The sequence below is a fragment of the Microbispora cellulosiformans genome (genome assembly GCF_008728085.1).
Taxonomy (GTDB): domain Bacteria; phylum Actinomycetota; class Actinomycetes; order Streptosporangiales; family Streptosporangiaceae; genus Microbispora; species Microbispora amethystogenes.
Genome location: NZ_VYTZ01000019.1, coordinates 1 through 115,343, shown reverse-complemented (window position 1 = coordinate 115,343; position 115,343 = coordinate 1). Strand labels below are relative to the sequence as shown.

The window sequence follows — 115,343 nt, the reverse complement described above, 5'->3', positions numbered from 1 at the left end:
CGCTGGCCGTACTCGATGCGGTCCAGGTAACCGCTCGCCGTGTACGGCGTCTCGTCGGCGGCCTTCATGTTGCGGCCGTAGTGGTTGGTCTCCTTCGTATAGAAGAAGCTCATCGTGTTGCCGTGGGTGTCGATGACGTGGTCGAGGTTCCAGCGGTAGGCCTGCTGGCACCACGAGTCGGCGTAGGCCGTCTTGTGGCAGGGCTCGCCCGAGTCGTCGCCGTAGACGGGCACCGTCCAGGTGGACCCCGTCTCCTGCTTGCCGGAGACCCAGCCGGGCAACCGGTTCAGCCCGAAGAAGAACTGGGTGCCGTCGGGCTGCGTGATCTTCCAGTGCTCACCCTTGGCGCCGTCGCCGTCGCCGTCGTCCCCGTTGACGGCGCCGGTGAGCTTCTCCACCCGGGACCCGTCGTCGTTCTTCAGCCGCCACGCGCCGGTGGCGGCGTCGTGGACGAGCTCGTTGGCCCCGCCGCCGAGCACCACGACGGCGTTGTCGCCGCCCCAGCACAGCTCGCCGTTCTTGGGGGTGACGCCGTCGTCCGCGCAGGACTTGTACTTGCGCTCGATGAAGCCGCCGGGGTTGAGGTCGAAGCCCTCGCCCACCCAGCTCGGCTGGTTGTTCGTCGACGCGGTGCGCCCGTCGACGCCGCTGGAGGAGTAGGCCAGGGCGAGCTCCGGCGCCGGGCCGCCCAGCGACGGCGGCACCCGCATCGGGTAGGACCAGGAGAAGTCGCCCGACTGCGGGCTCACCTCCCAGTCGGCGCTGGGGGAGAGGGGGGTGGCGGTGTAGTCGCCGGTGCCGCCCGAGGGGGCGGCCGCCAGCGCGTAGAGCCCGGCACCCGAGGCGGACGCGCCGGCCACTGAGCCGTTCCCGGCCGCGCCCGCGGCCGTCTTCCGGGCCGCGTCGGTGGCGGGCGCGGACGACGTGGCGGGCGACGTGACGGGCGCGGCGCCGACCTCGGCGGTGAGCGTGCCCCGCGCGACGTCGTTCGTCCCCGGCACCGGCCGGGGAGCGGGACAGTCGCCGGTTCCGGCGGGAACAGAGGCCGGGCCGGTGGCCGGGGTGGTGGTCGCGGCGCAGGCGGGCAGTTCCACCAGGCGCAGCCGGGCCGCCCAGTCGCCGCCGTAGGCGCCGCGGAACCCGGAGTAGTCCAGTTCGAGTGTGACCGGCGCGGCCTGCGCGGCGCCGTCGGCGCGGGTCACCCGCAGCCGCACCCCGGTGTCACCGGGCAGGGACGAGGCGACCGGGTTCAGCAGGTCCACCCGGACCTTCCCCGGCGCCGCCGCGGACGGCTGAGCGGGTGACGGCTGGGCGGCGGATGGCTGAGCGGGTGACGGCTGGGCGGCGGACGGCTGGGCGGGGGACGGCTGGGCGGCGGATGGCTGAGCGGGGGACGGCTGGGTGGCGGCGCTCGCCCGCGCGGCCTCGGCGACGCCCCTTCCGGGGCCGATCCGCACCGGCAGGCCGGACAACCCGACGAGGGCCGGCCGCGCGTCCGGAGCCCCCGCGTCCCGGACGGCGGCCGGATTCTGTGCGGCCGGGTTCTGTGCGTCCGGGTTCTGGGCGGTCGCGTTCTGGGCGGCCGTCTTTCCAGCGAGCGCGGAGAGGTCGGCCGTCGCGCTGCCCGCCCGCGGCCACACCACCTTGGGCGGGGCCTTCAGCGCGCTTCGCTCGGCGGGGTCGGCCGCCCCGCCCTTCACCGGGACGGGCGTCCCCTCCACCAGGTGGTCCCGCTGCGGGTCGGGGGGATCCCAGCGGTCGCCGGCGGCCGCCACCGGCTGGGCGTACAGGAAGGAGGCCGCGAGGGCGGCGAGGGTGGTGGCGGCGGTTCGGCGGCGGAGGCCGCGAGATCGTGACTGGGAGAAATCCATGGTGACTACCTCCGGCTGCCGGCGAAGGGCGCGGGAACGCCCTTCGCCGACGATGGGGGGAAGGACTTACTGCAGGGAGAGCTCGTAGATCTCGTCGTCGGAGAGCACACCGGTGTAGGCGCGCACGTCGTCGATCTCACCGACCCACTTGTTCCAGCCGTTGATCGCCTGTCCGATGGTCAGCGCGTCCTTCGTCTGCCAGGGCGTGGTGAACGAGGTGGTGCCTTCGAGGTTGCCGTCGACGTACAGCCTGAGCTGGTTGTTCGCCCGGTCGTAGACGCCTGCGAGGTGCGTCCACACCCCGGTCTCGGCGGGGTCGATCGAGAAGGGGCCGGTGTAGACGGCGGAGGTGGAGTCGGCCGTCGGCATGTTGAACCGCCAGCGGTCCTGCGCCTTGTCGTACTGCAGATAGAAGCCGCTGCGGTTGACGCCGTCCATGCTCACCGCGGTGCGGTAGTCGGCCTTGTCGGTCAGCCGCACCCACGCGGCGACGGTGAAGGAGCCGTCGGTGCGCAGCAGCGGCCCCGCGCCGGACTGCAGCGGCGCCTTGGTGCGGATCAGGCACCCGGCCGCGCCGAAGCCGGCCGCGCCGCCCACCCATCCGCCGGTCCAGGTGCAGGCGCCGGTGGCGTCGGCGTCCCTGACCAGGTCGCTCGGCTTACCCGAGGAGTCGCGGGCGACGGTGCCGGAGGTCTCGTCGAGTTTCCAGTGGCCCTCCAGCTTCACCGGACGGTTGGCCAGGTCGCCGACCTCCTTCTCGTAGACCACCCGGTCCCAGACCCGCACGTCGTCGACGTCGCCGGCCCACTGTTCCGACCCGCCGAGGGCCCGGCCGATCACGAACCTGCCCGCGGCGTTCCACGGGGTGGGCTGCACGGCCGTCGTGCTCTGCGGCCTGCCGTCCACGAAGAGGCGCAGCCGCCCGGTCGCCGCGTCGAAGGACGCCGCGAGGTGCGTCCACCGCCCGGTCACCGGCGCCGCGTCGGACTTGGCGTGGTAGTACGTCGGCGAGGCGACGCTGTCCGCGGAGCCCATCGCCATCGCCCACCGGTCACTGCCGATGTGGTACTGCAGGGAGAAGCCGGCGCGGTTCACGCCGTCCTGGCTGAGCACCGTGCGATAGGAGTTCTTGTCGGTGAGCCGCACCCAGGCCGCCACGCTGAAGTTCTGGTCGGTGCGGATGATCCCGTCCGGCTTCGACGGGGTGATCGTGCCCTGGACGCCGTCGAGCCGTACGGCGCCGGAGACGCGGCCGGGGGCGCGGGTGGCGCCGGTGGTCAGCGTGGCCTGGTAGCCGTTGCCCGAGGAGTCGCCGGCCACGGTGCCGGAGGTCTCGTCGAGCGACCAGATCGCCACCGGCGAGGTCGCCCGCCGCACGCTGAACTCGTACCGCTTGTACGGGCCGACGTTGCCCGCCTTGTCGCGGATCCACACGTACAGCACGTTGAGCAGGTCGCGGGGCGGGGTCACCTTCACGGTCGCGGTGCCGTCCGCCGCGGCGTTCACGGCCGTCGCCGTCCCCGGGTCGTCGCTGTTCAGCGCGTAGAGGTAGCCGCCGGCGTCCGTCACCGTCCCGGGAGTGAGCCGGAAGACGCCCATCCGGCCGACGCCGCCGCCGGGGACCGGGTCGCCTCCCGAGGGCGTCTCGGGATAGTCCGTGGAGGCCACGCCGGGCGCCGCGGAGGGCCGGGTCCGGTCGACGATCATGTCGCACCAGCCCGACCAGCCGCTGGTGCCGCTGGTGGCGACGCCGTCCTGGGCCCGCACCCGCCAGCTGATCTTCGCCCCGTCGGTGACCGTGAGCGGAGCGGTGACGGGCGTGCCGGAGGCGACGTAGGACGTGATGCGCTCACCCAGCTTCGCCCCGCCGATCGCGTACCACTCGAAGTGGGCGCGCACGGTCTGGCCCTTCGCGCCGTCGGCGTCGGTCACCCTCGCCCGCAGCGTCGGTGTGAGCGTCGTGACGTACGGCGCGGCCGTCCCGGTCGCGCAGGGCACGTACGCGCTGGCACCGACCTGGGTGGAGAGCTGGTCGGGCACGTTGGGGGTGGTGTTGTAGGTGATCTCGATGGAGGGGTTGTTGCGGAACTTCTTCCAGCCGTACTTGTCGCTCTCGCTCGCCGCCCGCAGGCCGAGGGTGAGGTTCGCCCAGTTCTTCGACGCCGCCTCCGTCACGGCCGACGTGGCGTCGAAGTCGACGCCTCCGGCGCCGCAACTCGAGCTGTAGCCCTTCGCGACGCTGGCCGAGGCGATCTTGCGCTTCCAGGCGGGCTGCGCGTTCCAGGTGGTGCCGGTGCCGATCGAGCCGGTCAGCCAGAGCTGCACCTCGCGGGCCGAGCACGACCACGAGTACGTCTCGTAGGCGCGGAAGGTGGCCTTGACGATGTGCTTGCCGTTCACCGGCGAGGTGTTCATCCGGAAGAACGACCGGTAGGTGTCGGTCGTGGGCCCGGACGGCACGTACGGGTCGTTGTAGTAGCCGACCTTGGCCACGTCGCTGGTGCCGTAGTACTTCGTCGAGGCGAAGTGCTTGGAGACGTAGGCGAAGGCGAGCCGTCCGGCGCCGTACATCGGCGGGTCGACGTAGACCGGGTAGGTCAGGCCGGGTGTCCGCAGGAAGGCCTGGTCGGGGGTGAGCACCAGCGCGCCGGCGTCGAGCCGGGCGGCGACCGTGCCGATCGCGTCCCCGGTCAGCGGGCCGACGAAACGGCTTCCGCTGTCGTCCTCCGCGCCGGAGGAGTCCCACATCTGCGGGGCGCTGCCGTGCAGGACGACCTTCCCGCCCGGGTCGCGCACGGTGGCGTTGCCGGTCGGATCGAGGCTCAGCGTGCCCCCGCTGACCTGGACCTTCATCCGGAACTCGGCCAGCCGCGGATCGCGCGCCGCCTCCGGGGTCTTCACGACCAGCACCTGCGAGAAGCCGTCGAGGCCGGCCGTCAGCTTGAGGTCGACCCCCGGGAACACCTCCTCGTAGGTGGCGGTCTCGTACAGCGGGAGGGGCTTCGGCAGCGGCGCCGGCCAGGTGTAGGTGAGCGTGACGCCGTCCTTGACGATCCGGACCAGCGGCCCGTCGCCGCCGCCGGAGAACGTCATGTCCACGGGTGCGGAGTAGGGCCCGAGCGTGCCGTCTCCCCGCCACATCAGGCCGAGGTCGACCGTGGCCCAGGTGTCCCCCTTCTTCACCCGGCTCGGCCAGAGGCTCGCGACCATGCGCTGGTTGCCGTCGGGCTCGGCGAACACCTGGGTGGTCTCCGTGCGCTGCGACATGATCTCGACCGGTTGCCCGGTGTCCTTCGCCTGCCGGATGGCCGTGGCGTCCTCTCCGGGGAGCGGCTCGGGGTCGGGATAACCGTCCTGGGCGACGAGGCCCGGCGCGGCGGCCGGGCCGGCCGCCGCGGGCAGGGCGAGGGCGTGCGCGAACGTGACAAGCAGTGCCGGTACGGCGAGCACGGCGGCGAGCCGCCGTCGTCGTCGCCTGCCGTCGTCTTCGTTTCGGGAGAGCGGGCGGGATCGCGGGCGGGATCGTGGGCGGAAAGTCACCTTCACCTCACGGACAACTCGGACACCGGCCGCGGGCGGCATCGGTGCTGATCACGATCAAGGTAGGGAAGGTCACTTTCACGGCGGTTTCACGTAATTCGGGCACGCCGCAATGGGGAGCGCCGCGTTCTCCACCCGCGCCTCGCGGGCCGGGCGTTCTCCACCCACGGATGGAGCGAGCGGCGGGAGCGGCTCAATCCGTACGCCGATGGCGGCGAGGCCGCCCGCTGGAAGCCTGGTCCTCGTCGAACCCTCGCCGACCTCGCATGGAGTCTCCGACGACCGTCGCCCAGTACCTGCTCAACCTCGGCCTGCTCGCCTACGTCCTCCACAGCAACCTCGGGCACGAAGACGCTGACCCGGACGCGCATGGTCCTCCCGTTGGTCGTCGTCGCGGTCGCCGCGTACGTGTTCCTGCGTGAGATGCCGACGATCGGCAACGACGCGCGACTGGAGCTGGCCGGAACGGCCGCCGGTGTGGTGCTCGGGGTGGTCGCCGGGCTGCTGGTGCGGGGGAGCCCGGGCGCTGCGTACGCCTGGCCCGTCCGGCGCCCGTAATGTCGTGACCAGGCCGTGAGCGCGGCCGACACTGGAGGATGCAGACGTGAAACCGCGGAACCGGTCGCGGACGCCGGAACGCCGGCCGGGCGACCAGCGCCGTACCTTCACCGTGCTCGCCCGGTTCACCGCCGGTGTCATAGCGGTGAGCACTGTGGCGGGCGGCGCTCGCACGCTCTCCGGCCTCCACCCGACCTCAGGTTGCCCCGGGCTGGAGCCGCTGGAGCTACTGGATGAGCGCGTGGAGTCCACGCCTCCCTGACGGCGGCCGATCGCATGCTTTTTCCGATTCCGGCCTTTGGGGCTGGCCGAAATGTGTTGTCGTGGTTGGGCGCGCGGGGTGGTGTCTGAAAAAACCTCCTGGTAAGTGCCGCTACCAAATCGCATTGATATCTGTCAATATCGATTCGGATGGGACTGAAAGGGGCGCTTGCGGTCGTCGCCGGGAGGCTGGCGGGTGCCGTACGACAGGGCGTCATGGGGTGTGTCATGTCAAGGGGAGGCCTCAACGTGCGTGACTCGTCAGTCCGTCTCGACCGGATCGGTGATCTTTGGTGAGGCCGGCGTTGCCCCGCCGGGCGCTGGCCGAGTATGTGGGCACGCTGCTGCTGGTGACGGTGGTGGTCGGGTCGGGGATCATGGCCCAGGAGCTCTCGCCCGATGATGTGGGGCTCCAGCTGCTGGAGAACTCGACGGCGACGGTCTTCGGGCTCGGGGTGCTGATCCTCGTCCTCGGCCCGATCTCCGGGGCGCACTTCAACCCGGTGGTCACGCTGGCCGACTGGTGGGCGCACCGCGAGCTTTCCCTCTCCGACGTGGGAGTTTACGTCGCCGCCCAGATCGCCGGCGCCGTCAGCGGGGCCGTGCTGGCCAACGCGATGTTCGGCAGGGCCGCCGTCTCCTGGTCCACCCATAACCGCTCCGCCGGGCATCTCCTGATCGGCGAGGCGGTCGCCACGGCGGGGCTGGTGCTCGTCATCTTCCTGCTGGTCCGCGCGGAGAACGCCCGCCTGGCGCCGGTCGCGGTCGCCTCCTACATCGGCGCCGCCTACTGGTTCACCTCGTCGACCAGCTTCGCGAACCCGGCCGTGACCGTCGGCCGCGCCTTCTCCGACACCTTCGCCGGGATCGCCCCGTCCTCGGTGCCGGGGTTCGTCGTCGCTCAGATGGTCGGCGGCGTGATCGGTCTCGCCCTGGTCGCCGGGCTGTACGGCCGCAATCCGGGCGCGCTGCCGGCCGGACAGGTGGACGCCGATCCCCTGCTCGCCGATCGCACGCTGTGACCCCACGCGATTGGCCGGCGTGTGCACGGCGTAATTCCGAAACGTATCGTCATGTTCGCGTAACGCAGGCTATCTGCATGAATAAGCAATGCTGTCAAGACCCTTGACCATTGCCGTCGGTCCAATTTAATGTGCATCCGTCGGCTACATCGATAGTTATCAATGTAGTTCATCTGGTCGAGATGGGGGGCGCTTCGTGGGAGGAAGGGAGCGCACCGCATCCTCCACCACGGCGAGCGAGACTCTGGCGGTGGACGCCCCCGCCGGCTGGCGGGGCTCGTACGTCTGGGCCACGCTCATCGGCCTCGCCATCGGCGTGCTGCTGTGCGTCCTCAACGTGCTGGTCCTGTTCCGTACGGGCACCTCCTTCGGCGGGTCGGCGCTGGTGGCCGCGCTGGGCGCGGCGCTGCTCCGGGTGGCGGGGGCGCTCAGCTGGCAGGGCCTCTTCGTCGTCTTCTCCATCGCGTCCAGCGGATACATGGCCACGGCCGCGCTCGACACCGGCATCGGAGCCGTCGTCCTGCGGGCCGGCGAGCTGCCGGCCTGGGGTTTCCTCGTGGTGCTGGCGATGGCCGCGAACGCCCTGGGCATCTTCCTCGGCGGGCTCGTCGCGCGGACGCTGGTGGTCGCCGAGAGACTGCCCTACCCGACCCTGAAGCCGGCCATCACCCTGATGGCGTCGCTCAGCGCCCCGAAGGACGGCGAGAGCGACCGGCTCGGCCGCATGCTCCCCATCGCCGCCGGGGTCGGCGCCGCGTCGGCCCTGGGGGTCGCCCTGTGGGGCCACGACGTCACGCCGGAGGTCACGGGCACCCACCTGGCCCTGGCCCTCTCGCCGCTGCTGTACGGCGTCGGGTTCCTCATCGGCCCGCGCGCGTGCGCCTGGCTGGCGGCCGGCGCGGCGTACAGCGTCGTCGTGTGGGGGGTCCAGGACGGTACAGCGGGCCGGCCGGTGGCCTACACCGACCATCTGTCCTATCCCTGGGTGCTCGCCGCCGGCGTCGGCCTCATCCTCGGCTACTCCGTCGCCTCGATCGCCCGGGTCCGCGGCCCGCTGGCGCGCTCCCTCCAGGGGGGCCGACTGCTCCCGGGCCGTACGCGGTGGCTCGCCGTCGCGGTCCTCGTGGGAACGGCGCTCCTGGCGCTGGCGTACCCGTCCCTTCTGCGCTACCTCGGCTACGGCCTGCTCGGCGTCGTGCTGCTCGCCGTGATGACCGTGTTCCTCACCCGGGCCGGCGGCGAGATCGGACTGGTGCCGTTGTCCCCGGCGCTCTACTTCAGCGTCGTGGCCTTCGCCATATCGGGCGCGGACCAGACGGCGGCGTTGCTCATGGCGTCGACCATCTGTTGCGCGGCCCTCGCCGCGGTCTACTTCACCTACTCGGTGAAGGTCGCCCACGAGCGTCCCGAGGGCCTGCCGGAGCCGCCCAGGCGGCTGACGGGCTGGACGCAGCTGGCGGGCGGCCTGGCCGGCGCAGTGGTCGGCGTCCTGGTGATCGCGGTGCTCACCCGCGCGGGCGTGCTCGGAGGGCCTTCCTTCCCCGCGCCCGTGGCCACCGCGGTGCAGTTCGTGGACGCCACCGTCCGGGGATCGGCCGAATACCCCGGCGCCGTGGCCCTCGCGCTGGCCGTCTCGGGCCCGGTGGGCCTGGGCCTGGCCTTCACCTCGGCCATGCCCACGATGATCGGCCTCGGGGTGCTGCTTCCCCCCGCCTACTCGCTGACCCTCGCCGCCGGAGGCCTGACCCAGTGGCTGCTCACCCGCCGCAACCCCGGCCGGCGCAGCGGCACCGAGATCGTCGCCTCCGGACTGATCATCGGCGAGGGCCTGATCACCGTCGCGGTGCTCATCGTGCGGGAGGTCCTGCGGTGACCCGCCACCTGGGGCACGCGCCCCACCAACGACTCTCTCCGCCGCGTCGCGGCGGGGAGCGGGCCGGAGAGCGCGGCAGAGATCACAGTGGAGGAGGTGATACCTATGATCGCCATTTCCATGATCGAGAACGCCGAAGTGTCCGAGAAGCAGACCGACTGCTGCACCGCCATGCGCGGCCGGAAGAACCTCGACGTCGTGACCAGCATCATGGCCAACGACCCCGACGGCTGCGAGTGACCGTGGCCGGCGGACCGTACGACACAGGTATCCCCTGTCGCGCCCTCCGACTCCCGGCCCACCCCCTCACCCATCCCACGACCCACCCCCCGGCGGCACCACGGACCCCGTTTCTGGGAGACACACCATGCTTGTGAGCCCGAACACCGTCACCTTCTCGGTGGAGCTCCCCGAGGGCACCCTGGACCCTGCCTATCTCGACGAGAGCGGCAAGGTGAGCGTCCTCGCCAACGCGGTGTCCGGATCGATGGACATCGTCACCCCCGCCGAGGTCGCCGTGCTGGAACGGGTCCGCGCCGGAGACGCCGCCGTCGACCGTGAGCTCGTGGCCGGCCTGCTCGAACGCGGATACGTCTGCACCGACCCGGTCGAGGAGGAGGCGCGTTACCGCGCCATCGTCGACGGCTACTTCCAGGCGATCCAGGAAGCGCCGTTCCAGTTCATGTTCATCCCGTCGTTCGTGTGCAACCTGGCGTGCCCGTACTGCTTCGAGGGCGAGCTGACCACCAAGAGCCCGCGCATGGACGAGGAGATGATCGAGGCCGCGTTCGACACGATCCCGGAGATCCAGGACCGGCACCAGAACTCCGGCCCGCCGTACATCACCCTGTTCGGCGGGGAACCGCTGCTGGACACCGCCTACCAGCGCGGCGCCGTCGAGCAGATCCTGCGCGGCTCGTACGACCGCGGCTACCCGGTCACCGCGATCACCAACGGCGTGGCGCTCGACGCGTACGTGCCGATGCTGCTCAAGTACGGCTGCGAGGAGGTCCAGGTCAGCCTGGACGGCACGCCGAGGACCCACGACACCCGGCGGGTGTTCCGCAACGGCAAGCCGACGTTCGAGCTCATCGAGCGCAGCATCGACGTGGCCGCCGAGGCCGGCATCCGCGTGCTGATCCGGGTGCTCGTCGACGAGGACAGCGTCGACGACATGCCGCGCTTCGCGGAGTTCGCGCAGGCCAAGGGGTGGCTCGACCACCCGAAGATCCGCCTGTTCAACGGCTTCACCAAGGCCACCACGTTCCTGTACGTCACCCCCGACCACCCCGAGGAGAAGCGCAAGCGCATGGTCCGGGGAGACGTCAAGCCCGGGCTCCAGGAGGCCTTCTGGAGCATGGTCAAGCAGAACCCCCTGGTGGACCGCATGCTGCAGCCCGACCTGGCCCGCATCAGGTCGGCCGTCCTGGAGGGCGACCGGCTGCGGCCCAACCTCCAGGGGTGCAGCGCCGGCACGAGCGTCGTCGCCTTCGACCCCTACGGCAAGATCTACGGCTGCCCGGAGACCGTGGGCCGTCCCCAGCACGCCTGCGGGACGTTCTACCCCGAGTTCAGCTACGCGGCCGGCTACCGGGATCCCTGGCGGCACCGCCACGTGGACACCGTTCCCATGTGCCGCGACTGCAACGTGAAGCTGTTCTGCGGGGGCGGCGGCTGCCCCATCAAGGCGTGGGCGGCCAACGGCGGCGACTTCAACACCTGCTACTGCCCGAAGGTGTCCAGCATCACGACGCGTGTCGAGACCCAGCTGGCCTACCTGCTGCCCATGGCGTTGCGCCGGCAGCAGGAGCACGCGAACCGACCGGAAGGAGAAGAGGGAACGTGGGATCAGATGACACGCGTGGGTTCGTTTCCCTGGATGAGCTGATCCGCCCGCGGACGGCCGCCGAGACGCTCACCGAGCCGGACGCCTGCGGGTGCGCCCCGCAGACCGCGGACCAGGCGTCGGGCTGCTGCTCGGCGCCGGAAGCGGCTCTGGCCGACCAGGGTCCCGTTCCCGTCGAGACGCACGTCAAGAAGCGGTACGACGCGCTCGCGGTGCAGGGCACCAGCACGCTGTGCTGCTCTCCCACGTCGGTCTACACGCCGGAGGAGCTCGCCGAGATCCCCGACTGGGTCCTGGAGCTGTCCAGCGGCTGCGGCTCGCCCATGAACGCGATCGGCCTGCGGCCCGGGCAGACGGTCGTGGACTTCGGCTGCGGCGCCGGCCTCGATCTGCTGATCGCCGCGCGCCGTGTGGGGGAGACGGGCCGGGTCATCGGCGTCGACGCGTCGATGCAGATGGTCAGGACGGCTCGCCGCGCGGCCAAGGAGATGGGGCTCAAGAACATCGACGTGCGGGTCGGCGACATCCGGCGCCCGCCGGTGCGCGAGGCCAGCGTCGACGTGGTGATGAGCAACTGCGTCCTCGGCATGTTCCCCGACAAGAAGGAAGTGCTCCACGCGGTCGCGGCCGTCCTGCGCCCGGGCGGCGTGGCGGTTATCTCCGATGTCGTGTACTCCGACGACGGCCCGCCCCCGGCGGACGTGGCGGCCGGCGAGTCCGCCGGCGCGGAGGACTTCGCCCGGTGCGTGGTGGGCATGACCGAGAGCCAGTACCGCGACTTGGTGCTCGGCGCGGGCTTCGGCAGCGTGGACATGCGCAGCGACGGGCTCGTCCCGTACCGCGACGGCGCGCAGGTCACCAGCGCCATGATCTTCGCCTACCGGGACGACAGCCCCGCGCAACCGTGCTGCTGACCGGCGCCTCGCCCGCGCTCTTCCGGGACGTCGGCCTCCGGGCCGGCGACTACGCCGAGGTACGCGTCGAACGCGCCAGGACCGTCGACCTGGTGTGGCGCGGCGACGGCCTGGAAAGCAGCGTGACCAGCCGTGACGAGGGGTGCTGCGCCCGCGTGATCGGCCGGTCGGGGTCGGCGTTCGCGTCGAGCACCGCCGTGGACGCCGGGCCGGTGCTGCGCAGGGCCGTGCGCGACGCCGTGGAGCTGGGGTGTGCGGCGGGACGTCTCGCCGCACACCGGCCCTACCGGGACGGCGACCTTCCCGGCGAGACCGGTGAGCTCGCCGAGACGGTCGGCCTGGCGGAGAAGGCGGAACTGCTCGGCGGCTACCACGCGGCGGCGCTGGCCGCGCATCCCGGCGTGACCGGGGCGCTCGTCTACTACCGCGAGTCGGTCGCGGACGTGGAGCTGTTCACCAGCGAGGGGACCGGTGTCGCGTACCGGCGCAGGGACCTGACGCTGCAGATCACCGTCTACGCCGACGGCGGCGCCGCGAGGACCGCCGGGTCGGTGTCGGCGGGCAGCGGCGGCGACTTCTCCGTGGTGCGGGGCCTCGCCCCGGAGGTCGAGGCCGCCGTCGCGACCGCCGTGGACCTGCGCGCCGCCCCCGTCGTGGCGCCCGGGGAGTACGACGTGGTCTGCGACGGCCCGCTGGCCGGCATCTGGGCCCACGAGACGATCGGGCATCTCGCCGAGGCCGACCACCACCTCGGGGACGCGCGCCTGCAACGGTCCCTGGCCCCCGGGCGCCGGGTCGGCCCGTCCATGCTGACGATCGTCGACCACCCCGGGCGTCCCGGCGCGCGGGGCTTCGTGCCGGTGGACGACGAGGGCACGGCGGGGTCCGCGGTGGAGTTGCTGCGCGAGGGTGTCGTCACCCGGCCCCGGCTGCACGACCGCTCCACCGCGGCGGCCTTCCGTGAGGAGCCCACCGGCAACGCCAGGGCCCTGAACTTCCGCCACCCGCCGCTGCCCCGGCTGCGGACGATCGCCATCGCCCCCGGCGGCGCGTCCGAGGAGGAGATGATCGGCGGGGTGGCGCGCGGGCTGCTCGCCCGGGGCGTGCTCGGCGGGCAGACCGACCGCGCCGGCTTCACCTTCCTGCCGGCGGAGTGCCGGGAGATCCGCGACGGCGAGGTCCGCGGCCGGGTCAGAGGCGTGGTGCTGTCCGGCGACGTGCTCGGCGCCTTCGCGGCCATCGACGCGATCGGCCGCGAACAGTGGCGCGGCGACACCTCGGCGAGCTGCGGCAAACAGGGCCAGAACCCGCTGCCGGTCAGCTCCTGGGCCCCCGCGCTGCGATTGCGAGGCATCCGTGTCACCTCTGGCTGACCGGCTGGAACAGGTCGGAGCCGAGGCCGCGGCCCAGGCCGGCCACTGGGAGATCATGGCCGTCGAGCGCGACGACACCGTGGTGGAGGTCGGCTCGGGCGTGCCCGACCTGGTCAGGTCCGCGCACGAGACGGCGCTGTGCCTGCGGGTGCACCACCGCGGCCGGGTGGGCACGGCCACCACGACCCGCCTCGACGACGTGCACGGGCTGGTCGGCGAGGCCGTACGGAACGCGGCGCACGGGCCCCCGGCGTCACCCGACCCGGTCGTCGGGCGGAACACCGCCCCTGAAGCCACCGACACGTCCGCCGTGGACGAGGGAACCCGGTCCGTACGGCTCCTGGCCGAGCGGCTGGGCGCGCTGCAACGCCGGGCCGGGCTGACCGTGCACGGCACGGTGACCCGGACGCAGCAGGCGGTGCACCGCGCGGCCCCGGACGGGCGCACCACGACCTCGGACCGGTTCTTCCACGTCGCCGCGCTGGCGGAGGGATCGGCCGTCCAGCTGCCCTGGACCGGCTGGACCCGGACGCCGGAGCTGCCCGCCGCGCTCTCCGCGTGGCTGGAGGCCGCGGCGGGCTGGGACGGGCTGCCCGCCGCCGACGCGCCGTCCGGCGACCACGACGTGCTGCTCGCGCCGTCCGCGGTGCACACCCTGCTCACCCCGCTGGTCACCGCGCTGAACGGGACCGCCGTCACCGCGGGCCGCTCGTTCGTCGCCGGGCGTCTCGGCGAGCCGTTCCTGCACCCCTCGATCTGCCTGCGCGACCACCCCTCGGAGCCGGTCGTGCCGGACGACGAGGGCACCGGCGGGCTGGCCTGGCCGGGCAGCGACGACGACGGCGTGCCGTGCGCGCCCCTCACGCTGGTCGAGCGGGGTGTCCCGGTCCGGGCCTACCACAGCGTCCGTACGGCGGCCGCGTGCGGGACGGCGCCCACCGGGCACGGGTTCCGCGGCAACGCGCTGCGCCGCACGGTGCTCAAGCCCGCCACGCCCGTGCTGAACGGCGCGACGCTGTCCGCCGGACCGGCCGGGGTCGGCTCCTTCGACGACCTGCTGGCCGGCGTACGCGAGGGGGTGCTCGTCGAGTCGCTGATGGGCGGGCACCAGCGCGCCGGCCTCTCACCGGTCGTCGAGGGCAGGCTGCGGCTCGGGTTCCTGATCAGGGACGGACGGGTGGCCGGGATCCTCCGGCAGCGTCCGATCGCCCTCGACCTGCGCGAGGTGCTCGGCCGCCGCTTCCGCGCGGTCAGCGACCGCCGGTGGGCCGTGAGCAGGGTCTGGTCGGGCCGCCTGCCGTTCGTGCTGGCCGGCGGGACATGACACGGCGGGACATGACGCGAGGAGCGGCCGATGTATGACGTGATCGTGGTCGGCGGCGGCGTCGCCGGGGCCGCGAGCGCCGCCCTGCTCGCGCGGGAGGGCCTGCGGGTCCTGGTGTGCGACCGCACCCGGCTGCCCGCCCCGGCCGTCTCCACCCACTTCTTCGGCCCGACGACGCTGGCCTTCCTGGACCGGCTCGGCGTGCTGGACGAGGTGCTCGCCACCGGCGCGCCGCCGCTGCGGCGCTGGCACCTGGAGGTCGAGGGCGGCTACTACGGCGCGCCCATGCTGCCCCGCTCGCCCTACCACTACAACCTGTGCGTACGCCGGGAGACCCTGAGCGGGATCCTGCTGCGCGCCGCGGGCCGGCACGGGGCCGAGATCAGGGAGCGCAGCCCGGTGCGGTCCCTGCGCCGGGACGGTGACCAGGTCATCGGCATCGAGGGCGCGGGGTGGTCGGAGAAGGCCAGGATCGTCGTGGGCGCGGACGGGCGGGGTTCTCCGACCGCCCGGCAGGCCGGCGCGGCCGCGACCTTCGACGCCGGGGCCATGCGCTGCACGTTCCACGCCTACTGGGAGGACGTCGTCCCGCTGCCCTCGCCCGCGCTGGAGCTGTGGCACGACAGCGGCCACGTGCTCCAGGCCGGGCCCTGCGACGGCGGGCGATGGGTGGTCATGCTGTCGGCGCCCGTGGGGGAGTACGCGGCGATCCGGGCGGACGAGGGATACGAGCGCCTGCTCCGGTCGATCCCCGCCATGGCGGCCCGGTTGCGTACGGCGCGGCGGGTCTCGCCCGTGTACGCGTCGAAGAGCCTGCGGAACTTCCACCGAGAGCCGGCGGGGCCGGGCTGGCGGCTGGCGGGCGACGCCTACTGCCACAAGGACCCGCTGTTCGGCGCGGGCATCACCGACGCCTGCGCGGCGGCGGAGACGCTCGCCGCCACGGTGCCGCTCGCGGTGGACGGCGACACGCCGCAGGCCCAGGCGAGCTACGCGTCCGTTCTAGACGAGCGCGTCGGGCGGAAGGTCCGGGCGGGGCTCGCGGGGCTGCGGATCGACCCGCCGGAGCCCGGCCAGCTCGCCTGGATCCGCGGCGTGCTGGCCCATCCCGGGCTGGCACTGGAGATGACCCGCCGCTGCTCGGAGCTGTTCGCCGGGCTCCCCGAGGACCGGCGCGACTTCTGGCAGAAGGTCGCCGACGGCGCCTCGGAGGTGCTCGGCCTGCCCCCGGCGGCCTCCGTGGACCCGTCGTGACCGCGGTTCCCGGCTATCTGGCCGGTCACGTCGAGGACCTCGCGGCGCTCCAGGCCCGGGTCGCACACGCCCGCTGGCTGGCCGCGACGGGGCAGGGCGACGATCCTCCGGCCCTGCCGGAAAGCGGCCTCACCTGGCTGACCGACGGCGGGCTCGTCCTCCTGGCCCTGGAGCACGGAGACCTCCACTACGCCGGGGAGCTGGTCCTCTGGTACTTCCGCGTCCGGCTGACGGAGGCGACCGCGCGGCTGCGGCTGCTCCAGCGCACCGTCACCGCCGAGGCCGACGGCAGGACGCTCACCCACGGGGAACTCGTCGCCCTCTCGCGGACCGTCACCGACGACCGGCGGCGCGCCGATGTCCGGGCCGCCCTGGCGGACGTCGGCGAGCGGCTGCGCGAGGGACGGCGGCGCTGGCTCGACGCGTACGCCGAGGCGCGGGCCGAGCTGGGGTTCCCGACGCACGCCGCGCTCGTGCGGGCGCTGCACCCGGAGGTGGACCGGTTCGCCGTCCACGCCCGGAGCTGGCTCGACGCCACGCGGGCGGCGTTCCTCAAGCGCTGGGACGACTGGCGGGCACGCGACGCGATCTCCACCCCGTCCATGGGGGACGCCCGCCTCGTCGCCGCACGCGCCGTCCTGCCCGAGGGCGCCGGCGGCGCGCTCGACGGCGTCCGCTCCACCGTACGCGCGTGGGGTTTCGGCGGATGTCTGGACCGCGTCGTCGTCGACGACGTCGCACGGCCCGGCAAGTCGGGCACGGCGTTCTGCTCGCCGGTCGCGCCCCCGGCCGACGTGCGCGTGTCCGTCACGCCGGGCACGACGCTGGGGCACCACGCCACGCTGCTGCACGAGTTCGGGCACGCGCTGCACTTCACCGCGGGCGTCCGGCACCCCGCCGACCTGTGGCGCACGCATCCGGCGCTGACCGAGGCGTTCGGCTTCACCCTGGAACGGGTGGTCCGGCGGCCGGACTGGCAGCGGCGCCACCTCGGCGTCACGGTGGACGCCGAGGCCGTGGAGCGCCTGGCCTTCGCGCGCGAGCACGTCCGGCGCCTGGTGGCGACCAGCCTCTGCTACGAGATGGCCGTCCACGACGGCCACCCGGACCCGGCCGCCGAGTACGCGCGCTCGTACGAGCGGGAGTTCGGCGTCGCGGTGGACCGGGGGGCGGCGTGGGATCGGCTGCAGACCTATCTGGAGGGCAAGCCCTGCTACCCGCTGCTGTATCACCAGGCGTTCGCGCTGCGCGAGACGCTCTGGGACCACCTGGCCGGCCGGGCGGGGGAGCGGTGGTACGCGGGCCCGGACGCCGGGCCGGCCCTGCGGGAGCTGTTCGAGAGGTTCGCCCAGGGCGAGGGCGCGGAGGAGTGGCTGTCACCCGGCGGCGTCGCGCTCGGACAGGTCCACGGCGAGGGCGAGCTCGGCCCTGGCCGGGCCGGTCAGCCTCACCAACCGGTCGTCGGCGGGCAGGCCGTCGATCATTTCGAGCGTGCGCCGTGAGACCGGCCAGGAGGGGAACATCCGGACGGCGACCGTACGCGCCGGTTCCCGGTCTCCGGCGGCGGCCAGCAGCGGGGGGACGTCCCGCGCGTAGCGCCGCGCGAACGGCGCGAGCAGGTGATGGTGCGCCGGGTGGGCGAAGCCGTCGGCCAGCGCGCGGACCTGTGCGACGCTCCCGCTGCCGAGGATGGTCGTCCACGCCCGCTCCTTGGCCTCCGCGGTGGGCACCGACGCGTGGAGCCGCTCGGCGAGCCGTTCACCCACGGCGGTGAACGCGCCGGTGACGTCGTCCAGGGGCTCGCCGTGCGCGACCAGGCACCGGGCGAGCCTCTGGCGTAACGCGTCGTCCACGGCGATCGGGGCCGCTCCGTGGAACCACTTCCGCACCGTGCCGACATGGGCCTCCGTCAGCGCCGCATCCGCGACCGCCCGCGCCGCCGCCAGCCTCTGGTCGGCGTCGCCGTCTGTGTCGCCGTCTGTGTCGCTGTCTGCGTCGCCTTCCGGGGCGCCGACGACGTCCAGCAGGCGGTCCACGTACGACGGCCAGCCGTGGGCGCGGGCCCAGCCCTGCTCGGTGTAGGCCGTCAGCACGGTGGCGGCCCGGACGAGCAGCCGCTGGAACACGCCGATCTGCGTCTCCGCCGTCAGCCCGCCGAGGATCATCGTCAGGAACCGTCGCGGCGGCAGCTCCCCGTGCCGGACCATGTCCCACGCCGCCGTCCAGCAGAGCGATCGGGCCATGGGATCGGTCAGCCGGCCGATCCGGTGGACGACCTCCTCGACGGAGCGCGGGTCCAGCACGATCCGGCAGTACGTCAGGTCGCCGTCGTTGGGCAGCACCAGCGCGCCGGACCGGGCGCCGACGAGCGCGTCCACGCTCGTGCGCGGGCCGTCGGCGTCGAGTTCGTGCCTCCGTACGCGGACGAGATCGCCGTGGCGGTCCTCCGCGTAGACGCCGACCGCGAGACGGTGCGGCCTCGGCGACCCGTCCTGGAGCAGGTCGAAACGCGTGAAGCGCCCGGCCTCGTCGACGTCGAAGCCGGCCCGCACCTCGGTGAGCCCGGCCGTCGTCAGCCAGGCGTCCGTCCAGGCGGTCAGGTCCCGGCCGCCCGCCTTCTCCAGGGCGCCGAGCATCTCGGCCCGGCCGGCGGTGCCGTGGGAGTGGTCCGCGAAGTAGAGCCGCATACCCTCCAGGAAAGCGTCCATCCCCAGGCGCGCCACGAGCTGGCGCAGCACGCTCGCGCCCTTGTGGTACGTCAGCGCGTCGAAGGCCGACCCGGCGGCGTCCACGTCGGGGACGCCGGTCACGACCGGGTGGGTGGAGGGTGACTGGTCCAGCAGGTACGCGTGCGCCTTCTTGCCGGCGGCGAAGTCGGCCCAGGCGTCGGCGTCGTCCGTGAGCCGGGTCAGCGCGTGGACGCCCGCCCAGGTGGCGAACGCCTCGCTCAGCCACAGGTCGTCCCACCAGCGCAGCGTGACGAGGTCGCCGAACCACTGGTGGGAGATCTCATGGAAGATCATCTCGTCCCGGCGGCGGTGCGCGTACCGGGTCACCGCGCGGTCGAAGACGAACGTCTCCGCGGCGAACACGCAGGCGGCGTTCTCCATGGCCCCGAAGTTGAACTCGGGCACGAAGCACAGGTCGAGCTTCCGGAACGGGTACGGCGTCGCGAACGCGTCGGCGAAGAAGGTCACCCCCGCCCGGAGCCGCTCCAGCAGCACGGCCGGGTCGAGGTGCGCCGCCAGGGAACGCCGGGCGTGCACCCCCAGGGGCACGGCGCCCGGCCGGTCCGCCGTCCACGACGCCCACGGCCCGGCCGCCACCGCCACGACGTACGTGCTGATCGGCGGGGTCGGCGCGAACCTGTGGACACCCGTGGTGCTGGAAAGCACGGGGGCGTTGGACAGGACGGTCCAGCCGTCGGGAGCGGTCACGCCGATCGTGAAGGGCGCCTTGAGGTCGGGCTGGTCGAAGCAGGCGAACACCCGGGGGGCGTGGCCGGGCTGCAGGTGGCTGTAGACGTACACCTCGTGGTCGGCCGGGTCGGTGAACCGGTGGAGGCCCTCGCCGCCGGTGGAGAAGTCGTAGTCCGCCTCCACGGTCAGCTCGTTGACGGCCGCCAGATCGGGCAGCCGGATCCGTCCCGCGCCGTCGTACTCGACCGGCCGTCCGTTGAGCACGGCGGACCGCACCCGCCGGGGCAGCGCGTCCGCCCAGCTGGAGGCGCCCGGCCGGGCGCAGGTGAAGCGAATCGTGCTCCTGGACCGGAACACCGGTTCCCCGGTCCGGCTCAGGTCGACGTGGAGGTCGTAGGACCGCACGCGCAGCAGGGCGCCACGCTCCGTCGCCTCGGCGTGGGTCAGCGGGGGACGCGGTATGACGAGACCTCCTGGGCGGAAGGGTTGTCTAGACTCGTGGGTGATGCGGCCGGGTGACCCACGCCCGGGGCGCTTAGGGAGAGGACCCGATCGCCATGGCCGAGCACGACGAGCCCGTGCTGCTGCCGCATGAGGATCTTCCCTCGGTCGAACCCGGTGTGCCGCGCCCGGCGCGGGTGACGGAGCCGATGACCCAGGAGCAGAGCGTCGCGCTCGCCGCGGGCTTCAAGGCGCTCGGCGACCCCGTACGGCTGAGGCTGCTCTCCCTCGTCGCCTCTCATCTCGACGGCGAGGCATGCGTGTGCGACCTCGTCGGGGCGTTCGACCTCACCCAGCCGACCATCAGCCATCACCTCAGGGTTCTCCGGGACGCCGGGCTCGTGACGTCGACTCGCCGGGGCACCTGGGTCTACTACCGGGTCGTGCCCGACGCGCTCACCGCACTGACGGGCATCATCGCCCTGCCCTCCGTCGCCGCGGGATAGGGAAATCGGCGGACCGTCGTGTATTGACGCCGTCATCGCGAAATCGATGCGCGAATAACGCCACATGCGAATGGCTTCGTAGTGATTGTAACACCTATATTGACGCTCATCAATACCCATTTTCGGTACGACCCCGTGGCATTGTTAATGATTTGTTGCCTCACGTCAAGGATCTTGACCTTGTGGAATAGAGCCTGTTAGCTGACTGCGGATGGCGGATCACTGAAACCACCTCGACTCCCTGTGACGCGAATACTCACTCGTGCCGTGCCATGCGGCGATATCTGTACGGAGCACCGTTACCAGAAGTGAGGCGAACGCCGGTTGATCACCTTCATGACCTTGAGCGGGTTTCTCGGAGCGGGCAAGACCACCACTCTCGTCGCGGTCGCGAAACATCTCCAGTCGCAGGGCCGCAGGGTCGCGGTCATCACCAACGACCAGGGCACCGAACTGGTGGACACCCAGCTCGCCAAGTCAGAGATCGCGGAGGCCGGCGAGGTCACGGGCGGATGTTTCTGCTGCCGGTTCGAGGACTTGCTGACCGTCGCGCAGCGCCTGGTCGACGGCCACAATGTGGACACGCTGCTCGCTGAGGCGGTGGGCAGTTGCACCGATCTGCAGGCCACCGTCATCCGGCCGCTCAGCGCCCACTACGGTGAACGTTTCACGCCCGCCCCTCTCCTGGTCGTCGTCGAACCGGAAAGGCTCGACGCGCTCCGTACGTCGCTGCCGCTGGACGACACGGAGTCGGACATGTCCTATCTGTTCGGCAAGCAGTTACAGGAAGCCGACGTGATCGCGCTCAACAAGATCGACCTGCTCGGCGCGGCGGAGGCCGCCGCCGTCATCGCGGACCTGCGCGAGCGATACCCCACCGCCACCGTGCTCGGCTACTCGGCGAAAACCGGTGAAGGCCTCGAACAACTGGTGTCCCTCTGGCTGGGCTCGGAGCCCGTGGGGCGCGGCCTCGACATCGACTACGACCGCTACGCCAACGCCGAGGCGGCGCTGGCGTGGCTGAACCTCAGCTTCGACGTGACGGCGGCGGAGGGCTTCGACCCGGACGCCTGGGCCCGTGCGCTGCTGGAGCACCTGTCCGCGACCGCCGCCCGCAACGGCTGGATGATCGGCCACGTGAAGGTCAGCCTGGAGTCCGCCGGTGACCTGAGCAAGGTGAGCGTGACCGCCGGCGGCGCCGAGCCGACCGTCGACGCCGTCGCGGGCAGGACGTTCACCGAGGCGGAGGCACGGCTCAACGCCCGCGTCGCGTGCGAGCCCGACGAGCTCGACGCCGCGGTGGCCGAGGCGGTGGAGGTGGTGTCCGCCGCCACCGGCACGTCGGCCGTACAGAGCGCCGGCGTCCCGTCGTTCAAGCCCGGCTATCCACGTCCCACCTACCGGATCCCCGCCGCGGCAGGATGAGATGGAATCGGGGGCGGCCGGCGCTCGCCGCCGCCCCCGCCCGCGCGTGAAGGAGGCCGCCGTGGCCCATGAGGAGATCGTCGACCGCTACTCCAGGTTCGCCAGGACCGCGATGACCGGCCGGCCCGGCCACGACCCCGCCTCATCGGACGACGCTTCCTTCGAGGAGGGTTGCTTCGGCGCCGCCGGCTACGACGACACCGACGCCTTGCCCGACGGCGCCCTGCGCGCCAGCCTGGGCTGCGGCAATCCCGTCGCCGTCGCCGACCTGCACGAGGGTGACGTCGTGCTCGACCTCGGCTCCGGCGGCGGGATCGACGTCCTGCTGTCCGCCCGCCGCGTCGGTCCCACCGGCAAGGTCTACGGCCTGGACGCCAGCACCGACATGCTGAACCTCGCCCGCGACAACGCCGCACAGGCCGGCGTGACCAACACCGAGTTCCTGCACGGCACCATCGAGCACGTCCCCCTGCCCGGCCGTACGGTCGACGTGGTCATCTCCAACTGCGTCATCAACCTGTCCGACGACAAGGCCGCCACGTTGGCCGAGGCGTTCCGCGTCCTGCGCCCCGGCGGCCGCTTCGGCGTCAGCGACGTCGTCGCCGACGACTCCGTACCCGACCAGGACCTGCGCCGCCGCACCGAGACCCGCATCGGGTGCACGGCCGGTTCCCTGACCGCCGGCGAGTATCGCGCCCTGCTCCTGGACGCCGGCTTCACCGGCATCAGCATCACCCCGACGGCCGACCACGGCGACGGAGTCCACTCGGCCATCGTCAAGGCCGCCAAGCCGCCCGTCGCCCCCGGCTTCGAGATCCGCCCCATGCGGGCCGAGGACGCCGACCAGGTTCTGAGCGTCTACCAGCTCGGCCTCGACACCGGCCACGCCAGCTTCGAGACCACCGCCCCGACCTGGGAGACCTTCAGTTCCGCCCGCCTCGGCCACCTGCGCTACGTCGTCGCCGACACCCGTACGGGCCGGGTGGTCGCCTGGGTGGCCGCCTCCCGCGTCTCCGCGCGTCCCGTCTACGCGGGCGTCGTCGAGCACAGCATCTACGTCCACCCCGATCACGGTGCCCGGGGCCTGGGCCGGGCCCTCCTGGACGCCTTCGTCGCCGCCAGCGAGGACGCCGGCGTCTGGACCATCCAGTCCGGCGTGTTCCCCGAGAACACGGCCAGCCTGGCCCTGCACCGGGCGGCCGGCTTCCGCGTCCTCGGCACCCGTGAACGCGTCGGCCGCCATCACGGCGTCTGGCGCGACGTCCTCATGATCGAACGCCGCAGCCCCGCCGTCTGACCTCACCGGCCCCGTCAGGGGCGGACGACCACGCCGGGGGCGGGCCCTTCAGCCCGCTCGCCCGGCGGGTGAACCGCGCCGTCACCGGGTGATGTGCTCGCGGTGCCGGGAGCCGCTGATGCTCTCGGCGACGCCGATCAGCGCCACGGAGGCGATGACGGCGACGACGAAGCCGAGCACGTTCAGTTCGAAGATGTCCCCCGTGCCGAGCAGGTTGGCGATGACACCGCCGATCACCGAGCCGGCCAGTCCGAGCAGCAGGGTGGCCAGGATGCTCAGGTGCTGCTTGCCGGGCTTGATGAGACGTGCCAGAGCCCCGATGATCAACCCTGCGACGATGAACCCGATCAATGCTCTGCCCTCCTGTTCAGGTCCTTGCGCACCGGCGGCCGGCCGGTGCCGTGCCTGACTCTCCGCTGCCCGGGCGGCACCCGATAAACCTCGGCATGATCGCGGGCGGCGGCTCGTCGTCCCGGGAGGCCACGGAACGCGGGCGGCGCGGCAGTGGGAGAATGGCGAGAGTGACGGCGAGAACCAGTGACATCGAGAAGGCGGCCGCTGTGCTGCGCGCCGGAGGCCTGGTGGCCCTCCCGACCGAAACCGTCTACGGTCTGGGCGCCGACGCAGAGAACCCCGCCGCCGTCGCCCGCGTCTTCGAGGTCAAGGGGCGCCCGCCCACCCACCCACTGATCGTCCACATCGGCGGCGCCGAGCACCTCGGCGACTGGGCCGAGGACGTCCCGGCGACGGCGCGCCTGCTGGCCGAACGATTCTGGCCCGGGCCGCTCACGCTGGTTCTGCGGCGTGGCCGCCGGGTGCCTCTGGAGGCGACCGGTGGCCTGGAGACGGTGGCCCTGCGCGTGCCCGATCACCCCATCGCGCTCGCACTGCTGTCGGCCTTCGGCGGTGGTGTCGCGGCCCCGTCCGCCAACCGCTTCGGCTCGGTCAGCCCCACGACGGCGGACCACGTCCGCGCGGAGCTCGGTGACGCCGTCGACTTCGTGCTGGACGGCGGCCCGTGCGAGGTGGGCGTCGAGTCGACCATCGTCGACGCCACGGGCGACACCCCGAGCGTCCTTCGGCCCGGCGGCGTCACGCGCGAAGACCTCGAAGCGGTGCTGGGGCGTCCGCTCGCGGTCCACTCGACGAGCCGCGTCCGAGTGCCGGGCCAGCATCCGTCGCACTACGCGCCGCGTGCGCGGGTCGTCCTGGTCGAGCCCGAGAAGGTCGTCGCAGAAGCGGAGCAGGCGCAGGAGCTAGGGCACCACGTGGGCGTCTTCCTTCCCCCGTCCATGGCCGACGCTCAGGTGAAGGCGCACGCCGTGGTCGAGGTCCCCGCTTCGCCGGCCGCCTACGCGCGCGGGCTGTACGGGTTCCTGCGTGAACTCGACCTGCAGGGATGCGACCTCATCGTGGCGTCCTTGCCGGTGGAGGAGGGGCTGGGACTCGCGATCGCCAACCGCCTCCGCCGCGCCGCGGGCCCCCGCCCCTCCCAGTGACCGGCGCCGCTGTTCGACATCACTGGTGGCGCGGTTCGGCCTCCGTGGCGGGAGGGGTCGAGCGCAGCAGGCGCAGGATCGCCGCGCAGGCGAGGTAGGTGATCAGCGCGACCGCCGGCATTCCGGACACGGTCGGAGCCGTACTGGGCCACAGGCTGTTGGCGAGCAGGGCGAAGGCGACTCCCGCGAAACCCGCCAGGGCCAGCCACAGCCGGACGACCCGACGGGCCGCCATGCGGGTGAGACCGGCCGGCACCGGTATCCCGAGCCGTCGGGAGCCGCGCGTCTCGATCGGGCCGAAGATCGCGACGAGCGGCGCGAGGACGACGGTGAACAGGGCCAGCAACGGGAGCCGCCAGGCCAGCCACGCGGCCGATCCGGCCTCCGGAGTCGGCAGCACCCCGGCGACGTGAAGCGCGGCGACGAGCAGGATCGCGGCGGAGACGTGCCAGAGGAAGATCGTCATGATCGCCGAGTTGACCGCGACCACGGCCGTCCACCGGCGGGTGTGCCGCAACCATCGCTCGCCCCGATCCCGCAGCAGCAGCGCGGCCCCGATCTGGGCGGTGGCGACCGCGAGCAGGGCCAGGCTGGGCGGGGACATGTTGTGCAGCCGCTCGCCCGGCACGTTGATCATGCTGATCGGGTAGGGACCGGCGAGCGTGAGGAGGAGCAGCGCGCCGACCCCGCCGAGCAGGAGCGGCACGGCGACGCGTGGGCGGGCAAGCAGGCCGTCCCGCCAGGCGAAACCCATCTGGTGGACGGCCAGCCAGCCGAACAGGAAGTTGCCGTTCCCCCAGAAGTCGTGGCCGAGGAGACGGGCCACGTCGCCGGCGGCGACGAGCCCCACCAGCACCGGCGCGACGGCGAGCCCGTACCGGCGGTGGAGGGCGTGCATCGGCGGGGTCAGTACGACCACCATCAGGTAGGCCACGAGGAACCACAACGGGATCGAGGCGAGCCAGACCACCGTACGAACCCGGGCGGGGTCGGCGTCGAACAGGCCGGCCGCCAGCGCGCCGCCTCCCATCACCAGCACCAGGGCCGTGGTCGGCGGGACCAGCCGGCCGCTCCGCCTGATCAGCCACTCGGCGGCGTTCCCTCCGCGCCGCCGCTCCGCGGCCAGGGAGACCGCGTTCGCGTACCCGCCGACGAAGAAGAACACGGGCATCACCTGGACCACCCAGGTGAGCGGCTGCGCCCACGGCAGGTCCGGCAGCGCCGACCGGCCGGTCAGCTCGCCGTGCTCGTTGTAGCCCACCACCGTCGCCAGCCAGTGTCCGAGGACCACCGCGACGATCGACACGGCTCGCAACAGGTCGACGAACCGCTCCCGCGACGGCGGCGTCCGCTCCGCGAGCCGCCGCACCTCCCACGACGCGGCCCCCATGTCCCGCATGTTCCCCGGCAGACGTGGAGATACCGGCGGACGAGAGCCCCATGGCACCGGGCCCCGGCGCCCTAGGTGCGGCCGGACACGCGGTTGCCCCGGCGGCGCTGGAAGCCGCACCGGGGAATTTTTGTCACCCCCGTCCTCCCGGGGCCGGACCGGATGGCGACACGACCAGTCCGGCCCGGTACCGCACCATGTCGCACACGATCACGGACAGCATGGCGGCGCCCAGCGCCATCGCCCAGCCGACGGGTGGCACAGGCACCAGGGCGAGCGGCGCGCCCAGCACGGGGATCACCGTCACCAAGATCTGCAGTGCCGCGGTGGCCGTCACCGCGACGAGGACCGAACGGCCTCGCCACCAGCCGCGCTCGAAGGTCCGGCGGCGGGCCCGGACGACGTAGGCGAGGGTCAGGCGGGCGAAGACCAGTGCGAGCACGGCCTGGCTGCGGACCTGTTCCTCACTCCAGCCGAGGCGGCGGGCGACCTCGACGGCCGAGAAGACGAGAGCGCCGACGGCCACCGCTCGCAGCGCGATCCGGGTCAGGACCGGCCAGGAGAGCAGCCCCCCGGTGGGGCGCAGCGCCAGCGGGTCGCCGGCGGGCCGGTCGACGCCGAGCGCGATGGCGGGAATGCCGTCCAGCACCAGGTTGATCCACAGCAGCTGCACGGGAAGCAGCGGCACGACCAGATCCGGCCAGGCGATCAGGCCCGTGAGGACGATGAGGATCTCCGCGAGGTTGCCGGTGAGCAGGTATCCGACCATCGAGGACACGTTGTGGCGCAGTCGGCGTCCTTCGCGTACCCCTGCGACGATGGTGCCGAGGTCGCCGGTGGTGACGACGACGGAGGCCGCCTCCCGGGCCACGTCCGTTCCCTCCTCACCGGCCATGGCCACCCCCACGTCGGCGTTGCGCAGTGCCGGGGCGTCGTTCACGCCGTCACCGGTCATCGTCACGACCTGGCCGTCCTCGCGCAGGGCGCGTACCAGGTCGAGCTTGGTGCCCGGGTCGACACGGGCCAGCACGGCCGCCTCGCGCAGCCGGGCCGACCGCTTCGAACGCCCGTCGTCCGCGCCTCCGAGGGCCTGGAGCGCGGCACCCGTCACCACGGGTTCGGCGGTGATGCCCACCTCCTCGGCGATGGCGCGGGCGGTGTCGGCGTGGTCACCGGTCACCATCACCACACGGATTCCGGCGGCGCGGCAGTCCGTCACCGCCCGCGCCGCCGAGGGCCGGATCTCGTCACTGAGCGCGACCAGGCCCAGCGCGCGCAGCCCCGCGGCGTCCAGGTCGTCGGTGCGCTTGTCGGCGAGCGCGAGCACCCTCATGCCCCGGTCCGCCAGACCGGACACCGCTCGCGCCAGCCGCTCGGTCTCGGGGCCGGGGACGCACCGGGCGAGCACCACCTCCGGGGCCCCCTTGACGGTCAGCAGAGGCCTGTCCTCGTTCGTCGCGGTGATCACCGCCATCGACCTGGTCTCGGCGTCGAACGGCCGGGCGGCCAGCCGTTCCTCACCGGGCGGCGGCCGTAGTCCGTGCCGCTCGGCGGCCGCGGCGAGGGCCACGTCGACCGCGTCCCCCAGCCCGTCGCGGGCGTCGTTGCAGCGCAGCGCGCCACGCCACAGGTCGATCTCGGACGCCGTGACGTGATCGGTCACGGTGAGGTGCCCGGTGGTCAGCGTGCCTGTCTTGTCCGTGGCGATGACGGTGGTCGCGCCGAGCGCCTCGATGGCCGGCAGCCGCCGGACGATCACGCCGAGCGCCGCCATGCGCTGGGAGCCGAGGGCCAGCGCGGTGGTGACGGCGGCGGCCAGGCTTTCCGGCACGGCGGCGATGGCCAGCGCCACCCCTGCCAGGATGATGTCGAGGAGCGCGGCCTCGCCCCGCTGGACCCGGCTGAGCCCGATGAGGATCATCACGCCGCCCGCCATGACGGCGACCAGGCCGATCCGCCGCGACACCTGCGCGAGTTCCACCGCCAGCGGGCCCTTGACGCCGCCGCCCAGCGCGGAGGCGATGCGTCCCATCTCGGTACGGGCACCGGTGCGGGTCACCTCGGCGACGCCCGAGCCCCGGACGACGAGCGTCCCGGCGAACAACTCGTCATGGCGGTCGGCGAGCGTTCCGCCGGCTCCGTCTGCCTGCGCGGCACGTTTGTCGGACGACAGCGACTCTCCGGTGAGCATGGACTCGTCCACGCCCAGCCCGGTCGCCTCCGACAGCCGCGCGTCGGCGGGTACGCGGTCTCCGGCCGCGACCTGCACGACATCGCCCGGTACGACCTCGGCGGCGGGGATCCTCCGTACGGCGCCGTCACGGACGACCTTGGCCATGGGGGCGGTGAGGGTGCGCAACGCCCGCACGGCATGGTCGGCCTTCGTCTCCTGGCTCACCCCGATGACGACATTGACCAGGAGAATGGTCAAGATGGCCAGGCCCTCGGGAATCTCGCCGAGGACGATCAGGGTGACCAGTCCGGCGATCAGCAGCAGGATCGACATCGGGTCGGCGAGCTGGCGGGCGGCCCGGACGGGCAGGCGTGGCGGCCTCGGCTGCGAGAGCTCGTTCGGCCCGTACTCGGCCAGCCGCTCCGCTGCCGCACGCTCGCTCAGTCCGGACGGCTCCCGCACGGTGATCCCCATGCACTCAAGCAGATCATCGAGACGTACGGGGAGGCCGCAGGCCAAAGGCACCCCGCCGGGGGACCTTCGGCCCACGCTGCCGCCCGCCGGCCACCGTCGTGGGGCGAAGTACCGTCCGGATCGGTGCCCGATGTCCCCGCACCCCACCGCTCTGTCACTCGGCCATGCGGGCGGCCATCTCGACGCACCTGTACGCGTGCACGGTCGTCATGAAGCCGCGGACGACGCCGACGTTCTCGTGCTTCACCATCGGGGCGACGCAGTTGGTGGTGCAGGAGGCCATCGAGACGATCTGGTGGCGGCGGGGGTCGTACGCCGCGTCGTTGACGCCGGGGACGATCGTGACGTCCACGCTCCTGCCGGGCGCGGAGACGAGCACCCGGCGGGCGCCGCCCTTGAGGTGGCGGGCCGCGTCGTCCCGCGTGCGGAACCTGCCGGTGGCCTCGATCACCAGATCGGCGCCGTAGGCGGCCCAGTCGATGTGCGCCGGATCACTGTGCGCGGTGACCGGGATGCCGCGGCCGTCCACGTCGACCATCGTCCGTTCCGGCGCGGAGCGGCCGTAGAGGCGTAAGTGCCGCGGACAGAGGCGCAACAGCCCTCGTGCGAGGGCCTTCCGCCTCTCCGCGGGCGCGGGGTGGCGGCGATGGGATGCGGAGTGTCAAGAGGAGGAAGAGATGCGTGTGAAGGTCGCCCAGGTCATGGCCTCCGACGTCCCTGTGGTGGAGGAGAGCACGCCGTTTAAGATCGTCGCCCGGGTGCTGATCTCCGCGGACATGGGCGCCGTGCCCGTGGTCGACTCCGACCACCGCGTCATCGGTGTCGTCACGGACGCGGACCTGCTGCTCAAGGAGGAGTTCAAGGATCAGTACGCCCACGAGGGCTACCAGCCGCCGCTGCGCGCCCGGCTGCGGCACCTCTTCGGCCGGCCGGGACGCGGCCGGCGCGAGAAGTCGCGCGGTGACACGGCCGCCGAGCTGATGACGTCCCCGCCCGTCACGATCGGCCCGGAAACGGCGGTGGTGTTCGCCCTCCGTCTCATGGACCGGCACGGCGTCACGCACCTGCCGGTCGTCGGGAAGGACGGCACACTGGAGGGCATGGTCGGCCGGCATGACCTGCTGCGGGTCTTCACCCGCCCGGACGCCGACATCGCCCGCGAGATCACGACCGGCACGTTCGGCCGTTCCCTGTTCCGCGACCTGGCCATGGTGACCGTGACGGTCGACCAGGGTGTCGTGACACTGACCGGTCGTCTGCACTGGCGCAGCGACGCGCTGACGTGCACCCGGCTGGCACGCGGCGTGAACGGTGTGGTGGACGTGATCGACCACCTTGAGTGGGAGGAGGACGACACCCGCACATGGCGCCACCGCTGACCCGAAGGCCATCGGTCAGGGGGAGGTCACGTCCTCATCGGCCCGCGCGGACGACGGCCACGGGAACCGTCGCGTGGTGGAGCAAGGCCTGGGTGACCGACCCGAGGAGCAGCCCACTGAACTCCCCGTGGCCGTGAGAGCCGACGACCAGCAGGTCCGCGCCCTGCGACGCCTGCAGCAGCGCCTCCACGGGGTGGCGCCGGACGACCTCCTCGGTGACCCGCAGGTCCGGGTACGGCTCCCGCCGTCCGGCGAGGGCCTCGGCGACCATCCGCACCTGCGCCTTCTCGTCGTCGAAGTCGTCGGGCACCGGCCCCACTCCGCGGCCCGCCTCCAGCGGGCTGTAGGCGTGCACGACCCGCAGGCCGGCACCGCGCAGCGCCGCCTCGGCGAAGGCGAAGTCGAGTACGCGCGCGTAGGCGGCCGATCCGTCGATGCCCGCGACCACCTCTCCTCGCGGGGGCGCGGAAGGCTCCCGCACCACGACCACATCGCATGGGGCGCGCCCGGCCACGCCGTGCGCGACGGAGCCGAGGAGCAGCCCGCGGAACCCGCCCAGGCCGTGATTGCCGACAACCAGCAGATCCGCCCCCATGGACGCCTCGATGAGCGCCGGGCGCGGATCGCCGGCCAGGATCGCGGTGTCGACCGGCACCTCGGGCGCCTCCGCCCGGACCCGTCCCACGGCGGTGGTCAGCACGTCGTCGGCACCATCGCGCATCCAGGCCGCGATCTTCGCGTACCGGCCCTGTGCGGTGCCGGAGGCGGCCCAGGCCGGGATGGCGTTGGCCACCCGGAGCGGGACGCCGCGCAGGCCGGCTTCCCGCGCCGCCCATGCGGCGGCTTCCAGCGCGGCATGCGAACCGTCGACCCCTACCACGATCATGTTGTCCCCTCTCATTGCGCATAGGCCTTCATGGAACACCTCGTCCGGGCCGGGGCGCAGCGCTGAAGGTCCCGCCGGGCCGAGACCTATGGCCCGAACGCGGCCGGTGGTGTGAGGCCCTTCGGCTGGGACGTTCTGCTCTGCCGCGTACGCCGCCGAAGGTGTGTGCTTGGTGCGTCGGCATCGAGACAAGGAGGTCACGATGACCCTTATCGAGCGGAGTCCGGGCCGGTTCCCCTTCCCCGACCTGCTGGAGCTGCTGGAGAGCCCGGTCTACGGATTCCGGCCGTTCGGCCAGATCATCCGAGTGGAGGACTTCGTCGCGGAAGGCCGGTACGTGCTGCGGGCGGAGCTGCCCGGCATCGACCCCGACAAGGATCTGGAGGTCACCGTCGGGCACGGCGTGCTCCACATCCGGGCCGAGAAGGCCAAGGAGGCCAGGGACACCAGGGAACCGCGCCGCTCCGAGATCACTTATGGCGCGTTCTCCCGCTCGGTCACGCTTCCCCCGACGGCCAGGGAAGAGGACGTGACGGCCGTCTACCGGGACGGAGTCCTGGAGGTCACCGTCGGCCTGGGGGAGGAGCACAAGACGGCGGACCGCAGGGTCGCCGTTCAGCACTGACCGCGAGGCAAGCCCTCACACGAGAATGGGCGGGGAGCCGGACTCCCCACCCGTTCTCGTCGGCCGGTGGCCGTTGCCGCCGAGGACCGGAGATCGAAGACACATGTGCGAGTACTGCGGCTGCCAGGATGTGACCGCGATCGGTGAACTGACACGTGAGCACGACGTGGTGGTCGACCTGATCGGAGACGCGCGTACGGCGCACGCAGCCGGCGACGTGGACACGCTGGCCGCCATAGCCAGGCGCATCGCCTTGGTCCTCGGCCCGCACACCGAGGTCGAGGAGCACGGCCTGTTCCCCGCCATGGCCGTGGAGTTCCCCGACCACATCGCGGGGCTGGAAGCGGAACACCGGCGCGTCGAGGCCGTCGTGGGCGAGGCCGAGCACGGCACACCTGCCGACCCTGGCTGGCCACTCAGGCTGCTCGACGTCCTCAACCTGCTGCGCGCCCACATCCTCAAAGAGCAGGACGGGGTGTTCCCGGCGGCGCTGGCCTGCCTGAGCACCGCCGAGTGGGAAGCCGTCGAGGCGGTCCGCGCTCGAGTCGGCACGTCGGCGCAGGTCGCTGCCGGCCCGCCCCGGCGCTGATCACGACCTGTCAGCAGATCGGCGACATCGCCAGAGGCATCACCGAGGTCCCCACTGATCGTAAGAATGGGACCATTCGTCTGCGCGGACGCCTTCCCCGCGTTCCCGAGAACTGAGAGTGGATCCCCCCGCATGCCTCTGTCTGTAAGGGTTGCCCGGAATCTGATTTGGTTCCAGGCGACACTCACCCTGCTTGGCCTCGTTCTGCTCATCCTGGAGTCGGTCCTCGACCCCGGCGATGTCCTGGAGGACCTGCTCTACGCCCCCTTCTACGTCCCGCCACTCGTCACCGGCTGGTTGGCGAACCAGTGGCGCACCCGTCGCCCACGGATCCGTCACGCCACCATCGCGGTCCAGGCCGCCATCCCCCTGATCGACTTCATCGACTTCTTGGTGGAAGGCACTTATACGTGGGTCCTGAGCGCGCCCTGGTCCGCGCTCATCGTGACTCTGCTCCTGCTTCCTCCGGCGAGAACCTGGTTCACCCCTACGCTGCAAATCCCCGGAACCCCGTCGCAGCCGGCACCGCCCGTTGCCACCTGACAGCCCTCGACCGCCTGCGGACGATCGCGCGCGCGATCAAGAGGGAGCCGATCAGGGCCGGGAGCAGCCAGTAGGCAACGGGGCCCGGCCCCATGGCCGATGTACTCGCCGACGGCCTGCTCGCCTCGTACGACGACCAGATAGGTCGGTTCGGCGATCCGGATGCGGCGGCCCTGGCCGCTCTGGCGGACTTCGGCGACGCCGACACCGTCACCGCCGCCTTCGTTCGTGCCTCACCGGCCAGGAAAGCCGCATTCACGCTGCTCGTGGCCGGGCCGATCGCCGGACTGGGTTGGGGAGCGGTTCTCGTCACCGCCGACGGCTGGGCCTCGGCGATCCCCCTGGCCTCACGCCTGGCCCTCGGTCTCCTGCTCGGCTCGGTCGTGCTCATGCTCGTGATCGCCGTACGGGAACAGCGGCGCTGTCGCACCGTACGGCTGGCCGCCCCGGGTGGCGCTGGAACCGTCGCTGTCTTGGACACGGTCATGCTGGGCACGGTCGTCACGCTTGTGCCGCCGCCGTCCTTGCTGCTGCTCGTGGCGCTGACCGGCAGTGTCGCGAGGATCATGCTGGCGGCGCGAGCGATTCCCGCGCTGATCACACGTCTACGACCATGCTGCGGCATCGTCTCGCCGAAGCGCGCCCGCTGGCAGGAGGCCGCGACGGGGCGCTGCCGCTGACGCGGGCACACCGCCCGGCCTCGCTGAGCTGGGCAGTGGGCGACCAGAACGGCGGGATCAGCTTTCCTGCCGAATGTCGATCTCGGTGATCAGGGCCTGGACGCGGGCTTTGATCTCGTCGCGGATCGGGCGGACGGCCTCAACGCCCTTGCCGGCGGGGTCGTCGAGGGCCCAGTCGAGGTACTTCTTGCCGGAGAAGATCGGGCAGGCGTCACCGCAGCCCATCGTGATGACAAAGTCCGAGGCTTGGACGGCCTCGGGAGTGAGCACCTTGGGGCTCTGGCCGGAGATGTCGATACCGACCTCCTTCATCGCCTCCACGGCGGCCGGGTTGACCTGCTCGGCGGGCAGTGACCCGGCGGAGCGGACCTCGATGCGGTCGCCGGCCAGGTGGGAGAGGAAGCCGGCGGCCATCTGGGAGCGTCCGGCGTTGTGCACGCAGACGAACAGCACGGACGCGACGGGAGCAGTCATGGGCATCTTCGTTCTTCCTTGCCAGCGGTGGCGTGGATGCTGATGGCGGCGTGGGCGTTGATGGCGGCGGCTGGGGAGTCGGATTCACATCGGCACCGGCTGGTGTGACAGTATCAGTACATGCTGATGTCAGTCGACACTGATCTATTGCGGGTGCTGGCCGATCCCCTGCGGCTGCGGATCGTGACTCTGCTCGCCAGGGAGACGTTGTGCACCACGCATCTGGTGGAGGAGACCGGTGCCCGGCAGACCAACCTGTCCAACCACCTGAAGGTGCTGCGAGATGCTGGGGTGGTGGAAACCGAGCCGTGCGGCCGGTTCACCTACTACCGGCTCAAGCCTGACGTCATCGCCGCTTTGGCGGGGCGGTTCGCCGACCTGGCCGAGACCGCTCACGCCACCGCCGCCGCCGACAGGAAGAGGGCCTGCCCATGACGGCCACCGCCCCCGCACGCGGCGGAGTGGTGGGCAAGCTGTCGCTGCTGGACCGCTTCCTGGCGGTGTGGATCCTGGCCGCCATGGCCCTGGGCCTCGGCCTGGGCCGCGCCGTCCCGGGCCTGAACGACGTGCTGTCGAAGGTCGCGATCGGCGGTATCTCCCTGCCGATCGCCCTCGGCCTTCTGATCATGATGTATCCGGTGCTGGCCAAGGTCCGCTACGACAAGCTCGACGCCGTCACCGGTGACCGCCGCCTGATGATCTCCTCGTTGGTCGTCAATTGGGTGATCGGCCCAGCCGTGATGTTCGCCCTGGCGTGGATCTTCCTACCGGACCTGCCGGACTACCGTACGGGCCTGATCATCGTCGGCCTGGCCCGCTGCATCGCCATGGTCATCATCTGGAACGACCTGGCCTGTGGCGACCGCGAGGTCGCCGCCGTCCTGGTGGCGCTCAACAGCGTGTTCCAGGTCCTGGCGTTCGGCCTGCTCGGCTGGTTCTACCTGCAGGTGCTGCCTGGCTGGCTCGGACTCGGCCAGGGACAGAACCTCGACATCTCCGCATGGAAGATCGCCCTCAACGTCGTCATCTTCCTCGGCATCCCGCTGCTCGCCGGATTCCTCACCCGCAACCTCGGTGAGCGCCGGGTCGGCCGCGAACGCTACGAGAACGAGTTCCTGCCGAGGATCGGCCCCTTCGCGCTGTACGGGCTGCTGTTCACGATCGTGATTCTGTTCGCCTTGCAGGGCCAAACGATCACCTCCGAGCCCGCCGACGTCGCCCGCATCGCCCTGCCGCTGCTGGCCTACTTCGCCCTGATGTGGTTCGGCGCCTTCGCTCTCGGCAAGGCCTTGGGCCTGCCGTATGACCGCACCGCCACGCTGGCCTTCACCGCGGCCGGCAACAACTTCGAACTCGCGATCGCGGTCGCCATCGCCACCTTCGGCGTCACTTCCGGCCAGGCCCTGGCGGGGGTCGTCGGGCCACTGATCGAGGTCCCCGTGCTGGTGGCGCTGGTCTACGTCTCCCTAGCCTGGCGCCGCAGATTCACCTCCACCGTACGGTGAAGATCGCCGGAGGGGGCGTCGGTGAGTGAGGTCTCACGAGCCCCAGCAAACGACTCCTGATCGCGGCCCTCACGAGAACCTGTTTTGGATCCCCTGCATGCCTCTGTCTGTAAGGGTTGCCCGGAACCTGGTCTGGTTCCAGGCGACACTCACCCTGCTCGGCCTCGTTCTGCTCATCCTGGAGTCGGTCCTCGACCCCGGCGATGTCCTGGAGGACCTGCTCTACGCCCCCTTCTACGTCCCGCCACTCGTCACCGGCTGGTTGGCGAACCAGTGGCGCACCCGTCGCCCACGGATCCGTCACGCCACCATCGCGGTCCAGGCCGCCATCCCCCTGATCGACTTCATCCACTTCTTGGTCGAAGGCATTTTCACGTGGGTCCTGACAGCGCCCTGGTCCGCGCTCATCGTGACCCTGCTCCTGCTTCCTCCGGCGAGAACCTGGTTCACCCCTACGTTCCAAACCGCCGGAACCCCGTCGCAGCCGGCACCGCCGTCGCCACCTGACAGCCCTCGACCGCTAGGGCCTGGTGCTATGGGCGCAATCGGGTTGCCTGCGGCGTCTGGTCAGGCAGCGACCGCGGGGAACACCACGAGCGATCCGTCGCTGCTTCGTTCGATCTCGATCGCAACGTCAGTCTGGTGGATTCCCACGTTGAGACCATCACCCAAGGCGCGGAGGCGATATACGGCTTTGAGCAGGTCGTTGACCTCGCCCTGCGTGAACATGATGCTCAGGAAGCCGCCTTCACGCTTCAGTTCGAGAGTCGACAGTCGAAGAAGGACCGAGTTGATTCCTGTCTCCAACTCGTCGACGCGACGCTCGTCGTCGTGCAACGTTCCGATGAAACTCTTGAACGGATTGTCCGTGCCCGCCAGTTGAGCGTGTTCGACGGCCTGAAGCACGAGCACTCGGCGTTTGAGAGCGATGGCGAGTCGTGCAAGCTCCAGGTGCGCGCGGAATGTACCGCCTTCCTCGTTGACACCGGGGAACGATTTCGTCAACGCCCCGAGCTCAACAGGGCCCTCGGGCAGCTTGGCCAACGCGTCCTGCCACTTCATGAGCCGACGCTTGGCCCGTTCGATCGCCGTGCTGATCGCGTACGACGAAGTGTCCAGTCCCAACGACGGGCCGATTCTGCCCTGGTCGAGGAGGATCGACGTCGCCTTGTCGATCGCGTCCCGGCAACCGTCCAGCTCGCTGCGTTCGTCCTCGAGGTTGTCCTCGTGTAGCTGCTCCAGGAGGTCGGTGATCCGCTCGATCGCCTCCTGGCGTTGGTGATCAGCGTAGGCGCTGACGCCGACCGCGACGGCCATCAGCACGAGTGGCGCGGCCACGGTCAACGCTCCGGCGCTGGCCGCAGCAACACCGGCTGTGGTGGCCGAGCCGGTCGCGGCACCCGCGACAGCGGCCCTGCCGCAAACGGGCACGAACGTGGCACCGGCTGTGATGCGGCCACTGGAGTTGACCAGCGCGCTGTAAATCCCTCCTGCTGATGCCTTCATGGGCTGGACGAGTCCCTGACCGACCTGGGCGGCGACCTTTGCCGGCACCACCATCCGGTAGAGCACCTCACCGGTGGCGGCGACGTTCAGCGTCGGAGGCGCTGACTCCGCTGTCCGAGCCACGAGTTGTGACAACTGCTGAGCGAGCGGACTGGCCGCATGGAGCGAAATCCCACCCTTCCGATCACCCTTGGTTGATATCGGATGCGCTTCCAGCGTGGCGATGGGGGAATCCGCAAGTGTTGCCAGGACTGTTCGCAGTTCCGCGAGTCGGGCCGGCGTCATCCCCTCATCACCCAGCACGTTCGGCACGCTTAAGGCCTCCGTGGCGAGCGTCCATACCGGCACGTGCACCTCGGTATTACCAGTGGTCATGCCTTGTCCCTTCTCCGAACTGGCATAACCATAGCCCTTCGCTTGCAGGCCTGGATGACTCAGCATTTACCGAGCGCCTGAAGTTTTCCGCTTGCCGGAGATTTCTATCTGATCGTCCTGTTCATTCATGCATATGGCATGTCGAGCCGCGCGCGAGGCGTTTGAATGGACGGCCAAATCCCTTGGTCTACAGGGGGTTGCGGTCACTCCTTTCTGCCTCGCCCGGTCACCCGTGTACTGGTCAAACGGTGACGGCAGGATGCGCGGCCGCAGCCAGCAGATGAGCAAGACAGGGCCGACCGCGCGACGCCGCGATCCGGATCCCCGGCACCGAGCGCGGAGCACGCGATCGGCACCGGGGAGGGATGTACCGCGGTTACGTCGAGGCGACCGTCAGACGGCCGTGCGCGACCACTGCTGGTTGGTGCCACCGTTACACGCGTACTGCTTGAGGATCACACCATCCGCGGTCGACGCGGAGGGTACGTCCACGCATTTGCCGCTGTGTCGTGCCCGGAGCTGGAAGTAGCCACCGTTGGCGACCATCTGGAACTGCTGGTTGTTGCCGGTGCCGCAGGTGTACTGGATGAGTTCGGCGCCGTCGGCGGTTGAGGCGCTCGTCACGTCGAGACACTTTCCGCTGTGGCGGCTGATGATGCGCCAGTAGCCGCTGCCGGCGTCCTGGAAGCGCCACTGCTGCCACGCGTTGCCGTTGTACGTGTACTGGTCGACGCGCGCGCTGTTGTTGGTGCTCGCCTGCTGGACGTCCATGGCCTTGCCGCTGTGGCGCGCGTCGATCCGGTAGAACGTGTCCGGCTGGGGCGAAGACGAAGACGAAGGCGAAGGCGAAGGGGTGGAGTCGCGGACGGTGTCGCCCCAGCCGTAGCGGACCCGGTCGGCGCCGGATTGGTTGCGGACGGCCAAGGTGAGGTTGGTGCCGCTGCCGCCGAGGGCGTACATCGAGTACCAGTCGTAGCCGATGGTGCCGGGTTTGCCGCCGAGCGCGGGCCAGTAGGTGCCGCCCATCTGGTTGTCCCGCATCACCTGGGCCACGGCGCGGAGGTAACGCACGAAGTTGTCGGTGCTGTTCGCGTCCCCGTAGTTGAGGCCGGTGGACATCGGCGCGCCGTATTCCGTCGCGACCGCGCGGGAGGCGCAGTTGCCCAGAAGCGTCTGGATGTGGCTCCGGAAGCCGTCGTAGGTCATCGCGCCGTAGAAGAAGGCGTAGTAGTGGAAGGACAGCAGCGTCGAGTTGAAGCGGCTGTCGTTGCAGATGTCCCGCAGGTCCTGGCTGAAGCCGGTGCCGCCGATGAGCACCCGGCCGGGCGCCGCCGAGGAGTGAGCGCTGAGCCAGTTCGCCGCGACGTTGCGCCACTCCGCCGACGAGTAGCCGTGCGGCTCGTTCATCGGCTCGAAGTAGACGTTGCCGTTCGAGCCGTACGTGCTGATCACGCTGGACCACATCGCGTTCCATGCGGAGAGGTTCGTGATCCTGCCGCCGGAGGCGGCACCGTCCTCCCAATAGGCCAGGATGACCTTGAATCCACGTTCGGTGGCGGCGTCGATGGCGCCGCGGTAGGAGTTCCACCAGGTCGTGTTGGCCACAGTGTGGGTGTTGATGGGCAACCGGACGGTGTTGACCCCCATGATGTATTCCATGTAGTCGTAGAGCGAGTTGGCCTTGGCCCGTACCGTCGCGTTGCTGTCGGACTGGCTCAGGCCCTGCACGACGAGCGTGCCGGTGCTGAAGTTGTCACCCAGCACGGCCCAGTTCATGCCGCGGAACTGGCTGGTGGCGGCATTGGCCGACGGCGCGGAGACGAGGGCTGTCACTGCGGTGAGCGCGGTCACCACAAGGGCGATCAGCAACCGGCGCATCGGCCGGATGCTCCGCGACGGTCCTGATAAGTAATTATCAGACGCCATGCTCAGTGCCATGAATTCTCCCATCACTAGATCTGAATCGCTGAATCGACTTTCCGCGGCCGACCACCCTGGGGATGCGCACGGCTTTTCCCACCGCTTGCATCGATGCCGCATGCGACCGTTTCGCGCCTTGAGGACAGAAGCCCGGTCCGGGGAGCCGTAGCCCCATTCAGGTGTCCGGGCCTCTGCCCATGGCGTTTCATCCGATCGCCCTCATGCGCCGAACCGGATAGCCGGAATCAGCTGCGCAGGGTCCACTTCTGGTTGCTGCCGCCGTTGCAGGCCCAGAGGATGAGTTTCGTGCCGTTGGCGGTGCCGGCCCCGTTGGCGTCCAGGCACAGACCCGACTGCACGCCGGTGATCGTGCCGTTGGAGTTGACGTTCCACTGCTGGTTGGCCTGGCCGTTGCAGTCCCAGATGATCACCTGGGTGCCGTTGGCGGTGCCCTGCCCGTAGGCGTCCAGGCACTTGTTGCCGTACACCTGCAACTGCTTGCCCGAGGTGTAGGTGAACCGCTGGTTGGTGCCGCTCCCGCAGTCCCACAACTGCACCTGGGTGCCGTTGGTGGTGCTGGAGTTCGGCACCTCGACGCACCGGTTCGACTGGGCGCCCACGATCTGGACGCCCTGCTGGGGGGTGCCGCCGCCCGCCGGCGCGTATCCGGCAGCGGCGATGTTGGCCTGTACGGCGTCCTCGGTGGAGGCGCTCGGGTAGCCGGAGGTCAACACGCCCTCGAAGAAGGTGCCGCGGCCGGAGACGCTGTTGTCACCGCCGATGCCGAGCAGGATGGCGCCTTCCTTCTTCATCGGGTTGTAGCCGTTGGGGCGCCGTCCGTCGAAGTAGTTCGTCAGGCCACCCGACTGCGCGTCCCCGCCCCGGATCGCCCAGTGGTTCGGCTCGCCCTTGACCATGGCCGTGACGAAGCGGTGGTTGATCGACGCGAGGTTGTTGTAGCCCGCGTTCACCCCGGAGAACAGTCCCCACTCCAGGTCGGCCATGATCCAGGGACCGGCTCCGGCCCCGTAGCCCCACTGCTTGTCGGCGCCGAAGTAGACGGTCTCCATGATGGCGGGGGAGTCGGCCTGGCCGTCCGTCTGGGCGTTGCCGTAGTCGAAGCAGCACCACTGGTTGTAGTGCGTGCCGTCGACGACGGCGTAGATGCCCTCGGGCTGGTCGCCGGTCGCCACACCGTTGGTGTTGTTGTTGCGGTAGCCGGTGCCGGGCTCCACGCGGACGCCGTACGCCTTCTGGCCGCCGATGGTGATCGGGGCCGCCTTCGCGTCGGCGAGGTTGTCGTATCCGCCCGCGGCCGGGCCCTTCCAGTAGCCGGGCGGCGCCTGGGTGAGGCGGTTGTTGCGGCCGGACTGGTCGTAGAGGATGGTGATCACACAGTTCGTGCCGGCGCAGAACGAGTCCTGCGTGGCGGCGTTGACGACTCCGCCCGCGCTCAGAACGCCGATGTCGCGGGTGGCGTTGTCCGAGGCGCGCCTGACCTGGTAGAGCGGGCCGTTGTAGGCCGCGTACAGAGCGCGCGTGGTGCTGTGCGCCGCCACACACGGCGTGCCACCCGCCGCGTAGATGTCACACGGCTGCGACGTCGCGGCCTGGGCCGTACCACCGCCGACCAGGCAGGCGGTGGCGATCAACGTGCTCGCCCCGGCCGTGAGCACCCTTCTCAGGCTCCCTAAAAGCATCATGCCTTCCTTTTCTCAATCAGGAATCATGACCGGACGGCACCGATGCGGCAGGCCTTGCTAAGCAAGTGTGAGCGCTAACATTGACGATTGTCCGAATCGATTCGACGAGTAACGAGGGTAGTGCGGAGTCAACTCAACGAAGGTCCCGGCGTCAAGCACGTGGATCACATCTCGCGGACACCCGGGGTGCCGTCGGGGCGCCGACTGGGCTCTTACCGCGATGCGTTCGCACTGTTGCGATGAATTGTCGTGAAAATTTCATCCCCGGGTCCGCAGGACGGTGAGCCCTCACCCGCCTCACCGGACCGCCGTTCGATGGGACGGGTGAGAGCGGAATGCCGGTGGCGCCGGTGACGAGCGGTGCTTGCGTTGTCACACCCCGGCTTGATCCTCCGGGACCAGCCGCCTCGGAGGGCGTGTTCGAGTGGTGTCGCCCAGACGATCGACGAGATGTACGTGGGAGCAGGAGGCGATCCGTCGCCGAGATCGGCGACATGGGCAGAGCCATCACCGAGGTCACCACAGACCGCAAGAGCGAGGTCTATGCGGCGACTCAGCCTACGGCTGACCTGCCATCCCGGCAAAACAAAAGTGAGGGCCGAGATGAATCTCAGCCCTCACGTAGTGAGAAGGTTCGTGTCCGAGGGGGGACTTGAACCCCCATGCCCATCACTGGGCACTAGCACCTCAAGCTAGCGCGTCTGCCTATTCCGCCACCCGGACGTGGTGCCTCACGCGGGATCGTCATCCCGCGTCGGCTGATACAGGTTAGCACTCTCTCCGCCCTGCTTCATACCGGGAATCAGCCCCCTGCGTACGGGCGTGCGGCGGCCCGGGGGTGAAGGACACCCCTGTACGGCGGCAGGATGGAGGCGCGAGCCGTATGACGCGACAGACGGGCGGGTCCGGCCCCCTGGGCTCCCGTCCGGTAGGAGGAGGCGCAATGACCCCACGCAACGGGGAGGACGAGGTCGTCGAGCTGTGCCGCGACCTGATCCGGATCGACTCGGTGAACGCGGGGGACAACGCGGGCCCCGGGGAACGCGAGGCCGCGGAGTACGTGGCCGGGAAGCTGGCGGAGGTCGGCCTGGAGCCGCGGATCCTGGAGTCCGACAAGGGCCGGGCGAACGTGGTCGCCCGGGTGGAGGGCGCCGACCCGGGCCGGGACGCCCTCCTCCTGCACGGTCATCTGGACGTCGTGCCGTTCGACGCCGCCGACTGGACGCACCACCCGCTCAGCGGCGAGGTGGCCGACGGCTGCGTCTGGGGCCGCGGGGCCGTGGACATGAAGGACATGGACGCGATGATCCTCGCCGTCGTACGGCGGCGGCTGAGCGAGGGGCGCAGGCCGCCGAGGGACGTCGTCCTCGTCTTCACCGCGGACGAGGAGGCCGGCGGCCACTACGGCGCCCAGTGGCTGGCCGACAGGCACCCGGAGCTGTTCGAGGGCTGCACCGAGGCCGTCGGCGAGGTCGGCGGCTTCAGCGTGACCACGGCCAAGGGGCGGCTGTATCTGATCGAGGCGGCGGAGAAGGGCATCGCCTGGATGCGCCTGACCGCCAAGGGCAGGGCCGGCCACGGCTCGATGCTCAACGGCGACAACGCCGTGACCGAGCTGGCCGAGGCGGTCGGCCGGATCGGCCGCCACAAGTGGCCGGTGCGGCTCACGCCGACCGTGCAGGCGTTCTTCGAGGAGGTCTTCGGCACGGAGGTCAAGGCCGAGGACGCGGAGGCGGCGGTGGCCACGCTCGGCCCGCTCGCCCGCATGATCGGCGCGACCCTCCAGAACACGGCCAACCCGACCATGCTCCAGGCCGGCTACAAGGCGAACGTCATCCCCCAGGCCGCGACCGCGCACGTGGACGGCAGGTTCCTGCCCGGGTACGAGGACGAGTTCTTCCAGACCGTCGACGAGTTGCTCGGGCCCAACGTGACGCGGGAGTTCGTCTACCACGACGTCGCGGTCGAGACGCCCTTCAAGGGCCCGCTCGTGAAGGCGATGGCCGACGCGCTGCACGAGGAGGACCCCGGTTCGCGGGTCGTGCCGTACACGCTGAGCGGCGGCACCGACCTCAAGGCGTTCAGCCGCCTCGGCATCAGCGGGTACGGCTTCGCGCCGCTGCGGCTTCCCGAGGACTTGGACTTCTCCGGGATGTTCCATGGCATCGACGAGCGGGTTCCGGTGGATTCGCTCCAGTTTGGCGTCCGGGTCCTTGACCGTTTCCTCGAATACTGCTGAGAAAGCTGTTGCGATCACGTGCCGTGCCGCTACAGTAACTCTCCGTTGAGGGTTGATCCGCTCCGGGTCGAGTCGGCCGGATGTCGGCTCAGCGGTATGGGGAGGTCGCGTGACGAGCACGTCGCAGGAGCAGTGGGGGGCGTCTTCGCCCTTCGCCGTTCGCGGCGTGCTCGTCGCGTCTCCCGGCCGCCACGAGCGGAGCCGGATGGCGCGGTTCGCGGCCGGCTCCCGTTCGGGCCGCCTCCTGGTCGTCGGCGGGCTGATCGCCGCCGCATGGCTGCTCGGTGTGCTTCTCGGCGTCTTCGGTACGGCGACGTCCGCCGCCGGGGTCGCACCCTCACCTGACGTCGCCGGGTCGGTTCTTCCCGACCGTCTCTCCGGTCCGGGCCTCGGCCTGCCGCCCTCACCGGGCGCGGCGGGTTCGGCGAGGTCTCATGGGAAGAGTGCCGACGGTTTCCCCACGGCGGCTGACGACACCTCGGTGAACGCCGAGGCGATGGCGGGGCGCACGGTCGACGGGCTGACCAGCCAGTCGAAGCCCATGTTCCCTCCGCCGTCCACCGCGGACCACCCGCCCGTAGACCAGGGCCTGGTCCCGCAGACAAGCGGTGGAAGCATCCTGTTCGGGGATGTCGCGCGGCCTGTGTTCGAGCCGCGTCTCACCACCCTGCCCGCCCCACTGGCGGCGGTTGTCCCCCCGGTGGTCCGCACAGCGGCGGACGACCCGTCTTTCTCTCCTGACTGATCCCGCCTTCGCGCCGGTCCGTCTCCACTACGGCGACCGGTGCCATCGTCTGCCATGACCTGTGGTGCCCAGGCGGCAGGCTCCCGCGCGGGTGACGCGGAATCTCCCATCCTCGTGATCGTCCACTGCTCCGCTGTGCTCATTCGGCGTGGACAGAAGTCGCGAGCTGTCAGGTAACCCCCTATGAAGAACCACTAGGAGCATTCATCATGCGAACGTGGGCGAAGGGCTCGGCCTCCGCGGCGTTTCTCGCCGTCGGCGTCATGGCCCTTGGCAGCGGTACGGCTTTCGCCGACACCGACGGCAGCCACTCGGTCCTCGGCGGCAACCAGGTCGACATCCCGGTGACTCTGCCGATCGACATCAGCGGCAACGCGGTGGCGGTCGCGGGAGAGTCCCACGGCTCGTCCCTGGGCGGCGCGGCGGTGCAGGGCGCGGGCCAGGGAGCCGGGCGGAACCGCACCTCCGGTGCGGGGAGCATCCTCGGCGGCAACCAGGTGGTCGCCCCGATCACCGCCCCGATCGACGTCTGCGGCAACGCGGTCGCCGTCCTCGGCGAGGCCGACGCGGGCTGCCGCGGCGGTGCGGCGGTCAAGGGCTCGGGTCGCCGTGGCGGCGCGGGCGGCAACGTCACCAGCGGCGCGCACAGCGTCGGCGGCGGCAACCAGGTGGTCGCGCCGATCACGGCGCCGATCAACCTGTGCGGCAACTCCATCGCCATCTTCGGCGACGCCACGGCGGGATGCCGCGGCGGCGCCTACGTGGGCGGCGCCCGTCCGGCCGTCCGCGCCGGCGGCAACCGCACCAGCGGCCGTTCCTCGGTCCTCGGCGGCAACCAGGTGGTCGCCCCGATCACCGCGCCGGTCAACGTCTGCGGCAACGCCGTCGCCGTGCTGGGTGAGGCGTTCTCGGGCTGCCGCGGCGGCTCGTCCGTCGGCGGCCCCGGCGGTCACGGCGGGTACGGCCACCACGGTCACGGGGGCCACCACCGGCCCCGTCCCGGATCGGGCGGGCACGACACCGACGGGCGCTACTCCGTGGGCGGCGGCACCCAGGTGGTCGCGCCCATCACCGCACCGGTCGAGGTGTGCGGCAACGGCTCGGGCAGCTGCCACGGCGGGTCCACCCCGGGCCACGGTGGTCACGGTCACGGGGGTCACGGCGGCTGGTCCGGCGGCTCCGGCGGCAACGTCACCAGCGGTTCGCACAGCGTCGGCGGCGGCAACCAGGTGGTCGCGCCGATCACCGTGCCGGTCAACGTCTGCGGCAACGCCGTCGCGGTCATCGGCGACGCCTTCGCGGGCTGTCGCGGCGGCGCGAGCGTGGTCGGCGGCGGGCACGGCGGTCGCTGGGGCGCCGGCGGAAACGTCACCTCCGGCCGTTCCTCGATCCTGGGCGGCAACCAGGTGGTCGCGCCGATCACGGCGCCGGTCGACGTCTGCGGCAACGCCGTCGCCGCCATCGGCAAGGCCCACGCGGGCTGCCGGGGCGGGGCCGCGGTCCTCGGCGGCGGCAGCGGTGCGGGCGGCAACGTCACCTCCGGGCGCCACGGGATCGTCGCGGGCAACCAGGTCGTCGCGCCGATCACCGCCCCGATCAACGTCTGCGGCAACGCCGTCGCCGTGCTGGGCGACGCCGCCGCGGGCTGCCTGGGCGGGGCCAAGGTGGGCGGCTGGGGCCACGGCTTCCGGCCGCACCCGCGGCACAGCGCCGCGCGCGGCGCCATGATGCCCGCCACGCCCGCCATGCCGGTGCTGTCGGGCGCGCACACCATGCAGCCGATGAGCGCCCCCGCCGCGCCCTCGGGGCCGGTCATCGGCAACCTGCCGAACATGCTCGGCCTCCCGGAGGCGCCGGGCCTGCCGGCTGCCCCGCCCGTCCCGGCGGGTAAGGGCGCGAAGGCTGTGGCTCCCGTCGGCAACCCCGCCGCCATCGTGTCCAAGGCCACCGGCACGCTGCCGGCCGCCGGCTCGCTCGACGAGACGGCCCGCACCCTGCCCGCCAAGCGGACGCTGGACGACGCCACCGCGTCGCTGCCCGTGGCCGACACCACGCGGAACCTGCCCACCGGCGACCTCGGCAGGACCACCGAGGCGCTCCCGCTGGGCAAGCTCGGCCTCATGAGCGCCGAGCAGCCCGTCGGCCTGACCGGCATGAACGCCGGCTCGTTCGCCGCACTGGTCCTCGGCGCCATGTTCGCCGCCTCGGCGAGCCTGTTCGCCGTCACCCGCCGCTTCCGCTTCGGCCGCAGGTAGCCGGACGGCCGTGCGCGTGAACGACCACGCGCACGGCTGAGGACGCGAGGGATATCACGCTCGCGCCGGGCGCGACGGCGGCGAACCAGCCGCTCGTCGTACGGGCCCGGCGCGGGCCACCAGGACGCCGCCTCCCCGCCAGTGGAGGAAGGCACCGACGCTTTGCCCGTTCCGGGGGCGCGGCCCGGGGCGGGCAAAGCTCTTTTTGACCGTGGCGTCGCCGCCTCGGCGGCTCACATCGTCCGAGCGGCCCGTATGATCTTCCGACGCAGCCGGACGCGCCTGCTGCCGTCGGGATAGAGGCGCAGCCGCTCCAGTTCCCAGTCTCCGTGCTCGGCATGCTCCGTCAGCATCTGTCGCGCCACCTCCCGAGGGGTGCCGCGCGGCAGGTACAGGTCCAGATAGGAGTAGTCGAGCACTGCCATTGGTCTCCGGGGGCGTGCTAGGGAACTCGATGGGCTCTATTCTGCGTCCTCGTGGATAACAGCGCCAGGCGAGTTACATTCCCGGACAGAACCGGGTAGCCCGAGGGGGAGGAACGTGCGGCGGCAGGTACCTTCAAAGCGGTGCCTCCGAACAAAGCGGCGCCTCCACGGCGCCCGGAGGGGGTAGGCTCCCCCGCCCCGGGCGACGAGGGTGTCAGTGTGCCGGGGCGCATGAAACCCGGACACACCCGAAACGCCCGGAACACGGGGAACGACAGCGGACAGCGAGGTAGGAAGCAGCGTGCCAGCCAACAACGGCAACGCCGGCGGAACCCGCCTGGTGATCGTGGAATCGCCCGCGAAGGCGAAGACGATCGCCGGGTACCTCGGGCGCGGCTACATCGTCGAGTCGAGCATCGGCCACATCCGCGATCTCCCGGAGAAGGCCGACGACATCCCGGAGAAGTACAAGAGCGAGGCCTGGGCCCGCCTCGGGGTGAACGTCGACCACGAGTTCGAGCCGCTCTATGTCGTCAATCCCGACAAGAAGGCGCAGGTCTCCAAGCTCAAGCAGCTTCTCAAGGAGGCCGACGAGCTCTACCTCGCCACCGACGAGGACCGGGAGGGCGAGGCCATCGCCTGGCACCTGCGCGAGGTGCTGAAGCCCAAGATCCCGGTGCATCGCATGGTGTTCCACGAGATCACGCCGCACGCGATCCGGGACGCGGTGTCCAACCCCCGCGACCTCAACCTCCGCCTGGTCGACGCCCAGGAGACCCGGCGTATCCTCGACCGCCTGTACGGCTACGAGGTCAGCCCCGTCCTGTGGAAGAAGGTCAAGCCGCGGTTGTCGGCCGGGCGCGTGCAGTCGGTCGCCACCCGGCTGGTCGTGGAGCGCGAGCGGGAGCGCATGGCCTTCACCGCCGCCAACTACTGGGACCTCCAGGCGCTGTTCGACACCGGCCGGGCCGGGGACGATCCCCGGACCTTCTCCGCCACGCTGAGCGGGGTGGACGGCAGGCGCGTGGCCCAGGGGCGCGACTTCGCCTCCACCGGACGGCTGAAGAGCCCCGACATCCTGCACCTCGACGAGGCCGCCGCGACCGCCCTCGCCGGTCGGCTCGCCGGCGCCTCGTACGCCGTGCGTTCGGTGGAGCGCAAGCCGTACACGCGCAAGCCGTACGCGCCGTTCAGGACGACCACCCTGCAGCAGGAGGCGAGCCGCAAGCTGGGCTTCTCCGCGAAGTACACGATGCAGGTGGCCCAGCGGCTGTACGAGAACGGCTTCATCACCTACATGCGTACCGACAGCATCACGCTGTCGGAGACCGCCGTCGCCGCCGCCCGCAGCCAGGCGATCAAGCTGTACGGCGCGGCGTACGTGCCGGACAAGCCGCGCGCCTACACCAGCAAGGTCAAGAACGCCCAGGAGGCGCACGAGGCGATCCGGCCGTCAGGGGAGGAGTTCCGCACGCCGGGCGAGACCGGGCTCGCCGGGGACATGTTCCGGCTCTACGAGCTGATCTGGCAGCGTACGGTCGCGTCCCAGATGAAGGACGCGGTCGGCGAGTCGGTGTCGGTCAAGGTCGGCGGCACGTCCAGCGCCGGAGAGAACGTGGAGTTCAGCGCCACCGGCCGGACCATCACCTTCCACGGCTTCCTTAGGGCGTACGTCGAGGGCGCCGACGACCCCGCGACCGACCGGGACGACTCGGAGAAGCGCCTGCCCACGCTGGCCGAGGGCGACCGGCTCACCGCGGCCGAGCTGACCGCGCTCGGGCACTCGACCAAGCCGCCCGCGCGGTACACCGAGGCGTCGCTGGTCAAGGAGCTGGAGGACCGCGAGATCGGCCGGCCGTCGACGTACGCGTCGATCATCGGAACGATCCTGGACCGGGGCTACGTGTTCAAGAAGGGCACCGCCCTGGTGCCGTCGTTCCTCGCGTTCGCCGTGGTCAACCTGCTGGAGCAGCATTTCGGCAACCTGGTCGACTACGACTTCACGGCCGAGATGGAGAAGGTCCTCGACGACATCGCCAACGACCGCGCCGAGCGGGTGCCCGAGCTGCGCAGGTTCTACTTCGGCGCCGGGGACGGCGACGAGGGCCTGAAGGAGATGGTCACCGACCTCGGGGAGATCGACGCCAAGGAGATCAGCTCGTTCCCGATCAAGGGGACGGACATCGTGATCAGGGTGGGCCGCTACGGGCCGTACCTCGACCGCGACGGCGCCCGGGTGAACATCCCCGAGGACATGGCGCCCGACGACCTGACCGCGGAGAAGGCCGAGGAGCTGTTCTCGCGGCCGAGCGGCGACCGTGATCTCGGCGTCGATCCGGCCAACGGCCGGAGGATCGTCGCCAAGGACGGCCGGTTCGGCCCGTACGTCACGGAGATCCTGCCCGAGGAGCCGGCCCCGGCGGACGGCAGGAAGCGGACGAAGAAGGCCGACGCCCCCAAGCCGCGCACGAGCTCGCTGTTCAAGACGATGGACCTGGACACGATCACGCTGGAGCAGGCGCTCAAGCTGCTCCAGCTGCCGCGTGTGGTGGGCCAGATCGACGGCGAGGAGGTGACGGCGCAGAACGGCAAGTTCGGGCCGTACATCAAGAAGGGCACCGACTCGCGGTCGCTCGCCTCGGAGGAGGACCTGTTCACGGTCACGATCGAGCAGGCCAAGGAGCTGTTCGCCCAGCCGAAGGCGCGGGGACGCGGCCGCGCCGCGGCCGCCCCGCCGCTGCGGGAGCTGGGCGAGGACCCGAACTCCAAGAAGCCGGTGGTGGTGAAGGAGGGCCGCTTCGGACCGTACGTCACCGACGGCGAGACCAACGCGTCGCTGCGCAAGGGCGACACGGTCGAGGAGATCACGCTGGAGCGGGCGGCGGAGTTGCTGGCCGACCGGCGGGAGCGGGCGCCCGCGCCCAAGCGGACCACCACCCGGGCCAGGACCACCACGAAGAAGCCCGCCGCCAAGTCCTGATCGCATGCACCCCGGTGGCGGCCAGGCCGCCACCGGGGCTTCGTATCCGGGCGCAGGTCAGACCCGGGAGCGGGTCAGGCCTTGGTGCAGGGCGCGCCGTTGAGCGAGAAACTGCCCGGCGGGTCGGAGACGCCGGTGTGGGAGGCGTTGAAACCGATGCTCACGGACGCGCCGGGAGCGATGTTGGCGTTCCAGGCCAGGTTGGAAGCGGTGACGAGGTTGTCCGTACCCTGGCTCCAGTCGGCCGACCACCCCTGGGTGATCCGCTCACCCGCCGACGGGAAGGCGAACCGCAGCGTCCAGCCCGAGATCGCCGTGCTGCCCGTGTTCATGATCGACACGCTGGCGGAGAAGCCCGTCCACCAGGTCGACTGGGTGTAGGCGACCTTGCAGATGGGCGTGGGCGTGGATTTCGGCGTGATGGAGGGGCTCGGAGAGGGGGTCGGCGTGGGGAACCCCGGCAGGGCCGTGGTGGTGATCGGGTCGGACGGCACGCTGACGTTGCCGGCCGCGTCGATGGCGACCACGACGTAGGTGTACTTGTTGTACGTCGTGAGGTTGCCCTCCATGAAGTAGGGGGAGGTCCGCGTTCCGACCAGTAGCCAGCCGGTCGAGGTCAGCCGGTAGACGGCGTAACCGGTGACGCCGACGTCGTCGGTCGACGCCGTCCAGCAGAACGCCGTGCCGGGGAAGTCGGCCACGCAGTTGTCGCGCAGCCCGGACGGCTTGCTGGGCGGGGTGGTGTCTCCGGGGACCGGGCTCGGGCTGACCACCATCCCGGTCACGGCCCGCGCGTTGATCAGCGCGGTCGGCGGGCTCGTGTGGCCGTCGGCGTCCTTGGCCACGATGTAGAAGGTGTAGACCTGGCCGTAGGCCAGCCCGCCCATCACGGTGGTGGTGCCGGTGGGCGACGACGCCTTGACGAAGCCGGTGGCCGTGAGCCGGTAGACCTCGTAGCCGGTGACGCCGACGTCGTCGGTGGACGCGCTCCAGCACAGGCCGACGTACCCCTGGGTGGTGCCGGCCGGCACCGGCGGCGGGCACAGCTGGACGTTGGGCGGAGTCGTCGGCGCGCCGGGTTCGGCACTCGGCGACGGGGCGGCGGACGGCGTCGGGGTCGGGATGGGCGTGGCGGCCATCGCTCCGGCGGGCACGCCGGAGAGCGCGATCGCCGCGGCGACCGCCGCCCCTGCGGCCAGCCAGGCCAGGTAGCGGGGACTTCTCATGTGTCACCTCGTTGTCGTTCGATCGGTGTCGGCACCGGAGGAGTCGCCGGGGCCACGTCTGAGGGACGTTTCTGCCGCGATCGTCCGCTTGCTCCTGGTCAGGGGCAAAGATCACTGCCGGTGGTACGGCATCGGGCCGACTCGGAGGTGAAACTTTCACCGGGCGGGCCCGCCGGTGGCCGTCCGGTGATCGTCCTTGCCGCAGCGCCCGGGAACGCGGCTGTCGGTGGCTCCTCGTAGCATCGTCGTCAGCCGGCCCCTGATCGTCAGCCGGTCGAGGAGAGTTCTCGTGGGGTTCCTGGTCATGATCCTGACCGCGGTGGTCGTCGTGCACGTCTATCTGTGGCGGCGGCTGGTCCGGGCGTCGACGACGCCGGGCTCGCGCCTGCGCCGGGTGCTGACGTGGACGCTCGTGGTCCTGGCCGCCCTGATGGTGGTCACCATGGCCGGGAGCCGGCTCTTCGGCATGGAGACCGTGCGCGTCGTCGCCTGGCCCGGCTACCTGTGGCTGGCCCTGATGTTCTACCTGTTCGTGTTCGGCCTGGTCGCGGAGGTCCCCAGGGCGATCGCGGCGTTCGCCCTGGCGAGGGGCCGCCGCGCCGCCGCGGGCACGCCCCCGGAGGACCGCGCGCAGGACGGCCCGGACGGTGGTCCGGGAACGGGCGCCGTGGACGCGGTTCCGGTGGACGCGTCGGTCCTCGCCTGTCCGGCGGCGGTGGAGTCCTCCGCAGTCTCCGGGTCCGCCGCTCCGGTGGCCGTTTCTGGCTCCGCCGCCCGGGGCTCCGCTACCGCGGGCCGGCCGGCCGGGGGAGGACCCGGTGCGGGCGCGCCGGCGATCGACCGGCGGTTGTTCATCTCGCGTACGGCCTCAGCCGTCGTGGCGGCGGGAGCGCTCGCGACCGTCGGTTACGGCGTGACCCGGGCTCTCGGAGATCCCGTGATCGAGCGGGTGCCGGTCCGCCTGCCGCGGCTCGATCCGCGGATGAGCGGGCTGCGCATCGCGGCCGTCAGCGACATCCACCTCGGCCCGCTCACCGGCCGGGGGCACACCGAGCGGATCGTCCGCATGATCAACGGCCTGCAGGCCGACGTGGTGACGATCGTGGGCGATCTGGTCGACGGCACGGTGGCCGAACTCGGCCGTCTCGCCACGCCGCTCAGGTCTCTCGAATCCCGCTACGGGGCGTACTTCGTGACCGGCAACCACGAGTACTACACGGCCGAGGGCCCCCAGGAGTGGATCGAGGAGCTGCGTTCGCTCGGCGTCCGGCCGCTGCGCAACGAGCGGGTCGAGATCACGCACGGGGGAGCCGTGCTCGACCTCGCGGGCGTCAACGACCTCAACGGCCTGCCCTTCGGCGACGGCCCGGACATCGGCAGGGCGCTCGGGGGCCGCGACGCGAACCGGCCCGTCGTGCTCCTCGCCCACCAGCCCGTCCAGGTGGCGCAGGCCGCCGCACACGGCGTCGATCTCCAGCTCTCCGGGCACACCCACGGCGGCCAGATGGCGCCGTTCAACCTGCTCGTGCCGTTGCAGCAGCCCGTGGTGGCGGGGCTCGCGAGCGTGCCGCGCGCGGGCGGTGGCGACACCCAGGTCTACGTCACCCGGGGAGCCGGCTACTGGGGCCCGCCCGTCCGCGTGGGCGCCCCGCCCGAGATCACCCTCATCGAGCTACGCGCCTGAGCCGCCCCCATCGGCCCCGCCCTCACACTCGTCCCCTGAGCCGCGCCGGCCTCCTGAGCCACCTCGCCGGGCTCGCGGCGGGAATCGGCGCAGAGCATTGCCGCCATCATGAGAGCGAGGACGAGGCGGACGTAATACCCTCAGGCGACGAGCAGGCCCGAGCGGCCCGCTCCGTCCCCAGCCCAGCGAGCACCCTGGATACGCTGACATCATGAGCACCCCTGCCCGGGCCGCCGCGCGACGCAAGCAGCCGCACGTGCTGGCGAACGCGCCGTTCCGCAGGCTCTGGACGGCCATGGCGACGTGCAGCCTCGGCGACTGGCTCAACATCATCGCGCTGACAGCCCTCGCCGGTAACCTCACCGCGCCGTCCGGCTTCCAGACGCAGAGCCTCGCCATCGGCGGCGTCTTCGTCGCCAAGATGCTGCCCGCGATCCTGCTCGGCCCCCTCGCGGGAGCGGTGGCCGACCGGTTCGACCGCAGGCTGACCATGGTCGTCGCCGACGTGCTCAGGTTCGCGGTGGTGCTGTCGATCCCGCTGATCGGCGGCTACCAGTGGCTGCTCGTCGCGACGCTCCTGGTCGAGTGCGTGAACCTGTTCTGGGTGCCGGCCAAGGACGCGACCGTGCCCAACCTGGTGCCCAAGGAGCGGCTGGAGGAGGCCAACCAGCTCAACCTCCTCGTGACGTACGGCACCGCGCCCGTCGCGGCGGCCCTGTTCGCGGTGCTGTCGGGAGTCATCACCACGATCTCGGCGGCCGTACCGGCGTTCACGGTCGCGGCGACCGCCGTGGCGCTCTATCTCAACGCGCTGGCCTACCTCGCCTCCGCCGTGATGATCTTCACTCTGCGGGCCATCCCGAAGGACCACGTGCGCCACGTGGCCACGCCGTCGGTGCTCAGGCAGATCACCGAGGGCTGGCGGTACGTCGGCGGCAACCGGGTGGTGCGCGGGCTGATCATCGGCATGCTCGGCGCCTTCGCAGCCGGGGGCGCGGTCATCGGCGTCGCCAAGGCGTACGTGCATGCGATGGGGGGCGGCGACGCGGGATACGGCACGGTGTTCTGCGCCGTCTTCCTCGGCATGGCGTTCGGCATGTTCTTCGGCCCCCGGCTGCTGGGCGGCCTGTCGCGGCGGCGCATGTTCGGGCTGTCGATCCTGTGCGCGGGCGTGACGCTGGCCGCGATCGCGCTCATCCAGAACCTGGTCGTCGTCGTGGTGCTGACGGTGGTGCTGGGCGCCTGCGCCGGCATCGCCTGGATCATCGGTTACACCACGATCGGCCTGGAGGTCGAGGACGGGCTGCGCGGCCGCACGTTCGCCTTCCTGCAGTCACTGGGCCGGGTCGTGCTGCTGCTGGTCGTCGCGGTGGCCTCGGCGCTGGCCGCGCTCTTCGGCCAGCGCGACCTGCGGATCTCCGAGCTGACCTACCGCTTCGACGGCGCCAACCTCGTGCTGCTCCTCGGCGCGCTGCTGGCGGTGGCCGTCGGCGTGCTGGCGCTGCGCCACATGGACGACCGGCCGGGCGTGCCGATCGGGGCCGACCTGCTGGCCGCCCTGCGGGGACGGCGGTTCGTCCCCGACGAGGCCGAGCCCGCACGCGGGCTGTTCATCGCGTTCGAGGGCGGCGAGGGCTCGGGCAAGACGACCCAGTCGCGGCTGCTCGCCATCTGGCTGCGCGACCAGGGTTTCGACGTCGTGCAGACGCGCGAGCCGGGCTCGACCAAGGTCGGCATGCGGCTGCGGGCGATCCTGCTCGACGCCGCCCACCAGGGGCTCTCCGCCCGCGCCGAGGCGATGCTGTACGCCGCGGACCGGGCCGAGCACGTGGAGAAGGTGATCGTGCCCGCGCTGCGGCGGGGCTCGACCGTGATCACCGACAGGTACGTGGACTCGTCGCTGGCCTATCAGGGCGCGGGGCGGTCGCTCGATCCGGAGGACGTCGCGAAGATCAACAAGTGGGCGACGGGCGGGCTCGTCCCCGACCTCACCGTGCTCATCGACGTGCCGCCGTCGGTCGGGCTGCGGCGGATGGCCTCGCCGGCCGACCGCATCGAGGCCGAGCCGCTGGAGTTCCACGAGCGGGTTCGCCGGGAGTTCCGCGCGCTGGCCGCCGCCGACCCCGACCGGTATCTCCTGGTGGACGGCACGCTGGAGCAGCGGGAGGTGACGCTCCTGATCCAGGACCGGGTGCGGGACATCCTGCCCGATCCGGTGCCGCACGAGGCCGAGGAGGCCACCGGCACGATGCCCGCCATCCGCGACTTCGGATAGCGCATGACCGTCTACGGGGATCTGATCGGGCAGGACCGGGCGATCGGCGTGCTGCGGCGGGCCGCCTCCGCCGCCGCCGAGGCCGTCGCCGGGGGCCGCGGCGCGGGGATGACCCACGCCTGGCTGTTCACCGGCCCGCCCGGATCCGGGCGGTCCACGGCCGCCAGGGCGTTCGCCGCCGCGCTGCTGTGCCCCGAGCAGGGCTGCGGCCACTGCGACGCCTGCCACCAGGTCGAGGTCGGCTCGCACCCGGACGTCACCTTCGTACGGCCCGAGGGCCTTTCGTACGGCGTGCGGCAGACGCGGGAGCTCGTGCTCAAGGCGGCGGGGGCGCCCACGCTCGGCCGCTGGCGGGTCGTGTTGTTCGAGGACGCCGACCGGGTCACCGAGCAGGCGGCCAACGCGTTGCTCAAGGCGATCGAGGAGCCGCCGCCGCGGACGGTGTGGCTGCTGTGCGCGCCGTCCGCGGACGACATGATCATTACGATCCGGTCGCGCTGCCGGGTCGTGACGCTCGGCACGCCCTCCACCGAGGCCGTGGCGAACGTGCTGGCGACCCGTGACGGGGTGCCCCACGACGTGGCGCTCGACGCCGCGCGGGCGGCGCAGGGGGACGTCGGCCGGGCCCGCCGCCTCGCCCTGGACGAGGAGACGCGGCGCCGCCGCGCCGAGGTGCTGTCGATCCCCCGCTCGCTGACGGGCGTGGCGGAGTGCATCACCGCCGCCGAGCGCCTGGTGAAGACCTCCACCGAGGACGCCGACGCGGCCACGACCGCGTTGAACGAGGTCGAGACCGCCGAGCTGCGCAGGGTCTACGGCGAGGGGTCCACAGGCAAGGGGCTCAACAAGGGCCTGGTGCGGGGCGGCGCGGGGGCGCTCAAGGAACTCGAGACCATGCAGAAGTCGCGCGCGACCCGCATCAAGCGCGACTCGCTCGACCTCGCGTTGCTCGAACTCATGGCGTTCTACCGCGACGTGCTGGCCGTGCAGTTCGGCGCCTCCGTGGAACTCGCCAACGAGGACCGCCGGCACGAGGTGGAGACCGTCGCGCGGGCGTCCTCGCCCGAGGACACGCTCCGCCGTACGGATGCGATCATGAAGTGCCGGGAGCGGCTCGCGGCCAACGTCCACCCGCAGATCGCGGTCGAAGCCATGACCCTCGCCCTCCGCTCACCCGGAGTTGTCCACAGGGGATGATTGCCAGTCCCGGATGGGACGTATGGTGGTTCCGGGCGCTCGGCGCGCGACTGCTGTACACAACCGAGGAGGGCCGGCTCTTTGGGCATGATGATGGCCGTGAGCTTCACGCGCTACGGACGGCTCTACTACCTCGATCCCGGTGCTCACTCGCCGAAGGTCGGTGACAAGGTCCTGGTGCCGACGGACTCCGGTCCGGAGGTCGCCGAGTGTGTGTGGGCGCCGCAGTACGTGAGCGAGGACGTCGAGGGACTGCCCGTGTGCCAGGGCGTCGCGGGCGAGGAGCACCTGGCCAGGGACGAGGTCAACCGCCGCCGCCGGGCGGAGGCCCGCAGCGTCTCCAAGAGGCTGATCAAGCGGCACGAGCTGCCGATGAAGGTGATCGGCGTCGACTACCTCGACGCCGAGAACGTCTACACCGTCTACTTCTCCGCCCCCCACCGGGTGGACTTCCGCGCGCTCGTGCGCGACCTCGCCCGCAACCTGCGGGCGCGGGTCGAGTTGCGGCAGATCGGCCCGCGCGACGAGGCCAGGATCCAGGGCGGCATCGGTCCCTGCGGCCGCGACCTGTGCTGCGCGACCTTCCTCAAGGACTTCGAGCCGGTCTCCGTCCGCATGGCCAAGGACCAGGACCTGCCGGTCAACCCGCTCAGGATCGCCGGCGCCTGTGGCCGGCTGATGTGCTGCCTGAAGTACGAGCATCCGCTCTACCAGGAGTTCCGAGCCTCGGCGCCACGATCCGGCCTCACCGTGGACACCCCCGAGGGTCCCGGCACGGTGGTCGGGCACAACGTGCCCTCCGACTCGGTCATCGTCCGCCTCAACGACGGCGGCCGCCGCTGCTCCTGCTCCCGGGCCAGCGTGTGCGCCCCCCGCAAGGCCCACGACGCGACGTACGGCGAGGCGCGGACGACCGCCGCCGGAGACCCCGAATGAACCCGGTCAGAGGTGGTCGTGCAGGAAGGCGGCCGTCGCGTCGGCGGCCTGGGTGACGTAGGGCTCCACGTCGTAGAGGTCGATGTGCTCGCGGCAGTCCAGCCAGACCACCTCCTTCTCGCCCGGGCTCCGGCCGGCGAGTTCGGCCGCCAGTTCCGGCGCGCAGTAGGCGTCGGTCCGGCCGTGCACGACGAGCAACGGCGTCGCGGCGAGAAGCGGGGTGGCCCCGAGCGCGTCGAGGGTCATCAGCGAGTGGAGCGACCCCCGGGTCACCTCGTTCACCCAGTGCGGCGACGCCGAGCGGGAGGTGCCGTAGTAGGCGTACGGCTCGGCGCCGGGCATGGCGGCCTCGCCGTCGCCGGGCGCCACCGCGGGCAGGCGCTCGTCGTACCGGTCGAGGAAGCTCCCGAGCGCGGCCCGGTAGGCGTCGAGGCCCATCCGCTCGGCGAACCAGGCCGGGCTGTTGTACGCGCCGGCGATCCCGGCCACGGCCCGCACCCGGGGATCGGAGGCGGCGGCCCGCACCGCGTATCCGCCGCCGAGGCACACGCCGACGAGCCCGATCCGGCCCGGTGCGACCTCCGCCCGCCCGCCGAGCAGGCTCACCGCGGCGCGGAGGTCGGCGAGTTTGCCCTCGCTGTCCTCATGGCCCCGCCGCCCGCCGCTCTCGCCGAACCCCCGGTGGTCGAAGGCCAGGGTGACCAGGCCCGCCCGCGCGAGGCGGTCCGCGTACAGCCCGGTGACCTGCTCCTTCACGCCCGTGAACGGCCCGGTGAGCGCGACGGCGGGGGCGGGCAGGGGAAGATCCGGCAGCCGGAGATCCCCGGCGAGATCGACACCGCCCGCGGAGAACGTGACGCGTTCGGTCCGTACGGCGGTCGTCGGCCTGCCTGCCCCGGCCGCACAGGTGTGGATCGTGAGATCGCTCATGTCCGTGTCCCCGTCCTAGTGTGTGATCACGCGGTGAGCGTGAGGCTAGGCGTGCCTGGACCACGGCGCCAGAAGGCACTTCGCGGTGCCCATCCCACAGGGCAGGGAGGCGAGATGGACCCGGTGATCCCCGACGTACTGGAGGAGACCTGCGCGACGCGGCAGGCGCTGGAGCGGTTCGCGGCGAAGTGGCGGGTGCTGGTGATCTACGCGCTGCTGGCCGGGCCCCAGCGGCATGGCCAGTTGCGCCGACGGCTGCCGGGAATCACCCAGAAGGTGCTGACCGAGACGTTGCGTGGCATGGAGGCGGACGGGATGGTCGAACGCCGGGTCGTCAAGGACACCGCGCCCCAGCACGTCGAGTACGCGCTGACCGACCTCGGCCGTACGCTGCGCGAACCGCTGGGCGCCATCTGCGCCTGGGCCGCGGAGCACGCGGGCTGAGGACATCCGGCGTCGGCCCGGCGGGCGGCGGAGCGCGGGTAGGGTGCCGTCGTGAGCACGCCCCGGCATCTGACCACGTGGTTGAGGACCAGGTCGCCCGACGAGCGGCGGCTGCTGCTCGCCCGGGTGGGGTTCGTCGTCGACGAGGACATCCCGCCGCAGGACCTGGCCCGGCTGCTGCTCCGGCGGCAGGCGGTGACGCCGCTCGTCAGGTTCTGCACGCTGCCCCAGCGTCAGGCGCTCTCGGCCGTCGCCTGGCTGGCGGCGCGGCGGCACGGGCCGCTGGGTTATCACCTGGAGGGGGACGATCCGGCCGGCCGCGCCGTGCCCCGGGCCGACGTGCTCGACCTGCTGGCCGGGCCCGACCTCGACCGGCGTACGGCCGCCGACGCCGTCCTGGACCAGCTGGCGGGCATGGCGCTGGTGCTCCCGCCGCACGGCGACCAGGTGATCGTGCCCGGCGCCGTCCACATGGACCTCGCCGGCGAGACGGGGCTCGGGCGTCCGGCCGCCGACCTCTTCGCCGCCCACTTCAACGCCCCCGAGGTCCACGCGATCGCCGACGCCCTGGGGTTCCCGAAGTCCCGCGTACGGGAGGTCGCGGAACGGAACGTGCTCGGCCTGCTGGGCGACCCCGAGCGGGTGCGGGCCCTGGTCGCGGGCGCCCCCGCGTCCGTACGGGACTGGCTGGCCCGCCTCGTCGGGCACGGATCACGGCTGCGCACCCACGCCTACCAGTTCCAGAGCGGCTACGGCTACCAGCACAACGTCAGGTACGTCGTCCGCCCCGGAGGTTCCGGCGACCCGGACACCGACTGGCTGGTGGCACACGGCCTGCTGCTCCCGGCGGGGCCGCCCGACGTGGCCGAGGTACCGTTCGAGGTGGCCACGGCGATCCTCGGCGGGCCGCGCGTGCCGTTCGCCCCCGAACCCCCGCCACCCCCGGACGACCTGCCCGGCGCGGAGGGGGCGGAGGGGACCGCACAGGCGGCCGCCACCTCCGCGCTCTCCCAGATCGAACGCCTGCTCGCGGCGTGTGTCGGTCAGCCGCCCACCCTGCGCAAGGCCGGAGGGCTGGCGGTGCGGGACACCCGGCGCCTCGCCAAGGCCGTCGGCGTGGACGAGGACGTCGCGAGGTTCTGGATCGACCTGGCCGCCCAGGCCGAACTGCTCGGCCTGCACGCCGAGCCGGTGCCGCGCCCGAAGGGGCACCGCGGCAAGCTGCCCGAACCGATGGTGAACCTGCTGCCGACCACCGACTACGACACCTGGCTCAAGCAGCCGCCCGTCGAGCGGCTGGCCAGGATCATCGGCACCTGGGCGACCCTGCCCGCGACCTACACCTACTGGCCCGCGGAGGCCGGGACGCCCGTCGCCCTCACCGAGCCCACCGACCCGCACGCGGTCAGCCTCAGGTACGCCCTGCTCGAAGCCCTCGCCGCGGTGCCGGCCGGGAAGGGCCTTCCGGCCGACGGTCTCCACTACCTGATGCTCCGCGCCGCCTGGCATCGCCCCCATCACGTCTCGGCCGCGCGTCTCGGCGCCGAGCAGGCGGGCGCCATCCTGCGCGAGGCCGGCCTGCTCGGCGTGACCGCCGGGGGCGCCCTCACGGTCGTCGGGCACACCGTACGGGATCTGCTGGTCAGCGGTGAGGCGTGGCGGTCACCGGAGGCCGCGCTGGCGGCGGCCCTGTCGGCCATGTTGCCGCCCGCCCAGGCCACCGCCCGTTTCCAGGCCGACCTGACGGCGGTGGTCCCCGGGATGCCCGACTCGTCCCTCGCCGAACTGCTGGACGACGTGGCCGAGCGTGAGTCGGAAGGGCACGCGGTGGTCTGGCGGCTGAGCGCCGCGACCGTGCGCCGCGCGTTCGACCAGGGGTACGAGGCCGACGACCTGCTCGCGCGCCTGGCCGGGGCCGCGGAGGGGCCGCTGCCGCAGACCCTCGAATACCTGGTCAAGGACACGGCCCGCGTACATGGCCGGATCCGGGTGGTGCGGTCCGGGTGCTGCCTCCGCGCGGACGACGAGGCCCTCGTCGAGGAGCTCTCCCGTGCGCAAGCGCTGCGCGCGCTGGGCCTGCGCAAGATCGCGCCCACCGTGCTGATCAGCGCCGCCGGTGAGGAGGAGACCCTCGCGCGGTTGCGGGCCGCGGGCTACGCCCCCGCGCTGGAGTCCGAGACCGGGGCGACCGTCGTCGAACGGGCCGGCACGCGTCGCGTACCGGCCCGTTCCTGAAACGCTTGCCTCAGGTCGCCTTGGGGCAGACCGTGCCGTTCTTTGGCGCGCGCAGCGTGAGCAGGTAGTCGTCGACCGCGGTGTCCACGCAGGTGGAGCCGCTGCGGTAGGCCGTGTGGCCGTCGCCGTCGTAGCCCAGCAGCACGCCCGACGTCAGCTCCTTCGCGAGCCCCTGCGCCCACTCGTACGGCGTGGCGGGGTCGCGCAGCGTGCCGACGACGAGGATGGGCGGCGCGCCCTCCCCCTTGATCGGCTTGTCGGCCTCGGCCGACTTCGCCGGCCAGTACGCGCAGGGCAGCGACCCCCACATCACGAACGGCCCGAAGTGCGGGGCCATCTTCCCGGCCGCGTCGGCTGCCTTGCCGTACGCGTCCAGCGACGTGGGATAGCGGTGGTCCACGCAGTTGACGGCCATGTTGGCCTCGGTCTGGTTCGAGTAGGTCCCGTCGGACCGGCGGTCGACCAGCAGGTCGGCCATCCGCAGCAGGGACGTGCCGTTGCCGTGGATCATGGCCTGCCCCAGGGCCTGCCGCAGCTGGGGCCACGCGGTGCGCTCGTAGAGCGGGGTGGCGATGCCGAGCACCGTCCACGCCTCGTTGACGACACGCCCGTCGCCGAGATCGTTCTTCAGCGGCTGCCGGTCGGCCCTCGCCAGCAGGTCGCTGATCTCCTTCATCGCGCCGTCGACCGTACGGCTGGTGAAGGGGCAGGCACCGTCGAGGAAGCAGTCTTCGGCGAACGCCTTCAGCGCCACCTCGAAGCCCTTGGCCTGCACCTCGTTGGACTTGATGGCCGACATGGCGGGGTCCACCGCGCCGTCGAGCACCAGCGCGCGCACGTTCTTGGGGAACAGCTCGGCGTACATCGCGCCGAGATAGGTGCCGTACGACTTGCCCAGATAGGTGAGCCCCGCGTCGCCCAGGACGCCGCGCAGGACGTCGATGTCCCTGGCGGCGTCGGCCGTGCCCACGTGCGGCAGCAGGCGGGCCGACTGGGCCTCGCACCGCTCCGCGAACTGCTTGGACGCGTTGTCCAGCTCGGTGACCTCCGCCGGACTGTCCGGGCTGGAGTCCATGCCGACGTACTTGTCGAGCTGGGCGCCGGTCATGCAGTGGACGGGAGTCGACTCGCCGACGCCGCGCGGATCGAAGCCGACGACGTCGTACTGCTCACGCACCCGCTCGCTGACCACGGACTTGGCGGCCCGCGCGTACTGGATGCCCGAACCCCCCGGCCCACCGGGGTTGATGAGCAGCGAGCCGGCCCGCTTGCCGGAGGCCGGCAGGCGGATCGCGCTGATCTCGATGCGCTCGCCGGAGGGCTTGGTGTAGTCGAGAGGCACCTGGATCTTGGCGCACTGGAAACCGTCGCCGCAGTCGCTCCAGTCGGCCCGCTGCTCGTAGAAGGCGCGCAGCTCCGACGCGGGCGTCCGCATCGCCGGGACCGCCTTGGTCACACCGGGCTGCTGGGACGTGGCCGGGGTGCGGGCGGAGCAGGCGCTGATCGGCAGCAGTGCGATCACCGCCGCGGCGGCCAGGCGCCGGCCCGGGCCATCGCTTCGCCGCTTCGTCCTACGTGTGACCTTGGCGGTCTGGCCGGCCAGTCGCATGCTCGTCGTTCCCCTGCCGTCGTCTGTGTGACGAGGACCAGCATGCCGCCTGCCAGGAGGAGCGGCCACCGGACGCGACCGGTTCCGGAGAATGTCATGCGGCGTCCGCCGGGCGGATGACCTGGCCGGGAGAGACGGAGCGCTCCTCCTGTGACACCTGCGCCTGGCTTGTCCCGTCTCCTGGTCAAGAGACATTCCCGAGGCGGCGAGGGAGAATTTACCCAGCCCTGTCGATCATCCCCGCTCACCGTACGAGTCGCCCCGTCTCCGGAGCGCCGCTACAGCCCCTGCGGTCGCGGCACACCGGACGGGCGACCGGTGCACGAGAGCCCGGCCGACCCTGTAGACTGTGCGCAGCCGTACGCGGCCTGCCGCCTTAGCTCAGTCGGCCAGAGCACTTCACTCGTAATGAAGGGGTCAAGGGTTCGATTCCCTTAGGCGGCTCCACCACAAAGGCCCTCCCGGTCCACTCGGGAGGGCCTTTGCGTCTCATACAGCAGGTGCCGCACAGCAACAGGGGCCATGAACGGGCCGAAGGCCCACACCTTCACGACTCTCCGTTCGGCTTCTGAAGAGTACGGCTTTCTGCGGGTTCGGACAGGGCTTCGATGACCGTGAGCGTTTCTTCCACGGTGACGGTGACGATCTCGTCATCCCGAGTGGTGACAGTGCGCGTGCGCCGGAGCTCGGTCCGAACGGCCCTCGCCACGGCATCCTTCGACGGGGTGTCGGTTTTCCCCTTCAAGTATGTGTAGACGCTGAAGGCGAGCCCGGCCGCGGCGACGATCAATTCACCAAGCGGAACGGGATCGAAGTACTGATCCGGCCTGCGGCCGGTGCCGCGATGGTGGAGCGTGGCCTCGACGTCCGCGATGAGGGAAGGCCCGAACCGAGCGGCGAGGCGGTGGGCTGCGGCTCGGGCGCCTTCGTCGGCGGGATCGGTCACATCGGCTCCTGAAGGGGGTCGGTTTTCATCGCTGCCGGACATAGCTCCGGATGGCGTGGGGAAGGGGCCGGCCCGTGATCTTCTTCCAGCTCGACTGAAGGGCGGGCAGGCCCAGCCTGCTGGTCAGGCGTTTGAGATGGTAGGGCCCAGGACCCGATGCGGGATGGGGGAATTCATCAAAAAGGGCCACGCACCGGACCATCCAGTCCAAAGCCTCGTAGGGATGCTTCCGGGCTTCGGCGAGAAGGCCGAGTTGTCCGTACGAGCCGGCCATGCCGGGCAGGTCGCCGAACTCCTCTTCGATGGCCAGGCACTTCCGGTACAGCCCTTCGGCCTCGTCCCATCTGTCCCGGAAATGGGCTGTCATACCGAGGTGATGGTAGGTGCCGGCCATGCCGGGCCGGTCTCCGAGCGCCTCTTTGATGACCAGGGACCTGCGGTACCAGTCGTCGGCGTCGTCCAACTTGCCCCGCTGCGCCGCGAGCAGACCGAGCTGATGGTAGGAGCGGGCCATGCCGGGTCGATCGCCGAGCTCCTCCTTGATGGTCAGGGAGTTGTGGTGCCACTCCTCGGCCTCGTCCAACTGGCCCCGCTCCTGGGCGGCGTTGCCGAGCTGGTGGTAGCCGGCCGCCGTGCCGGGCCGGTTGCCGATCTCCACCTGGATGGCCAGGGACTTGCGGTACCACTCCTCGGCCTCGTCCCATCGGCCCCGCGCCTGCGCGAGCATGCCGAGCTGGTGGTAGCCGTTCGCCGTGCCGGGCCGGTCGCCGAGCTCCTCCTTTATGGTGAGGGCCTTGCGGTACCACTCCTCGGCCTCGTCCCATCGGCCCCGCTCCTGCGCGACTATGCCGACCTGGTGATAATCCGAGGCCAGCATGGGCCGGTCGCCAAGCCTCTCCTGGATGGCCAGAGACTTGCGGTACCAGTCGTCTGCTTCGTTCAACTGACCCCGCTCCTCTTCGACGGCCCCGAGATAGTGGTACGTGAGGGCGAGGTGGGCGAGCGGCGGTGGCGTCTGCTGGTGCAGTGCCTGGAGGATGGCGAGATAGGTGTGCTTGATTTGATCGACCCGATGCACCCGTAGATGACGGATGGTCTCGCTGTTGACGATGAGCAGCCAGAGTTCGCCGGCGTCCGTCTCAAAGCTGGGTGGGGTTCCGTCGGGGCCTTCCAGGACGTCGCGTATGCGGTCGGCCCATGCTTGGGCCTCTTCGCTCAGCCCCCGGAACTCCCAGTACTCCTGCAAGGATTGGATAATTCCGGCGGCGTGTTTCCACAGCTGGTGGTCGAGGGCGTACCCGAGCACGCTGCCCAGGCCGCGGTAGTGCAGAGCGATGACCGCTATCGCCGCCTGTGCGTCTCCGCCGGAGATCTGCTGGTGCAGCCGGATGCTGAGGACGGCGTAGGCGTTCAGGAGGGCCCGGGTGGCGGCGGCGTGCTGCTCGTCGAACCGGTCGGGGTGATCGAGACGCCATCTGCCGATCAGGTAGTAAGGCAGGGCCGGGTGGATCCGGTACATGCCGCCACCCAGGGACGTGAGCAGCCCGACGGCGGTGGCCCGGTCCAGCACGCGTCGCCAATCGTCTCGGCTTCGGCCGCGAAACCGCGCCGGGATGCCCGATGTCGGCGACATCGTGGCGAGCACGTCGGCGTCGGCGACGCCGTGGAACAGTGCGACCGCGGCCAGTGCCTGCTGGTCACCGGGCGGAAGCCGGGTGAAGGAGTAGGCGACGCCAGCCGACAGGGAGGTGGTGCGGTCGCCGTCATCACTTCCGGGCAGCGGCGCGGTGCCCTGCAGCGCGGCCAGCAGCACGGCGGGGTCGGTGCCGTCCAGGTGGCGCAGGATCAGCCGCATCGTCAGCGGGTGGCCGTCCAGCCATTTCATGAGTTCGGCGAACGCCGGTGTCTGCCGGCGCGGCCGGGCGTTCGGGACGGACAGCAGGAGATGGTCGGCGTAGTCGATCGCCTCGTCCTCGCTCAGCCCACCGACCTCGATCCGCCGCAGCTCCTGGCCGAGCCAGGTCTCCGGGTTGCGACTGGTGATCAGGATGGAGCTCCTGCCTGATCGGGCGAGCTGGTCGAGGAACTGCCGCAGCTCCTCCAGCTGGGTGTCGGCCAGCGGCGGGGTGGCCGCCGTGGGGTCGGGCATGGAGTGCACGGATTCGAAGTTGTCCCAGATCAGCAACAGCCGGCGCTCGGCCAGGAGCCGCTGCACGATGCGGCGGCGCTCGCCGGTGTCGGCGAGGGCGAAGTCGGCGCCGAACACGCGCAGCCCGATCGCGCTGATCACACCGTCCAGGCCGAAGGAGGCCACCCCGGGTTCGAAGGAATGCCAGATCACCCACTCGGGCCGCTCGACGCCGCTGGTGTCGCGCCACCACCGGCCGAACGCCTTGGCCAGCTCGGTCTTGCCCGTCCCGCCCGGTCCGTGCAGGATCACCACCCGCTGCAGCCGGGCCGCGGCCTCCAGGGTGTAGAACAGGCCGTCACGGCCCACGAACGTGCCCACCTCGGCCAGATCATCCCCCACCAGGGCGCTGCCGTCCGAGCCGGTGCGGAGCCGGTCGAGCATGTCGTCCACCGACGTATCTCGGCGCTCGGTCCGCAGATCGGGGAAGCTGACGTCGCGGCGCAGGTAGTGCACCGGCACCACCCAATCCGCCAGCGGCAGCTTGCCCCTGAGGCTGGGCCGCTCGTTGCGCAACGCCAGACGGGCACGACCGGCGGTGACCGCGTCGGCGACCCGATCCCCCGAGAACAGCCGATCGTAGAAGGCGGTCATGAACTCCGCCGCCGCGACGGCGTACACGTTGTAGGCCATCGCGACCACCGACGCCGCCCCACCCTCCACCAGCCGGGTCGCGACCGTCGCCTCCACCTGGGCGCCCACCTGGCCCGACCGGCAGGCGTTCAGCACCACCACCGGCACCCGCCCGCGCGACAGCACCTGCGCGACCTTGTCCGCCGGAACCAGGTCGGGCCCGCCGCTGCCGGTCTCGAACGCCAGCATCCCCTTCGGGACCGGTCCCCGGAAGGTGACCGGGTCCCATCCGGCGGAGGGCACATGCCCGTCGCCGAACACGCCGTGCCCGTCGAAATGCACCACCTGGAACGGCTCGCCCGCCTCGTGCGCCTCCGTCAGGACCTCAGACAACCGGTCCAACGTGGGCGGGCGCAGTACGACCAGATCGACCTTGCCGCGGGCCGCCCCCAGCCGTTCGAGCAATGGCCGTGCGATCATCCGGTAGCTCACATCACGTTCGCCGGCCGGGCGGGAGATCACCATCAGCACCCGCAGCCGGGTGCCGCCCACAGGGAAGGCCGCGGTCAGGTCAGCGGCAGGCAGATGGCGGGTCAGCGCGACCTGATCCAGAACCAGCGGCCCCCGCGCGGGGTCGCACAGCAACTCCCAGGGCAGCCCCAGCCACTGCGCCTCGGTCGACTGGACGACCACCTCGACCGGATTTCCCCGCGCCCGCACTGTCGCGTACGCGGCCCGGAACAACGCGGACCCGAACACCGCCTCGAATATGCCCTCACCCCAAAGGGGAAGTCGGGCGGCGATATCCGAGCCGCGCTCGAAATACGCGTAGGGATAACGCAGGTAGTCCTCCAAATACCAGCGCAGATCCTCCAGTGCCTGCGCGTCGAGTGGCCAGGCCATCTCGACCGGATCCCCCGCCGGTCTCGGGAACCCCTCCCCCTCCAGCCACACCAGCACCGATGCCCGGCCGTCAGCACCGACTTTCACCAGTAATCGATCAGCCACCAAGCCCCGCCCGCCGTGATTGTCAGCCCAAGTCCTTACCGGCACCGCTCCCGCGTGCTCAGCCTAGGCACCCCACCTGGGCCGGCACTCCAATGAGATTCAACCGCAACTAATCGCGTGGGCCGCAGATAAAAGCACGGCCGATATCGAATATTCGACTTCGCCGATCCATGAGGCGCTGTGCCCGGCGCGTGTACGGAGTGTGTATCTCCGCTGAATCCCCGCTCTTTACGCTCGGGGCCAATCACGTCCGGTGAAAGGAAGTGGTCATGAGAGCGCTGATCAGACGGGTCGCCGACAGGATGGTCGACAAGGTGGTCCCGCACGCCGAAGCCCGCGCCTGCGGGTGGGGCGGCTACTGCAAGTGCGTCGGGGGCGACATCTACCTCTACTACTGCGGCCGCTGCACGTATTACGCGCACGCCGGCTGCTGACGGACGGCGCGTGACCGGGTGACCGAGCCGGACCCGGTGCGACTGTCGGGTCCGGCGCACAGGAGGAGGAGGCGGTTGCCGCTTCTGTTCACCGTTCCGGCGGTGATGGCCCTCGCGCTGGCGGCGGTGACTTTGGGGATGCGCCGGGTCTTCGTCGTGGTGACCGTACGGGGCAGGAGCATGCAGCCCACGCTCCGGGACGGTGACCGGGTGCTGGTGCGGCGACGTGGCGTGACGGCGGTCCGCCCCGACGACCTGGTCGTCTTCACCGACGTGATCGACGCGCCTCCCGTGCCGGTGCCCGCCTGGGCGGCGGAGGACGACGGTCCCCGCACGGTGTTGGTGGTGAAACGGGCGATAGCCGTTCCCGGAGACCCCGTCCCCGGGACGCGCGTGCCCGTGCTGGCCGGGAGGACCGCGTCCGTCCCCACCGGCCGGCTGGTGGTGCTCGGGGACAACCCGGCGGTGAGCCGGGACTCCCGCCTCTACGGGTACGTCGCCGGAGAGCGTCTGCTGGGGGTTGTAATCCGGCGAATGTGACCGTCTGATGGTGATTCATGCTGAGGCTGATGATCGGCCAGTTACGCCGCCAGTCGGTGCGCTCGATGACGATGCTGCTCGGCGTGTTGCTGGCCACGAGCGGGTTCACCCTGCTCACCGGCTCGGTGGAGACCTCACGCCTGCGCGTGACCGGGACCCTGGACGACAACTACCGCAGCACGTACGACGTGCTGGTGCGGCCCCGGGGGAGCCGGGACGCGCAGGAGCTCGCGCACGGGCAGGTGCGCCCGAACTTCCTGTCCGGCCAGTTCGGCGGCATCACGCTCGACCAGTGGCGGCGGATACTCGCGCTGCCCGGCGTCGAGGTGGCCGCTCCGGTGGCGATGGTGGGGTACGTCGACGTGACGGCGACCGCCGAGATCGACCTCACGGAGCAGCTCGACCGAGGGGCACGACGGCAGTTGCTCAAGGTGGACAGGACCTGGACCACCGACCGGGGACTGTCGACGATCGACGACCCGGGTGACAGGTACGTGTACGTGACCCGCAACCCCGTGCTGTGGCCGCGGTTCACCACTAACACGGCGAACCACGTGGAGTTCGCCGGCTACCGCTACGAGGGCCGGAAGGTGCGGGTGGACGACGCGGTGTGTGACCGCGCGGGGATGTCGTCCGGCTACCCGGCGGCCGAAGTCCTCCCGGACGGACGAATCCAGCCGATCTGCCCCACCGCGCGCAAGCGGGAGCCCGGACGCACCTACCTCACGGCGGCGGACCGGTCCCGCGTGGACGTCTACCAGATGCTGCCGGACGGCGGTTTCCGCACCCAGCTCGGCGACGCGGGCGGGGGGATCATTCCCAGGCAGGTGCGGCTGCCGCGCCTGACGCTCCCCGTCAGCTGGCCCGTGCCGCTGTTGCTGGCGGCCGTCGATCCCGTGCAGGAGGCGGAACTGGTCGGGCTGGATCGCGCCGTGGTCACCGGGCGTTACCTGCGCGCGAGCGACGCCCCGACGCCGGCCAAGTGGACGCGGTTCGCCGATGTTCCCATGCTGCTCTCGTCGGCCGCGCACGACGACGAGCAGCTGACCGCCGACGTCTCGCGGCTCGACCGGCCGCCGGAGATCGCGAGCCTGCGCGGCGACGAGCTGTGGAAACGGCTACAGGCGGAGCCGGCCCGGCGCACGTCGACCGTGCGCGTCGACGCGGAGAGCGTCTACCGGCAGGTCAGCGAGCGCCCGATCACCGACCCCGGTGACACGTGGCTGAACGTGGACCGCGTCATCCAGTCCGGCCGCCCGCGCTACGGGGGCGGAGAGGGGGCGCTGAAGCCGGATCCCGTCACCGTCGACCTCGACGAGGTGTGGCGGCAGGAGAACTCCCTCGTCGACACCTCGGCCCCGTTGTTCGCGCACGATCGGGCGCTCCGGCCGTTGACCAAACGCGAGCTGGCCGGCCCCGGTGGCGTGTCCGTGTACGCGTTCCCGCAGGTGGTGGGGAGGTTCGACGCGTCCGGGCTGACCGAGTTCTCCGCGTTGTCCGCGGTGCCGCTGGAGACGTACCAGCCGGCGAGCGCGACCGGCGCGGACCAGAGCGCGCGGGCGGCGCTGGGGAACCGCCCGCTGCTGCCCAACGGCAACCCCGGCGGCTACCTGGCCACCCCGCCCCAGCTCCTGACGACGCTGACCGCGCTGCCCATGCTCGTCCGCGGCGACGACCCGGCGCAGGAGGCGCCGGTCTCCGCGATCCGGGTACGGGTCGCCGGGGTCACCGGGCTGGACGACCTGTCCCAGGAGCGCATCCGCGTCGCCGCCGAGAAGATCGCCACCACGACCGGGCTCGAGGTGGACATCACCATCGGCTCCTCCCCGGCCCCGCGCCCGGTCGAGCTGCCCGCCGGCGTGTTCGGCCGCCCCGAGCTGCGGCTGCTGGAGAACTGGACGACCAAGGGCGTGGCGGTCGCGCTGACCAGGGCCGTCGACCAGAAGAGCGCGCTGTTGTTCGGTCTCATCCTCGTGGTGTGCATGCTGTTCCTGGGCAACGCGGTGGCCGCGTCGGTCCGGGTGCGGCGGCGCGAGCTGGCCGTCCTCGGCTGTCTGGGCTGGCCGGGCGGGCGGCTGGCCGCGCTGGTGCTGGGAGAGGTGGTGCTGGTCGGCCTGGTCGCCGGGATCCTGGGCGCCGCCCTGTCCCTGCCGCTGGCCGCCGCCACCGGCATCGAGGTGAGCCCCGGACACGCGCTGCTGGCCGTACCGGTCGCCTGCGGGATCGCCCTGCTCGGCGGGCTGGTGCCCGCGCTGCGCGCCGGGCGGGCGCACCCGATGGCGGCGATCCGTCCCCCCGTGGTCACCCGCACCCGGGCACGCCGGTCCCGGACGGTGCACGGCATGGCGGTGGGCAACCTGGTCCGGGTCCCGACTCGCAGCCTGGTCGGCGTGCTGGCGCTCGCGGCCGGAGTGGCGGCGGTGTCCACGCTGCTGGTGATCACCTGGCGGTTCCACGGCGAGGCCCAGGGCACGCTGCTGGGCGACGCCGTCTCGCTCCAGGTACGCGGGGTCGATCTGGCCGCCGCCGTCACCACGGTGGCGCTCGGTGTGTTCGCCATCGCGGACGCTCTCTACCTGAGCGTCCGGGAACGCAGCGGCGAGCTGGCCGCGCTGCGCGCGTGCGGGTGGTCCGACGGGGAGCTCGGCCGCCTGATCGTCACCGAGGGCGCGCTGCTCGGCCTGACCGGCGCGGCGCTCGGGACCGGTCTCGGCCTCGGCGTGCTGGCCGCGTTCCTGGGCGGCCTCACCTGGGCGACCGTGGGCGCCACGCTCCCGGTCGCCGCGGCCGGAACCGCGTTCGCGGTGCTGGCCGCCGCCGTCCCCGCGCAGCTCATGCGCCGCCTGCCGCTCGCCGCCGTGCTGGCGGAGGACTGAGGCCGTCGATGAGGCACGTGGAACTCGCCTCGCGCTGCTCATGGCGCCCCTGTTCATCCGTTTCGACGACGTCGCTGGATTTGCGGAGGTGCGCTGTGGGATACGTGATCGCGACGGGAGCGGACCGGCTTCCGGAACCCGCGGCGAGGGCGGAGAGGTGACGATGGAGGCGCGTACGACCGGCGCCCGGCGCGGTGTCGAGGTGACGCTCAGGGGACTGACCAAGCGGTTCGGTCAGGGAGACGGCCGGATCGTCGCCGCCGACGACGTGTCGCTGCACGTCCCGGCGGGGCAGCGGGTCGCCGTGGTGGGCGCTTCGGGCTCCGGCAAGTCCACCCTGCTCCACCTGATCGGCGGCATGGAACGGGTGGACGGCGGCACGATCACGGTCGGGGACCGGGAGGTGACCGCGCTCGGCCGCCGTGAGCTGTCGGTCTACCGCCGCAGCGTCGGCTTCGTCTTCCAGCGGTTCCACCTGCTGCCCGCGCTCACCGTCCTGGACAACGTCCTCGCCCCGGTGCTGCCCCGCCGGGTGGACTTCGACCGTACGGAACGGGGCAGGCAGTTACTCGCCGCCGTGGGCCTGCTGGACCGGGCGCACGCCGTGCCGTCGCAGCTGTCCGGCGGGCAGCAGCAGCGGGTCGCGGTCGCGCGTGCGCTGATCGGCGAGCCTCGGCTGATCCTGGCCGACGAGCCCACGGGCAACCTCGACTCGGCCACCGGCCGGGAGGTGATGGAGCTGGTCGATCGCCTGGTCGCCGAGCAGGGGCTGACCCTGCTGGTCGCCACCCACGACGACGGGGTGGCCGCGCACTGCGATCGGATCATCCGCATCCGGGACGGCCGGATCGTCGACGACACCACGCGCTGACGGCTCGGAGGCTCGACGCCGGAGTGCGTCGCCTGTCCTGTTCGGGGCGCGAGGCCAGCGTAGGCCGCTCAGAAATCGTTGGCAGGCTTGTCGTACATGCCCATGCCCACGGACTCTGCCGTCAGTTCGTCCAGCAGTCGGTGCCGCTCACCGCGTCGCTTCTCTTTGTACGCCAGGACGGACGTCTAACCACCGCGGAGCGGTATCGCCATGATCAGGGCTTGCGTGCGGCTCCGTCGGTGCTGGACGACCGGGAGGGGGAGACCGGGCGGCCAGGGAGGTGGGCTGCGGTCTGGAGTATGCGGCCCCGCCGGGGCTACCGTCGGCACCGGTTGACGAACGCTTCCGGCGGAAAGGACAGTCATGGCGGGCCGTACCCTTCTGGACGAGTTGTACGAGGCCGAGCGGCGGTTGCAGAACGCCCAGCTCAACGGTGACGTGGAGGAGCTCGACCGGCTGCTCGACGAGCGGCTCGTCTTCACCGGGCCTCCCGACGGGCGGCTGTATCCCGAGGCCAAGGAGCTCGACCTGCACAACCACCGCTCGCGCACCCAGGTCATGAAGAAGGTCGTGCAGGAGGACCTCACCGTCCTCGTCTCGGGGACGACCGGGGTGACCTGCTTCCTCGGCACGCTGGAGGGCGAGTTCGCGGGCGTGCCGTTCGGCGGCCGGTTGCGCTACACGCGCACCTGGGTGCACACCGACGAGCACGGCTGGCGCATCCTGGCGGCCCACGCCAGCGAGGCGTGAGCCCACCCGCTCCCGCGGAGCAGCGTCACGAGGCCCTTTCCGTTCGAGCGGAAGGGCCTCGTGCATCTGTAAGCAGCGGATGCGGGGGGCCGGGCGTTCACTCTGCATGAACCTTGAATCCCCGCGGTTGACGGCGCCCGCGCCACCGGCACCGCCTCCCGAGGCCGATCTGGTCGCCCTGTACCGGGAGCACCGGGTCAGCCTGGTGCGGCTCGCGGTGCTGCTCGTGGGCGATCTGGAGACGGCCGAGGATGTGGTGCAGGACGTATTCGCCCGGCTGCACGGCCGAGGGACGTCGTGCGTCACGCTCGCCTATCTCCGCACCTGCGTGCTGAACGGCTCCCGTTCGGTGCTGCGCCGCCGTGCGGTCATGCTGCGCCGTACGCAGCGGAGCTCTGACCTGGCCGACTCAGCGGAGACCGCCGCACTCCTCGGGGAGTCGCGCAGAGAGGTGCTGCTGGCGCTGGCGCGGCTGCCCCGACGGCAGCGGGAGGCGCTCGTCCTGCGCTACTACCTCGACCTGGCCGAGCCCGAGATCGCCCAGGTCATGCGCATCGGGCAGAGCACCGTCAGGTCCACCACCGCCCGAGCCCTGGCCAGGCTCCTTCGCGAACTGGGAGAGGACGCATGAGCACCATCGAGGATCGGCTCCGTGACGCCATGGCGGCCCGCGCGCGTACGGTGCCGGACGACGGCCTCGACCACGCGCTGCCCACGCCACGCCGCACCCGGCCGCGCGGCCTCGCGATCGCCGCCGCGGCACTCGCGGTGGCCGGCACCATCGTGGGCGTGGCACGGCTCGCGGAGCCGTCTCCGGCCCCCCGGGAGGCCGGCGTCGCCGTGACGCCGCCGAGCGGCGGCGCGGCCTCGTCCGGCATGGCCGAGATCTCTGTGTTCCTCTGTACGGATCACTCCCCCTTCCCGCGCTGCAGGGGCGGCGCGGTCACCGCCTGGGAGCGGGAGAACATCAGCCGAACGCTCCGGGCCCGCCGCGACGTGACGGTCGTGACGTTCGAGGACCGGCGGACGGCGTTCGAGAACTTCCGCAGAAGCGAGCCGAACCCCAGGCTGCTGAAGGCGGTCAGGGTCGAGGACATGCCGGAGTCCTTCCGCCTGAAACTCGTCCCCGGCGCCGATCGCACGGCTGTGGCCAGGGCGGCGAGCGATCTGTCCGGGGTGTCCAACGTCGTCGACGAAGGGTGCCTGTGGGACAACCCGACCCGGCCGGCGGAAGCCCGGACAGAGTGCCGCTTCCAAGACGGTGGACGTTGAGCCGGTACGGACAGGTGGAAGGGCACGGGCGGCAATGGCCCGTGCCCTTCGTTCGCCCGGCCGGTGACGCGCCGGGCTCATCTCTCACTCACTAGCAGTCGTCGCTGGACGAGCTGGAGCCGAGCGACGGCCGGTAGGCGATCTGCCGGCTCTCGGTGACGTAGCGCGTCTCCGCGATCGGGCGCTGGAAGCTCTCCATGCGCGTGTAGCTGACCGGACGGCTCTCGCTGACCATGTGCGTGGTGGTCACCGGGTGACTCTCCGGCACCATCCGGGTGTAGCTGACCGGACGGCTCTCGGTGACGAACCGCGTCTCGGTGATCGGCCGCTGGAAGCTGACCTGCCTGGTCACCGGGCGGCTCTCGGTGACGTACCGCGTCTCGGTGATCGGGCGCTGGTAGGTCTGCTGCTCGGTTATCGCCTTCTTCTCGGTGACGTAGTGCACGACCGGCCGCTGGTAGCTGACGTACCGGGTGACCGGGCGGCTTTCGGTGACGAACCGCGTCTGCTTGATCGGCCGCTGGTAGGACACGTACTGCGTGACCGGGCGGCTCTCGGTGACGAACCGCGTCTCGGTGATCGGCCGCTGGAAGCTGACCTGGCGCGTCTCCGTGACCGGGCGCATCCGCGTGACCATGTGCGTCTCGGACACCGGACGCTGGAAGGTGACCTGCCGCGTGTAGGTGACCGGACGGCTCTCGGTCACCATCCGCATCTGGGTGACCGGCCGCTGGTAGGTGATCGTCCGGTAGCTGAGCGGACGGCTGTAGGAGGCCTCGCGCATCGAGGAACTCCTGAGCGACGGACTGCTGAGGGACGACTCACTCAGCGAGGACTCCTGCAGTGAGGACTCCCTCAGCGAGGACCGGAGCGAGGGCCGCGAGTAGAGGGCGAGATTGCTCGCCTCGCCGGACTCGGACTCCTCGGCTTCCTCGGACTCCTCGCTCGAACCGCTTGAACTGCTCGATCCGCTTTCCAGGGCGCTTTCGCTCTCCCGCCCGTACCCGCTCTCTTCGTACGCGCGTACGCTCTGCTGCGCCGCCTCCTCCGACTCCTCGCCGAGGTAGCCCGGCTCCTCGGCCCGCGGCACGCTCAGCGCGGCGGCGGCCAGGTGGCCGGACGGGTGGATGGACGGGTGGACGGTGGAGGCCGATGCGATGGCCGGCCAGAGCGATACCGCGGTAAGGACTGCCGGACCCAGCAGTAATGAGAATCGAGTGCCGTGCATAGAGATACTCCTCTCCGATCAGCGATCGGGTTGCATCTCAATCCTTGGCACCCCAGCCAGAGCCCGTCCAGGCGAATTGACCCCTCCCGCGCCGTTCCCGGCGGAATTCCGTATGACTTGATGGGCATCCGTGCCATTGAACGGCGGGATGACCGGCCCGCGTTTTGCCCCGCCCTGCCTGAGACGATGCGTTCGGCGTTTCCGGCACTATTACGTTTTCGGTGTTGCGAGTTTTCCCACCTCACCTGTCAGCGGCGGGCGATGACGGCGTAGCGCTCGTCGTGGATCGGTTTGCCCCAGAGCACGGGATCGGTCAGCGGCTCCGCCCGCACGCTCGCGGCGTACGGCCGGAGCACGTCCAGGAGCGGCCCGGCGCTCACTCCGCCGAGCCACGGCAGCGCGTGGGCTCCGGCGACGTACGGCGGGCCGTCGTCGGAGGCCTGCCAGTTGCCCTCGATCAGGATCAGCCGCCCGTGCGGGCGCAGCAGGCCCATCCAGGTGCGGAGCGCGCGTTCCGGCGCGGGCAGGGTCCACATCAGATGCCGGGCCAGGATCACGTCGAAGGAGGCGCCGGCGGCGGCGGGAGGGGCGCTCGCGTCCCCGACGAGGACGGTCACCGCGAAGCCCGCCGAGGCGAGTTTGCGGCGGGCCGCCTCGGCCATCCTCGGCGAGAGGTCGAGCCCCACGGGCCGGTGTCCCTGCTCGGCCAGCAGCAGCGTCAGGGAGCCGGTGCCGCAGCCCAGATCGAGGACGTCGGACGGGGGCCGCGGCATCCAGGAGCGCAGCCGGCCCGCCCAGGCGGCGCGGACCCGGAGGTCGCGAAGCCCATGATCGGCTTCGTCGTCGAAGGTGTCCGCCGCCGCGTCCCAGTACGAGGAGATCGACTCGGAATCCGGTTCAGGCATGAGCGCATCGTGGCACCCGCCACCGACAATTCCCATCGGACGGCCGGCGCTCCCGGAACACGCCAGGACCCCGGCAGGAGGATCTCCTGCCGGGGTCCCGCACGTGTGGTGCCGGTGCCGGGTCGCCTCTCGGCGAAAGGCACAACGCGGCTCCAGCCGAACGGTAGTCCGCGAAGGCAAATTAGGTGAGGCCCGGGGACACCTGCACACCGGCCACGCTTCATCAAACCACGAGCCGGGGCCCGTTGTTCCCGGCCGCGCCGTCTTTTTCCCGGACGTTCTCCCGGAGGACGCGGAGGAAGAGGGCCTGCTCCGGAAAAAAAGGGTTGCCGACCAGGGGATGCTGCGCGACCCTCTGCTCCGTGCGACGAGTGACTCTGGCCGGGCCGGACGGTTCCCCGGCGATCAGTTACACCGAGGGCGAGAGATACGGCCTGCCGTGCGCCGACCAGGTGGAGGCGCTGAGCCCGGACGCGGCCGGCGTCATCCTGGAGAAGCTGCCCGGATGGGCCGTGGCGGGGCCGCCCGATCTCGGCCGGGAACTGCTCGCCCACGGCGCCCGCCTGAGGCGGCACGCCCACCAGATGACCTGCGACCTGCGTACGGCGCCGCCGGCGGACGCGGCCGCGCCCGAGGGCTTCCGGTTCGTCCCCTGTGACCGCGCGCCCGAGGACGTTTTCCCGGCCTGGCGCGCGGCGTATCCGCCGGGCCACGTGGACCACCGGCCGCGGGACGGGGCCACCGGGCTGCGCGAGGAGCTCGCCCCGCTGCTCGCGGGGGAGATACTCGGCGAGCTCCTGCCCTGCAGCGTCCTGGCCGTGGACGAGGGTGACACGGTGGCCGGAGGGGTCCTGGTCAACCGCTTCGGCGACCTGGCCTGGGTGACCGAGGTCTTCCGGCACCCCGGTCGTACGCCGGCCGGCCTCGGCGCCCGGATGCTGGGCGCGGTCCGCGAGAGGGCGTACGCCACGGGGTGGGACCGGCTGGGCCTGGCCGTGACCGAGGGGAACCCGGCCAGGCGCGTGTACGAGCGGCTGGGCTTCACCCTGGTCCACAGCTCGATGACCGTCGTGATCCCCGGCGTCGCGGCGACGTGACGAAGCGCCCCGCCGGATCGTCAGGCGCTTCGGGGGAAGGGCGGCACGGCGGATCTCAGGTGGGAATTCTCCGGCGGCCGTATGCCGGCGTCGTCCGGTTACGTGCGAAATACGCTCACCTGGTGTCTCCGCGGGGCCGCCGTCACAGGGACGTGACGAACTCCTTGAGTTCCCGCTCGTAGCGGGCCGGGTCGGCGTTCCACGATCCGGTGTGCCCGCCCCCGGCGGTCCGTACGAGCCTGACGATGTCGGGCCGGGCCTCGGCGAGGCGCAGCGCCGGGCCGGGCGGCACCGTCGCGTCGTCGTCGTCCACGAACACCAGGGTCGGGACCCTGAACTCCCGGGCGTGGCGCAGGTGGTCCACGTCGTCGAACGACAGGCCGGTACGCCGCTCGACCACCCACTCGCCCACCGTCACGAGGAAGCCCGGGACGCCCATCTGCTCGGCTCCGAGGGCGATGGGCGACCGCCAGTCGACGACCGGGCTGTCGAGGATCATCGCCTTGACCGGCTCGCCGGGAAGTTTCCGTACGGTCATCGGCACGATGCCGCCGCCCATCGACCAGCCGTACAGCACGATCCCGGTCGCGCCCTGCCCCCGGGCGTAGGTGATCGCCGCGGCCACGTCGCGCCACTCGGTGGCGCCGAGGTGGAGCTTGCCGTCCGGGCTCGCCGGGGCGCCCTCGTCGTTGCGGTAGGTGATGCCCAGCACCGGCATCCCCAGGCTGTGGAAAACCGGGAGCACGCGCAGCGCCTCCCCGGGGCCGCCGTTGCGCCCGTGCACCGCGATCACCCAGGTCCGCGAGACGCCCTCGGTGCGCCAGCCGGGGAGACCGCCGAGCGGCGAGGGGATCGTCACGTCCGTGTACGGCACGCCCGCGGCGGCCGGGGTCGCGTGCCCCCACAGCCATCGGTCGAGGTAGGCGCGCACCCCCGGGCGCAGTTCGCCGCGGACGACCCGGGTGACCTTCCTGGTCACCGTGCCGGCCCCGGCCGCGGTCGTCGGTCCCAGCAGCGCGTTGCCGTCCGCCCAGGTCAGGCCGTACGTTCCGGGGGAGGCCGTGTCGGCGCCACCCTTGATCGTGACCTCGTCCCCGTGGACGGCCGTGACCTCCAGGGGATAGCCGGCCTCGTGCACCGGGTCGATCACGAGACCGGAGTAGTACCAGCCGGCACCGCCGACGGCCGCCAGGCCGAGCACCACGACGACGGCGAGCGTCCACAGGAGGCGGCGCAGCCAGCGGGATCTGCTGTGCATGCCCAGAATCTACTGGGCGGTTTCCACATTTTTAAGCGCGGATGACGCCTTTTGTTCGCATGAGGAACTCGCCGAGATAGGCATCGTGCGGCACCCACTGCGGCATCCAGAACGTGGGGGCGTCGCCCAGGTAGACGTTCCTGATCGACGGGTCGTCCACCAGGCGGTCGACCAGGTCGTCGTCCCGCGTCATGGCGGTCAGCACCAGCGTGTTCCTGAGCGGCCCGACACCGTCGTCCGGGCTCCAGGGCGCGAACCACACGCACGGGAACGACAGCTCGATGCCCGTCTGCGGCGCGTCGGGCCGGTCCACCAGGAAGACCGCCGGGCGCAGCACCCCGCTGCCGTCGCCGAGGTCGTGCACGATCCCGTCGCCGCCGAGCAGCGGCGTCGCGCCGTCCACGTGGTCGAGCAGGTATTTCTCGACGGCCCGCGCGTCCGCGACCGGCTGGACGGGCAGCACCGCGGCGTCGTCCTCCGGCGGCAGGCTCGGGATCGCGGCCAGCCGCTCCGCGACGGCCGCGGCGACGGGCGCGGGATCGCCGGCGACGAAGACGGCGGTGGTGTTCACGCAGGCCGTCCCGCCGAACGCGCTGACCGACTCGACGATCGTGCCGAGATGACGCTCCCAGTCGTCCTCGGTGAGCAGGATCTTCGACCGTCCCGGGCCCTGCGGCAGCACCCGCACGTCGTCGCCGTACTTGTTCACGACCTCCTCGCCGCCGTACACCATCGCGAGGTCCGCGTCCTTGATGATGTCGTCGGCCACGCTGTAGTCGGTCGGCAGGAGCACGACCTGGTCCTCGCCGAAGCCCGACTCGCGCAGCGCCGTGATCAGGCGGTGCGGGGTGAACGGCTCGCGCCGGGACGGGCGCACAGCGACCCGGTAGCCCATCGCCAGGGCCTCCAGCCACAGGGTGTGCACACCCGGATGGTTGCCCGCGGCGTGCACCGCGAAGACGTCGCCGCGCCGGGTCCAGACCGCCTGCCCGGTGCGGGTGAGCGGGTCGCGCCAGTCGTCCACCGCGCCCTCGGGCCGGGCGTACCGGGTCGTGCGGTACGCCTCGCCCGCCCGGTGCGCGATGCCGGACGCCGCCGAGCGGACCACGGTGATCGGCATTCCGGAGACGCGGCTGACGATGTGCCGGTACTCCTCCGCGCCGAGGCCGCCGACGACGCCGGTCTCGAACAGCCGTCCCGCGCGGGTGAGGGCCGCCGCCCGCTCGTCGGCCGGCATGGTCCGCGCCCGGCGCAGGGCCGCCATCGTCCGCTGCACGAACAGGCGCGGCACCAGGCTCAGCTCCGCGATCAGCAGTCCGCCCAGCTCGCGGATGGGCAGCCGGCTCCGGCTGCGGTACGGCCCGCCCGAGCCGAGGGCGTCGAGCTGGATGGGCTCGTCCATCAGTACACCCCCTCGATGACCGGCTCGTCCTCGAACGTGGGGAGCGGCCCGACGTCGGCCACGGAGTCGCCCGTCTGGCCCGGCGGCGCGGCCACGCGGGTGGCCAGGTCACGCTCCAGGTTGTTGGGCAGCAAGAAGCTCTTGCTGACGTGGTGCATCACGACCTGGCCGCGGTCGCCGATCCGCACGCTCTCCCCGGTCCGCGGGTCCACCACCTCGAAGGCGATGTACGGCGAGAAGGAGTCGAAGACGATCACGTCCTGCTCCGGCGGGACGGCCCGCTCGGGCAGCCCGCCCAGGATCATCGTGCTGCCGTACATGCCGTACAGCCTCACGCCCGGGAAGACCTCCGTACGGAGCAGGTAGTGGGTGTCGGGATCCATGTGCGCGCCACCCCAGCTGATCACGGAGACCTTCTCGTTGACCAGGCTGACCAGCGCGTCCCTGCGCGCCAGCCGGGTCAGCAGCGGAGGGGTGGTCACCATGACCCGCACGTCCTGGGTCCGGAGGAGGTGGGCGCTCTGGTCGATCAGATGCTCGGCGTACCGTTCCGCCTCCTCGGCGCGGCCCTCGGCGATGCTCCTCTTCACCCATCGCGGGTCCATGTCGACGGCGAGCCGGATGCCGCCGCGCCGCTCGGCCTGCCGGCGGACCAGTTCCCCGTAGATGTGCGGCCCGGTCGGCCCGAGCGACAGCCAGTTGCCGCTCTCGGGGTAGCCCCTGGCCTCCAGGTCCTGTTCGAGCCGGAGCAGCAGCCGGTCGAGCCAGTCGCGCAGGACGACGACCCGCTTGGGCGGCCCGGTGGTGCCGCCGCTCTCGTACACGCCGACCACCGCCGCGTCCGGGCCGTACCCCCGGGGAATGAGGTCCTCCACCCGGACCTCGCGCAGTTCGTTGGCGACGTTGGGGAACCGCCGCAGGTCCTCGAAGGAGCGCACGTCCGCACGCGGGTCGAAGTCGAGCGTCTTCGCCCGTTCCAGCCAGAACGGCGAGCCGGTCTCGGGGCTGAAATGCCAGCGCATGGCGGCCTCGACGAACTCCCGGCCGTCCGGGACCTGGTCGATCGGGCAGTCGAGGATGGGATCGGTGCGCGGTGACATATCCGCCCCTTTGACGTGGCAATCCCGTGAAATGTCAGGCTATTTCCGGCTGATGCGCCGTCGAGTCAAGGCGTTTCGCGGTCAAGGAAAAGAATGCGCCCCGTCCTTCCGCCACGCCACCGCGTGCCACGGTCGGGGACTCGGCGCGAGGCCGCATCCGGTCTGTGAGCCTCCGGCCAAGTCGTCACCTGACGCGGCTTTCGCGGGCAAGGATGTCAATCCGCCGCCCAGAGGCAACCGGATCGGTGGGACACGCATGGAAGAGGCATGCAGTCTGAGATCAGGAGTGTGATGGAGGAACCGCCACCGGAGCTCCATGCGGGGGCCGCTCCGGCTGACGTCCTCATCACCGATTTGTTCATGACCCATCGTCTCGGCCTCGTCCGCTTCGCCTTTCTGCTGGTGGGGGACCAGGAAACGGCCGAGGACATCGTGCAGGACGCCTTCGCCGCGGTTCACCGCCGGTGGAGCCGATTGACCGACCACGGGCGGGTGCTGCCCTATCTGCGGACGGCCGTGCTCAACGGTTGCCGGATGGTCCACCGGCGCCGGGTGATCATCCGGCGTTTCGGTGGTGATCGGAAAGTGCCGTTCTGGTCGGCGGAGGCCGAGGCATTGCTGGGGGAGACCCGACGCGAGGTGTTTCTGGCCGTTCGCGCACTGCCGCGCCGCCAGCGTGAGGCGGTGGTGCTGCGCTACTACCTCGACCTGTCGGAGGGGGACATCGCCGAGGTCATGGGGGTCAGCCGTGGAACGGTGAAGTCGACCACGTCCCGGGCTCTCAAGACGCTCGCCGCGAAACTGGAGGAGGACCGATGACCTCGCGAACCGAAATCCGGCTCCGGGACGCCTTCACCGCCGGCGCCGAACTGGTGGGCGCCGAGACCCTGCGCCCCGCCGGCCAGGCGGTACGGCCGAAGGACTCTCGTCGCCTTCGCGGATCTCTTCGCGTGGCACCGCTGCTGGCCGCTCTGGCCGTTGTCGTGGTGAGCGTCGGCGTCACGGCTGCATTGCGTGGTTCGGTTCCGGTGCGGCCGGCGATGGAAGATTCGTCCGGCCCTCGCTTCCTCCTGGCCGCCGGAAACGACGGGTTGACGGTCCATGACGCTCGTAGCGGTGAGATCACCGACCGGGTCGTGATGCCTCGATCTCCGAAGGGAATCACCCGGGAGCCCGGCGGATATCTGCTCGCCGGAACCGGAGAGGGCACGACTTTCTACGTCGCCCAGAGCGTGCAGGCCCGTCAGGCGACGGTGAGCACCACGTGGTTCTACCGGATACGGATCAACGAGCGGGGGAAGGTCGCCGAACTGGCACGCGATGTGATCCCCCCTGTGACCGGTACCCCCGCGTCCTCCCTCGCAGTCACGGACGACGGCACCCGACTCGCCTACAGCGTCGACGGCACGGTGTGCGGCAAGGACGAGACGCTGCGCTTCTGCCCTGGCGCTCGGCTTACGGTTGTCGATCTGCCCGCCGGGACGACGCGTACCTGGACGACGAACGCCGCCGGAAACCTCTGGAGCCTGTCGTGGGCGGCCGACCGCCGCACCCTGGGCTTCGTGGTCATGTCGCAGGCCAGGGTCCTCGACACGACCGCCGCCGGCGAGACGCTCGGAGCCGGTCGGACCGTGGTCCAGGGCATGGATGTCCCGGCGGGCGCGGCGATCAGCCCGGACGGTCACAGGATGCTCGTCGGCCGCAGGTATGTCTCCGATGGCCGGAGACCGCACCGCTACACGATCGAGGAGTACTCCGTCGCGGACGGCCGGAAGATCCGCACGTTGTTCAGCGCGGAACACCCCGGCGAGAGCATCCCCTGGTGGAACCTCATCCGCTACGACGCCACCGGGCGCCACCTGCTCATCATGGGGAACCTTTACCCGCTGAGCAGGCTGGACGATGGTCATGTGACCGTCCTCGTCCGCCCGGAGCCCCTGGACTCGGGCTTCCCGGATGCCTTGCCGCAGGAGATGTCGGCGGCCTGGTGACGATGGTCCGTCCGCAGTCCTGATCTCCTGGACGTGTACCGCGTGGACGCCCAGCCGCACCGGAAAACGAGGATGCCCGCGGGCGAAACCGGCATGTACCCTGCGCGAGGACTTGGAAAGAGGGAAGCGCAGTGGGACACGTTGAGGTCGGGCATCTGACGCATGTCCTGCCGGACGGCAGGATGCTCCTGAACGACGTCTCGTTCCGGGTCGGGGAGGGTGTCAAGGCCGCCCTGGTAGGTCCGAACGGCGCGGGCAAGACCACCCTGCTCCGGATGATCGCGGGAGACCTCCAGCCGGTCGAGGGCACGGTCTCCCATTCGGGCGGCCTCGGGGTGATGCGGCAGTTCGTCGGCAACATCCGGGACGGCAGCACGGTCCAGGACCTGCTGCTCAGCGTCGCGCCGGAACGCGTCCGGACGGCGGCGGAGCGCCTCCACGCCGCCGAGCTCGTGATGATGGAGCGGGACGACGAGAAGGCCCAGATGCGGTACGCCCAGGCGATCACCGACTACGGCGACGCCGGGGGCTACGACATCGAGGTCCTGTGGGACGCCTGCGCGATGGCCGCGCTCGGAGCGCCGTACGACAGGGTGAAGTACCGCGAGGTGGGCACGCTGTCCGGCGGCGAGCAGAAGCGGCTGGTCCTGGAGGCCCTGCTGCGCGGCCCTGACCAGGTGCTGCTGCTCGACGAGCCCGACAACTACCTCGACGTGCCCGGCAAGGTCTGGCTGGAAGGGGCGCTGCGCGAGACGCCCAAGACCGTGCTGCTGGTCTCCCACGACCGCCAGCTTCTCGCCAACGCCGCCGACCGGATCGTCACGGTCGAGTCGGGCAACGTCTGGATCCACGGCGGCGGCTTCAAGACGTACGCGCAGGCCCGCAGGGAGCGGAACGAGCGGCTCGACGAGCTGCGCCGGCGCTGGGACGAGGAGCACGCCAAGCTCAGGCGTCTGGTGGTCATGCTCAAGCAGAAGGCCACCTACAACGACGGCATGGCCCCGGCCTATCACGCGGCGCAGACGCGGCTGCGCCGGTTCGAGGAGGCCGGGCCGCCGGAGCTCGCGCCCAAGGACCAGCTCATCAGCATGCGCCTGCGCGGCGGCCGTACGGGCAAGCGGGCGGTGATCTGCGAGGGCCTGGAGCTGACCGGCCTGATGAAGCCGTTCGACCTGGAGGTCTGGTACGGCGAGCGGGTGGCCGTGCTCGGCTCGAACGGCTCGGGCAAGTCGCACTTCCTCCGGCTGCTGGCCGGCGAGGAGGTCCGCCACGCCGGGGTGGTCAGACTCGGCGCGCGGGTCGTGCCCGGCCACTTCGCGCAGACCCACGCCCGCCCCGAACTGCTCGGCCGTACGCCCTGCGAGATCGTCATGATCGAGCACGCCCGGCTGAAGAACGAGGCGATGAAGGCGCTGGCCCGCTACGAGCTGGCCGGGCGGATCGCCGAGCAGCGGTTCGAGACGCTCTCGGGCGGCCAGCAGGCGCGGCTGCAGATCCTGCTGCTCGAACTCTCGGGCGCCACGCTGCTGCTGCTCGACGAGCCCACCGACAACCTCGACCTGGCCAGCGCCGAGGCCCTGCAGCAGGGCCTCGACGCCTTCGACGGCACCGTGCTCGCCGTGACCCACGACCGCTGGTTCGCCGCCGACTTCGACCGCTACCTGGTCTTCGGCTCCGACGGGCGGGTGTACGAGTCTCCCGAGCCGGTATGGGACGAGACGCGGGTGGTCCGCCCGCGTTGAGCGGCCGGTAAAGATACCGGCGGGGGCGCGCGTGTCCTGGAGGGATCGTCCCATTCAGTGGTTATGACGGCTGAGTGACGCGACGTTGCCGCATAACCGCCGCCCTCGCCCTCGCCGCACTGGCGACGGCGTCGTGCGCGAGCAAGCACAAGCAGGAGGGCCCCATGCCGCTGGCCCTCAAGGAGCAGGTGTCCTCCGTCGTCCGCTCCGGGGCCGGGTACGCGGTGACCTGGGCGGGGGTGCTGAGCAACCCCAACCGCGGGCATTTCGGGGAGAACGCCGTCGCGGTGGTCACGGCCGTCGACGCGGCGGGCAAGGAGGTCGTCCACCTGGAACAACCGCTGAACGCCGCGCCGCCGGGCCGCCCGCTGGCGTTCGGCGGCCAGGTGCCGACCGGGGGGCAGCCGGTCCGCGTGAAGATCGACTACCGGCCCGCCTCGTGGCGGGCCGCGTCGCGGCCCCCGTCGGCGTTCCTCAGGTTCCCGATCTCCGACGTGCTCACCGAGAAGCAGCCGAACGGCTCCTACCTCGTCACGGGCTACGTGCTGGACCCGTTCCGCAAGCCCGCGGGCGCCCTCGCCGTGACGGCCCTGCTGCGCGACGACGCGGGCAAGCTGGTCGCGGGGGCCACGTCGTACGTGGACGACGTGCGGCCGGGCACGAAGCGGAGGTTCGTCATCACGGTCGACGGCGTCCGCGGGGCCGTCAGCGCGACCGACGTGTACGCCAACACCTGGGGCTCCACCGCCCGGGCGTACGAGGATCTGGCGCGGGCCGGGGCGGTTCCGCTGCACACGACCCCGCCGACCACCGCGCCGTTCGCCAAGGATCGCGGCTATCCGCCGTACAACGATCGGCGCCAGTGAGCGGCCCACCGCCGATCACCGTAGGAGGGGCGGGTTACCGTAGCGGAATGGCCAGGATCGTGCTCTTCGGAGCCACCGGGTTCACCGGAAGACTCACCGCCGAGGCGCTCACCCGGCGCGGGGCCCGGCCGCTGCTGGCGGGCCGGGACCAGGCGCGGCTGACCGCCCTCGCCGACTCACTCGCCGGATCGCCTGGTGGTGACCTGCCGATCGCGGTGGCCGACGTCGGCCGCCCGGAGTCCGTACGGGCCCTCGTCGCGCCGGGCGACGTGCTGATCTCGACCGTCGGGCCGTTCACCCGGTGGGGTGAGGCCGCGGTGGCCGCCGCGACCGAGGCGGGCGCCGTCTACCTCGACAGCACGGGCGAGCCCACGTTCATCAAGCGGATCTTTCAGCGGTACGGCCCCGCCGCGGCGACCCGGGGCGCGGCCCTGGTCACCGCCTTCGGTTACGACTACGTGCCCGGCAACCTCGCCGCCGCCCTGGCCCTCCGCAAGGCGGGCGCGGACGCGGTCCGCGTCGACGTCGGCTACTTCGTGGGCGGCGACATGGCGCGCCGCGCGAGCGCCGGGACCCGCGCCTCGATGCTGGGGATGCTCCTGGAGCCGATGTACGGCTTCCGGGAGGGCCGCATCGTCCCCGAGCACGGCCGCACCCGGCGTTTCCTGGTGGACGGCCGGGTGCGGTACGGCCTGTCCATCGGCGCCACCGAGCACTTCACGCTGCCGCCCGCGCACCCCGGCCTGCGGGAGGTCAACGTCTATCTCGGCTGGCTGGGCGGGCTGACCAAGGCCGCGGGCGTGCTGGCCCGGGCGACCCCGGTGATCGCCGCCCTGCCCGGCGCCAGGAGGGTCACCGAGGCCCTGGCCGATCGGGTGCTCCGTACGGCCGGCGGAGGGACGGCCCCGGCGGCGGGTGCGTCCGGCGTGTCGTCCCGGATCGTCGCGGAGACCTACGACGCGCGGGGGCGCCGCCTGTCCGCCGTCCACCTGTCGGGCGGGGATCCGTACGAGTTCACGGCCGGCGTGCTCGCCTGGGCCGCGACCACGGCCCTCGCGGAGGGCGTGCGCGGCACCGGCGCCCTCGGCCCCGTCGACGCCTTCGGCCTGGACGCCCTCACCCGCGGATGCGCCGCCGCCGGTATGACCGTACGCGAACCCGCCTGACCCCTCCTATCGCCCGCGCCCGGGTTCGTCCGTCTCGAAGTGAAGGGCGGCGAGATGGTCCTGTAGGTCGGCATGGCGGAACTGGTAGACGGGGCCGACCGTGCGCAGCAGCCCCAAGCGGTGGGCATCGTCGAGAAACGCCATCAGCCTGCGGGGGACATGCCCCGCGCGGGCCAGTCGCCGAATGGTGATTCCGCCGGCCAACCACGCATGATGGTTTCCGAGCACGACCCCGGCGGCGAGCCCGACCACGAGCCCGACCACAAGCCCGAACTCGGGGCCGAACACGAGCCCGGACCCGAGCCCGAACACGAGCCCGGACACGAGCCCGAACGTTGATGTTCGTAAAAGGGTGAGAGTTTTGTCGGCGTTCCATATCGACTGGGGCGTGATCGCAATGGTTGTGGACGCGGGTTGTTCCGCCCATTCGAGGAGCCCGAACATGAGCCCAAACCCGAGCCCGGACCCGGGCCCGAACACGAGCCCGCCCGCGAGCCCGAACATGAGCCCGGAAACGAGCCCGGCCAAGGGCCCGGACACGAGCATCACGGGGAGGCTCTTCGCGATGTGTTTGATGAGGCTAGTTGATCTTCCGTGGAGTTGCAGATTGGCATAGCCAGGTGTGTCGTTGAATCACTGCTGTGTAACGTGCCCGACCACGAGCCCGACCACGAGCCCGCCCGTGAGCCCGAACATGAGCCCGCCCGTGAGCCCGGACCCGAGCCCGACCACGAGCCCGAACACCAGCCCGAACACCAGCCCGAACACCAGCCCGAACACGCGGGCGGTGCGTCGTTGCTGGGCGGGGGTGGAGGTCAGGTTGGCCAGGTGCCACCAGGCGAGATCGCGGGTGTCGTGTGCGGTCAGCTGGCGGGCGAGATAGGCCAGGTAGTGGCGGGCCTGGTCGGGGTCCCAGGCGTGGCGGGGGCGGAAGTGCTCGGCGGGGTCCCGGGTGGGGGGCCGGGCATGGATGGCGGCAGGGATCAGGTGGTCGAGCAGGTGGGCGCGCAGTCTGCCGGGCTCGTCGGCGAGAGGGCCGGTCAGTGGGGCGGGGTCGGTGGTGGGGGTGATGTAGACGGTGCGGATCAGCCACAGCCCGAGCGCGGTGGAGGGCACCTCGGCCAGGCCCGGCCGGTCGGCGTTCTCCAACGCCTCGATGACGGGGGTCCAGTCGTGGCGGGGGCGTGGCGGCAGGCACGTACGCACATAGCCGGCGGCGGCCTGCGGGGTGAGGGGGCGGGGAGCGATGACCGCGGCGGCGGTCAGCACGTCCCCGGCCTGGTCCAGGGCGGCGGCCAGTTCGCCGGTACGGCTGGTGAGGATGAACTGGTCACGATCGGCGAGAGAAGCGTTGAGCGCGGCGATCGCCGCGGCACGGGCGTCGCCGGGCAGTTCGTCCAGGCCGTCCAGGATGGGCAGGACGTGGCCGCGGTCGACCAGCGTTCTGGCCGCGTCAGGCCCGTAGGCGGTCAGGGCAGGGTAGTCCTGGGCCAGCCGGGTAGCCAGCCAGTCGTGCAGCCGCGGGTGGACGCTGGTGTCCCAGCCGGCGATGGTGAACAGCACCGGGACCGGTTCCTCGGGGCGATGATCGTCAGCCAGGTGCAGCAGTAGCTGCACCGCGAGTGTGGTCTTGCCGCTGCCCGGTCCGCCGGTGATGACCAGCCGGCGGCGGTGCAGCGCCCGGAAGCTCTCGACGAGCCGCAGCATCCGGTCGCTGGTGCCGGTGAAGGTCAGCGGCTGGTGGCCGATCAGGCGGGGGTGGTCCATCAGGCCCGGGTCGTCGGTCAGGTGCCAGGAGATGGGGATCGGTTCGGGGTCGCCCAGCGATCGGATCGTCGCCTCGGTGCGCCACTGCTCGGCGACCAGGCCGGTCAAGGTCGTCTTCGCGGTGGCGACGATCTCCTCACCCGCGGGTGGTGCGGGAGTGGCCCTGCGTCGGGCCCACAGGACCACCGGCGTCGCGAACGCCAGCGCGGCCAGGACGAGAGACCCGAGATCTGCCCGGTTGACCGGGTCGTCGGGGTCGAGGACATGCCCCACCATGCTCACCGCGACGGCCAGTGCGGCGACCACCGCCACGGCGACCAGGAGCGGCCACCACGATCTGCGCCCGTTCACCCACGCATCGTCTCCCGTCGGCACCGCTGTGCGGGCCGGTGAGCACAAATGGTGATCAGAAGGATGTTTCGGCTGTGCCACGCGGTGAGGACTGTCTGGGCGGAACCGTGATGACGGCGAGCGGCGGGGCGAAGACCGAGCCGGGTGGGGGCCGGTTGTTCCGGCAGGCGGACGGACGGAGGCAACGAGTTCGGCCGAATGGGTGGAGCGGGTAGTTACCAAGCATTTACTCTCCGTATATGAATGATGGCGTCCTGGTGGAGGCGTTGCGTGCCCGGGATCCGGGAGCGCTGGCCGCTCTCTACGACACCCACGCCGGAGGGCTCTACCGATACTGCAGGACGCTGCTGGCCGGGCCCGACGCCGCCCAGGTCGCCCTGCGCGACACGCTGATCGCCGCGGAGGCCCTCATCGGGTCGCTCGCCGATCCGGGCATGCTGCGTCCCTGGTTGTACGCCCTGGCCAGGGGCGAGTGCATGCGCCGCCGCACGCCCGGGGAGGAGGGCGGGCCGGAGCCCGGCCAGGCGCCGGTACCGACCGCGCCCTTCCCCCGCGCCGGGGGCGACGAGGCCGAGACCGACCTGCGCCTGGCCGCCGGCAGCGCCGTGGCCGCGCTGCCCGCGGAGGACCGCGAGGTGCTCGAACTGGTGGCCCGGCACGACATGGACACCGGCGACGTGGCCGCCGTGCTCGGGACCGGTGAGCGGCATGCCCGGGCCCTGCTCGACGCCGCCACCGAACGCCTGCGCGAGGCGGTGACGGTCGAGATCATCGCCCGGCGCCCCTCGCACGACTGTGAGCGGGCGGCGGCGATCCTCCGGGGCTTCTCCGGTGAGCTCACCCCGCAGGAGCGCGGGCAGCTCACCCGCCACCTCGCCCGCTGCGAGACCTGCGCGGGACACCGGGTCCGGCAGGTCTCCCCGGCCAAGGTGTTCTCCCTGCTGCCCCGGGTCGCCCTGCCCGAGACGCTGCGGGTGCGGGTGCTCAGCAGCTTCATCGACCCCGAGCTCGTGCCCTACCGGCGGTACGTCGCCAAGCGCGTCGGCGGGCTGACCGTCTCGGGCTTCCCCAGGGCCGGTGCCCGGCGCGAGGGGCGGCTCGCCCAGGCCGTGGCCGGCGCGGTGGCGGCGGTCGCGGCGGTGGCGACGATCGCGCTCGTGTTCGCCCAGTTCTCCGGTGACCTGCGTGAAGGGGCCGGCGACTCGATCGTGCGGCACCGGCCTCCGGCGGCCGAGGCCCCGGCGGCGACCGGTTCCGGCACGGCTGACACGGCCTCCCCCGGATCTTCGGACGACGACGACGCCGACAGCTCGTCCGAGCCTCCCGCCTCCGGGGACACGGCCGAGCCCGGCGGCTCCGTACGGGCGGCCGATCCGGTCGTCCTGCCCCGCCCGGCGCCCCTGCCCGCTCCCGTGACTCCGGCCACCGCCCGGCCCCCGCGTCACCACGAGCCGACGCGGAGCCCGGCGGCGCCGCCCACGACCAAGCCCACGACTCCGCCGACGACCAAGCCCACGACCGGGCCCTCCGGCTCCGCGTCGCCGCCGTCCGGCGAGACGCCCACGCCGCCGGATGACGACCCGGGCTCCGGCGGCCCCGGCGGCTCGGACGACCCCGGCGACGGCCCCGACGTCCCACCCGAAGGCCCGCCCACCGGCGGCCCGCCGAGGGGCGGGCCGCCACCGGCGCACTGGCCGGGGCGCCGCCCGCCCCATCGCGAGCACCAGCATCATCACGGAGGACGTCCCCACTATCCGTATCCGCACGCTCCCCGGGACTGCCCGCCCTCGCCCGGCGGCTCCACCTATCTCCCGGCTCCGCAAAAAGGGCGACCTACCACATAGGCCAATTACTGGACGTACCTTAGATGTGTACGGAGAGTAGTCGCTGGGAACTGAGGGGAGTGGAGCAGGGAAGGGGAAGGAATGCCACTCCTCAGAGCGACGGGGCTGGTCGCCGGGCTCGGGTCAAGTCTGGCCCTGACCTTCGGGGCCCCGGCCGGGGCCGATCCGAAGCCGTCGTCGAAAGACGTCGCCAGGGCGCGGCAGCAGGTGCAGGAGCGGGCGCGTGAGCTGGGCAAGGCGTCGGCCGATCTCGCCAGCGCCCAGGCCCGCAGGGACGCGCTGGACGCCGACGCCGAGCGGCTGGTCGAGGCGTACAACGGCGAGATCGTACGGCTGGAGCGGGCCCGCGCCGCCTACGAGCAGTCGGAGCGGCGGGCCGGCCAGGCGGCCGGCGAGTTCGACCGGTTGCGGAGCGTGGTGACGACCCGGGTGGCCCAGGGGTACGGCCGGCTGCGGCTGGCGCCGTCCGCCGCGGCCATGCTCGGCGGCTGGGGCGACGCGGGCGAGTTCCTGCGAAGAGCCAGCGTGCTGACGCAACTCGGCGACGAACAGGACGCGACGCTCGCGGAGATGGACGACGCGCGGAAGATCTACGAGATCCTCCGAGAACAGGCGGCCCGCGCGTACGCCGAGCAGTCCCACACCGCCGACGAGGTCCGGCAGGCGAGGGACGCGGCGCAGCGGGCCGTGGACGAGCAGCTCGGACAGACCCAGCTGATCGAGCGGGAGAAAGAGGAGATCTCCCAGCGCCTGGACGCCGCCCGCGCCCGCGTCGACGAGCTGAGACGGGCGAGGAATGCGGCCAGGCAGAAATCCAGACGTCAGGCTCCGGCCGCGCGGAGCAGTATGGCGATCCCGGCCTGGACGGCCAGACTGGCGTCCGGGCGCGGCGGGGAGGCCGCCCAATGGGCGCTCAAACAGATCGGCAAGCCGTACGTGTGGGCCGCGGCCGGGCCGTCGGGGTTCGACTGCTCGGGACTGACGATGCGGGCCTGGCAGCGGGCGGGGGTCTCGCTCGATCACTGGACCGGCACCCAGTGGACCTCGGGACGGCACGTCCCGCTCAAGGAACTGCAAAGCGGCGACCTGCTGTTCTACGGCAGGCTGAGCCGCAGCCCCGGCACCATCCACCACGTGGGCCTCTACATCGGGCGCGGCATGATGGTCCACGCCCCCCAGACGGGGGACGTGGTCCGCATCTCACCCATCTGGCGCCATGATCTCGTCGGCGCCACCCGGCCCGCCTAACGCCCGCGGCGCCGGCTCAGTGGTCCTCGTCGTGGTGCTCGATCTCCTCGAAACGCTTGATGCTCGCGACGATCTCGGCTTCGGCCTCGGTGCGTCCGACCCAGTTGGCGCCCTCGACCGACTTGCCGGGTTCGAGGTCCTTGTAGACCTCGAAGAAGTGCTGGATCTCCAGCCGGTCGAACTCGGCGACGTGGTGGATGTCACGGATGTGCTCCATCCGCGGATCGGTGGCCGGGACGCACAGCACCTTGTCGTCACCGCCCTTCTCGTCGGTCATCCGGAACATTCCGACCGCCCGGCACTTGATGAGGCAGCCGGGGAAGGTCGGCTCCTGGAGCAGCACCAGCGCGTCGAGCGGGTCTCCGTCCTCGCCCAGCGTGTCCTCGATGAACCCGTAGTCAGCGGGGTACTGGGTCGACGTGAAGAGCATGCGGTCCAGGCGAATGCGGCCGGTCTTGTGGTCCACCTCGTACTTGTTCCGTTGTCCCTTGGGAATCTCAACGACAACGTCGAACTCCACTCGTTCCTCCGCATGAGTCCCCGGTCTCCCGGGCTGGCGTTAATGTCTCGTAAGCGTGTTCAAGGTCGGCGCGAAGTGAGGGTGACGTGGTGCGACGTGAGCGCTGGGTGGTGGTGTCCACCCTCGCCCTGCTGCAGATCTTCGTCGTCCTCGCGGGCAGCTATCTGATCGCCCATGACGCCGACAGGACCCCGGCTCCGGTCGCGTCCCCGAAGCCGAACCCGATCCCCCTGGTGACCGCGGGTCCGGTTCTGGCCGCGGCGGGGGATGGGGCTCTCCCCGCCAAGGGTACTTTGACCACCCGGCTCGCCGCTGCGATGGGTGACCCCGCCCTGGGGGGCAGCGTGGCCGGCGTCGTCCTCGACGTGGCGACCGGCTCCCCCGTTTTCGACGGCCGCTCGGGCACTCCCATCACCCCCGCCTCCACCACGAAGGTCGTCACCGCGCTGACCGTGCTGGCCTCGGTGGGCCCGGACGCCCGCCTGGCGACCCGGGTGGTCAGAGGGACCGCCCCGGGCTCGATCGTCCTGGTCGGCGGGGGCGACCCCACCCTGGCCGGCCCGGGGACGAGCGCCGCGGAGCGGAAGGACGCCTACCCGAGGCCGGCGTCGCTCGACCTGCTCGCCTCCCGTACGGCGAAGGCGCTGAAGGCGGCCGGCGTCACCTCGGCCGACCTGTCGTACGACGCGTCCCTGTTCGGCGGGCCGCGTACGGCGCCGGGCTGGAAGCCGACGTACATCCCCGAGGGCAGCGTCGCCCCGGTGTCCGCGCTCATGATCGACGAGGGCCGGGCGGCGAACGGCGCGCGGGTGCCCGACCCGGCGCGGACCGCCGCCGACGCGTTCGCCGCGCTGCTCAGGAAGAACGGCGTCAAGGTGGGCAAGGGCGTCGGCCCGGGCCGGGCCGCGGCCGCCGCCCAGGAGGTGGCCCGGGTGGAGTCGGGGCCGGTCTACGCGCTGGTGGAGCGGATGCTCACGCACAGCGACAACGACCTCGCCGAGGCGCTCGCCCGCCAGGCCGCGGTGAAGGAGGGGCAGCCGCACACGTTCGAGGGCGTGGCCGCGACGGTCCGCGGCGTGCTCACCCGTCTCGGCGTGGCCGAGGGCGTGGAGGTGCACGACGGCAGCGGCCTGTCCACCAGGAACCGGATCACACCCGGCGGCCTTGCCCGGATCCTCGCCATGGCGGCGTCCCCGGCGCATCCCGGCCTGCACTCGCTGATCAGCGGGCTTCCGGTCGCCGGCTTCACCGGGACCCTGCACAACCGGTACGGCAGGTCCGGCTCGGCGGCCGGCGCCGGATTGGTCCGCGCGAAGACGGGCACTTTGAACGGCGTGAACACCCTGGCGGGGATCGCGTACACATCCGAGGGCCGGCTGCTGACCTTCGCGTTCATGGCCGATCAGGTGGCCGATCCGACGCGAGCCATAGCCGCCCTCGACAAGATGGCCACGATCGTCTCCCAGAGCTGAGGTGTCGGATCACGCTCGGCCGCCCGCGCGGCGGGCAGGCGGAGAACGTACGGTGGTGAGTATGCAGGTGATCGACTGGGATCTGGCCGTCACGACCGGAGTGCGCCTCGTGCGGCCGGGCCCGCAGGTGAGCCGCGAGGAGGCCAGGCAGGCCGTCCTCGAACTCCGGCGGCTGTCGCGGGACGCCGAGGGGCACGTGCGGGAGTTCACCCGCATCGACTCGGCTCCGCCCGAGGCGGCCACGGTGGTGGACCGCCCCGGCTGGATCCGCGCCAACGTCGACGGTTTCCGGGTCGTGCTGGAGCCGCTGACGCAGAAGATGTCCAACATGCCGGCGATCGTCGGCGCCGTCGGCTCGCGCATCACGGGCCTGGAGGTGGGCGCCGTGCTGGCCTTCCTCGCCTCCCGGGTGCTCGGGCAGTACGAGCTGTTCCTCCCGCCGGACCCGTCCGGCGTCGCGCCGACCGGCCGGCTGACCCTGGTCGCGCCGAACATCGTGCACGCCGAGCGCGAGCTCGGCGTCGACCCGCGCGACTTCCGCCTGTGGGTGTGCCTGCACGAGGAGACCCACCGGGTGCAGTTCACCGGCGTGCCCTGGCTGCGGGAGTACGTGCGCGGCCAGATGACCGAGTTCCTCCTCGCCTCGGAGATGGACCTCACGACGCTGCTGGAGCGCCTGCGCGCCGCCTCCGACGCGGTGGCCGACGCCTTCAAGGGCGGCGAGGGCAATCTCATCGAGGCCATCCAGACGCCCGAGCAGAAGGCCGTGCTCGATCGGGTCACTGCCGTGATGACGCTGGTCGAGGGGCACGGCGACTACGTCATGGACGCGGTCGGGCCCAGCGTGGTGCCGTCGGTCGCCGAGATCCGCGCCAAGTTCCAGCGCCGCCGCGAGGGCGGCTCCCGCGTCGACCAGCTGGTCCGCCGGCTGCTCGGCATCGAGCTGAAGATGAAGCAGTACGCCGAGGGCTCCCGTTTCGTCCGCACGGTCGTGGACGAGGCCGGGATGGACGGGTTCAACAAGGTCTGGACCTCCCCGGAGACGCTGCCTGACCGCGACGAGATCGCCGACCCCCACGCCTGGATGTCCCGGGTCCTCACCGCCTCCTCCGGACCCGAGCTCACCTGACCCGTGCTCCCCTGAACCGCGCTCGTCGGTGTCCCGCGCTCGCTTGGGGCACCGCGAGAATGGGCCCATGGGCCCGCATCCCGCCGTCGCCGACGTCCGCCGTGCCGTACGGCTGTCGCTCGCGGACCTCGCCGCCTGCGCGGAACCGGACGGCGGGCGGGGGCCACTGGTCCTGGTGGCCTGCAGCGGCGGCGCCGACTCGCTGGCGCTGGCCGCGGCCACCGGGTTCGCGGCCCCGCGTCTCGGCCTGCGCGCCGGGCTGCTGACCGTCGACCACCGCCTGCAGGAGGGCTCGGCCGGGCGGGCCCGCGACGTCGTACGGCTCGCGGGGGCGCTCGGCCTCGACCCGGCCGAGGCGCTGACCGTCACGGTGGGGACGGCCGGCGGCCCCGAGGCCGCGGCGCGGGACGCGCGCTACGCCGCGCTGTCGGCCGCGGCCGGCCGGCTGGGGGCCGCGGCGGTCCTGCTCGGCCACACCCTCGACGACCAGGCGGAGACCGTGCTGCTGCGGCTGGCCCGGGGCAGCGGCTCCCGCTCCCTGTCCGGCATGGCGGAGGTCTCCGGGATCTACCGGAGGCCGCTGCTGGGGCTCGGCCGGGAACGCACCCGGCAGGCCTGCGCCGCCCTCGGCCTGCGGCCGTGGGACGACCCCCACAACGACGACCGCGTCTACCGCAGGGTCCGCGTGCGGCACGACGTCCTGCCGGTGCTGGAGGACGCGCTGGGCCCCGGGATCGCCGAGGCGCTCGCTCGTACGGCGCGGCTGTGCCGGGACGACGCGGACGCCCTCGACGGGTGGGCCGCGGAGGTCCACGCGCGGTCGCGGGGACCGGCGGGGGAGCTCCGGGTACCCGACCTCGCGGACGTGCCGGCGGCGGTGCGGCGGCGGGTGATCAGGCGCGCCGCCGTCGAGGCGGGGGCGCACGCCGCCGCGCTCGCCGCGGTGCACATCGAGGCGGTCGACCGGCTGGTGACCGGCTGGCACGGGCAGAAGGGGGTGGACCTACCCGGGGGGGTGGTTGTGGTCAGGCGCTGTGGCACCCTTGTCTTCGCTGTGGACAACGTCTCGCTCGCGTAAGGAAAACCCCAGGTGGATGCAGCAGACATGGGCAAGGACCTCTCCCGCGTCCTCATCTCGGAGCAGGAGCTGCAGACGAAGATCAAGGAGTTGGCCGGTCAGATCGACTCCGACTACGCCGGCACTGAACTGCTGATCGTCGGTGTGCTGAAGGGCGCGGTGATGGTCATGGCCGACCTCGCCCGCGCGCTGCACGTGCCCGTCCAGATGGACTGGATGGCCGTGTCGTCTTACGGCGCGGGAACCAAGTCGTCGGGCGTCGTGCGGGTGCTGAAGGACCTCGACACCGACATCGCCGGCCGGCACGTGCTCGTGGTCGAGGACATCATCGACTCGGGCCTGACCCTTTCGTGGCTGTTGAACAACCTGAGGTCGCGCAACCCGGCCTCCGTGGAGATCTGCACCCTGCTCCGGAAACCGGACGCGGTGAAGGTCGAGTTGGACGTCCGTTACGTCGGTTTCGACATCCCCAACGAGTTCGTCATCGGGTTCGGTCTCGATTACGCCGAGCGCTATCGCAACCTGCCCTTCATCGGGACTCTTGCGCCGCATGTGTACGGAGGGGAGTAAGCCCTTAGCGAAGTGACCCGTGGATCGTGCGTTATTGGGCGCCAGGTCGGGGAACACGGGGTTGGCTGACGTACGTTGGAAAGGCAAAGCCGGAGCCGCTCGGGCAGTTACCCGACGCGGCGGCCGGGTGTACCTTCGGATATCCGTGGGTGGCCGTTCGGCCGTCCCTCGGTAGCCAGAAGGAGCGGTAACGGATGCCGCGACCCCGGGTCCGCCCGGGGCAGGCCTTGGTCAGGAAGGGACGGGCCCGCCGGGGTTCCGCAACGGATGGATCTCAAGCGATTTACACGTGGCCCACTCCTGTGGATCCTGGGCATCGTATTGCTTCTCCTGCTCGTCACCACGATGTTCGGCGGGGACGGCAACTACACCACCGCCGACACCTCGACGGTCGTCCAGCAGATCCAGCAGGGCAATGTCAAGAGCGCGACCGTGGTCGACAAGGACCAGCGGGTCGAGCTGACGCTCAAGCAGCCGATCACGGTGCAGAACAAGAGCGTCAGCCGCATCCAGGCGCCCTGGGTCGAAGGGCAGGGTGTCCAGCTCACCCAGGCGCTCGACACGTCCAAGCCGTCCGAGGGCTGGACCGTCGAGGTGCCGAAGGAGAACTTCCTCCTCAGCCTCCTCGCGAGCTTCCTGCCGATCATCGTCATCGTCCTGATCTTCCTGTTCATCATGAACCAGATGCAGGGCGGCGGCTCCCGGGTCATGAACTTCGGCAAGTCGCGGGCGAAGCTGATCACCAAGGACACTCCCAAGACCACCTTCGCCGACGTGGCGGGAGCCGACGAGGCCATCGAGGAGCTCCAGGAGATCAAGGAGTTCCTGCAGGCCCCGGCCAAGTTCCAGGCCATCGGCGCCAAGATCCCCAAGGGCGTCCTGCTGTACGGCCCCCCCGGCACCGGCAAGACCCTCCTCGCCCGGGCCGTGGCCGGCGAGGCCGGCGTGCCCTTCTACTCGATCTCCGGTTCCGACTTCGTCGAGATGTTCGTCGGCGTCGGCGCCTCCCGTGTCCGTGACCTGTTCGAGCAGGCCAAGGCGAACGCCCCCGCGATCATCTTCATCGACGAGATCGACGCCGTCGGCCGGCACCGCGGCGCGGGCCTCGGCGGCGGCCACGACGAGCGTGAGCAGACGCTCAACCAGCTTCTCGTCGAGATGGACGGCTTCGACGTCAAGGGCGGCGTGATCCTCATCGCCGCGACCAACCGGCCCGACATCCTCGACCCCGCCCTGCTGCGTCCCGGCCGCTTCGACCGCCAGGTCGTCATCGACCGGCCCGACCTGGAGGGACGCAAGGGCATCCTGCGCGTCCACGGCCGCGGCAAGCCGTTCGCGCAGGACGTCGACCTCGACGTGATCGCCCGCCGGACCCCCGGCTTCACCGGCGCCGACCTCGCCAACGTGATCAACGAGGCGGCCCTGCTGACCGCCCGGCAGGACCAGAAGCTCATCACGATGTCGACCCTCGAAGAGTCGATCGACCGCGTGATGGCCGGTCCGGAGCGCAAGTCGCGGGTCATGTCGGACCAGGAGAAGAAGATCATCGCCTACCACGAGGGCGGCCACGCCCTGGTGGCCCACGCGCTGCCCAACTCCGACCCGGTCCACAAGATCACGATCCTGTCACGCGGCCGCGCCCTCGGTTACACGATGACGCTGCCGATGGAGGACAAGTTCCTCGCGACCCGGTCCGAGATGATGGACCAGCTCGCCATGCTGCTCGGCGGCCGCACCGCGGAGGAGCTCGTCTTCCACGAGCCCACCACCGGCGCGTCCAACGACATCGAGAAGGCGACCTCGATCGCCCGCCGCATGGTCACCGAGTACGGCATGAGCGAGCGGCTCGGCGCCCGCAAGTTCGGCAGCGGCAACGGCGAGGTCTTCCTCGGCCGCGAGATGGGTCACGAGCGCGACTACTCCGAGCAGATCGCCTCGGCGATCGACGAGGAGGTCCGCCGCCTCATCGAGAGCGGGCACGACCAGGCGTGGGAGATCCTCGTCCAGTACCGCGACGTGCTCGACAACCTGGTGCTGGAGCTCATGGAGAAGGAGACGCTCTCCCGGGAGCAGGTCCTCGAGATCTTCTCGCCCGTCGTGACCAAGGAGAAGCGCCCCTCCTACGCCGGATACGGCAAGCGCCTGCCGTCGGACCGTCCTCCGGTCATCACGCCGAAGGAGCGGGCCAACGGCAACGGCTCGGCGCTCCCGGCCGGCGGCTCCGGCGCGGCCCCGTGGGCGAACGACCAGTCGACGCAGCGGGACGAGGCCTGACCGTGGCCGAGCCGCACGCGGCGGGCACGCCTTCCGGATTCGACCACGGCCGGATCGAGAAGGCCGTACGCGAGATCCTGCTCGCGATCGGGGAGAACCCCGATCGCGACGGGCTCCGCGACACCCCCGCCCGGGTGGCGCGGGCGTACGCCGAGCAGTTCGCGGGTCTGGGGCAGCGTCCCGAGGACGCGCTGACCACGATGTTCGACGCGGACCACGACGAGATGGTGCTCGTCAAGGACATCGAGGTCATGTCCACCTGCGAGCACCATCTGCTGCCGTTCCAGGGCGTCGCCCACATCGGATACACGCCGAACGAGAAGGGACGCATCACCGGCCTGTCGAAGCTCGCCAGGCTGGTGGACGTCTACGCCCGCAGGCCGCAGGTGCAGGAGCGGATGACCTCGCAGATCGCCGACGGCCTGATGCAGGTGCTGGAGCCGCGCGGGGTGATCGTGGTGATCGAGGCGGAGCACATGTGCATGACCATGCGCGGCGTGCGCAAGCCCGGCGCCAAGACGATCACTTCGGCCGTCCGCGGCGACTTCCGCACCAGCGAGGCGACGCGGGCCGAGGCCATGTCGCTGATCCTGCGTGGTTAGCCTGCGTGGTCGGTCTGGAACTCCCTCGGGCGCCGGCGCACTCCTGCCGGACGAGCCCTGCCGAACCGGGCACTAGGCTGGACCCCATGACCACTCCGAGCGTGCCCGGCATGCCCGAGGCCGAGCGCTGTCTGGTCATGGGTGTGGTCAACGTGACCCCCGACTCCTTCTCCGACGGCGGGCAGTGGTTCGACCCCGACGTCGCGATCCGGCACGGTCTCGACCTGGTGGCCGAGGGCGCCGACATCGTGGACGTGGGCGGCGAGTCCACCCGCCCGGGAGCGGCCCGGGTCTCGCTGGAGGAGGAACTGCGCCGCGTCGAGCCGGTGATCCGCGCCCTCACCCAGGAGGGCGTCACGGTCAGCGTCGACACCATGCGGGCGGAGGTCGCCGAGGCGGCCGTCGCGGCCGGGGCCAGACTGGTCAACGACGTGAGCGGCGGCCTGGCCGACCCGGCGATGCCGCGTGTGGTGGCCGCGACCGGCGTGCCGTACGTCGTGATGCACTGGCGCGGGCACAGCCGCGACATGGACAACAGGGCCGTCTACGACGACGTGCTGACCGAGGTCGCGGAGGAACTGCGCAAGCGGGTCGACTCCGTGCTGGCCGAGGGCGTGCGGGAGGAGCAGATCGTGCTCGACCCCGGCCTCGGTTTCTCCAAGAACGCCGAGCACAACTGGGCCGTGCTGGCCGGCCTCGCCGAGCTGAACCGGCTCGGCCATCCCCTGCTGGTCGGGGCGTCGCGCAAGCGGTTCCTCGGCCGGCTGCTGGCCGGGCCGGACGGCGAGCCACGTCCCTTCGGCGGCAGCGACGACGCCACCGTCGCGGTCACCGCGCTCGCGGCGCAGGCCGGGGCGTGGTGCGTCCGGGTCCACCGGGTGCGGCCGAACGCCGACGCGGTGCGCGTCGCCGCCGTCTGGAGGGCAGCAGGCGTACGACACGCGGCAGGCGTGAGGGACGCAGTAGCCGCAGGACACGCAGCCGCGCGACATGCCGACGAGGGCCGGTGAGGATATTGCCGACAGGCACACCCATGCAGGAGATCGAGGAGCTCAACCAGGCGTTCTACAACGCCATCGAGGCGGGCGACCTCGACAGGATGTCGGAGATATGGATCGAGGACGTCCCGGGACGTCCGGCGTTGTGCGTCCACCCCGGCTGGCCCATGCTGAGCGGGCGGTCGGAGGTGCTGCGCTCGTGGGCGCTCATCATGGCGAACACGACGTACATCCAGTTCGTGCTGACGGACGTGCAGACCACCGTGCTCGGTGACGTCGCGGTCGTCACCTGCGCGGAGAACATCCTCACCGCCGCCGACAGCGACGAACCGGGTTTCGCCGCCGGCCGGGTCGTCGCCTCCAGCACCTACGTGCGGACCCCCGGGGGCTGGCGGCTGTGGCTCTACCACGGATCTCCGGTCCTGCAGAGCGACGACGACGAGGAGGAGGACCAGGAGCAGTGAGCCGCGACGCGGTGCGGTTGATGGGGTTGCGGGCGCGCGGCAGGCACGGGTGCCTGCCGGCCGAGCGCGAGCTCGGCCAGGAGTTCGTGATCGACGTCTGCCTGAGTCTCGACACCGCCCCGGCCGCGGCGGCCGACGACCTCACCTTGACGGTCGACTACGGCGCACTGGCCCTGGAACTCGTCCGGATCGCCGAGGGCGAGCCGGTCAACCTCATCGAGACCCTCGCCGAGCGGCTGGCGGCGGCCTGCCTGGCCCACGAAATGGTCGAGGAGGCGGAGGTCAGTGTGCACAAACCGGCGGCGCCCATCCCGCTGCCGTTCGACGACGTGGTGGTGACGATCAGAAGGGGGCGCGCATGAGGGTCGTCATCGCGCTCGGCAGCAACCTCGGCCGACGTATCGAGAACCTCCAGGGCGCCGTCGACGCGCTGTTCGAGGCGCCCGGGCTCACGTTCGTGGCGGCGTCGCCGGTCTACGAGACCGAACCGGTCGGCGGGCCCACCCAGAGCGCGTACCTGAACGCGGTGGTCGTCGCCGAGAGCATGCTCGACCCCCGCACCCTGCTGGAGCGGGCGCACAGCGTCGAGAACGCCTTCGGCCGTGAGCGCGCGGAGCGGTGGGGCCCGCGGACCCTCGACGTGGACCTGATCGCGGTCGGCACGCTGATGTCGGACGACCCCGAGCTCACTCTCCCGCATCCCCGCGCGCACGAGCGGGCGTTCGTCCTGGTCCCGTGGGCCCAGGCGGACCCCGCGGCGGTGCTGCCCGGGCGCGGGTCCGTCGCGGCCCTGCTGGCCGACCTCGACCAGAGCGGGGTGCGGCTGCGTACCGACCTCGTGCTCGAACCCCCGGCCTGACGAGGAGAGACCCGAGTGAAGCCCAGCAACCCCGGCGTGCTCGTCGGTCTCGTGGTCGTGTTCGCCGTGCTCACCTGGGGCCTGCTGCGGCAGTCCTACTCCGTGGTGCCCACCCTGCCGTGGACCGCGGTGCCCACCGTGCTGCTGCTCGCGCTCGGCGAGGCGTACACGGGCTGGCTGACCCGGGCGCGGATCCTGCGCCGCCCGGACACCAAGCCGGTCGAGCCGCTCGCCGTCGCGCGCCTGGCGGCGCTGGCCCAGGCCACGGCGTACGCGGGAGCGGCGTTCGCCGGGGTCTTCGCCGGTTTCGTCCTGCGCGTGCTGGACCTGCTCGACCTGGACAAGCCCCGCCAGGACGCGATCGTCGGCGGCGGGTCGTTCGTGGCGTGCGTGATCCTGATCTGCGCCGCGCTCTTCCTCGAGCACTGCTGCCGGGTGCCCGGCAAGCCCTCCGGCGAGAGCTGAGCCCCTACTTGTCGATGTCGCCGACCACGAAGAACATCGACCCGAGGATCGCGATCAGGTCGGCGACCGTGTGGCCGGGCAGCAGTTCGCGGAGCACCTGGACGTTGTTGTAGGAGGCGCTGCGCAGCTTGAGCCGCCAGGGGGTCTTCTCGCCGCGTGACACCAGGTAGTAGCCGTTGAGGCCGAGCGGGTTCTCCGTCCAGGCGTACGTGTGGCCCTCCGGCACCTTGAGCACCTTCGGCAGGCGCTGGTTGATCGGGCCGGGCGGCAGGTGGCGCAGCCGCTCCACGCAGGCGTCGGCGAGGTCGAGGGACACCTTGACCTGGTCGAGCAGCACCTGGAACCTCGCCTGGCAGTCTCCCGCCGAACGGGTCACGACCTTCACGGGCAGCTCGCCGTACGCGAGGTAGGGCTCGTCGCGCCGCAGGTCGAAGTCCACCCCCGAGGCCCGCGCGGCCGGGCCGCTCACGCCGTACTGCATGATCGTCTCACGGTCGAGCACGCCGACCCCGCGGGTGCGCGCCACGAAGATCTCGTTGCCCGTGACCAGCTCCTCGATGTCGGGCAGCCGCCGCCGCACGGCCGCCACGGCGGTGGTCACGCGGCCGAGCCAGCCCTCGGGCAGCTCCTCCTTGAGCCCGCCCACGCGGTTGAACATGTAGTGCATGCGGCCGCCGGAGATCTCCTCCATGACGTACTGCAGCGTCTCCCGCTCCCGGAAGGCGGGGAAGACCGGGCCGGCCGCGCCCAGCTCCAGGGGATGGCCGCCAAGGAACATCAGGTGGTTGAGCACGCGGTTGAGCTCGGCCAGCAGGGTCCGGGCCCACGTGGCCCGGGCCGGGGGCTGCATGCCGATCATCCGCTCGACCGCGAGCACGACGCCCAGCTCGTTGGCGAACGCCGACAGCCAGTCGTGCCGGTTGGCCAGCACGATGATCTGCCGGTAGTCGCGCACCTCGAAGAGCTTCTCCGCGCCGCGGTGCATGTAGCCGACGATCGGCTCGGCGGCCGCGATCCGCTCGCCGTCCAGGACGAGCCGCAGCCGCAGCACCCCGTGCGTGGACGGATGCTGCGGCCCGACGTTGAGGACCAGGTCCTCGGTCGCGAGCTCCCGCGGCCGCACCGCGTCCGCCCCGGCGCCGATGCCCACCACTCGCTCGATCCGCGGGCCGTCCTGCTCGGTCATACCGTCCATGCTTTCACGCCCCGGCGAAAGCCCCGGCCCGCCCGCCCATCCCCTGGATCAACCTCCCGGGGGTGCCCGTGTTCAGGCGGGGGTGATTTCGCGGAGGGCGGCGATGAGGCGGTCGACGTGTTCCTCGGTCGTGCCGATGCCGATCGAGGCGCGTACGGCGCTGACCGTGCCGTCGGCGCAGCCCTCGTCGTCGGCGTCGCCGAGGAGGTGGCGGACGAAGGGGTGGGCGCAGAACTTGCCGTCCCGGACGCCGATGCCGTGCTCGGCCGACAGGATCTCGGCGACCTCCCGGGCCGGGCGGCCCTCCACGACGAACGACACGATCCCGACCCGCGGGTGGTCCGGCCCCCACAGCGACAGTTCGCGTACGCCGGGGATCGCGGCGAGCCCGGCGCGCAGGCGGGCGAGCAGCCGCTCCTCCTCCCGCACCAGCGGGGTCCAGCCGGTCGCGGCGAGGGCGTCGCAGGCGGCGGCGAGCGCGACCGCGCCGAGCACGTTGGGCGTCCCCGCCTCGTGCCGCGCCTCGGGGTCGTCGCTCCACTCGGTGGTCTCGCCCACGGCCCGTACGGCTCCGCCGCCGCGCAGGTAGGGATCGGCGGCGGCGAGCCAGTCGGGCCGCCCGACGAGCACCCCCGCGCCGAACGGCGCGTAGAGCTTGTGCCCGGAGAAGGCGACGTAGTCGAGGTCGAGCGCGGCGAGGTTGAGACCGCGGTGCGGGACGAGCTGGGCGGCGTCCACGGCGATCCGCGCGCCGTGCCGGTGGGCGATGTGCGCGAGCCCGGCGATCGGCCACAGCTCTCCGGTGACGTTGGACGCGGCGGTCACGACGAGCAGGGCCGGGCCCTCGATCGCCGCGAGGGCCTCGTCGGCGGCCCGGACGGCCTCGCCCGGGAAGGCGGGGGGCGCGAGCCGTACGGCGTCGGCCCAGGGCAGCAGCGAGGCGTGGTGCTCGGTGCCGAACACGACGACCGTGGTGCCCTCGGGGAGGCTGCGGGCCAGCAGGTTCATCGCGTCGGTGGTGTTGCGCACGAAGACGAGGGCGTCGCCGGGGCGGGCGCCGACGAAGGCCCGCACGGTGTGCCTGGCCTGCTCGTACCGCTGGGTCGTGAGCTGCGAGGCGTAGCCCGCGCCCCGGTGCACGCTGGAGTAGGCCGGCAGCGCCGCCGCGACGGCGGCGTTCACCGGCTCCAGACAGGGCGCGCTCGCCGCGTAGTCGAGGTTCGCGTACGGCACGAGCCGGCCGCCCCGGACCGGGACCTCCAGGTCGGCGCCCACGACCGCCGGTACGCGCACCTGCTCGGACACGGGGTTGACGGGCTGCTGCGGGACGAAGGTGAGAGCGGACAACGCCAGGCCTCCTCGGGTCAGGGACCCCGGCCATGGCGTCGTACGGCGGAGCCCGCGCTTGCCCGGCGCACCACACGCCGGACCCGGTCCTCACCCGGGGCACCCCGCCGCGAGCGCGAGGGTTGCCGGCCAGCAAGCCGGGGCTTGACGCTGGCACTCATGACCTGAGCGCACTATAACCCGGAGAACGGCCCATCGGGCAAGTCCCCTGGTGAGAGGCGCTTTACCGTTATGGTGTCCAATGTGAGGTTTGATCCCTGGAATCCGGAGTTCGTGGCCCACCCGTACGACGCCTACCGCGACCTGCGGGACAACGATCCGGTCAGCTTCTTCGAACCGGCCGGGCAGTGGCTGGTCGCCCGGCACGCCGACGTGAACGCGCTGCTGCGCGACCGCCGCCTGGGCCGGTCCTACCTGCACACGGCGACGCACGAGGAGTTCGGCCGGGAGCCCGAGCCGGACTTCCAGGAGCCCTTCTGGCGGGTGATCCGGGCCGGGATGCTCGACGTGGAGCCGCCGGTCCACACCCGGCTGCGCCGCCTGGTGTCCAAGGCGTTCACGCCCCGGATGGTCGAGTCGCTGCGCCCGCGCGTACGGAGGATCGCGATGGAGCTGACCGAGGGCCTGGTCGAGCGCGGCGGCGGCGACCTGCTGGCCGAGGTCGCCGAGCCGCTGCCGGTCACGGTGATCGCCGAGATGCTGGGCGTGCCGGAGGCCGACCGCCACCTCCTGCGCCCCTGGTCGGCGGACATCTGCGGCATGTACGAACTGCACCCCTCGCCCGAAGCCCAGCACACGGCCGTACGCGCCGCGACCGAGTTCGCGGCGTACCTGCGCGACCTGGCCAGGGCCCGCCGGGAGCGGCCGGGTGACGACATGATCTCGGCGCTCGCGCAGGTCGTGGACGACGGCGACCGGCTCACCGAGGACGAGCTGGTCGGCACCTGCGTGCTGCTGCTCAACGCCGGGCACGAGGCCACGGTCAACGCCACCGGCAGCGGGTGGTGGGCGCTGTTCCGCAACCCGGGCGAGCTGGAGCGGCTGCGCGCCGACCCGGGCCTGATGCCGGCGGCGGTCGAGGAACTGCTGCGCTACGACACCCCGGCGCAGATGTTCGAGCGGTGGGTGCTGGAGGACGTCGAGGCAGGCGGGGTGACGATCCCCCGGGGCGCGGAGGTCGCGCTGCTGTTCGGCTCGGCCAACCGGGACCCCGAGGTCTTCGCCGACCCCGACCGCCTCGACGTCGGCCGGGTGGACAATCCACACATCTCGTTCGGCGCGGGCATCCACTTCTGCCTGGGCGCTCCGCTGGCGCGGGTCGAGATGGCGGAGTCGTTCGGCGCGTTGCTGCGCCTCGCGCCCCGCCTGGAGCTCGCTGAGGAGCCGACCTGGAAGCCCAGCTACATCATGCGCGGCCTGGAATCACTGAAGGTCGCCGTGTGACACGCTGACCGTGTGGTGGGTGACCGTGGTGTCGTAGCCGAGCAGGACGGCCCGGGCCGCGGGCTCGACGACGGCCGTGGCGGGGTCGTCCCCCGCGAAGCGGCGGATCGCGTCCATCGAGTCCCACAGCGTCATGACCTCGATCTCCACCCGGCCGTCGGCGTCGCGCCGCAGCAGGTAGGCGCCGCGGTGCCCGGCCACGCCGCGCAGGGAGGGCAGGACCGCGCCGGTGAAATGCCGCTCGTAGCCGTCCGCGCCCTCCGGGGTCGCGCTCGCGCGCCAGATTCTCGCGATCATGATGTCTCCCTTCCCTGCTGCCGGGACTGGATGAGCCAGCCGAAGCCGCCGAGACCGGCGGGGTCGATGAGCTCGGCCTCCTGGGAGGCCCGGCCGAGGGCGCGTACGTAGCCGGCGGGGTCGGCGGACGCGAGCGCGAGCGGCGGCCGGGCGCCGGTGACCCCCAGGTCGCGCAGCGCCTCCCGCTGCGTCGTGAGCGTGGTCGCCCGCGCGCCCGCCCGCTCGCCGGCCGCCGCGCAGGCGTCCAGCGCGACGTGGGCGGTGACGTCGCACGACCCGTCCGGTACGGCTGGCACCGCCGAGCCGTCGCGATAACCGGCCAGTGTGCCGAGGGTGGGGCGCCGCCCGGCGAGATGGGCGTAGTCGACGGCGACCGCCGTGCCGCGGGCCAGCCGCGCGATCACCGAGGCCCACGCCTCGTCGCGCGGGCGGCCGATCTCCGCGCGCTCCCCGGCCCGGCCCAGCGGCCACCAGCGGTCCAGCCAGGCGCGGTCCTCCGGATCGGGCACGGGACCGGGCCGCTCCGCCCCGGTCGCCGGGTCGACGAGCACCAAGCGGGGGCCCGCGGGGGTCATCTCGGCGACGTCGAGGGGCACGTTGTCGAGCCACTCGTTGGCGACCACCAGCCCGGTGATCCCGTACGGGACCTCGGGCTCCCAGGCGACCCGGGCATCGAGGCCGGTGGGCCGGGGGGACAGGTCCACCGCGACGGCCCGCAGTCGCGCCGCGAGGCCCGGCGGCGCGGCGGCCACGACGCGGGCGGCCAGCAGGCCGTCACCGCTGCCGACGTCCACGAAGCCGACCGCGCCCGGGTGCCCGAGGGCCGCGTCGACCCGCTCCAGCAGGCGCAGCACCGCCTCGGCGAAGACCGGTGAGGCATGGACCGAGGTGCGGAAATGGCGGCCCGGGCGCTCCCGCAGGTAGAAGCCCTCCGCGCCGTAGAGCGCGCGCTCGACGGCCTCCCGCCAGGTGACCTCCACACCGCATCACGCTACCGACACGCGCGGGCCGTGGCGAAAATCAGTCACATTCGTACCTGTAGCTCAACATAGGCCCGTTAGAAACGGGACAAAATCCGACCGTCGGGCCCGCCGTGGTCATGCTCGGCATGGCCTGATCCGTGAGGCACGACCTGGCACCGGGCCGGCGGGAGCGCCGCCGCTACGCTGAACCGAGGGGAGGCGTCATGGACACAAGTGACCGCCCGGCGCGGCTCGCCGTGGGAGTGCTCGGCGCGGGACGGGTCGGCTCCGTGCTCGGGGCCGCGCTCATGCTCGCGGGTCATCGTGTGGTGGCGGCCAGCGGCGTGTCCGACGCGTCGCACCGGCGCGCCACAGACCGTCTCGGCCTCACGCTCAGCAGGCCGGACGAGGTGATCGCCAGGTCCGAGCTCGTGCTGCTGACCGTGCCGGACGACGTGCTGCCCGGCCTGGTCTCCGGCCTCGCCGCCACCGGTGCCGACCTGCGCGGCAAGCTGCTCGTGCACGCCAGCGGCGCGTACGGCCTCGGCGTGCTCGACCCCGCCGCCGAGGCGGGGGCGCTGCCGCTCGCGCTGCATCCGGTGATGACCTTCACCGGCCGGAGCGACGACCTGACCAAGCTCAACGGCTGCTCGTTCGGCGTCACCGCGCCGGACATGCTGCGGCCGGTGGCCGAGGCGCTGGTCATCGAGATGGGCGGCGAGCCGGTGTGGATCGCCGACCAGGACCGGCCGCTCTACCACGCCGCGATCGCCGGGGCGGCCAACCACATGGTGACGCTCATCGCCGAGTCGCAGGAGCTGCTCGCGAAGATCGGCGTGGAGCATCCCGGCCGCATGCTCGGGCCGCTGCTCGGCGCGGCCCTCGACAACGTGCTGCGTCTCGGCATCGGCGGGCTCACCGGGCCGGTCGTCCGCGGCGACGCGGGCACCGTGCGCAAGCACGTGGACGCGCTCATCCTGGCCGCCCCCGAGGCCGCGGACGCGTACGTCGCCCTGGCGCGGCTCACCGCCGACCGGGCGCTGGCGGCGGGGCTGCTCAAGCCGGAGGCGGCCGAACGCCTGCTGGACGCCCTGGGAGGGAACATATGGACGTGACCGTGGCCGCCGACCGGGCCGCCCTCGGCAAGGCGAGGGACGCCCTCGGCGCGGGCAGGATCGCCCTGGTCCCCACGATGGGGGCGCTCCACGAGGGCCACCGGTCGCTGGTCCGGCTGGCACGCGAACACGCCGACCACGTGGTCGTGAGCGTGTTCGTCAACCCCCTGCAGTTCGGTCCCCACGAGGACTTCTCCCGCTATCCCCGCACGTTCGACGCCGATCTCCTGGTGTGCGAGGAGGAGGGCGTGAGCGTGGTCTTCGCGCCCTCCGCCGAGGACATGTACCTGCCCGACCGGCAGGTGGAGGTCTCGGCGGGCGGCATGGGCGGTACGGCGGAGGGCGCCTTCCGCCCGGGCCACTTCGACGGCGTGCTGACCGTGGTGCTCAAGCTGTTCAACCTGGTGCGGCCGGACGTCGCGGTCTTCGGGCAGAAGGACGCCCAGCAGCTCGCGCTGATCCGGCGGATGACGGCCGACCTCGACGTCCCGGTGTCGATCGTGGCCGCCCCGACCGTACGGGAGCCCGACGGGCTGGCGCTGTCGAGCCGCAACCGCTACCTGTCGGAGGCCGACCGCCGTACGGCTCTCGCGCTGTCGCGGGCCCTGAGCGCAGGTGCGGCGCGGGCCCAGGCCGGGCCGGCCGGGGTCCTCGACGCGGCCCGGGCCGTGCTGGAGGAGGCGGCCCGGTTCGCCCCGCCGCTGCTGCTCGACTACCTGATCCTGGCCGATCCCGCGACGTTCGCGCCGGTGGGTGGCGACCACCGCGGCGAGGCGGTCCTGGCCGTCGCCGCCAAGGTGGGCGCCACCCGTCTGATCGACAACATGGTCCTCACGCTGTAGGGGCCCGGCCTCACGAGTGCCGGGACCCCGGAGGCCACCGGCCGGCTCAGGCTTTCCGGGCGCGGAGTGTGAACCAGAAGGTGGGCACCGGGTTCGTGCCGGGTGTGACGTCGACCAGATCCCAGCCGGCGAACCGGGCACGGAGTTCGTCGGCGGTGACGCCGGAGAACGTGTCGTCGAACGCCTCGGGGCCGTACCCGAACATCAGCAGCCGCGCGCCGGGAGCGGCGCGGCGGGTGAGCCCGGTGACGTAGGCGTCGCGGCGGTGCGGCGGGATGCCGCAGTAGCAGCTCAGGTCGAAGAACAGGTCGAAGGGGCCGGGCGCGTCCAGCTCGTCGAGCCTGGTGGCGTCTCCGTGCAGCAGGCGTACGTCCACTCCCGCCGCCTCCGTCCGCTCCCGGGCCAGCTCGATCGCGCGGCCGACCAGGTCGACGGCCACGACCTCCCAGCCGTGCCGGGCCAGATAGATCGCGTTGGTCCCGGTGCCGCAGCCGAGCTCCAGGGCGCGGCCGGGCGGCAGCGCGGCGCCGTGGCCCTCCCCGTGCCCCTCGATCAGGGCGACCAGCTCGGGCGGTGTCACGCCGGTGTCCCACGGCGGCTTCCCGGCGCGGTAGTACTCCTCCAGCGCTCGGCGCACCGCCTCCTCGTCATCCCGTCCGGCCTCGGCCCCGCCCGCGTCCCGGACGGTGTTCGGTGTGTCCATCGCCTCTCGCTCCCCATTCTTAGAGTTGAACTCTAGTGTTGAACTCTAGAGATATACTCGCGCAATGGACACCGTCAAGCGGCCGGACAAACGGGCCGAGCGCTCACGCCGCACCCGGGAGAAGGTCATCCAGGCGGCGCGGGAGCTGTTCGTCGCGCAGGGCTACGGGGCGACGAGCCTGCAGGAGGTCGCCGACCGGGCGGGCGTGGCCGTCCAGACGGTCTACTTCGTCTTCGGCAACAAGCGCGCGCTGTTCAAGGACGTCGTCGACACGTCCATCGCCGGCGACGCCGAGCCGGTGGCCGTCATGGACCGTGAGTGGTTCCGCGCCGCCTGTGCCGAGCCCACCGCGGCCGGCCAGCTGCGCGCGCACGTGCGCGGCACCGGCGAGATCCTCGGCAGGGTCGCCCCGATCATGCCGATGATCGCGTCCGCCGGGGCCGCCGACCCGCAGATCGCCGCGCAGTGGCCCGACGGCCCCGACCCGCGCTACATCGTGCTGCACGCCGTGGCCGAGGCGCTGGCCGGCAAGCCCGACGCCCGCCCGGACGTCTCCGTCGCGACGGCCGCGGACCTGTTGTTCTGCCTGCTCAGCCCGCAGCTCTATCTGCTCTTCGTCCAGGACCGCGGCTGGTCGCCGGACCGGTGGGAGGAATGGGCCTACGCCACTCTGGCCGCCCAGCTCTGCACCGACCCCGCACCGCGCCCCCTGTAGGAGGGGGCGGGGCGGCACCACTCCACGAAGGGCGTTATCGTCATTATGACGAAAGGGGATCCCCTCATGGTGGCGCTCGCACGCAGACTCACCGCCCCCGCACCCGGCTGGACCGTCGAGGCCGACGCGGTCGTGATCGGCTCCGGAATCGCCGGCCTCACCGTGGCCCTGCGCCACGTCGAGCTCGACCCGCGGGCACGGGTGCTCGTGGTCACCAAGGACGTCCTGTCGGCCGGGTCCACCCGCTGGGCGCAGGGCGGGATCGCCGCCGTCCTCGACCCCGAGGACACGCCCGACGAGCACCTCAGGGACACGCTCGTCGCCGGGGTCGGCCTGTGCGACGAGGAGGCCGTACGGATCCTGGTCACCGAGGGCCCGGACGCGCTCAAGCGGCTGATGAGCCACGGCGCCGAGTTCGACCGGGACGTCGACGGCGGGCTCCAGCTCACCCGCGAGGGCGGGCACCGGCGCAACCGCATCGTCCACGCGGGCGGCGACGCCACCGGCGCCGAGGTGCAGCGGGCGCTGGCCGAGGCGGTGCTCGCCGAGCCCCGCATCGAGGTCATCGAGCACGCCCTCGCCCTCGACCTGCTCCTCGACGCCGAGGGCCGCGCCTGCGGGGTCACGCTCCACGTGATGGGGGAGGGCGCCCGCGACGGCGTGGGCGCCGTACGGGCCGGGGCCGTGGTGCTCGCCAGCGGCGGCATGGGCCAGATCTACGCGGCCACCACCAACCCCGTCGTGTCCACCGGGGACGGCGTCGCGCTGGCCCTGCGGGCCGGCGCGGTGGTCAGGGACATCGAGTTCGTGCAGTTCCACCCCACGGTGCTGTGGCTCGGGGAGGGCTCGACCGGTCAGCAGCCCCTCGTCTCCGAGGCCGTGCGCGGCGAGGGCGCGGTGCTCGTCGACGCGGCGGGCGATCGCTTCATGCGCGGCGTCCACGAACTGGCCGACCTCGCGCCCCGCGACGTCGTCGCCAAGGCGATCATGCGCAGGATGGACGAGACCGGCGCCGACCACGTCTTCCTGGACGCCACCGGCTTTGGCGAGGACAAGTGGCGCACCCGCTTCCCGACCATCCTCGCCGTCTGCCGGGAGCACGGCATCGACCCCGTCACCGAGCCGATCCCCGTCGCCCCCGCCGCCCACTACGCGAGCGGCGGCGTGCGCACCGACCTGTACGGCAGGACCAGCGTGCCCGGCCTGTACGCCTGCGGCGAGGTGGCCTGCACGGGCGTCCACGGCGCCAACCGGCTGGCCTCCAACTCGCTGCTCGAAGGGCTCGTCTACGGCGAGCGCATCGCCGCCGACCTGGCCGCGCGCGCCCTCACGCCGCGCGAGCCGGCCCCGCGCGACGACCGGCCCGAGGGGCTGGTGGACCCGCGTACCCGCGCCCGGATCCAGGGCCACATGAGCCGCGGCGCCGGGGTGCTGCGCGGCGACCGCAGCCTCGCGGAGGTCGCCCGCGCGCTCTCCGACGCCCGCTGGACCCCGGTCGCGGTCGAGCCCTGCACGGAGTCGTGGGAGGCGACCAACCTCCTCACCGTCGCGTCCGCGCTGGTCGCCGCGGCGGCCGTGCGCGAGGAGACGCGCGGCTCCCACTGGCGGGAGGACCACCCCGACCGCGACGACGCCCGCTGGCGGGCGCACATCGACATCGCCCTGACGGCGGAGGGACTGACCTTGACGTACACGCCCCACGAGGACCTGCGGACGGAACTGCACGCGGACGGCCTCGACCCGGACGCCGTGCTCGGCCTCGTCCGCGCCGCCCTGGACGAGGACCTGGCCGGGGGACAGGACGTCACCTCGGTCGCCACGATCCCGGCCGGCCAGCGCGCGGTCGCCGACGTGGTGGCGCGGACGGAGGGCGTGGTCGCCGGCCTCGCCGTCGCCGAGGCCGTCTTCCGCCAGGCCGCCGGAGGAGCCGAAGTCGAGCGGCACGCCGCGGACGGCGACCGGGTGCGCCCCGGCGACGTGGTGATGACCGTGCGCGGCGCCACCCGCGACCTGCTCACGCTGGAGCGGACCGCGCTCAACTTCCTCACCCACCTGTCCGGCGTCGCCACCCAGACCCGGCGCTGGGTGGACGCCGTCGAGGGCACCGGCGCCCGCGTCCGCGACAGCCGCAAGACCCTGCCGGGCCTCCGCGTCCTGGAGAAGTACGCCGTACGGGCGGGCGGTGGCGTCAACCACCGGATGGGCCTGCACGACGCCGCGCTCATCAAGGACAACCACGTCGTGGCCGCCGGAGGCGTCGCCGAGGCCTTCCGCGCCGTACGGCGGGCCTTCCCCGGCCTGCCCATCGAGGTCGAGGTGGACCGGATCGACCAGATCGAGCCGGTCCTCGCCGAGGGCGCCGACGAGATCCTGCTCGACAACTTCACCGTGGACCAGCTCGCCGAGGCCGTACGCCTGGTGGCCGGCCGGGCGCGGCTGGAGTCGAGCGGCGGGCTGACCCTGGACGCGGCCCGCGCGGTCGCCGAGACCGGGGTCGACTACCTGGCGGTCGGCGCGCTCACCCACTCGGCCCCGGCACTCGACCTGGGTCTAGATCTTCGTGGGGCATAATCGGGGGATGCTGCTCACCATCGACGTCAGCAACACCCACACGGTGCTGGGCCTGTTCGAGGGTGAAGAGGTCATCGAGCACTGGCGGATCGCGACCGATCCCCGCCGTACGGCGGACGAGATCGCGGTGGTGCTGCAGGGCCTGCTCGGGCAGTCGCCGCTGCTCAAGGACGCCGACATCAGCGGCATCGCGATCTGCTCCACGGTCCCGTCGGTGCTCAACGAGATGCGGGAGATGTCCCGGCGCTACTACGGCGACGTCAACGCGGTGGTCGTCGAGCCGGGCGTCCGCACCGGCGTGCCGGTCCGGATGGACAACCCCAAGGAAGTCGGCAGCGACCGCATCGTGAACGCGCTCGCCGCCACCGCCCTGTACGGCGGGCCCTGCGTGATCGTCGACTTCGGCACGGCGACCTCCTTCGACGCGGTCTCGGCCCGGGGCGAGTACGTCGGCGCGGTGACCGCCCCCGGCCTGGAGATCTCGGTGGACGCGCTGGCCACGGCCGGGGCGCAGCTCCACAAGGTCGAGCTGGTGCGGCCGAGGTCGGTGATCGCCAAGAACACCGTGGAGGCGCTCCAGTCGGGCATCCTCTACGGCTTCGCCGGGCTGGTCGACGGCATCGTGGACCGCATGACGGCCGAGCTCGCCACCGACCCCGACGACGTCACCGTGGTCGCCACGGGCACCGGCGCGCCGCTCGTCATCGGCGAGGCCCGTACGATCGACGTGCACGAGCCCTGGCTCACGCTCATCGGCCTGCGGCTGGTCTACGTCCGCAACACGTCCTGACGACTCCCTCGCGTACGGGACCATAGAAGGCAGGATCCCGTTCAGAGAGGACTGACGTGATGGACGCCGACTGGGTGGCGCGTTTCGCCGACGAGGTCATCGCCGAGGCCGAACGGCGCGCCCCGGGCAAACCCGTCGTCTGCGCGTCCGGCCTCAGCCCCTCCGGCCCGATCCACCTGGGCAACCTGCGCGAGGTCATGACCCCGCACCTGGTCGCCGACGAGATCAGGCGGCGCGGGCACGAGTGCGTGCACATCATCTCGTGGGACGACTTCGACCGCTTCCGCAAGGTCCCCGCGGGCGTCGACCCCTCCTGGAACGAGCACATCGGCAAGCCGCTGACCACCGTCCCGGCTCCGCCCGGCAGCGCGTACCCGAACTGGGCCGAGCACTTCAAGGCGCCGATGATCGCCGCGCTGGCGGAGATGGGCGTGGAGTTCCAGGGCATCAGCCAGACCGAGATGTACACCTCCGGGGCCTACCGGGAGCAGGTGCTGCTCGCCATGCGCGAGCGGCGGCGGATCGACGCGATCCTCGACCAGTACCGCACCAAGAAGGCCAAGGCCAAGGAGGTCCTGGACGCCGACGAGGCCGCCGCCCTGGAGGGCTCGGGGGCCGCGGGCGAGGACGACGGCTCCGGCGCGGGGGGCTACTACCCCTACAAGCCGTACTGCTCGTTCTGCGACCGCGACCTGACCACGGTCACGTCGTACGACGACGAGACCACCGCGTTGTCGTACACCTGCGTCTGCGGGCACGGCGAGACCGTCCTGCTCTCCGAGCACACCCGCGGCAAGCTGGTGTGGAAGGTCGACTGGCCGATGCGCTGGGCGTACGAGGGCGTGGTCTTCGAGCCGTCGGGCGTCGACCACAGCTCGCCGGGCTCGTCGTTCGTCGTCGGCGGCCAGATCATCCGCGAGGTGTTCGGCGGGCAGCAGCCGATCGGGCCGATGTACGCCTTCGTCGGCATCAGCGGCATGGCCAAGATGAGCAGCTCCAAGGGCGGCGTGCCGACCCCGGCCGACGCTCTGTCGATCATGGAGCCCGCGCTGCTGCGCTGGCTGTACGCCCGCCGCCGTCCCAACCAGTCGTTCAAGATCTCCTTCGACCAGGAGATCCAGCGGATGTACGACGAGTGGGACACGCTCACCAGGAAGGTCGCGGACGGGACGGCGCTGCCGGCCGACCAGTCGGCCTACCGCCGGGCGTCGAGCACGGCGTCCGCGACGCTGCCCGAGACGCCGCGCAGGCTGCCGTACCGGACGCTCGCCTCGGTGGTCGACATCGCGACCGGCCACGAGGAGCAGACGCTGCGCATCCTGCGCGCCTTCGACCCGGAGATCGGCGGGCTGGACGAGCTGCGGCCGCGGCTCGACCGCGCCCGGCACTGGGTGAACACCTACCTGCCCGCCGAGGACCGCACGCAGGTGCGCGAGACGCCCGACAAGGAGCTTCTCGACACGATCGGCGAGACGGAGCGGGAGTCGCTGCGCCTGCTGCTCGACGGTCTCGACGACCACTGGTCGCTCGACGGCCTGACCACGCTCGTGTACGGCGTGCCGAAGGTGCTGGCCGGGCTGGAGATGGACGCCAAGGCGGCCACGCCGGAGCTGAAGGCCGCCCAGCGCGCGTTCTTCGCCCTGCTCTACCGGCTGCTCGTCGGCCGTGACACCGGCCCGCGCCT

The 115,343-nt window shown here is 71.8% G+C and carries 95 protein-coding genes, 2 tRNA genes and 1 riboswitch (1 of these 98 running past the window's edge); of the genes, 65 read left to right on the top strand and 32 right to left on the bottom strand.

Features of this window, described 5'->3' with window-relative positions; all coding sequences use genetic code 11:
- Nucleotides 1-1,871 carry the 5' end (the start) of an RHS repeat-associated core domain-containing protein gene (locus F5972_RS39085; RefSeq protein ID WP_150939718.1) on the bottom strand. 4,804 nt of this gene lie to the left of the window's left edge, so the window shows 1,871 of its 6,675 coding nt (coding positions 1-1,871); the start codon lies at nucleotides 1,869-1,871; its stop codon lies off the left edge, out of view.
- Nucleotides 1,872-1,937: 66 nt separating this feature from the next.
- Complete coding sequence (locus F5972_RS33810; protein WP_191910446.1) at nucleotides 1,938-5,321, bottom strand: LamG-like jellyroll fold domain-containing protein; 3,384 nt, start codon at nucleotides 5,319-5,321, stop codon at nucleotides 1,938-1,940.
- Between the two features lie 459 nt (nucleotides 5,322-5,780).
- On the opposite strand from F5972_RS33810, the gene F5972_RS33805 reads away from it, so the two are divergent.
- The 10 genes from F5972_RS33805 to F5972_RS33765 all read left to right on the top strand — a co-directional run bounded on the left by F5972_RS33805 (nucleotide 5,781) and on the right by F5972_RS33765 (nucleotide 15,836).
- Nucleotides 5,781-5,969, top strand: a complete 189-nt coding sequence (locus F5972_RS33805) for a hypothetical protein (protein ID WP_150939714.1) — start codon at nucleotides 5,781-5,783, stop codon at nucleotides 5,967-5,969.
- Between the two features lie 46 nt (nucleotides 5,970-6,015).
- Nucleotides 6,016-6,231 (top strand): hypothetical protein, encoded by a 216-nt coding sequence (locus F5972_RS33800; RefSeq protein WP_150939712.1) that lies wholly within the window; start codon nucleotides 6,016-6,018, stop codon nucleotides 6,229-6,231.
- Nucleotides 6,232-6,523: 292 nt separating this feature from the next.
- Nucleotides 6,524-7,252, top strand: coding sequence for an MIP/aquaporin family protein (locus F5972_RS33795; RefSeq protein WP_225312136.1), 729 nt, complete (start codon nucleotides 6,524-6,526; stop codon nucleotides 7,250-7,252).
- 250 nt (nucleotides 7,253-7,502) lie between these two features.
- The gene (locus tag F5972_RS33790; protein WP_150939708.1) at nucleotides 7,503-9,125 is read left to right on the top strand and encodes an OPT/YSL family transporter; all 1,623 of its coding nucleotides are present in this window, start codon (nucleotides 7,503-7,505) and stop codon (nucleotides 9,123-9,125) included.
- A 105-nt stretch (nucleotides 9,126-9,230) separates the two neighbouring features.
- Nucleotides 9,231-9,365: a hypothetical protein gene (locus F5972_RS39080; protein WP_259402773.1), complete on the top strand. Its 135-nt coding sequence runs from the start codon at nucleotides 9,231-9,233 to the stop codon at nucleotides 9,363-9,365.
- Nucleotides 9,366-9,492: 127 nt separating this feature from the next.
- On the top strand, nucleotides 9,493-11,013 hold the full coding sequence (locus tag F5972_RS33785) for a radical SAM/SPASM domain-containing protein (protein WP_150939706.1): 1,521 nt from the start codon (nucleotides 9,493-9,495) through the stop codon (nucleotides 11,011-11,013).
- A complete protein-coding gene (locus tag F5972_RS33780; protein ID WP_150939704.1) occupies nucleotides 10,968-11,885 on the top strand; it encodes a methyltransferase domain-containing protein in 918 nt (305 codons plus the stop codon). The genes F5972_RS33785 and F5972_RS33780 overlap by 46 nt, the downstream gene beginning before the upstream one ends.
- Nucleotides 11,876-13,258, top strand: coding sequence for a TldD/PmbA family protein (locus tag F5972_RS33775; protein WP_191910445.1), 1,383 nt, complete (start codon nucleotides 11,876-11,878; stop codon nucleotides 13,256-13,258). The genes F5972_RS33780 and F5972_RS33775 overlap by 10 nt, the downstream gene beginning before the upstream one ends.
- Nucleotides 13,242-14,582, top strand: a complete 1,341-nt coding sequence (locus F5972_RS33770; protein WP_150939701.1) for a metallopeptidase TldD-related protein — start codon at nucleotides 13,242-13,244, stop codon at nucleotides 14,580-14,582. Before F5972_RS33775 ends, F5972_RS33770 begins: the two co-directional genes overlap by 17 nt.
- Nucleotides 14,583-14,612: 30 nt before the next feature.
- Nucleotides 14,613-15,836 (top strand): NAD(P)/FAD-dependent oxidoreductase, encoded by a 1,224-nt coding sequence (locus F5972_RS33765; protein WP_150939699.1) that lies wholly within the window; start codon nucleotides 14,613-14,615, stop codon nucleotides 15,834-15,836.
- 1,376 nt (nucleotides 15,837-17,212) lie between these two features.
- Here F5972_RS33765 and pepN read toward each other — a convergent pair.
- Nucleotides 17,213-19,660 (bottom strand): aminopeptidase N, encoded by a 2,448-nt coding sequence (pepN, locus tag F5972_RS33760; protein WP_263641884.1) that lies wholly within the window; start codon nucleotides 19,658-19,660, stop codon nucleotides 17,213-17,215.
- A gap of 152 nt (nucleotides 19,661-19,812) precedes the next feature.
- On the opposite strand from pepN, the gene F5972_RS33755 reads away from it, so the two are divergent.
- From F5972_RS33755 to F5972_RS33745, 3 genes are all read left to right on the top strand, one after another.
- Nucleotides 19,813-20,202, top strand: a complete 390-nt coding sequence (locus F5972_RS33755; protein WP_150939694.1) for an ArsR/SmtB family transcription factor — start codon at nucleotides 19,813-19,815, stop codon at nucleotides 20,200-20,202.
- Nucleotides 20,203-20,526: 324 nt separating this feature from the next.
- The gene (locus tag F5972_RS33750; protein ID WP_263641883.1) at nucleotides 20,527-21,627 is read left to right on the top strand and encodes a GTP-binding protein; all 1,101 of its coding nucleotides are present in this window, start codon (nucleotides 20,527-20,529) and stop codon (nucleotides 21,625-21,627) included.
- 61 nt (nucleotides 21,628-21,688) lie between these two features.
- On the top strand, nucleotides 21,689-22,924 hold the full coding sequence (locus F5972_RS33745) for a GNAT family N-acetyltransferase (RefSeq protein ID WP_225312134.1): 1,236 nt from the start codon (nucleotides 21,689-21,691) through the stop codon (nucleotides 22,922-22,924).
- Nucleotides 22,925-23,005: 81 nt separating this feature from the next.
- Here the strand turns inward: F5972_RS33745 and F5972_RS33740 are convergent, their stop codons facing one another.
- Nucleotides 23,006-23,251 (bottom strand): GlsB/YeaQ/YmgE family stress response membrane protein, encoded by a 246-nt coding sequence (locus F5972_RS33740; protein WP_225312133.1) that lies wholly within the window; start codon nucleotides 23,249-23,251, stop codon nucleotides 23,006-23,008.
- A gap of 194 nt (nucleotides 23,252-23,445) precedes the next feature.
- Between F5972_RS33740 and F5972_RS33735 the strand changes: the two genes are divergently transcribed.
- The gene (locus tag F5972_RS33735; protein WP_225312132.1) at nucleotides 23,446-24,423 is read left to right on the top strand and encodes an L-threonylcarbamoyladenylate synthase; all 978 of its coding nucleotides are present in this window, start codon (nucleotides 23,446-23,448) and stop codon (nucleotides 24,421-24,423) included.
- A 19-nt stretch (nucleotides 24,424-24,442) separates the two neighbouring features.
- Here the strand turns inward: F5972_RS33735 and F5972_RS33730 are convergent, their stop codons facing one another.
- The 3 genes from F5972_RS33730 to F5972_RS33720 all read right to left on the bottom strand — a co-directional run bounded on the left by F5972_RS33730 (nucleotide 24,443) and on the right by F5972_RS33720 (nucleotide 29,055).
- Nucleotides 24,443-25,813, bottom strand: coding sequence for an acyltransferase family protein (locus F5972_RS33730; RefSeq protein WP_150939685.1), 1,371 nt, complete (start codon nucleotides 25,811-25,813; stop codon nucleotides 24,443-24,445).
- 133 nt (nucleotides 25,814-25,946) lie between these two features.
- Nucleotides 25,947-28,460: a cation-translocating P-type ATPase gene (locus F5972_RS33725; protein ID WP_150939683.1), complete on the bottom strand. Its 2,514-nt coding sequence runs from the start codon at nucleotides 28,458-28,460 to the stop codon at nucleotides 25,947-25,949.
- A 154-nt stretch (nucleotides 28,461-28,614) separates the two neighbouring features.
- On the bottom strand, nucleotides 28,615-29,055 hold the full coding sequence (locus F5972_RS33720) for a glyceraldehyde 3-phosphate dehydrogenase NAD-binding domain-containing protein (RefSeq protein WP_225312131.1): 441 nt from the start codon (nucleotides 29,053-29,055) through the stop codon (nucleotides 28,615-28,617).
- A gap of 82 nt (nucleotides 29,056-29,137) precedes the next feature.
- On the opposite strand from F5972_RS33720, the gene F5972_RS33715 reads away from it, so the two are divergent.
- Nucleotides 29,138-29,839 (top strand): CBS domain-containing protein, encoded by a 702-nt coding sequence (locus F5972_RS33715; protein WP_150939678.1) that lies wholly within the window; start codon nucleotides 29,138-29,140, stop codon nucleotides 29,837-29,839.
- 34 nt (nucleotides 29,840-29,873) lie between these two features.
- On the opposite strand, the gene F5972_RS33710 is transcribed toward F5972_RS33715, so the two are convergent.
- Complete coding sequence (locus F5972_RS33710; protein ID WP_150939676.1) at nucleotides 29,874-30,725, bottom strand: universal stress protein; 852 nt, start codon at nucleotides 30,723-30,725, stop codon at nucleotides 29,874-29,876.
- Nucleotides 30,726-30,927: 202 nt separating this feature from the next.
- Between F5972_RS33710 and F5972_RS33705 the strand changes: the two genes are divergently transcribed.
- The 4 genes from F5972_RS33705 (at nucleotide 30,928) to F5972_RS33690 (ending at nucleotide 33,162) form a co-directional block, all read left to right on the top strand.
- Nucleotides 30,928-31,350: an Hsp20/alpha crystallin family protein gene (locus F5972_RS33705; protein WP_150939674.1), complete on the top strand. Its 423-nt coding sequence runs from the start codon at nucleotides 30,928-30,930 to the stop codon at nucleotides 31,348-31,350.
- 130 nt (nucleotides 31,351-31,480) lie between these two features.
- Nucleotides 31,481-31,939, top strand: a complete 459-nt coding sequence (locus F5972_RS33700; RefSeq protein WP_225312130.1) for a hemerythrin domain-containing protein — start codon at nucleotides 31,481-31,483, stop codon at nucleotides 31,937-31,939.
- Nucleotides 31,940-32,071: 132 nt separating this feature from the next.
- The gene (locus F5972_RS33695; RefSeq protein ID WP_150939670.1) at nucleotides 32,072-32,482 is read left to right on the top strand and encodes a hypothetical protein; all 411 of its coding nucleotides are present in this window, start codon (nucleotides 32,072-32,074) and stop codon (nucleotides 32,480-32,482) included.
- 92 nt (nucleotides 32,483-32,574) lie between these two features.
- Nucleotides 32,575-33,162 carry a hypothetical protein gene (locus F5972_RS33690; protein WP_150939668.1) on the top strand — a complete coding sequence of 196 codons (588 nt, stop codon included), beginning with the start codon at nucleotides 32,575-32,577 and terminating at the stop codon, nucleotides 33,160-33,162.
- A gap of 57 nt (nucleotides 33,163-33,219) precedes the next feature.
- On the opposite strand, the gene F5972_RS33685 is transcribed toward F5972_RS33690, so the two are convergent.
- Nucleotides 33,220-33,636 (bottom strand): arsenate reductase ArsC, encoded by a 417-nt coding sequence (locus F5972_RS33685; protein ID WP_150939666.1) that lies wholly within the window; start codon nucleotides 33,634-33,636, stop codon nucleotides 33,220-33,222.
- Between the two features lie 120 nt (nucleotides 33,637-33,756).
- On the opposite strand from F5972_RS33685, the gene F5972_RS33680 reads away from it, so the two are divergent.
- Together F5972_RS33680 and arsB are read left to right on the top strand one after the other, a co-directional pair.
- Nucleotides 33,757-34,071 carry an ArsR/SmtB family transcription factor gene (locus tag F5972_RS33680; protein WP_150939664.1) on the top strand — a complete coding sequence of 105 codons (315 nt, stop codon included), beginning with the start codon at nucleotides 33,757-33,759 and terminating at the stop codon, nucleotides 34,069-34,071.
- Nucleotides 34,068-35,141, top strand: a complete 1,074-nt coding sequence (gene arsB, locus F5972_RS33675; protein WP_150939662.1) for an ACR3 family arsenite efflux transporter — start codon at nucleotides 34,068-34,070, stop codon at nucleotides 35,139-35,141. The genes F5972_RS33680 and arsB overlap by 4 nt, the downstream gene beginning before the upstream one ends.
- Nucleotides 35,142-35,708: 567 nt before the next feature.
- On the opposite strand, the gene F5972_RS33670 is transcribed toward arsB, so the two are convergent.
- The 4 genes from F5972_RS33670 to F5972_RS33655 all read right to left on the bottom strand — a co-directional run bounded on the left by F5972_RS33670 (nucleotide 35,709) and on the right by F5972_RS33655 (nucleotide 41,368).
- Complete coding sequence (locus tag F5972_RS33670) at nucleotides 35,709-37,022, bottom strand: hypothetical protein (protein ID WP_150939660.1); 1,314 nt, start codon at nucleotides 37,020-37,022, stop codon at nucleotides 35,709-35,711.
- A gap of 393 nt (nucleotides 37,023-37,415) precedes the next feature.
- Nucleotides 37,416-38,900, bottom strand: coding sequence for an RICIN domain-containing protein (locus tag F5972_RS33665; RefSeq protein WP_225312129.1), 1,485 nt, complete (start codon nucleotides 38,898-38,900; stop codon nucleotides 37,416-37,418).
- Nucleotides 38,901-39,187: 287 nt separating this feature from the next.
- Nucleotides 39,188-40,645: an arabinofuranosidase catalytic domain-containing protein gene (locus tag F5972_RS33660; protein WP_150939658.1), complete on the bottom strand. Its 1,458-nt coding sequence runs from the start codon at nucleotides 40,643-40,645 to the stop codon at nucleotides 39,188-39,190.
- 637 nt (nucleotides 40,646-41,282) lie between these two features.
- A tRNA-Leu gene (locus F5972_RS33655) sits at nucleotides 41,283-41,368 on the bottom strand.
- Between the two features lie 220 nt (nucleotides 41,369-41,588).
- On the opposite strand from F5972_RS33655, the gene F5972_RS33650 reads away from it, so the two are divergent.
- From F5972_RS33650 to F5972_RS33640, 3 genes are all read left to right on the top strand, one after another.
- The gene (locus F5972_RS33650; protein ID WP_150939656.1) at nucleotides 41,589-42,884 is read left to right on the top strand and encodes a M20/M25/M40 family metallo-hydrolase; all 1,296 of its coding nucleotides are present in this window, start codon (nucleotides 41,589-41,591) and stop codon (nucleotides 42,882-42,884) included.
- A 109-nt stretch (nucleotides 42,885-42,993) separates the two neighbouring features.
- Nucleotides 42,994-43,629, top strand: coding sequence for a hypothetical protein (locus F5972_RS33645; protein WP_150939654.1), 636 nt, complete (start codon nucleotides 42,994-42,996; stop codon nucleotides 43,627-43,629).
- Nucleotides 43,630-43,838: 209 nt separating this feature from the next.
- Nucleotides 43,839-45,884 carry a chaplin family protein gene (locus F5972_RS33640; protein WP_150939652.1) on the top strand — a complete coding sequence of 682 codons (2,046 nt, stop codon included), beginning with the start codon at nucleotides 43,839-43,841 and terminating at the stop codon, nucleotides 45,882-45,884.
- Nucleotides 45,885-46,117: 233 nt separating this feature from the next.
- Here F5972_RS33640 and F5972_RS33635 read toward each other — a convergent pair whose 3' ends face one another.
- A complete protein-coding gene (locus F5972_RS33635; RefSeq protein ID WP_220499497.1) occupies nucleotides 46,118-46,309 on the bottom strand; it encodes a DUF5703 family protein in 192 nt (63 codons plus the stop codon).
- Nucleotides 46,310-46,610: 301 nt separating this feature from the next.
- Between F5972_RS33635 and topA the strand changes: the two genes are divergently transcribed.
- Nucleotides 46,611-49,289: a type I DNA topoisomerase gene (gene topA / locus F5972_RS33630; protein WP_150939650.1), complete on the top strand. Its 2,679-nt coding sequence runs from the start codon at nucleotides 46,611-46,613 to the stop codon at nucleotides 49,287-49,289.
- Between the two features lie 74 nt (nucleotides 49,290-49,363).
- Here topA and F5972_RS33625 read toward each other — a convergent pair whose 3' ends face one another.
- Nucleotides 49,364-50,515 (bottom strand): cellulose-binding domain-containing protein, encoded by a 1,152-nt coding sequence (locus tag F5972_RS33625; protein ID WP_150939648.1) that lies wholly within the window; start codon nucleotides 50,513-50,515, stop codon nucleotides 49,364-49,366.
- Nucleotides 50,516-50,804: 289 nt separating this feature from the next.
- On the opposite strand from F5972_RS33625, the gene F5972_RS33620 reads away from it, so the two are divergent.
- From F5972_RS33620 to F5972_RS33605, 4 genes are all read left to right on the top strand, one after another.
- A complete protein-coding gene (locus F5972_RS33620; protein WP_225312128.1) occupies nucleotides 50,805-52,199 on the top strand; it encodes a metallophosphoesterase in 1,395 nt (464 codons plus the stop codon).
- Nucleotides 52,200-52,410: 211 nt separating this feature from the next.
- Nucleotides 52,411-54,474, top strand: a complete 2,064-nt coding sequence (gene tmk / locus F5972_RS33615) for a dTMP kinase (protein WP_150939646.1) — start codon at nucleotides 52,411-52,413, stop codon at nucleotides 54,472-54,474.
- A 3-nt stretch (nucleotides 54,475-54,477) separates the two neighbouring features.
- Nucleotides 54,478-55,671 carry a DNA polymerase III subunit delta' gene (locus F5972_RS33610; protein WP_150939644.1) on the top strand — a complete coding sequence of 398 codons (1,194 nt, stop codon included), beginning with the start codon at nucleotides 54,478-54,480 and terminating at the stop codon, nucleotides 55,669-55,671.
- A 93-nt stretch (nucleotides 55,672-55,764) separates the two neighbouring features.
- Nucleotides 55,765-56,607 carry a PSP1 domain-containing protein gene (locus F5972_RS33605; RefSeq protein WP_404803098.1) on the top strand — a complete coding sequence of 281 codons (843 nt, stop codon included), beginning with the start codon at nucleotides 55,765-55,767 and terminating at the stop codon, nucleotides 56,605-56,607.
- Nucleotides 56,608-56,613: 6 nt separating this feature from the next.
- On the opposite strand, the gene F5972_RS33600 is transcribed toward F5972_RS33605, so the two are convergent.
- Nucleotides 56,614-57,537 carry an alpha/beta hydrolase gene (locus F5972_RS33600; protein ID WP_150939642.1) on the bottom strand — a complete coding sequence of 308 codons (924 nt, stop codon included), beginning with the start codon at nucleotides 57,535-57,537 and terminating at the stop codon, nucleotides 56,614-56,616.
- A 114-nt stretch (nucleotides 57,538-57,651) separates the two neighbouring features.
- Here F5972_RS33600 and F5972_RS33595 point away from each other — a divergent pair, with 114 nt between their 5' ends.
- Complete coding sequence (locus tag F5972_RS33595) at nucleotides 57,652-57,981, top strand: winged helix-turn-helix transcriptional regulator (RefSeq protein WP_150939640.1); 330 nt, start codon at nucleotides 57,652-57,654, stop codon at nucleotides 57,979-57,981.
- Between the two features lie 51 nt (nucleotides 57,982-58,032).
- A complete protein-coding gene (locus tag F5972_RS33590; RefSeq protein WP_150939638.1) occupies nucleotides 58,033-60,216 on the top strand; it encodes a helicase-associated domain-containing protein in 2,184 nt (727 codons plus the stop codon).
- Between the two features lie 10 nt (nucleotides 60,217-60,226).
- Here F5972_RS33590 and F5972_RS33585 read toward each other — a convergent pair whose 3' ends face one another.
- Complete coding sequence (locus F5972_RS33585) at nucleotides 60,227-61,825, bottom strand: alpha/beta hydrolase (RefSeq protein WP_150939636.1); 1,599 nt, start codon at nucleotides 61,823-61,825, stop codon at nucleotides 60,227-60,229.
- A gap of 370 nt (nucleotides 61,826-62,195) precedes the next feature.
- On the opposite strand from F5972_RS33585, the gene F5972_RS33580 reads away from it, so the two are divergent.
- A tRNA-Thr gene (locus F5972_RS33580) sits at nucleotides 62,196-62,272 on the top strand.
- 100 nt (nucleotides 62,273-62,372) lie between these two features.
- Here the strand turns inward: F5972_RS33580 and F5972_RS33575 are convergent.
- Both F5972_RS33575 and F5972_RS33570 read right to left on the bottom strand, forming a co-directional pair.
- Nucleotides 62,373-62,771, bottom strand: a complete 399-nt coding sequence (locus F5972_RS33575) for a hypothetical protein (protein ID WP_191910443.1) — start codon at nucleotides 62,769-62,771, stop codon at nucleotides 62,373-62,375.
- A 25-nt stretch (nucleotides 62,772-62,796) separates the two neighbouring features.
- Nucleotides 62,797-66,522, bottom strand: a complete 3,726-nt coding sequence (locus F5972_RS33570) for a CHAT domain-containing tetratricopeptide repeat protein (protein ID WP_150939634.1) — start codon at nucleotides 66,520-66,522, stop codon at nucleotides 62,797-62,799.
- A 287-nt stretch (nucleotides 66,523-66,809) separates the two neighbouring features.
- On the opposite strand from F5972_RS33570, the gene F5972_RS37625 reads away from it, so the two are divergent.
- The 7 genes from F5972_RS37625 to F5972_RS33540 all read left to right on the top strand — a co-directional run bounded on the left by F5972_RS37625 (nucleotide 66,810) and on the right by F5972_RS33540 (nucleotide 73,283).
- Nucleotides 66,810-66,974, top strand: a complete 165-nt coding sequence (locus tag F5972_RS37625) for a hypothetical protein (RefSeq protein WP_191910442.1) — start codon at nucleotides 66,810-66,812, stop codon at nucleotides 66,972-66,974.
- Between the two features lie 75 nt (nucleotides 66,975-67,049).
- The gene (locus F5972_RS33565) at nucleotides 67,050-67,514 is read left to right on the top strand and encodes a S26 family signal peptidase (protein ID WP_150939632.1); all 465 of its coding nucleotides are present in this window, start codon (nucleotides 67,050-67,052) and stop codon (nucleotides 67,512-67,514) included.
- A gap of 17 nt (nucleotides 67,515-67,531) precedes the next feature.
- Entirely contained in the window at nucleotides 67,532-70,390 is a 2,859-nt protein-coding gene (locus F5972_RS33560; RefSeq protein WP_150939630.1) for an ABC transporter permease, read from the top strand.
- 163 nt (nucleotides 70,391-70,553) lie between these two features.
- Entirely contained in the window at nucleotides 70,554-71,261 is a 708-nt protein-coding gene (locus tag F5972_RS33555) for an ABC transporter ATP-binding protein (RefSeq protein ID WP_150939628.1), read from the top strand.
- A 363-nt stretch (nucleotides 71,262-71,624) separates the two neighbouring features.
- Complete coding sequence (locus F5972_RS33550) at nucleotides 71,625-72,011, top strand: nuclear transport factor 2 family protein (protein WP_150939626.1); 387 nt, start codon at nucleotides 71,625-71,627, stop codon at nucleotides 72,009-72,011.
- 106 nt (nucleotides 72,012-72,117) lie between these two features.
- Nucleotides 72,118-72,642, top strand: coding sequence for a sigma-70 family RNA polymerase sigma factor (locus tag F5972_RS33545; protein ID WP_150939624.1), 525 nt, complete (start codon nucleotides 72,118-72,120; stop codon nucleotides 72,640-72,642).
- Nucleotides 72,639-73,283 carry a permease-like cell division protein FtsX gene (locus tag F5972_RS33540; protein ID WP_150939622.1) on the top strand — a complete coding sequence of 215 codons (645 nt, stop codon included), beginning with the start codon at nucleotides 72,639-72,641 and terminating at the stop codon, nucleotides 73,281-73,283. The genes F5972_RS33545 and F5972_RS33540 overlap by 4 nt, the downstream gene beginning before the upstream one ends.
- A gap of 91 nt (nucleotides 73,284-73,374) precedes the next feature.
- Here the strand turns inward: F5972_RS33540 and F5972_RS33535 are convergent, their stop codons facing one another.
- Nucleotides 73,375-74,511, bottom strand: a complete 1,137-nt coding sequence (locus tag F5972_RS33535) for a hypothetical protein (protein ID WP_150939620.1) — start codon at nucleotides 74,509-74,511, stop codon at nucleotides 73,375-73,377.
- Between the two features lie 248 nt (nucleotides 74,512-74,759).
- Nucleotides 74,760-75,416: a class I SAM-dependent methyltransferase gene (locus tag F5972_RS33530; RefSeq protein WP_150939618.1), complete on the bottom strand. Its 657-nt coding sequence runs from the start codon at nucleotides 75,414-75,416 to the stop codon at nucleotides 74,760-74,762.
- A gap of 362 nt (nucleotides 75,417-75,778) precedes the next feature.
- Here F5972_RS33530 and F5972_RS33525 point away from each other — a divergent pair, with 362 nt between their 5' ends.
- Nucleotides 75,779-76,513 carry a GNAT family N-acetyltransferase gene (locus tag F5972_RS33525; RefSeq protein ID WP_150939616.1) on the top strand — a complete coding sequence of 245 codons (735 nt, stop codon included), beginning with the start codon at nucleotides 75,779-75,781 and terminating at the stop codon, nucleotides 76,511-76,513.
- 142 nt (nucleotides 76,514-76,655) lie between these two features.
- Here the strand turns inward: F5972_RS33525 and F5972_RS33520 are convergent, their stop codons facing one another.
- Genes F5972_RS33520 through F5972_RS33510 form a run of 3 tightly spaced genes read right to left on the bottom strand, consistent with a single transcriptional unit; the run spans nucleotide 76,656 to nucleotide 80,273 of the window.
- The gene (locus F5972_RS33520; protein ID WP_150939613.1) at nucleotides 76,656-77,771 is read right to left on the bottom strand and encodes an alpha/beta hydrolase family protein; all 1,116 of its coding nucleotides are present in this window, start codon (nucleotides 77,769-77,771) and stop codon (nucleotides 76,656-76,658) included.
- Nucleotides 77,772-77,802: 31 nt separating this feature from the next.
- Nucleotides 77,803-79,173, bottom strand: coding sequence for an aldehyde dehydrogenase family protein (locus F5972_RS33515; protein WP_150939611.1), 1,371 nt, complete (start codon nucleotides 79,171-79,173; stop codon nucleotides 77,803-77,805).
- Nucleotides 79,173-80,273 (bottom strand): acyl-CoA synthetase family protein, encoded by a 1,101-nt coding sequence (locus F5972_RS33510; protein ID WP_150939608.1) that lies wholly within the window; start codon nucleotides 80,271-80,273, stop codon nucleotides 79,173-79,175. The genes F5972_RS33515 and F5972_RS33510 overlap by 1 nt, the downstream gene beginning before the upstream one ends.
- Before the next feature lie 291 nt (nucleotides 80,274-80,564).
- On the opposite strand from F5972_RS33510, the gene F5972_RS33505 reads away from it, so the two are divergent.
- The 5 genes from F5972_RS33505 to F5972_RS33485 all read left to right on the top strand — a co-directional run bounded on the left by F5972_RS33505 (nucleotide 80,565) and on the right by F5972_RS33485 (nucleotide 86,038).
- Nucleotides 80,565-81,092, top strand: coding sequence for a SigE family RNA polymerase sigma factor (locus F5972_RS33505; protein WP_225312139.1), 528 nt, complete (start codon nucleotides 80,565-80,567; stop codon nucleotides 81,090-81,092).
- The gene (locus F5972_RS33500) at nucleotides 81,089-82,264 is read left to right on the top strand and encodes a hypothetical protein (protein WP_150939606.1); all 1,176 of its coding nucleotides are present in this window, start codon (nucleotides 81,089-81,091) and stop codon (nucleotides 82,262-82,264) included. The genes F5972_RS33505 and F5972_RS33500 overlap by 4 nt, the downstream gene beginning before the upstream one ends.
- Before the next feature lie 131 nt (nucleotides 82,265-82,395).
- Nucleotides 82,396-84,006 carry an ABC-F family ATP-binding cassette domain-containing protein gene (locus tag F5972_RS33495; protein WP_150939604.1) on the top strand — a complete coding sequence of 537 codons (1,611 nt, stop codon included), beginning with the start codon at nucleotides 82,396-82,398 and terminating at the stop codon, nucleotides 84,004-84,006.
- A 74-nt stretch (nucleotides 84,007-84,080) separates the two neighbouring features.
- On the top strand, nucleotides 84,081-84,872 hold the full coding sequence (locus F5972_RS33490; protein WP_150939602.1) for a hypothetical protein: 792 nt from the start codon (nucleotides 84,081-84,083) through the stop codon (nucleotides 84,870-84,872).
- Between the two features lie 47 nt (nucleotides 84,873-84,919).
- The gene (locus F5972_RS33485; protein ID WP_150939600.1) at nucleotides 84,920-86,038 is read left to right on the top strand and encodes a saccharopine dehydrogenase family protein; all 1,119 of its coding nucleotides are present in this window, start codon (nucleotides 84,920-84,922) and stop codon (nucleotides 86,036-86,038) included.
- A 6-nt stretch (nucleotides 86,039-86,044) separates the two neighbouring features.
- Here the strand turns inward: F5972_RS33485 and F5972_RS33480 are convergent, their stop codons facing one another.
- Nucleotides 86,045-86,587 carry a hypothetical protein gene (locus F5972_RS33480; RefSeq protein WP_150939598.1) on the bottom strand — a complete coding sequence of 181 codons (543 nt, stop codon included), beginning with the start codon at nucleotides 86,585-86,587 and terminating at the stop codon, nucleotides 86,045-86,047.
- 84 nt (nucleotides 86,588-86,671) lie between these two features.
- Nucleotides 86,672-88,156 carry an NACHT domain-containing protein gene (locus tag F5972_RS33475; RefSeq protein WP_150939596.1) on the bottom strand — a complete coding sequence of 495 codons (1,485 nt, stop codon included), beginning with the start codon at nucleotides 88,154-88,156 and terminating at the stop codon, nucleotides 86,672-86,674.
- Nucleotides 88,157-88,395: 239 nt separating this feature from the next.
- On the opposite strand from F5972_RS33475, the gene F5972_RS33470 reads away from it, so the two are divergent.
- Together F5972_RS33470 and F5972_RS33465 are read left to right on the top strand one after the other, a co-directional pair.
- Nucleotides 88,396-90,000: an RNA polymerase sigma factor gene (locus F5972_RS33470; protein WP_150939594.1), complete on the top strand. Its 1,605-nt coding sequence runs from the start codon at nucleotides 88,396-88,398 to the stop codon at nucleotides 89,998-90,000.
- Between the two features lie 81 nt (nucleotides 90,001-90,081).
- Nucleotides 90,082-91,248, top strand: a complete 1,167-nt coding sequence (locus tag F5972_RS33465) for a C40 family peptidase (RefSeq protein WP_150939593.1) — start codon at nucleotides 90,082-90,084, stop codon at nucleotides 91,246-91,248.
- A gap of 16 nt (nucleotides 91,249-91,264) precedes the next feature.
- On the opposite strand, the gene F5972_RS33460 is transcribed toward F5972_RS33465, so the two are convergent.
- Complete coding sequence (locus F5972_RS33460; RefSeq protein WP_150939591.1) at nucleotides 91,265-91,768, bottom strand: inorganic diphosphatase; 504 nt, start codon at nucleotides 91,766-91,768, stop codon at nucleotides 91,265-91,267.
- An 86-nt stretch (nucleotides 91,769-91,854) separates the two neighbouring features.
- On the opposite strand from F5972_RS33460, the gene dacB reads away from it, so the two are divergent.
- The 11 genes from dacB to F5972_RS33405 all read left to right on the top strand — a co-directional run bounded on the left by dacB (nucleotide 91,855) and on the right by F5972_RS33405 (nucleotide 101,679).
- Complete coding sequence (gene dacB / locus F5972_RS33455; protein WP_225312127.1) at nucleotides 91,855-93,240, top strand: D-alanyl-D-alanine carboxypeptidase/D-alanyl-D-alanine endopeptidase; 1,386 nt, start codon at nucleotides 91,855-91,857, stop codon at nucleotides 93,238-93,240.
- A 61-nt stretch (nucleotides 93,241-93,301) separates the two neighbouring features.
- Entirely contained in the window at nucleotides 93,302-94,369 is a 1,068-nt protein-coding gene (locus tag F5972_RS33450; protein WP_191910441.1) for a zinc-dependent metalloprotease, read from the top strand.
- A gap of 67 nt (nucleotides 94,370-94,436) precedes the next feature.
- On the top strand, nucleotides 94,437-95,447 hold the full coding sequence (gene tilS / locus F5972_RS33445) for a tRNA lysidine(34) synthetase TilS (protein ID WP_150939588.1): 1,011 nt from the start codon (nucleotides 94,437-94,439) through the stop codon (nucleotides 95,445-95,447).
- Between the two features lie 12 nt (nucleotides 95,448-95,459).
- A complete protein-coding gene (hpt, locus tag F5972_RS33440) occupies nucleotides 95,460-96,017 on the top strand; it encodes a hypoxanthine phosphoribosyltransferase (RefSeq protein ID WP_225312126.1) in 558 nt (185 codons plus the stop codon).
- Nucleotides 96,018-96,284: 267 nt separating this feature from the next.
- Nucleotides 96,285-98,291, top strand: coding sequence for an ATP-dependent zinc metalloprotease FtsH (gene ftsH, locus F5972_RS33435; protein WP_150939586.1), 2,007 nt, complete (start codon nucleotides 96,285-96,287; stop codon nucleotides 98,289-98,291).
- Nucleotides 98,288-98,893 (top strand): GTP cyclohydrolase I FolE, encoded by a 606-nt coding sequence (gene folE / locus F5972_RS33430; RefSeq protein WP_150939728.1) that lies wholly within the window; start codon nucleotides 98,288-98,290, stop codon nucleotides 98,891-98,893. Before ftsH ends, folE begins: the two co-directional genes overlap by 4 nt.
- 86 nt (nucleotides 98,894-98,979) lie before the next feature.
- Complete coding sequence (folP, locus tag F5972_RS33425; protein ID WP_150939584.1) at nucleotides 98,980-99,903, top strand: dihydropteroate synthase; 924 nt, start codon at nucleotides 98,980-98,982, stop codon at nucleotides 99,901-99,903.
- A 23-nt stretch (nucleotides 99,904-99,926) separates the two neighbouring features.
- Nucleotides 99,927-100,355, top strand: a complete 429-nt coding sequence (locus F5972_RS33420; RefSeq protein WP_191910440.1) for a nuclear transport factor 2 family protein — start codon at nucleotides 99,927-99,929, stop codon at nucleotides 100,353-100,355.
- A 20-nt stretch (nucleotides 100,356-100,375) separates the two neighbouring features.
- Nucleotides 100,376-100,717, top strand: a complete 342-nt coding sequence (gene folB, locus F5972_RS33415; protein ID WP_150939726.1) for a dihydroneopterin aldolase — start codon at nucleotides 100,376-100,378, stop codon at nucleotides 100,715-100,717.
- A complete protein-coding gene (folK, locus tag F5972_RS33410) occupies nucleotides 100,714-101,214 on the top strand; it encodes a 2-amino-4-hydroxy-6-hydroxymethyldihydropteridine diphosphokinase (protein ID WP_150939582.1) in 501 nt (166 codons plus the stop codon). The genes folB and folK overlap by 4 nt, the downstream gene beginning before the upstream one ends.
- Nucleotides 101,215-101,229: 15 nt before the next feature.
- Nucleotides 101,230-101,679 carry a DUF3180 domain-containing protein gene (locus tag F5972_RS33405; RefSeq protein ID WP_150939580.1) on the top strand — a complete coding sequence of 150 codons (450 nt, stop codon included), beginning with the start codon at nucleotides 101,230-101,232 and terminating at the stop codon, nucleotides 101,677-101,679.
- Between the two features lie 4 nt (nucleotides 101,680-101,683).
- On the opposite strand, the gene F5972_RS33400 is transcribed toward F5972_RS33405, so the two are convergent.
- Nucleotides 101,684-102,865 (bottom strand): NADH-quinone oxidoreductase subunit D, encoded by a 1,182-nt coding sequence (locus F5972_RS33400; protein ID WP_150939578.1) that lies wholly within the window; start codon nucleotides 102,863-102,865, stop codon nucleotides 101,684-101,686.
- 81 nt (nucleotides 102,866-102,946) lie between these two features.
- Complete coding sequence (locus F5972_RS33395; RefSeq protein WP_225312138.1) at nucleotides 102,947-104,179, bottom strand: aminotransferase class V-fold PLP-dependent enzyme; 1,233 nt, start codon at nucleotides 104,177-104,179, stop codon at nucleotides 102,947-102,949.
- 91 nt (nucleotides 104,180-104,270) lie between these two features.
- A riboswitch (SAM riboswitch) is annotated at nucleotides 104,271-104,386 on the bottom strand.
- A 78-nt stretch (nucleotides 104,387-104,464) separates the two neighbouring features.
- On the opposite strand from F5972_RS33395, the gene F5972_RS33390 reads away from it, so the two are divergent.
- Nucleotides 104,465-105,664, top strand: coding sequence for a cytochrome P450 (locus F5972_RS33390; protein ID WP_225312124.1), 1,200 nt, complete (start codon nucleotides 104,465-104,467; stop codon nucleotides 105,662-105,664).
- On the opposite strand, the gene F5972_RS33385 is transcribed toward F5972_RS33390, so the two are convergent.
- Both F5972_RS33385 and F5972_RS33380 read right to left on the bottom strand, forming a co-directional pair.
- Nucleotides 105,644-105,961 (bottom strand): antibiotic biosynthesis monooxygenase family protein, encoded by a 318-nt coding sequence (locus F5972_RS33385; protein ID WP_150939572.1) that lies wholly within the window; start codon nucleotides 105,959-105,961, stop codon nucleotides 105,644-105,646. The two genes, F5972_RS33390 and F5972_RS33385, sit on opposite strands and share 21 nt — an antisense overlap.
- Complete coding sequence (locus F5972_RS33380) at nucleotides 105,958-106,941, bottom strand: SAM-dependent methyltransferase (RefSeq protein ID WP_150939570.1); 984 nt, start codon at nucleotides 106,939-106,941, stop codon at nucleotides 105,958-105,960. The genes F5972_RS33385 and F5972_RS33380 overlap by 4 nt, the downstream gene beginning before the upstream one ends.
- Before the next feature lie 206 nt (nucleotides 106,942-107,147).
- Between F5972_RS33380 and F5972_RS33375 the strand changes: the two genes are divergently transcribed.
- Nucleotides 107,148-108,038: a Rossmann-like and DUF2520 domain-containing protein gene (locus tag F5972_RS33375; protein ID WP_150939568.1), complete on the top strand. Its 891-nt coding sequence runs from the start codon at nucleotides 107,148-107,150 to the stop codon at nucleotides 108,036-108,038.
- The gene (gene panC / locus F5972_RS33370) at nucleotides 108,029-108,880 is read left to right on the top strand and encodes a pantoate--beta-alanine ligase (protein ID WP_150939566.1); all 852 of its coding nucleotides are present in this window, start codon (nucleotides 108,029-108,031) and stop codon (nucleotides 108,878-108,880) included. The genes F5972_RS33375 and panC overlap by 10 nt, the downstream gene beginning before the upstream one ends.
- A 46-nt stretch (nucleotides 108,881-108,926) precedes the next feature.
- On the opposite strand, the gene F5972_RS33365 is transcribed toward panC, so the two are convergent.
- Complete coding sequence (locus tag F5972_RS33365; RefSeq protein ID WP_150939565.1) at nucleotides 108,927-109,583, bottom strand: class I SAM-dependent methyltransferase; 657 nt, start codon at nucleotides 109,581-109,583, stop codon at nucleotides 108,927-108,929.
- Between the two features lie 64 nt (nucleotides 109,584-109,647).
- Between F5972_RS33365 and F5972_RS33360 the strand changes: the two genes are divergently transcribed.
- The 4 genes from F5972_RS33360 to lysS all read left to right on the top strand — a co-directional run.
- A complete protein-coding gene (locus tag F5972_RS33360; protein WP_150939563.1) occupies nucleotides 109,648-110,298 on the top strand; it encodes a TetR/AcrR family transcriptional regulator in 651 nt (216 codons plus the stop codon).
- 66 nt (nucleotides 110,299-110,364) lie between these two features.
- Nucleotides 110,365-112,869, top strand: a complete 2,505-nt coding sequence (locus F5972_RS33355) for an L-aspartate oxidase (RefSeq protein ID WP_150939561.1) — start codon at nucleotides 110,365-110,367, stop codon at nucleotides 112,867-112,869.
- Nucleotides 112,870-112,876: 7 nt separating this feature from the next.
- The gene (locus tag F5972_RS33350) at nucleotides 112,877-113,659 is read left to right on the top strand and encodes a type III pantothenate kinase (RefSeq protein WP_150939559.1); all 783 of its coding nucleotides are present in this window, start codon (nucleotides 112,877-112,879) and stop codon (nucleotides 113,657-113,659) included.
- Nucleotides 113,660-113,718: 59 nt separating this feature from the next.
- Nucleotides 113,719-115,343: lysine--tRNA ligase (gene lysS / locus F5972_RS33345; RefSeq protein ID WP_150939557.1), on the top strand; the 1,625-nt coding region annotated here is incomplete at its 3' end.

Bases quoted from the DNA above. Each gene is read 5' to 3' on its own strand.
- F5972_RS33805 (WP_150939714.1), top strand. From the start codon at position 5,781: ATGGTCCTCCCGTTGGTCGTCGTCGCGGTCGCCGCGTACGTGTTCCTG.
- F5972_RS39080 (WP_259402773.1), top strand. From the start codon at position 9,231: ATGATCGCCATTTCCATGATCGAGAACGCCGAAGTGTCCGAGAAGCAG.
- F5972_RS33785 (WP_150939706.1), top strand. From the start codon at position 9,493: ATGCTTGTGAGCCCGAACACCGTCACCTTCTCGGTGGAGCTCCCCGAG.
- F5972_RS33765 (WP_150939699.1), top strand. From the start codon at position 14,613: ATGTATGACGTGATCGTGGTCGGCGGCGGCGTCGCCGGGGCCGCGAGC.
- F5972_RS33755 (WP_150939694.1), top strand. From the start codon at position 19,813: ATGGCCGAGCACGACGAGCCCGTGCTGCTGCCGCATGAGGATCTTCCC.
- F5972_RS33730 (WP_150939685.1), bottom strand. From the start codon at position 25,813: ATGGGGGCCGCGTCGTGGGAGGTGCGGCGGCTCGCGGAGCGGACGCCG.
- F5972_RS33725 (WP_150939683.1), bottom strand. From the start codon at position 28,460: ATGGGGATCACCGTGCGGGAGCCGTCCGGACTGAGCGAGCGTGCGGCA.
- F5972_RS33715 (WP_150939678.1), top strand. From the start codon at position 29,138: ATGCGTGTGAAGGTCGCCCAGGTCATGGCCTCCGACGTCCCTGTGGTG.
- F5972_RS33710 (WP_150939676.1), bottom strand. From the start codon at position 30,725: ATGATCGTGGTAGGGGTCGACGGTTCGCATGCCGCGCTGGAAGCCGCC.
- F5972_RS33705 (WP_150939674.1), top strand. From the start codon at position 30,928: ATGACCCTTATCGAGCGGAGTCCGGGCCGGTTCCCCTTCCCCGACCTG.
- F5972_RS33695 (WP_150939670.1), top strand. From the start codon at position 32,072: ATGCCTCTGTCTGTAAGGGTTGCCCGGAATCTGATTTGGTTCCAGGCG.
- F5972_RS33690 (WP_150939668.1), top strand. From the start codon at position 32,575: ATGGCCGATGTACTCGCCGACGGCCTGCTCGCCTCGTACGACGACCAG.
- F5972_RS33685 (WP_150939666.1), bottom strand. From the start codon at position 33,636: ATGACTGCTCCCGTCGCGTCCGTGCTGTTCGTCTGCGTGCACAACGCC.
- F5972_RS33680 (WP_150939664.1), top strand. From the start codon at position 33,757: ATGCTGATGTCAGTCGACACTGATCTATTGCGGGTGCTGGCCGATCCC.
- arsB (WP_150939662.1), top strand. From the start codon at position 34,068: ATGACGGCCACCGCCCCCGCACGCGGCGGAGTGGTGGGCAAGCTGTCG.
- F5972_RS33670 (WP_150939660.1), bottom strand. From the start codon at position 37,022: ATGACCACTGGTAATACCGAGGTGCACGTGCCGGTATGGACGCTCGCC.
- F5972_RS33665 (WP_225312129.1), bottom strand. From the start codon at position 38,900: ATGCGCCGGTTGCTGATCGCCCTTGTGGTGACCGCGCTCACCGCAGTG.
- F5972_RS33660 (WP_150939658.1), bottom strand. From the start codon at position 40,645: ATGATGCTTTTAGGGAGCCTGAGAAGGGTGCTCACGGCCGGGGCGAGC.
- F5972_RS33650 (WP_150939656.1), top strand. From the start codon at position 41,589: ATGACCCCACGCAACGGGGAGGACGAGGTCGTCGAGCTGTGCCGCGAC.
- F5972_RS33640 (WP_150939652.1), top strand. From the start codon at position 43,839: ATGCGAACGTGGGCGAAGGGCTCGGCCTCCGCGGCGTTTCTCGCCGTC.
- F5972_RS33635 (WP_220499497.1), bottom strand. From the start codon at position 46,309: ATGGCAGTGCTCGACTACTCCTATCTGGACCTGTACCTGCCGCGCGGC.
- F5972_RS33625 (WP_150939648.1), bottom strand. From the start codon at position 50,515: ATGAGAAGTCCCCGCTACCTGGCCTGGCTGGCCGCAGGGGCGGCGGTC.
- tmk (WP_150939646.1), top strand. From the start codon at position 52,411: ATGAGCACCCCTGCCCGGGCCGCCGCGCGACGCAAGCAGCCGCACGTG.
- F5972_RS33610 (WP_150939644.1), top strand. From the start codon at position 54,478: ATGACCGTCTACGGGGATCTGATCGGGCAGGACCGGGCGATCGGCGTG.
- F5972_RS33605 (WP_404803098.1), top strand. From the start codon at position 55,765: ATGGCCGTGAGCTTCACGCGCTACGGACGGCTCTACTACCTCGATCCC.
- F5972_RS33600 (WP_150939642.1), bottom strand. From the start codon at position 57,537: ATGAGCGATCTCACGATCCACACCTGTGCGGCCGGGGCAGGCAGGCCG.
- F5972_RS33595 (WP_150939640.1), top strand. From the start codon at position 57,652: ATGGACCCGGTGATCCCCGACGTACTGGAGGAGACCTGCGCGACGCGG.
- F5972_RS33585 (WP_150939636.1), bottom strand. From the start codon at position 61,825: ATGCGACTGGCCGGCCAGACCGCCAAGGTCACACGTAGGACGAAGCGG.
- F5972_RS37625 (WP_191910442.1), top strand. From the start codon at position 66,810: ATGAGAGCGCTGATCAGACGGGTCGCCGACAGGATGGTCGACAAGGTG.
- F5972_RS33560 (WP_150939630.1), top strand. From the start codon at position 67,532: ATGCTGAGGCTGATGATCGGCCAGTTACGCCGCCAGTCGGTGCGCTCG.
- F5972_RS33555 (WP_150939628.1), top strand. From the start codon at position 70,554: ATGGAGGCGCGTACGACCGGCGCCCGGCGCGGTGTCGAGGTGACGCTC.
- F5972_RS33550 (WP_150939626.1), top strand. From the start codon at position 71,625: ATGGCGGGCCGTACCCTTCTGGACGAGTTGTACGAGGCCGAGCGGCGG.
- F5972_RS33545 (WP_150939624.1), top strand. From the start codon at position 72,118: ATGAACCTTGAATCCCCGCGGTTGACGGCGCCCGCGCCACCGGCACCG.
- F5972_RS33540 (WP_150939622.1), top strand. From the start codon at position 72,639: ATGAGCACCATCGAGGATCGGCTCCGTGACGCCATGGCGGCCCGCGCG.
- F5972_RS33535 (WP_150939620.1), bottom strand. From the start codon at position 74,511: ATGCACGGCACTCGATTCTCATTACTGCTGGGTCCGGCAGTCCTTACC.
- F5972_RS33530 (WP_150939618.1), bottom strand. From the start codon at position 75,416: ATGCCTGAACCGGATTCCGAGTCGATCTCCTCGTACTGGGACGCGGCG.
- F5972_RS33520 (WP_150939613.1), bottom strand. From the start codon at position 77,771: ATGCACAGCAGATCCCGCTGGCTGCGCCGCCTCCTGTGGACGCTCGCC.
- F5972_RS33515 (WP_150939611.1), bottom strand. From the start codon at position 79,173: ATGGACGAGCCCATCCAGCTCGACGCCCTCGGCTCGGGCGGGCCGTAC.
- F5972_RS33510 (WP_150939608.1), bottom strand. From the start codon at position 80,273: ATGTCACCGCGCACCGATCCCATCCTCGACTGCCCGATCGACCAGGTC.
- F5972_RS33505 (WP_225312139.1), top strand. From the start codon at position 80,565: ATGGAGGAACCGCCACCGGAGCTCCATGCGGGGGCCGCTCCGGCTGAC.
- F5972_RS33500 (WP_150939606.1), top strand. From the start codon at position 81,089: ATGACCTCGCGAACCGAAATCCGGCTCCGGGACGCCTTCACCGCCGGC.
- F5972_RS33485 (WP_150939600.1), top strand. From the start codon at position 84,920: ATGGCCAGGATCGTGCTCTTCGGAGCCACCGGGTTCACCGGAAGACTC.
- F5972_RS33470 (WP_150939594.1), top strand. From the start codon at position 88,396: ATGAATGATGGCGTCCTGGTGGAGGCGTTGCGTGCCCGGGATCCGGGA.
- F5972_RS33465 (WP_150939593.1), top strand. From the start codon at position 90,082: ATGCCACTCCTCAGAGCGACGGGGCTGGTCGCCGGGCTCGGGTCAAGT.
- F5972_RS33450 (WP_191910441.1), top strand. From the start codon at position 93,302: ATGCAGGTGATCGACTGGGATCTGGCCGTCACGACCGGAGTGCGCCTC.
- tilS (WP_150939588.1), top strand. From the start codon at position 94,437: ATGGGCCCGCATCCCGCCGTCGCCGACGTCCGCCGTGCCGTACGGCTG.
- ftsH (WP_150939586.1), top strand. From the start codon at position 96,285: ATGGATCTCAAGCGATTTACACGTGGCCCACTCCTGTGGATCCTGGGC.
- folP (WP_150939584.1), top strand. From the start codon at position 98,980: ATGACCACTCCGAGCGTGCCCGGCATGCCCGAGGCCGAGCGCTGTCTG.
- F5972_RS33420 (WP_191910440.1), top strand. From the start codon at position 99,927: ATGCAGGAGATCGAGGAGCTCAACCAGGCGTTCTACAACGCCATCGAG.
- folB (WP_150939726.1), top strand. From the start codon at position 100,376: ATGGGGTTGCGGGCGCGCGGCAGGCACGGGTGCCTGCCGGCCGAGCGC.
- folK (WP_150939582.1), top strand. From the start codon at position 100,714: ATGAGGGTCGTCATCGCGCTCGGCAGCAACCTCGGCCGACGTATCGAG.
- F5972_RS33400 (WP_150939578.1), bottom strand. From the start codon at position 102,865: ATGACCGAGCAGGACGGCCCGCGGATCGAGCGAGTGGTGGGCATCGGC.
- F5972_RS33385 (WP_150939572.1), bottom strand. From the start codon at position 105,961: ATGATCGCGAGAATCTGGCGCGCGAGCGCGACCCCGGAGGGCGCGGAC.
- F5972_RS33375 (WP_150939568.1), top strand. From the start codon at position 107,148: ATGGACACAAGTGACCGCCCGGCGCGGCTCGCCGTGGGAGTGCTCGGC.
- panC (WP_150939566.1), top strand. From the start codon at position 108,029: ATGGACGTGACCGTGGCCGCCGACCGGGCCGCCCTCGGCAAGGCGAGG.
- F5972_RS33365 (WP_150939565.1), bottom strand. From the start codon at position 109,583: ATGGACACACCGAACACCGTCCGGGACGCGGGCGGGGCCGAGGCCGGA.
- F5972_RS33360 (WP_150939563.1), top strand. From the start codon at position 109,648: ATGGACACCGTCAAGCGGCCGGACAAACGGGCCGAGCGCTCACGCCGC.
- F5972_RS33355 (WP_150939561.1), top strand. From the start codon at position 110,365: ATGGTGGCGCTCGCACGCAGACTCACCGCCCCCGCACCCGGCTGGACC.
- F5972_RS33350 (WP_150939559.1), top strand. From the start codon at position 112,877: ATGCTGCTCACCATCGACGTCAGCAACACCCACACGGTGCTGGGCCTG.